We start from the raw sequence: 115343 nt of genomic DNA, 5'->3' as shown, positions 1-115343 counted from the left end.
GCTGAAATCGATGAATATTTTACATCAGATAAAAAGCATTTCAATCAAACTGACTTTTATAAAAAACAACGCAAACAACGTCATTTATTGATGGATGGCGAGCAACCCGAAGGTGGAAATTGGACATACGATGAGGAGAACAGGAAAAAATATCCTAAGGGAAAATATCCTCCAGCCATCCAATTTCCAGATAGCAATGCATACTTTAAGGAAGCTAAAACATATACTGAAAAGTATTTTTCGACGAATTATGGCGAAATTGCAGATCAGCCGATATATCCTGTAACTTTTGAAGAAGCCGATGCTTGGTTTGAACAGTTCTTGACAGAACGTTTCTTAGAATTTGGCAGTTACGAAGATAGCATTGTTAAGGAAGAGCATTTCTTACACCATAGCGTATTATCGCCGCTCTTAAATATCGGCTATCTCGATACAAAACTAGTGATTTCTAGATCCGTAGATTTTGCCAAAGCACATCAAATACCGATAAACTCAACTGAAGGCTTTGTTAGACAATTATTGGGCTGGCGTGAATTTGTGGCGGGTTTATATCAAAAAATTGGCGTAAAGCAGCGCAATTCTAATTTTTTCAACCATCGAAGAAAACTTCCTAAATGCTTTTATACTGGTACAACTGGAATTGCACCGATAGATGCTACCATTAAAAAACTGTTAAAAACTGGCTATGTTCATCACATTGAAAGGTTAATGTTGCTTGCTAATTTCATGAACTTGTGCCAAATACATCCAGATGCCATCTACAAATGGTTTATGGAGCTTTTCATTGATGCCTATGATTGGGTAATGGTACCTAATGTATACGGAATGAGCTTATTCGCAGATGGAGGAATGATGAGCACTAAACCTTATATCAGCGGCAGCAAGTATATTCTAAAAATGAGCAATTATCCGAAAGGCAAATGGCAAGAAACTTGGGATGGTTTGTTCTGGAATTTTATGGATGAAAACCGCATTTTTTTTGCCAAGCAACCACGCTTATCAATGCTGTTGCGAAGCCTAGATCAAATGGATACAAAGAAAAAAGAAGCACACTTGCTCAACGCTGATCGTTTTTTGAAAAACCTTGAAGAATTAGGATGAATTTTAATTCTAGGTCAACCACCCAAACTTCCTGTCTTGAAATTTACAATTCCATTTCTTCAACACAGAAAAATAGTTTGGATTAAAAATCTATGATAGGGCTTCGGAGTTACAAACTCCAAATAGCACGAACCAAACGCTGATTTCTGATTAAGGAACAAATGTTAATGAAATATCTCCACTCCTACTTGTCTTGTAGGCAATTCTTCCTTGATCGTTCAGGGAGATTACATTAGATACCGCCAAACTCATTTCGTTTTCTATCTTTCCAGATACTACCTTCAAATTCAACGTTTGTGGCTCCCCTTTATTAAATTGCACTTCCATAATGTGAGTAGTTGTGATATTGCTTTGCGTTTCGATATTGGTTCCCGAAAGCTGTAATACCAAAGGAAATGCTGTTAAATACAAACCTGGTTCGGCAATTATATATAGTTTCACTTTTTCTTTAACAACTTCTTTTTCTTCTTTTTTACACGATAGCGTTACAGAAATAAAAACAAAAACCAAAAGCAATAATTTAGACAATTTCATAAGTTCTCTTTTTTGTTTTAAAAATATAAATTTTATCGCGTTTAGGGCAAGCCGTAGTGTTCTACATTTATAATATCTTACTGAATTAAGCATTGGGAGTTACAAAATCCTAAGAGCAATTAAACCTAATGCTTATAGTTTTCATTCCCGTTTGGCTTTAGCCAACGAACTAAAAAAATTATGCTATTGGGCTTTAGCCACAACTGCGAAAGATGCGGCTAAAGCCTCTATTAAAAACATCTGTGATCCGTCTGCTAAAGCAGACGGCAATAAAATGTTCTCAACAACAATTGCTTAATGTTAAAAGCTGTTCGACATTTGTAATGTCAAACTTCATATCGTGGAATTTACAATTCCATTTTTTACACCATCAAATATCACAAAAAATCTTTTCCAAAAAAATCCCGATAACTATTCGCTATCGGGATGATATATTATTGAAATAAGTAAAACCTATTCTTACAATTGGCTATCTAGCTTACCTGCTAATACCGATTTTGGCACAGCACCAATTTGTTTATCTACTACTTCGCCACCTTTAAAGTACAATAAAGCTGGGATATTACGGATACCGAATTGCATAGAAATTTGCGGGTTGTTATCTACGTTTACTTTTCCTACCAAAGCTTTACCTTCATATTCTTTAGCAATTTCTTCTACTACTGGGCCAACCATACGGCAAGGACCGCACCACTCTGCCCAAAAATCTACCAAAACAGGTTTATCTGATTTTAATACTAACTCTTCGAAGTTAGCATCTGTTATTTCTAAAGCCATATCTAAATTTTTTATGTTACAAATATATAATCAATTGTAATGCCATCAAAAAGCTAATGCCAATTTGACATTTTTTTGTTCATTGTGTAGGTTGATTCGTTCATCAGCCAATGGTTCATTAGTTGAATTGGTTAGCTAATTCCTTAGTCCTTAACCCTAACCACCGATTCCTAATTCAACCGGTAATCCACAAAATCCATTTCCTTTAACTTATTTAAAAATTGGTTATTGGGATTAATTCTTTGATTTTTAGAAGGCATTTCCAACTTTAAGCCTTTCTCCATATCATAAACCTCAAAATTAAGCTTACAGTTTTGTGCTTCTGCATTTTCTTTGTTCTCATCCAAAATATCTTGTATCTGCTGCATAAAACTGTCATTTACGGCTTCTATAGGAAACAGCAACGTAAGCGACTTCGTTAATTTATCGCGTAGGCCAGAAAGCAAATCGATGCTGGTAATTTTAAACTCCCAATCTCCTTCTTTACCAAAGCGCAGCCCTAATTTACCTCGTATTTGCAAGAAATATCCTTCGGTTAAAAATTGTTTAAATTTCAGGAAATCATCTCCAAACAGAGCAATTTCACAACTATCGTCATAATCTTCGAAAGTAAATATGCCAAATGGCTTGCCTGTTTTAGTAATGCGTTGCGAGGCCATTGCCACCAAACCACCAATTACCAGTTCTCTGTTTTTTAATGCTTCAAACTCTGACAAAACTTCTTCATTGGTATCGCCAGTTCTAATTTTATTAATAACAGAAAGATGCTTCACTTTGTACGGACAATACCGATCTAGCTCAAAGCGATAATCATCTAGTGGGTGTCCAGAAAGGAAAATTCCAATAGCATCCTTTTCATATTTCAACCTGTCAATAAGTCCCCATTCTGGCGCTACCGGAAAACTCGGCTCTAAAATCAAATCGGCCTTAGAACCTCCAAAAAGTGACGATTGAGAAGAATTTTGGTTATTTTGAAAATCGTTGGCATATTTAATCAACTTTTCGATTCCATTTAATTTATCGTTAGCACCTATGAAAAAATACTGTGCTCTATGGTATCCAAAAGCATCAAAAGCACCGCCATATACAAAACTCTCATAAGCTTTTTTGTTAACGATACGGGTGTTAGAGCGTTTAGCAAATTCAAATACTGTTGGATAAGGCCCGTTTGCTACCCGTTCTTCTATGATACTTTCTACCGCCTTTTCTCCCACACCCTTTACAGCCGATAGCCCAAATCGAACTTCGCCTTTGGCATTTACGGAGAACTTCATATCAGATTCATTCACATCTGGACCCAATACGGTTACGCCCATTTGCCTACATTCTTCCATAAAGAAAGCCACTTGTTTAATGTCGCTCATGTTGTTAGAAAATACTGCCGCCATGTACTCAGCTGGATAATGAGCTTTTAAATAGGCAGTTTGGTAGGCAATCCAAGCGTAGCAAGTAGAGTGAGATTTGTTAAAGGCATAAGATGCAAATGCTTCCCAATCTTTCCAGATTTTCTCTAATATTTCTGCCTTATGCCCTTTTTCTGAAGCCTGTTTAACAAACTTAGGCTTCATTTTATCCAATACGTCTTTTTGCTTTTTACCCATGGCCTTACGCAACACATCGGCCTCGCCTTTGGTAAAGCCAGCCAATTTTTGCGATAAAAGCATTACCTGCTCTTGGTAAACCGTGATACCATAGGTTTCTTTTAGATATTCCTCGCAAGCATCCAAATCGTAAGTAATGGGTTCTGTACCGTGTTTACGACGAACGAAACTTGGGATATACTCCATCGGCCCCGGACGGTAAAGTGCATTCATCGCAATTAAATCTCCAAATACCGTAGGTTTTAGCTCCTTCATGTATTTCTGCATACCCGGGCTTTCATATTGGAAAATACCTATGGTTTCGCCACGCTGGAAAAGCTCGTAGGTTTTCACATCATCAATTGGGAAGTTATCTGGATCTAGATCAATATCATGGCGCTTTTTAACCAGCTTTACGGTATCCTTAATTAAGGTTAAAGTTTTTAGCCCTAAAAAGTCCATTTTAAGTAGACCGGCACTTTCTACCACCGAGTTATCAAACTGGGTTACGTATAAATCACTGTCTTTAGCGGTAGCTACGGGAACGAAATTGGTAATATCATCTGGTGTGATAATTACCCCACAAGCGTGGATACCTGTATTACGCACCGAGCCTTCTAAAACTATGGCCTGTTGCAAAGTTTCTGCCGCTAAATCTTTTCCCGCAGCAAGTCCTTTTAACAAGTTTACATTTTCAAACTCATCCGGCCGTAATGCTTCCTTTAAGGCCTTCTCTTCCAAATTGAAGATTTTTGCCAGCTTCATGTTTGGCACTAACTTGGCCACTTTATCTGCTTCGAACAATGGCAAATCTAACACCCTAGCGGTATCTCTAATAGAAGATTTAGCCGCCATTGTACCATAGGTAATGATTTGTGCCACTTGGCTAGAGCCGTATTTGTTAATTACGTAATCCATTACTCGGCCACGCCCCTCATCATCAAAGTCGATATCAATATCGGGCATGGAAACACGGTCGGGGTTAAGGAAACGCTCAAAAAGGAGATCGTACTTAATTGGATCGATATTGGTAATGCCCAAACAATACGCCACCGCAGAACCCGCAGCCGAACCACGACCAGGCCCTACAGACACATCTCTACGACGAGCTTCGGCGATAAAATCTTGTACAATCAAAAAGTAACCAGGATATCCTGTTTTTTCGATGGTTTGCAGCTCAAAATCTAAACGCTCAGTAATGTCTGGCGTAAGCTCTCCATAACGTTTCTCTGCGCCAACATAAGTTAAGTGACGAAGAAATTTGTTCTCCCCCCGTTTACCGCCATCTACCTCATCTTCGGCAACTACAAACTCTTCTGGAATATCGAACTTAGGTAACAGAACTTCCCTAGCAAGTTTATAGGCTTCGATTTTATCAAGAATTTCTTGAATATTGATAATTGCCTCTGGCACATCAGCAAACAAAGTTTTCATTTCATCTGCCGACTTGAAATAGTATTCGTGGTTAGGCATACCATACCTAAACCCCCTACCTCTACCAATTGGCGTGGCTAGTTTTTCGGCGTCTTTAACACACAATAAAATATCGTGGGCATGGGCATCTTTTTTATTTACGTAATAAGTATTGTTGGTGGCCACCATTTTTATTTGGTGCTCGGCTGCCATTTTAATCAAAACCTCGTTTACACGGTCCTCATTTTCCTGCCCATGACGCATTAGTTCTATGTAAAAATCATCGCCAAATTGCGCTTTCCACCACAGCAGAGCTTCTTCGGCTTGCTTCTCGCCAATATTTAAAATTTTACTCGGTACTTCTCCATACATGTTACCCGTTAATACAATCAGGTTTTCTTTGTATTGCTCTACAACCGTCCTATCTATTCTGGGCACATAATAAAAACCTTTGGTATAAGCAATAGACGACATTTTGGCCAAATTATGGTAGCCCTGCTTGTTTTTCGCCAAAAATACTACTTGGTAACCGTCGTCTTTTCTGGTTTTATCGGTATGGTTATCGCATACAAAAAACTCTACTCCAATTATCGGTTTCAGAATTTGTGCGGTAGGCGTTTCGCCTTTTTCTAAAGCCTCTTTGTTTTTGGCCTCTGCAGCTTTGTTGTGGTTAAGCACATTATTAACAAAGTGAAAGGCACCCATCATATTGGCATGATCGGTTAATGCTACAGCTGGCATACCTTTTTCTACTGCAGCTTTTACCAATGCAGGCACACTGATGGTACTTTGTAAAACAGAAAACTGTGTATGGTTATGTAAGTGTACAAAAGTAGCATCGGCTAAAGCGGCTTTATTATTTGCCAAAGTTTGTTTAGAAACCCCTCCGGCATCTGCCCCTTTTCTTTTTCTAATTTCATCAGAAGCGGCTTTTAGATTGATATGCTGCAGCCCAACAGGTTCAATAGGAAAGGGGTTGGCTTCCTTAAAACGTAAAAAGTAGTCGGTATCAACCTGAAGCTCTTCTTTGGTAAAAACCTGTTTTTTAACCAGCTCTAAAAAGCAACGCGTAGTGGCCTCTACATCGGCGGTGGCGTTGTGCGCTTCGCCAAAAGGAGTACCAAATAAATACTGATGTAATTCGGTTAGCGTAGGTAATTTGAACTTACCGCCCCTACCTCCAGGAATTTTCAACAAATCGGCAGTAACTTCGGTACAGGTATCCAATACTGGCATATCTGCCAAAGGGCTATCTACGCCAAAACGGTGCAGCTCGCAGCCCATAATATTAATATCAAACTTGATGTTTTGCCCTACAACAAATTTGGCCTTACCCAACACCTCGTTAAATTTCTGCAACACATCGGCTAAAGGTATGCCTTGTTCTTCTGCCAAATCGGTAGAAATACCGTGAATACGCTCTGCATCATAAGGGATATTGAAACCTTCGGGCTTAACCAAATAATCCTGATGCTCTATTAAATTACCTAACTCATCGTGCAGTTGCCAAGCAATTTGGATACAACGCGGCCAATTATCAGTATCGGTAATTGGAGCATTAAAATTACGGGGTAAACCTGTGGTTTCTGTATCGAAAATTAAGTACATAGCTGTGGAAATGAGAATATCAAAATTAACTAATTTTTAAGCCGTTTTGGTCACTAAATTATCAACAAAAATTACGGCGTTGGCTTTAAAGAGCTTAGCTTAATTGTCTTAAGTTTTTGAATTTTCGTACCATAAGTTAAATTTGCTTATGTTTACTCCAAAATGCTCTAAATCTGACAAGCGAACATGGAATTTTCCTTTAATGGTTACGGCTTAGTATTACTATTTTTTGGAATACTGACCTCAATAATGGCAATTTACATTTACAAAAGAGGCACTACGGTTGTTCGCTGGTTTGGCTTAATGATGGCATCAAATGCAATTTGGTCTATCGCATACGGATTAGAACTATCTAGCCAGAGCCAAGAGCAAGCCTTATTTTTTATCAATATCGAATATTTGGGCATTGCTACCCTACCTTTAAATTGGTTTTTATTTTGTTTAAATTTTTGTAACAAACAATGTTGGTATAAAAAACCTCATAATTTAATTTCGATACTCATTGTACCCATTGCTACCTTAGCACTAGTATGGACCAACCCTTTGCACCACCTCCATTACCAGGAGGTAAAAATGTCTTATCAAGGGCCATTCCCAATGCTAGCACTTACACCAGGCATTTGGTACCGTATATTTACAATTTACTTTTATGCGCTACTAGCTAGTGGTTGTTATTTAATATTCAACAAATTTAAAAGCTCAGACCCTATCTATAAGAAACAAAATTACAGCATCATTATTGCAGCTGTTATTCCGTGGGCAGCAAACTTGAGCTATTTGGTGGGCATTAGACCTTTAGGTTTTATAGACATTACCCCATTTGCCTTTATACTAACCACATTTTTGGTGTTTTTGGGAATTTATCGTTTTAGATTATTTGACAGCGTTCCAATTGCGAGAGAAAAGGTATTAGATTTAATGACGGATGGTTTTTTGGTTGTTGATGAAAAGCATCGTGTTATTGATTATAACTCTGCATTAAATCGATTTATAGATAAACAAAAAAATCATAAAATTATTGGTTCTAGCATTGAAGATATTTTTGGCAGTCATCCCGAAATTATACAGCAAATACAAGCAGAAAACAGCTGTAAAATGGAACTACAAACAACCGTTAACAATCAGACCGTATATTTTGAAGTAGAGATACTTGTTCAGCAAGAAAACAAACTTAATGAGGCATTTACCATTATTAAATTGCAAGATTTAACTGGAGCAAAAAAAGATGCACTAATTGCGAAAGAACAAACTAACGAGTTAGAAAAAGTAAACCAATTAAAAGATCGTATTTTTTCAATTATTTCTCATGATTTAAGAGGGCCTTTGGTTAACTTATCTGAAGTGTTGAAAATGTTTTCTTACAATCTAATTAGTGATGAAGAATTTAAGGCACTCTCTCCAGCACTAAGTAAAGATATTGTTTACACTACAGATTTATTAGAAAACATACTGCATTGGTCTAGAAGCCAATTGCAAGGGTTTGGTGTTAAAAAAGAGTTTTTCAATGTGCGTAATACCATTTTAAACGAAATAAATTACCATATTACCTCTGCCTCTTTAAAGAAAATAAACATTCTTCATGATGTTTTCCCTAACCAAATTGCCTATGCAGATGTATTAATGTTTCAAATTGTGATTAGGAACCTACTTAACAACGCTATCAAATTTTGCAACGAAGGCTGTGAAATTATCATTACAGCGGTATATCAAAATGATGGCATGCTAAAAGTTTGCATTAAAGACAGTGGTGTGGGCATTTCAGAAAATTTTCTGCAAAAATTATTTAAAGAAGAAAACGTTTCATCTAGGGGCACCAACAATGAAAAGGGAACAGGCCTAGGTTTAATGATTTGCAAAGACTTTATGACAAGAAACGGTGGCGACATTAGCGTAAGTAGTAAAGTTGGAGTAGGCACAACCTTTTGTGTTACCTTGCCTACCGAACCTTAAAAAGCCATTTTGCTACTTTTTGAGTACGGTAAAAAGGTTTACCGTTTGCTATATTACGCTAACTTAATACGCTACTTAAATAACGTGAGTTCGGGTTAAGTGTATTTACAATTCTTGAGAAATTTGCATTGAACGTATTTTTTTAGCTCGCCGCCGCTGGGCTCTTACTTTTTTCATATTTATCATTTTGTTTTTATCGGTATTCAAGCTTTCGCTACGCTTAGGTTTGACCGCAAAATTAACAAAACCGGAGTTTACGGAGCTCATCAGCTTTGCTGATAAACTCTCGGTTGCTTATTTATTCCGTTTTAGTATTTGTTTTATTTATCTTCATGCTTGCTCCGCAGGTTTCTTTCAAAGAAAGTGCCCTGGCTTATTGCCGCGACCCGAAAACCGTGTTAGCGTTCTTAAACACCATTGAAACTATATAAACTAGGAATAAAATAAAAGACCGAAAATTAGCTGAACGAAGATTTGAAGCGCTATCGCTAGCAAATAGCATAATTTTCTTATTCCGAACTCACGTTAAATAGCAAAATGGCTTTAAAATCTTTTAGATTACTATTTGCCTATAACCTCGTTAATGGCTTGCTGCTCTTTCAAATCGTCTATATTATTTTTATTGCCGAATTTTTCTGTTTTATTCGCAAAATAATCCAAAATATTTACAATAGAATCTAAATTATCTGCAACCCTTTGATGCATATCAGGCAAATCTTGCTCAAGTTTTTTGTCGCCTAACTCGATATTATCTACTTCAATTTTTCCTATTTTTTGTATGATAGCTTGTTGAGAATGCTGTAAATCTTCGAGCTCCCTCACTATCTTCTCCATTAATTCGAATTTCTTTAAAGTTTCCATAAAATATGTTTTTATTAATTGATAAACTTAATCTTAGAACCATTACAATTAGGCTTTTGTTTGATTTTATTCATTTTCGTTATTAAAATATTTGGATTATTCAAAAACAACTAATAATTTAGTTATATGAAAAATATTTGCGCTATGCTACTTTTGGCACTTGTTAGTGAAGTGTGTTATGCCCAAAATGCTTTAGATAGAGAAAAGCTTTTAGATTTTTACCAAACTCAACGCTATGCTGATGCAGCTAGCTATTTAAGTAGTATTTATCCCGCCGAAACCACCGATATGAAAGCGCTATCGCAAATTGCTTATTGTAGCATGATGGCCGGAAATTTGGTGGAGGCCGAAAAAGCCTATCAAAAAATGAACGCCTTGCAGCCTCAGCAAATATCGGTGTTGTTTAGTTTGGCAAATATTAATTCGAGGCGGGGAAATAAGAAAAACGCTAACAATTACCTGCTACAAGTTGTAACTATAGATAGCAGTAACTTTAACGCCTATAAGCGCCTAGCAGATTATACCGACAGTACCGCACTTAAAATGCAATACCTACAAAAAGCCAACAAGCTAAATGCTACAGAAGCTGATGTTGCATTTGATTTAGCCCGCATTTATCGCAATTCAAAAGAATACGAGCCAGCTTATAATGTGCTTAAAGTTGCCATTGCTGCCGATACCAGCAATATGATTTTACAACAGGCTTTGCTACCGGTAGCTAACCAGCTAAAAAAATATAATGAAGTGATTGCTACTGGAGAAAAACTACTAAAAAACGGAGCAGATGGAAGCGTAGTAATAGACGTTGGTAAAGCATACTTCTTTCTAAAAAACTACAAAAAAGCCCTTTCTCTTTTTCTAATGCTAGAAAAAATGTCGATGCAAAACGAAAGCATTTTTTACTACATGTCGTTATGTTACCGCGAAATGAAAAGCTATGAAATGGCTGCAAAATATGCGAAGCTAACCATAGATGAAAGTATCTCGCCAAATATAACTGCTTACTACAATTTACTTGGCGGAATATATGAGGAAAAACAACAATTAAACTTGGCTGCAAATGCTTTTAAAAAGGGATTGAGCTACAGCCCCAACAAAAATAGCTACTATCGTTTAGGATTATTGTATGATTTGAAACTAAAACAGCCCAAATCTGCAAGAACTTACTATAGTTTATTCTTAAAAAGTAAAGATTTAGAGAAGGATGACCAGCCGCAGGTAGATTACGTTAAAGTAAGAATGGAAGAATTTGCTAAGGCTAAGCGATAATTTGTGTGCTGTGCCCGTAAATCGGATTATAAGATTATAAATAGTGTCTAGGAACTACAAATTAGGGGCATTTGCAACCTGTTATTTTTGAAAACTGAATAAAAATAATGTTACCACTTCGTGGTTTTTAACTATATCAATCTCCTGTTTCTAAAATAATATCAGTTCTTCGAACTTCTGAAAAGCATGTTTCGAACACTCGTAACTAAAAATTCGAAGAACGAGATCTATTTATCAGCGGTGCAGTATTAACATTTACCGTTGGCGATAGAATAAAATAGACTTTGTGTTCTTTGTGCCTTTGTGGTTAATCTTAAAGATTACTTTAAATCTTCGAAAACAGGTTTAACATCTGTCCAAAATTCATCTAAGGCGATAATACGAGGTTTTAAAAACGCAATGATTTCTGGCCATTGTTGCTGGTTATACACACTTACATTTGGCAACACCATTTCTATTCTGGCTACTTGTTTATCATAGCTATTGGTAACCGAGGGCAACCAATCCCATTTTTCGTTAAGTGCATTTACTAGCAACAACTTAAACTCTTGAAATTGCTCAAAAAATAGCTCTCTTATGCCTTCATCTGGGTGCGCAATTTCTATAGCAACGCTGGCTTGTTTTTTCTCGGCATCCATACGGAAGAAGATATTTTTAACACCTGTTTTGTAATTCACCCAATTCACTGGCAATCCTTCGGCGCCAGGTACGGGTTTCATGTATTGCCCGAAACTGATCCAAAACTGTTGGCGTAACCTTGTTGCTTCTTCTTTGCTGAACATCTACATTAATGGTAAATTGTTAATGATTAAAGGTTAATTTTTTAGAAAGCAATAACTGTAAAATTTTGATAGTTGCATTGCTTTGTATTAATTAAACCCGATTGGAGCGAACACGTAGGGGCAAACCTATGTGTTTGCCCCTACGTAAAGCGGAAAGCGGGGCTACATTTGCCAAGCATCACTCCCATTGTTTTCAAAAAATTAATTCCTAGCCATTAAACGAGCTACATATTTGCCAATAATATCGAACTCCAAATTAACCAAATCGCCAACTTTTACATCCTGCAAATTGGTGTGCTCGTGTGTGTAAGGGATGATAAAAACAGAAAACTCATCATCGGCAGAATTTACAACCGTTAAGCTAATGCCATTTACACAAGCCGAACCTTTTTCTACGGTTACATTGCCTTTTGAAGTATCGTATTTAAAGCGATATTCCCAACTTCCATCCAACTCATTTATCAAAATGCAAGTAGCGGTTTGATCTACGTGCCCCTGTACAATGTGCCCATCTAAACGGGCATTCATTTGCATGCAACGCTCTAAATTCACTTTTGACCCAACAGTTAAATGACCTAAATTGGTTTTTTGCAAAGTTTCATCTATGGCAGTTACGGTGTGGCTACTTTCATCTAGTTTAACCACAGTTAAGCAAACGCCATTGTGTGCAACACTTTGGTCTATTTTTAGCTCGTTGCTAATGTTAGAAGCGATGGTAAAATGGATGTTATCGCCTTCTTTTTGTATATTTTGGACAGTGCCTAGGGTTTCTATTATTCCTGTAAACATTGGATAAGTTAAAAGTAAAAAGGCAAAAGTAAAAAGTTGTTTGTAAAACGCCTAAAACTTAAAACGTATCACTTAAAACCTGTAATTTAAACCTTGCGTCTATTTTGCACCCAGTTGCTTTGTTGTTTTTCTGCTACCGATACTTGTGATACATTTTGCTTTTGCAACAACAAAACTGTTGCAATTGCCGCTATCATTGCTTCTTGCTCGTTTTCGCTCTTTAGGCTATCTTGGTTAAAGTATTTGCTCACAAAATGCGTATCGAAATGCCCAGAAACAAAAGCTGGATGCTGCATTACAAATTTACCAAAGCTAAGGGTAGTTTGTATGCCCGTAATGTCATATTCTGCAATTGCTCTAATCATTCGCTCGATAGCTTCTGCACGATCTTTACCATAAGTGATGAGCTTGGCAATCATGGGGTCGTAATAAATTGGAATTTCCATGTCTTGCTCAAAGCCATCATCTACACGTACGCCATAACCTTTTGGGGTTTGATAGGTTTGCAAAGTACCAATATCTGGCAAGAAATTATTCAGTGGGTCTTCGGCGTACACACGAAGTTCTATGGCATGGCCGCTAATCTTCAAATCATCTTGTTGGTAGCTTAATGCTTCGCCACGAGCAATTTTGATTTGCTCTTTTACTAAATCTAAGCCAGTAATCATTTCCGTTACAGGATGCTCTACCTGCAAACGGGTGTTCATTTCTAGAAAGAAAAAATCGAGATTTTCATCCAAAATAAACTCAACTGTGCCTGCACCAACGTAATTTACAGAACGAGCTACATCTACCGCACACTTGCCCATTTTCTCGCGAATTTCGGGTGTTAAAACGGATGAGGGTGCTTCTTCTACTACTTTCTGGTGGCGGCGCTGTACCGAGCATTCTCTTTCGAAAAGATGTACAATATTACCGTGAGTATCGCCCAACACCTGTATTTCGATATGACGAGGCGAGGTAACGTAACGTTCTATAAAAACTGAACCATCGCCAAAGGCAGAAGTGGCTTCGCTTACAGCCAATTGCATTTGCTCTTTAAAATCTTCCACCTTTTCTACTATACGCATTCCCTTACCGCCGCCGCCTGCTGCTGCTTTAATGAGGATAGGAAAACCTACTTCTACCGCACGAACTTTTGCTTCCTCTACATTGGTTATAGCTTCTTCGGTACCAGGAACCATGGGAATGTTGTATTTCAGCGCCGCTGCCTTTGCTGAAAGCTTGTTGCCCATAATTTCCATTGCTTCGGGCGTTGGGCCAATCAAAATTAAGCCCGCAGCTTTTACTTCTTTCGCAAAAGCGGGATTTTCTGACAAGAAACCATAGCCCGGATGAATGGCTTTGGCGCCAGTAAGTTTACAGGCTTCGATAATTTTACTGCCCACCAAATAAGATTGATTGGATGGCGCCGGACCAATACATATTGCTTCGTCGGCATAACGAACGTGGAGCGCATTCCTATCTGCCTCCGAAAACACTGCCACGGTTTTGATGCCCATTTCCTTCGCCGAACGCATAATACGCAAAGCAATTTCACCTCTATTTGCTATCAATATTTTATTCATAAGCTGATACTTGGTTATCGCTTACAAGATGTAGATTTTATTGCGAAAAGACAAATTTTGGGTTAGGGGTTAGGGGTTAGGGGTTAGGGGTTAGGGGTTAGGGGAAATTGTTAAATTGACCAATTGTTTTATTGTTGGCGATTTTTCTTAACTTAACAGCTAAATTTTAACGGACTTTCGGACTTTCGGACTTTCGGACTTTTGGACTGACCCCTGACCCCTGACCCCTAATATGCAACTTACCCTAAACGTACCTGCCCTTTTCTTCCCCGCCATTAGTTTAATTATGCTGGCCTACACCAATCGTTTTTTAGCTCTAGCTACTTTGGTGCGAAGTTTAAAATCAAAATATGAACAAAGTGACCCTAACCCTGGCTTACACCAACAAATTAAAAATTTACGTTATCGTTTAAGATTGATTAAAAACATGCAGGCTTTTGGTGTATTGAGTTTCGCCTGCTGTTTATTCTGCATGTTGTTTATTTATTTAGAACACCTCTTTACTGCCGAAATTTTCTTTGCATTAAGTTTGTTCTTTTTTTTGGTGTCGTTGTTAATATCCTTACTAGAAATACAATTAAGCACCAAAGCGCTAGAATTAGAACTAAGTTCTATAGAAGGAATAGAGGATGATTCTATTGTGAAGAAAATCAAGAAGAAGTTTGAACACTAGCTTACAAGTTAAAAGTAGAAAGGCAAAAGTAAAGAGTTACTAAGAAACTGTTTAAATTTCTGCTGATTAAAATAAAAGCATCATATTGAGCTTTCCGCCAAATCGGAAACCTTAGAGTGATAAGTAAAAAGTTTAACTAAAAGTTAAGCAGTCTCTAAGAACCCTAAAAATTAATCGTCCAATGCTGGCAAAAGTACAGTTCTCTCATAGCCTAAATTCGGCCTCCTATTGTTTCGGGTAGTAGGAATATGCCAAAGCCTATTCTTTCAAGAAAAAATAGGCAGTCTTGAACTTTGTACCTAGTAAGTGATTGTTTTCAGCGGAAGGTATGCTTTCGCTAAAGCTCAGGTTGTTACTTTTGGTTCAAGCCTAAAAGTAAGACTAAACCTCCAACTTACCAATTACTTCAATAGTTTGATCTATCATTGCAGGTGTAACATCTAAATGCGTTACCAAACGAATGGTTTTACTAGATGTGGTATTACATAAAATCCCTTTTTTACCCAAAGCCTTTACCACCTCTTCTGCTTTGTACCTGCCCTCCACATCAAACAATACAATATTAGTTTCTGGCGACATTACCGCTGCCACATAATTTGTTTGCGCTAAAGCAGCCGCCAAAGCCTTTGCGTGTAAATGATCTTCCGCCAGCCTATTTACATGATGGTCTAACGCATAAATACCCGCAGCAGCTAAGAAACCGGCTTGTCGCATTCCGCCACCCAAGGCTTTTCTAATTCTTCTGGCCTGCTTAATCATTTCATTAGAACCAAGTAGCACCGAACCTACCGGAGCGCCCAAGCCCTTAGATAGACAGATAGAAATGCCATCAAAAAAGTGACCATAAGCCGCCGCCTTATCGCCAGTAGCTACCAATGCATTAAGAAGTCTGGCACCATCTAAATGCAACTTTAAACCTTTAATGTTACACAAGTTATGCACCGCTTCTATTTGCTCTAAATTATAGCACTTGCCTCCGCCTTTGTTTACCGTATTTTCTAACACCACCAAACTTGTTTTTGGGTAGTGGATATTCTCTTCGTTAATTTCGGGCTCTATCAATTCTGGAGTTAAAATACCTCTTTCGCCATACAACAACCTTACCGAAGCCATTGAATTATAGGCTATGCCACCACCTTCGTAACGATAAACATGTGCTGTTTGATCACAAATTACCTCATCAAGCGGTTGCGTAAAACATTTAATGGCAATTTGATTGGTCATGGTACCCGATGGACAGAACAGCCCTGCCTCCATACCGAACATACCTGCAAGCTTCCTTTCGAGCGCATTCACAGTTTCATCTTCGCCATATACATCATCGCCCACTTTGGCGGTCATCATTGCGTCAAGCATTCCTGCCGTTGGCTTGGTTACGGTATCACTTCTAAAATCTATTTTTGGTTGCATGCTATAAAGTTAAAGGATAAAGATTAAAGAACAAGGATTAAGGAACAAGGATTAAAGACCAAAGATTAAAGAGTATAGGCTAAAAATCGCAGGTTAGGGATTAAGCTTTTAGATTAAAGCGCATAAATCGAGGCAAAAAATGAAACCATCGATAAAAAAATTACAATTGCGTAAAAATATTTTTCCACCGTTTATAACCGAATCATTTACCTATTTTAACACCATAAAAACTGCATTAAATAGTGTAAAAAATAATCTTTATTAAAAAACCACTTCAGTTATTCACAATCAAACATTTGAATGCAGTTAACATTAAGTAATAAAAAACTTAATATTAATTTTTTATTTCCAATAAAGGCTGATATATTGCCAAACTTTTATACAAATTATACAACTTAACAAACCAAAAAAATGATACTTATTGCAGACGGTGGATCTACTAAAACCAACTGGTGCTTAATTAATGAAGCCGGTAGGAAAATCCATTTTAACACCGAGGGTTACAATCCTTATTTTGCAAAGCAAGACTACATTGAAAATTCTTTGAGAACCACTTTGCCCGATAGCTTAGATGCCTCTAAACTAGAAGAAATTTACTACTACGGCGCAGGTTGCTCTACAGATGCAAACAAAAAAATTGTATCAGATGCAATGCAGAGAGTTTTTGTAAATGCTAAAATCTATGTAGATCATGATTTGTTAGCTTCTTGTCGTGCACTTTTAGGCGACGAGCCAGGCTTTGCAGCTATTTTAGGTACGGGCACCAACACTTGTTTATACGATGGTAATGGCATTACGTTAAACATCGATTCGTTAGGTTATTTCTTGGGCGATGAAGGCAGTGGTAGTTACATTGGCAAACGTCTGTTGGCCGATTATATGAAAGGTTTTATGCCAAAGGGATTAAGCGAAAGTTTCTTCAATATTTATGGCTTAAGCAATGAAGATATTTTCGACAACATCTACAACAAACCTTTGCCAAACCGTTTCTGCGCAAGTTTCAGTAAATTTTTATACGATTTTAAAACTACCTACCAAGAGTACACAGAAGATGTAGTTGATACTGCTTTTACCGCATTCTTCGAAAAATTGGTAATACATTACCCTAGCTACGATAAACATCTGTTAAATGTGGTAGGCTCGGTTGGTTACAGCTTTAGAGATAGGTTAAGTGTAGTTGCCGATAAATACGAAATGGGCGTTGGCAAAATCATCCGTTCGCCAATAGATGATTTAGTAGACTACCATTTAAGTAAAAAATAAGCTTAAAAGGATTTGATATATGCTAAAGTCCCGACTTCACAGTTGGGACTTTTTTTTAAAGACTTTTTAATATTTTATCATTTAAAGCAAAGCTATAAATCTCAAATCCCTAACTTAGTTAAATGAAATACATAACTACGCTCATACTCCTATTATTTCTTTACAATACAAAAGCTCAACTCCCAATTATTGAGGCCAACATTACTTTTAATGAAAAAAACTCTTCTGTACCCTTTCAAGTACTTAAAAAAAACAGCTACGAATTTGCTATTTCATATTACATCTATAGCGGTGGTTGGAAAATGAATAATGATACATATTACACTATACTTGCTTATAAAAAAAATGCCTGGAAAAAACTGCTATTAATTTATAATGAAGATTCAAAGAGTATCAAGAAAACGAAAAAAAAGCAAATAAATAACAGAAACGCAAAACGTCTAATTAGCGATCTAAACAAGAATAATTTTTGGTCTCTAAGCTTAGATTCTTTAAATATAAAACAACTACCTCCTAAGATACTGGCTAAAAATGAAGTAATAAATGACACCGTATTCATTAAGACAAATGTCATTAGAAGTTTTAACGTGGCAGATGGCACTACTTATTACTTCGAAATTTTTCAAAATGGGAAAGTAAAAATTTTAAGTTGCGAAAGTCCTGAATCATATAAGAACGTGTTTCCAGAAATTCAAACTACTCAGAATTTTATTAACTCAAAAAAAGCGTTTGTAGATTTTATAGAGAGCAACTAACTTACCATCCTTATCTTCTTTACTAAATGAAAGCAGTTACTTTTATCACTTTGCTCTTAATTATGCTCGTTTGCTTGTCTTCGCAGAAGCCATATCAAGACAAAAAAATAAAGAAAACCATCAAAATTGCAGTCATCAGCGATCTCAATTCGAGCTACGGCGCTACCGCTTACCATCCAGATGTTTACGCAACTTTAAAAGAACTTGAAAATATTAAACCCGACATCATTTTATGTGCTGGCGATATGATAGCTGGGCAAAAGGCATCCTTAACTACAGCGCAAACCCAAGCCATGTGGAACAGTTTCGACAATAACATCCTGAAACCGATACAACGAACGAAAGTTCCTTTTGGCTTTACCGTGGGCAACCACGATGCCTCTCCTTCTTACCTGCAAGATCGAGAACTGGCCCAACAATTTTGGAAAAGTAAACAGAAACAACTAGGCCTCAATTTTATCGATCAGTCGCATTTTCCATTTTATTACAGTTACCAACAAAATGGCATTTTCTTCATCAGTTGGGATGCGGCAGGATCTAAAGTAAACCAGGAGGTGTTTAATTGGATGGAAAAGCAACTACAATCTAAAGCAGCAAAAAAAGCAAAATTGCGTATCCTTTTAGGCCATTTACCGCTTTATGCCATTGTAGCTAGCAAAAATAAACCCGGAGAAGTGTTAGCCAACAACGAAAAAACGGCCAATTTCTTTGAACAGAACGGCATCGATTTATATATCAGCGGTCACCAACATGCTTATTATCCTTCATTCGCAAAAAAATTAAGGCTACTAAATACAGGCTGTGTTGGCGAAGGCCCACGACCCTTGCTAGGTGATCATCGGCCTGCAACAAGAGCTTACACTATGATAGAAGTACCTGTTAATGAAGCCAAAAAGTTCAGTTATCAAACGTTTATACCAAACACTAACGGCAGCACTATCGAATTTTCTAAATTACCCGATTCTGTTGTTGGTTTTAATGGCATTTCTAAAAAAGATGTAGCGTTAGGCCGTCAATAAATATTAAATTAGCCGAAAAAAGAATTACAATGAATTTTCACACTCGTAAATGGATTAAACCCGAAGACTTAAACCCAAATGGCAGCCTTTTTGGAGGCAGTTTATTAAAATGGATTGATGAAGAAGCAGCAATTTATGCCATGTGCCAGTTAGAAGCCCCGAGAGTGGTAACCAAATTAATTTCGGAAATCAACTTTGTTTCTTCTGGCAAATTAGGAGATATTGTAGAAATGGGCATGACCGCAGCCGAGTTTGGAAGAACCTCTATTACCCTAAAATGCGAGGTAAGAAATAAAGTCACTAAAAAAGCAATTTTAACGATAGATAGAATGGTCTTTGTAAATGTAAATGATGAAGGCGAACCTATTCCTCATGGCAAATCTCGTATCAGAAAGATGGATGAAAAGCTGGAAAATATGGGATAGGTATAAACGCTCATTTCCGTCATTCCTAATTTAACGTGAGTTATGGGGCTTAATCTTGGCTAACCGACCCTGAAATAAATTTGCTTAGCAGCTACTGCGTGGTCAGGGTAACGGTATGGGCAGTTCGTCTCCCGAAATTAATTCGGGACTAGCTTTTAGATCTATTTTTTAAAATCACATTTTCAGAATAAATATTTAACTTGTTGACAAACAGTTAAAAACACCTATAATTCACGTTAATTTATTTCGGAACCAAGAAATGCTCAGCGCAGCTAATCGTAGTGCGTAGTTAGGTAAATTTTATTTGCTTTAAAATTCTCAAATACGCGGGAAAGACGAATTAACAACAGGAACTAACCTTGCAATAGTTAGATTTCTCTCTCGCTGCGCTGCGTCCGAAACGAAAACTACCCCATCAACTTATTTACTTCGTCTAATAACACCTTAGGCTCTAAATCAAACGAATTAATTACCAATTTAGATTGGCGGTAAAACACATTTCTTTCTTCCAATTTACCGATAATGAAAGCTAATAGTTGTTCATCATCCATCCCTTTTAACAACGGACGTTTTTCTCTGTTGTGCAAACGCGAAACCAATTGAGGCGGTGTCATCTCTAAATAAACTGTAATTCCGCTTTCATTCATCCATTGCATATTATCGAAATAACAAGGTAAACCACCGCCTGTAGCCACTACGCAAGTTTCGGGGTAATCGAAAGACTTAAGCACTTTATTTTCTAGCTGGCGAAAAGCAGCCTCGCCATTGGCAGCAAAATAATCGGCTATACTCATGCCCTGTTGTGCTACAATCACGGCATCAATATCAATTACGGGGCATTCTAACAAATTAGCGAGTTGTTTTGCTTTGGTGCTTTTACCGCAGCCCATAAATCCTACTAGGAAAATTTTCATTTTTAGGTTAACTGTAAAGTTTGGTTAACTGGTTAATCGATTATCTTATTTATTACTTAAACGTTCTGAAGTATTGAATTTTTTAGTGAGTTTAATTTGTTAGCTATTTAATCCAATTTTAATCGAAAATACTCATCATCTTACTTTGAGGTGTACATTTTAGGTTAATCGTTTAAAATGTAACTTTGGTTAACGGTTTATATCTGCAATTTAACAAGTTCTACAGTTAACCGATTAACCAAATACACAATTAACCAGCTTAAATAATTAACCATTCTATTAAGCCAATTTCACTCTAGGATCAATCCAAGCGTAAAGCAAATCTACCAAGATATTTACCACCACAAAAACAAAGGCGATAAATAAAATCGACCCCATTACTACTGGAAAATCGGACATTTCTAAGGCATAAACAGTAGTACGCCCTAAACCGTTATAACCAAAAATATATTCTACAAAAAACGAACCCGCCAACAACGATGCAAACCATCCAGAAATGGCAGTAATTACTGGATTTAAAGCGTTCTTTAAGGCGTGCTTATATATAATCGTTTTACGGGATAAGCCTTTTGCTCTAGCTGTACGGATGTAATCTTGAGAAAGCACATCTAACATGGCACTGCGGGTTAACTGCACAATAATTGCCAACGGACGAAGCCCCAACGTAATCATAGGCAGCCACAAATTTCGTAGGGTCATGATTTCGCCTTCGAAAGGGTCGTAACTGAATAAACTACCACTCATATTTAAGCCGGTATAATCTGACAATACAAAACCAAACAACCAAGCTATGATAATTCCTGCGAAAAAGGCCGGAGCCGATATACCTAAAATAGCGAACATATTTGCAGCCTTATCTATCCAAGTGCCTTTGTAAACGGCAGAGAGCACACCTAGAAAAACCCCAATAATAGTTGCAAAAATCATAGCGGTTAGTGCTAAAACAAAGGTATTGGGTACCGTTTCTGATAAAATAGTGGTTACATCGCGTTTGGTTTGGTACGAGCGGCGCAAATAGGGCTTCTTAAGCACCCAAGCATCTTTTCCTACTTTAAACAACTTAACATAGCCGTATTTCTCTTGGTTTTCGGTTGTATTTTGGTGAACACTAATGGGCGACAAATCGTTTACGTACAAGAAGAATTGCACAGGCTTAGATTTATCTAAACCAAATTCTTTGCGCACTGCTTCTAAAGATTGTACATCTGAGCGTTGCCCCATGGTCATACGAGCTGGGTCGCCAGGCAAAATATTGAACAGCACAAACACCACTGCTACTACGCCTGCCATTACCGCTAAGCCATACAAGAATTTTCTAAGTGCGTAGATACCCATTATTTAGAGAAGTATTTTTCGGTTAATTCATCAAAAGATGGCAGTGTATGGTAGTGCCATTTGTTTACAATGGTACCATTTTTAAGCAACAAAATACCCGGATTTGCCCTTACCATACTTTTTAAAGGCACGGCATCTGCGTAAAACACTTCCATAAATAGCTTCATTCTTTTACTAAACTTCTGTGCATCTTGCGCCGAGTTTGAAGTAAGCAATACCGTACGGATATTGAACTGCTCTGCCGCATTTAGTGCTAGCGCATTAATCTCGGCAACAGCATTTTCGTTAGTTTCGTTTAGGTTGTAAGCTACTACCACCAAACTATAATAAGGGTTTTCCACAATTTCTTTAGTATAGTCGGTTCCAGAAGCATCGGTAATCATCAAATCTTTAATTTTTACCTCGTAACCTTTTTTAATGAGCTTACGCGACGGCGAACCTGTAACTTCCCAATTTTCGTCTTTCCACACCTCTTTTTCCATGTAGTCCTTGTCGCTCATGGCTTTGGTTTCGCCAGTTTTTTTATTCTTCAAGTCGTACATAATCAAATACTCATCCACTGGCGCACCTTCGGGTATTTTCATATTCTCGGGAATACTTGAACCAACTTTGTAGGGTAGAAAATCGATGATCGGAAATCTCGTGTAAGTAAAGGTACTAAACAGTAAAGACGCAGTAAAAACACCTCCAAATATGCCACTTTGCACACCTGGTTGCTCGGAAATAGGTTTAATTAAACTTCTGTTGATATAGATAAACACAATTAGAATTAGCAATACCACATCTTTAGAAAAAGATTGCCAAGGTGTAAGTGGAATAGCATCGCCAAAACAACCACAAGAAGTAACTACTTTAAATGCCGCCGAAACGAAAGTTAAAAAAGTAAAGAAAATGATAGTTGCCAATAAACCTTTTACTACGAAATTTCTAAAAATCCCTAGCAGTAAAAGTGCACCAAACAAAATTTCGAGTACACAAAGCAAAATGGCAATACCCGTTGCCCAACCGTTTAAAAAACCGATATGAAAAACTTCGAAATACTCTTGCAGTTTATAGCCAAAACCAATTGGATCATTTGCTTTAATTAATCCTGAGAAAATAAACAGGATACCTACAAACCATTTAGAAAACTGAAAAAGCGCTTTTTTTACCATAAGTTACGAGTTGTGTGTTATTGGTTACGAGACCTAGCTCTAGATAAAACTTCAAAAATTTGCATCTCTCGTCCCGCTTGCGAAGATATGCTTAAAGGCGGAAACGGCTTTACCCTACTCCCAATTTAATCAATGCAAAAACTGCATAGTTCAACATATCCTGATAATTAGCTTTGATGCCTTCAGAAGCTACAGTTTGGCCATCATTATCTTCAATTTGCTTAACCCTCAAGATTTTCATCAAAATCAAATCCGTTAAAGAACTGATGCGCATGTCACGCCAAGCTTCGCCATAATCATGGTTTTTAGCTAACATCAAGTTTTTAGTTTCTTGCACACGTTCGTCGTAATAAGCTTCGGTAACAAGTACATCCAACTCTTTTGGTTCGGCTTCGCCTAATTCCAGTTGCAAAATAGCCATTACACAATAGTTAATGATCCCTATGTATTCAGAAGTGATATCTTCCCCTACTTTCGAAATCTTTTTCTCTTCTAAAGTTCTAATGCGCTGTGCTTTGATAAAGATTTGATCGGTAATAGAAGCCGGACGTAAAATGCGCCAAGCGGTACCATAATCTTTTGTTTTTTTAATAAATAACGATTTACAAACCGCTATAACCTGATCGTATTCTAGAGAAGTATTTGCTGCCAAAACAATTAAAATATTTAATATTTAGCCAATAAAACGGCTATTTTTGTTTTTTATTAACTGATGGCTAAAGATACATTTTTAAACCGAAAACACACGCTAAACTGTAAAGGTAAACTAATTGACATCAGTAAACCTTCGGTTATGGCTATTCTAAATATCACTCCAGATTCATTTTATCAAAACAGTCGTGTGGGCACTGTAAACGATGCACTGGAGCAAACTGCAAAATTTTTAGAAGCAGGTGCGAAGTTTGTAGACATTGGCGCTTATTCTTCTCGCCCAGGCGCAAAAGATGTTAGTGAAAAAGAAGAAATTGAACGTTTATTACCGATTGTCCAAGCAATTAACAAAGCATTTCCAGAAACGTTGATTTCTGTAGATACTTTTAGAGCTAAAGTGGCCGAAGAAGCCATCAACGCTGGCGCACATATCATTAACGACATTGCTGCTGGCAATTTAGACGAGAAAATGTTTGAAACGGTAGCCAGACTGCAAGTGCCCTACATTATGATGCACATGAAAGGTACGCCGCAGACCATGCAAATAGACCCAACTTACGAAAATGTAAGCAAGGAAGTTTTCAGCTATTTCAGCGAGAAAATCAAAACTTTAAATCAATTGGGCGTAAAAGATGTCATTTTAGACCCCGGCTTCGGTTTTGCCAAAACACTCGATCACAATTATGAGCTTTTGAGAAACATGCAAATACTCAACTTTTTTGAGTTGCCATTGCTGGTAGGCTTCTCCAGAAAATCGATGATTACCAAAGCACTAAACATCAAAACTGAAGAAGCACTAAATGGAACCACAGTACTGAATACCACCTCCCTACTTAAAGGCGCCAGTATTTTACGGGTACACGATGTAAAAGAAGCAGTTGAGTGCGTGGAGTTGGCAAATAGGTTAATTGGTTAATTAGCTCACTTGTTCATTGGTATACTGCCCAATAATTCATTGATGATTTTCTACCTGATACCTGACACCTGAAACCTGAAACCTGAAACCTAATTGCTAACTCCTAATCCCTAAAAATTACTATCTTGTACAGCAATGAAAAGCCTTGATTTCGATTTTTTAAATATTACATGGATAGATGCCATTGATGTTGCCCTTGTAGCCATCCTAATTTATTATATCTACAGCCTAATACGCAATACTTTAGCCGTAAATTTAGTGTTAGGGATGGTAATTATTGTGTTGGTTTATTACATTGTGAAAGGTCTTCACATGGAATTGTTGGAAGCCATCATTAACAAATTCATGAGTGTGGGCATTTTAGCGTTGGTGATTATCTTCCAGCCCGAAATTAGGCGGTTTCTACTACATATCGGAAAAAGCACTTTCCTACAAAAAAATAAAGCTTGGTGGGGTTATTTATTTGGCAACAAAAGTGCAGAGCAGGATAACTTGCTAAGAATAAAACCCATTATAGATGCTTGCAAAAGCATGAAAAAATCGCGTACTGGCGCTTTAATGGTATTTGTAAAATATTACGATGACGAGTATTTTACCAACAGCTGCGAAATGATTGACAGTAAAATTTCTAAACGATTGTTAGAAAGTATCTTTCAAAAACACAGCCCACTGCACGATGGTGCGGTAGTAATTTCCGAAAACAAAATTAAAAGTGCCAGTTGTATACTTCCACTAACCGATAACGATAAATTACCTAAGACAATTTGGTTTAAGGCACAGGGCGGGTATCGGCGTTTCCGAATCTACCGATGCTGTAGCTGTAATTATCTCTGAAGAAACCGGAGAAATTGCCTACGCCAAGCAAGGCCGTGTACGTATGAATGTTTCTTTTGGAGAGCTGGAAAAACTACTGAATAAAGATTTTTGATTGATTTTTTAATTTTCCGTTGGTTAGCATATAGCCAATTATTCCTTAAACAGTAGCGTCCATATTACGTCATTCCCGTGAAGACGGGAATCGTAAGGCGATATACATGAACCTGCTACCATTTTATAGCATTACGATTGCCAGTAGAGCTGGCAATGACGGAAGATAAAAGAAATTGCGTAAACTCAAGCTTCACAAACTTTTTCTTCTTAATCTGCATCAAATTTCTATTTTTGGGCTGAGTTTAAAATTAATACAACCTTTAATGAATAATTGGTTCAATAAAAACGGCATCCATCTTGCCATTCTAGCAGCATTTGTTGTTATCTGTTTCGTTTATTTTAGTCCGGTTTTGCAAGGTAAAGCACCTGCGCAAAGCGATGTCATTCAGTCTAAAGCCATGCAAAAAGAAATCATGGAGTATAAAGACAAAGATGGCAAAGGCCCACTTTGGACAAACCAGATGTTTGGCGGTATGCCCGCTTACCAAATTTGGGTGCAATACGCCTACAATGGTGCTACTTATGGCATTGCGTTGATTACCAAAGCACTCCCTAATCCGGTGGGTACCGTATTATTGTTATTAGTTGGTGCTTATTTCTTATTTATTACACTCAAAGTAAACCCTTGGTTGGCTGCTGCTTATGCCATTGCTTTTGCCTTTACCACGTACAATTTTGTATTAATTGCTACCGGACACAGTAACAAAGCATTAGCTATTGGCTTTTTTGCACCAATTATTGCTGGTATTTTAATGACTTTGCGAGGCAGATACTTGCTAGGTGCAAGTTTAACCGCCCTATTTTTAGCTTTAGAAATTAGAGCTAACCACGTTCAAATGACCTATTACCTATTCCTTTCTTTATTAATTTTGGTAGGGATAGAATTATATCAAGCTTATAAAAACAAAACCTTACCTGCATTTGGAAAAGCCATCGGGTTTTTAACTGGCGCTGTAGTTATTGCAGTAATGATTAACGCCAGCTTACTTTGGACAACTTCCGAATACGCAGCAGAAACCAACCGTGGTAAATCTAATTTAACTACTGGAGAAGCGGCTGGCAAAGAAAAAGCAGGTATGACCAAAGATTATGCATACGCATGGAGCCAAGGTGTGGGCGAAAGCTTTACCTTTTTAATTCCTAATTTATACGGCGGTGCCACAGGTATTGATGAATTAGTGAAACCAGAGAGCAACTTGTATAAAGCAGTTTCTGCAGACTTTTCGGGTGGAGATCCTGGCCAAACCACTCAGATTATCCAACAGCTAGCACAAGGTTTTAACATGCAAGAATATTGGGGCGAAAAACCGGGAACTTCTGGCGGTTACTATTTTGGTGCTATTGTATGCTTCTTATACATCTTCGGTTTATTTATAGTTCGCAGCAGAATAAAATGGTGGATTTTAGCAACCACAGTATTGTTCATGTTGCTTTCGTTCGGTAAAAACTTCCCATTAGTATCAGATTTATTCTACGATTATTTCCCGCTTTACAACAAGTTTAGAGCGGTAGAATCAATCTTAGCTGTAGTTGGCTTAATGGTTCCTATATTAGCATTCCTAGCCTTAAAAGAAGCGCAAGAAAGCAACCTTGAGCAGAAAGAATTGGTTAAGAAACTAACTTGGTCGGCAGGCATAACTGGTGGTTTTGCATTAATTGTTGCCATTGCTCCTACCTTGTTTTTTACCTTTAAAACCAGCAACCATGCAGAAATTGTACAAGGCTTAACTCAAGCTTTGCAAAACAATGCTGCTGCAGCCCAAAAACTAGCGAATGCTTTGGTAGAAGATCGTGCGGCTATTGCCCGTGCCGATGCCTTTAGGGCATTCTTATTTATCGTAATTGGTTACGCTATTGTTTGGGCTTTCCTTAAAAAGAAATTAAATACCCAATTGGCGTTTGGATTGTTGGCTTTTTCTGTACTTATTGATATGTGGCAGGTAGACCGTAAATATTTAAACAACAAAAACTTCGAAAGCAAATCTACTTTGGCCAATTATTTCCAACCTAGAGATGTAGATACTTTTATTGCCAGCGATAAAGATCCCAACTTCCGTGTTTACGACCAAAGCATTAACACTTTTAACGATGCAAGCACCTCAAACTTTCATAAAACCGTAGGTGGCTACCATGCTGCAAAATTAAAAAGATACGACGAATTGATCCAAAATCAGTTCTCGAAAAGCGTGAACCAAGACGTATTAGATATGCTAAATACACGGTACTTCATTACGCAAGACCCGCAAAATGGTTCGTATAAAATGAGCAGAAATGCTACCGCTTTAGGTAATGCTTGGATTGTAAAAAGCGTGCAGTTCGTGAAAAACTCAGACGAGGAGATGAAGGCCATCAACAGTTTTGATCCTAAACAAGAAGCTATTGTTGACGAGCAGTACAAAAAATTATTAGACACTACGCGTTTAGGTGCAGACCCATCGGCTTTCATTAAAATGGAAAACTACCATCCAGATCATTTAGAGTATAGCTACAGCGCACCTAGAGATGTAATTGCGGTATTTTCTGAGATTTATTACGATAAAGGTTGGAATATGTACATCGATGGCGAGCAAAAGCCTTACTTCAGAGCCGATTATGTTTTACGTGCGGCACAGCTACCTGCGGGTAACCACAAAGTAGAATTTAAGTTCGAACCTAAATCTTATTACACTGGAGAGAAAATTTCGTTAGCTGGAACCATACTTTTGGTGCTTTGCTTAGGCTTTGCCGGGTACAGCGAAACTAAAAAGAAGAAAGCAGCCTAAAAAAATCATTACAGAGGCCGTCTCAAAAGTAAAATAATGCCGTCATTTCTGACGATCGAAGGAGGAGAATTGAAAATCAACGAAGTTAAATCAATTTCAGAAGCATTTCTGAAGCAGATCCCTCTCTAACGTTCGAGATGACCAGCGAATTTGAGACGGCCTCATCGGGATGTAGCGTAGCCAGGTATCGCGTCAGCATGGGGTGCTGGAGGTCGGAGGTTCGAATCCTCTCATCCCGACAAGAAAAAAGCCTTTAAACAGATGTTTTAGGGGCTTTTTTGGTTTTGGAGGGATTGGGGAGGATACTCTGAAATAAAGGGTTTAACTATAAATGTTTACACCATCTGTTTACACCTCTGGTTGCACAAAATGTGCCGTTACTGCCATAACAATCCAAGTTATGGTAACATTATCCATTGTTTTAAACACCACCAAAAAACCTATTCAAAATGAGTATCCTATATGTTTAAGGATTACCTACGAGAGAAAGAGCAAGTACGTTTCAATCAATTCTATATTAAATCATTCCCTTTATAAGTTTAAATGCAATAAAAACAATTGGAAATCAGCAGCCATAGAAGATAATGGTTTCGGCAGATACTCTAAAAACATTGAAGATTTTAGGACACTTAATAGTTTGTTAGCGGATGTGCTAACTAAAGCTAAAGAACTTGTAAAGAATTATAAACGCCAACAAGTTGAATTTAGCTTTGAGAATTTTATCAATGATATTACAGGAAAGAAAGTTAAAACGGAAACCAAGCATTATACTTTAAACTCATTTTATACTAAAATAATCAACGACTTAGAGCGATTAAATAAAATTGGATTGGCAACCGTCTTTAGTGATGCACAAAGTCAATTGTTGAAGTTTAAACCAACTGCTAAGATTACAGATGTCAATGTTAAATTCTTGGAGGAATTTGAGAACTATCTACGCTTTGACAGGAAGAACAAAGATACCACCATTAGCATAAAGATGAGGAACTTGCAACGGGCAATCAATTTGGCTATTGATGAGGGACTATTTAAACGTGAAAACTATCCATTTGGAGAGAAAAAGTATTCCGTAAACAGACGATTGAACCATAAAACGAAGAAACGTTCCGTACCCATTGATATTATAGGCAAAATAAGGGATTTAAAACTCGATAGAGGCACAGGTTTAGACTTGGCTAGAGATATATTTATGTTTAGCTTTTATACCAGAGGGATGAATTTTATAGATATTATCGGGCTTACAGGGGCTAATATCATTAATGATGAAATTTATTACATAAGACGCAAGACTAAGCAGACTTTTTACATCCCTATAAATGAACACGCAAAAACATTGATAGAGAAAAATCATGGTAAGAGCAATTATCTTTTCCCTATTTATAACGACCTCATCCATGTAACCCTTAAACAGAAGTACACGAGAAAGAAAACCGCACTCAAAAAGGTAAACCACGATTTAAAGGAAGTTGCCAAGTTAATAGGAGAACCTAATATAAATCTAACCACCTACGTTTCTAGACATAGCTACGCTACTAACTTGAAACATGCGGGAGTACCAACAAGCTATATAAGTGAAGCATTAGGGCATCAAACGGAAGAGCAAACACAGACCTACCTAGATGAATTTAACAAAGGAATAATTACAGATTTAGAAAAGAAAATATTTGATGTTTAATATCTTTAAAGCCGAGTAGCAAACCTATTCGGCTTTTATGTTACACGATACCATTCCCATTTATATCCATCGCCTTACGAAGTTTTATCCAAATTTGAATAAACTAGCAAGAAGTAGAAAACTTGAAGAAAACTCAAATCAGCTAATTGATATCGATGTTGTCATACCTGCCAAAGACGATGAAGATAAGGCTTTCGAAAACAGGTATCTTGCTCTAATGGAGAAATACAATATACCAACCAAAAATTATGGAGACATTCTTTATATCTGCCAAAAGCCTTTATATGATTTTGAACATATTAAAGACTTACAATCTATTGATGCACAAACCGAAAACGCCCTAGATTTTCTAATAGGTTATCAAGAACTCGTTATCGAAGTAGCGGCAAAAAGAGCAGCAGGCAAGGAATATTATGCAAAAGACAAAGAGGATGCAATTATCATACAAGTAAAGGATAAACATACAAATGAAGCAACTCCATTAATCTATGATGGTGCTGGACGTTTTATTGTTAAAATGATATATAATGCATTTAAAACATCGTTTCGTAACATCTCATTAAGTTATCTTTTGGCTGATTACGACGATATACCACCATTGGAGAAGCTAAAAGAATTAAAGTCAAGTGAATGGGAAAGTGATAAAAGAATACAAAAGGAAATGGTTCACGAAACCGCCCATATACTCACACAATATTTTGAAGAATATATTCCAAAAGCCGTTCTTTCAAGGAAGAAAAACCTGTTCATATATGAACTGTTCTATTTGTTCAATATACTACAGTATGCAGGTAAGGTCAGCGATATAGAAACTTTAAACATTAAAAGAGAACATTTAAGGTTGCGCTATAGATTACCTTTAGAGAAAAAATATCATACCTCTTTAATTAGCGAATTGCTTAAGAATTATAACAAGAGAAAAAAACACCTATCAAGTGCGTTTCTGAATATCACTTAATCTTTTTTCCCCCCTTATAACCTTAGCTCCTTTGTAGTGCGGGAACAAACAAGTCCGCATTACTGAATATGTCGATTTTTGATTTTATTACTGAGGAGCCACAAGGTGGCTACCGCAGAAAAGGAGTAACAGAGGTTACCATTAGTGAATTCTTCGAAAGCGAAGACAATGTTGGTTATGTAAAGCTAGACAATTTTAAAAGATTGTTGGCTAAGCTGGAAAAAGCCCCTAAGCTTACTAATCAATATAAAACTTTCTTCAACTGTGCAAATCAACAACATGGCATACTAGGCGCTATTGAGAAGAAAACAAACAGAACTAATCAAAAAGACTACATTCACCTTAATTTTAAAAAAGGTTTGATGCAAGCTAAAGCAACCGTTTATCTCTTCGATAACATGGAGAAATTTGTTTGTGATTACGCCAACAGGCGTATCTCAATTATCTTCAATTGGGATGATTTAGTAGAGTTCTGTAATAATCACTAATCCTTAACCTAGCCCTCCTACGTCTGGGAGGGCTTTCAACTTAATTTAAAAATGTACAATAATTTAATGCTGCCTAAGGGCAAGTATCTAGGAAAGATATTGTCTAAACTTCCTGCAAATAAAATAATCTATAAACACCTTACAGGTTGTGGTGCTACCCATCTTGAGATTTTCTGTAAACGTTGGAGCATCATTGTTGAACCCTATATACCTGTGATATTGGGTAAACGATGGATGGAAAAAGTGGATGCTGAGGATAACAAGATATTGGATGAAAATGGTATGCCTATAATGGTTAAAAACCCCGAGGTTCTAGCTATCTACGAAAAGACGAACGTTGACGATATAGTCGAATTTCTAAGTGTAAAGAGAGAAAAATACAAACTTATCACTACTCCCGAAGGCATAGTAAAGATAATGGATGCTTGCCAAGAATTGGAAATCAACCCATTTGAGAAGTTCTTCCTATTGGTAGATGAATGTGAGAAGTTAATACAAGATGCAAACTTCAGAGATGCTATAACTGTAGTTATGGACTATTTCTTTGATTTTAAAAAACGTTCCTTTATTTCCGCTACACCTATAGCTCCCAGCGACCCAAGATTTAATGAACACGACTTTGACAACTTTTATATCTATCCTGAAACTCCCGAAAAGATAAAGCTAGACCTTTATGCCACCAATAACATTGCTTCTACCATTAAGAAGTATTTTAATTTGCATAGAAATAAATATTACCTAATATTTATCAATTCCACCGAACGAATTTCATCAATAATCAAGTTCCTTAAGATAGAGGATGAAGCACATGTTTTTAGCTCGAGGGAAAGTAACGACATCTTAAAAATCAACGGTATTACTAACGTAAGTGAGCATTGGGATAAGAACAAGTTTAAAAAGTACAACTTCTTTACCAGCCGCTTCTTTACCGCATTTGACTTAAAGGTAGATTGTGAACCCAACGTTTTAATCGTATCAGACTTTAAAAAAGTGGAACATTCGGCACTTGACCCCAACACCGATATTATACAGATTGCAGGTAGAGCAAGAAATGGGATTAATCATTTAGCCCACATCACAAATTGGGATGCCAAGCCTACACAGGGCGAAGCAGAAATAAGAGCCTACATAAACGGACTTAGAGAAGGTCATCAGATGATAGAACAGTTGCGAGACCAATGCAACAACAACCATAATATCGGAACTTATGATGTGCTTAACGAAGCTCTGAAATTATGCAAGTACAATAACTACCTGAACAAACGCACGTTCGAGCAATGTACATATCTTATAGATAATGAGATACAGAGAAACAAGGTAATAGCATTTTATAAAACAAGTATGGATATACGCAGAGCATACGAAAGTACCAACAGGTTTGATGTTGAATTTATAAAGGATGACTATAACCTTAACGATGAAAATCTGGAGAAACTAAAACCAGGAATATCAAAGAAAGAAACACTAAAGGTTATCTGTGAAATGTTCGCCACTTATTTCGAACAGCCGCAAGAGGTTTATAGTTTATCTCCTAATTATGCAATTACTGAATTAATCAACACTCATACACAATTGTACCAATATTACAAAGTTCTTGGAATAGATAAGGTAAGAGAGTTGGCATATAATGCCAAGAAGATAGAAAAGGAATATAATCTTAAAGCAATAGAGAAATCTGATAGTTACTACAAACTAACCTTTACATTATTAATGATATTTAAAAAGGGAAGGTGTTTTACAGGATATAGAATTAGAGCTATACTAAGACATTACTTTAACAAGTACAATGTTAGATTGCCAGCAACAATAGAACAATTAAGAAAGTGGTTTGACATACCTGATACAAGAGTTACCTTAGGCTATACCGAAGATAATAGAGAAATCAAGGGTTACAAGATTAAGGATGTTAAAAATAACATCATACTTCCTAGTAAGTTCCGACAGTAAATATTAAAAGGGGGTTATATAACCGTTTTCGATAAATAAGTGTCGGATTTTATCGACAGTTAATTGATTAAGGGGGTTAAAAACCCCTTTTTTGATTATTGGTGTCGGAAAAATTAAATTTTTAATTTTTATATATCTTAAAAATTATAAGTGTGTCAAACGCCCCCACCCTCTACATCTGAATACCCGCCGTCATTGACTTTGGGGAAGTCGATTTTAACCTACTACTTTCTAATAAAATCCGTCACGATTTTACAAATCTTATAGCCATTTTGAGCAAACTAATATATCAACTCCGCAACAATCGAGAAAGCCGAGCGGATATTTAACACATTTAAACCATCACCCAAAAACAACGCATTATATTATTAGTAATAGTGACCAATAATATAACAATTATCTACGGCTATCCATTTACCAATCGGTAAAACATTAATCCAATTATCAATAACCCAACATATTTATCAATTAACAAGTGCGCTAACAAGCGCATTTTTCATTTAAACACCTTTTAAAAATCAAAAAACATGAAAAAGAACAACACCACTAAACCATCAACACAATTTGTTATGGTAACACCTGAATTGCAGGTAGTAAATCAGGAAGTACAGAAAGCTTATCAAAAGATTATTGAAGCAGCTCAAAGGTTGCTTACGAAGTTTGAAATGGTTAAATACAGAACTTACATCACTGTAGATAACTTAAGAGATCCGCAGAATACAAATTTTATTAATGAGTTCATCTGTCATTTCTGGAGTATCAACCTTATTAATGGTAGGGATGGTCGTTATTACATTTACATCAATTACGATGGAGATTTTATCGAAAAGTTCGGCAGTAATCTTACCAACTTATTATTAAGAGAAGCCTACAGAGCCACAAATTCAGAAGATGGAACTATTGGTTGCGAATATGCTCTTAAAGTGATGTTCGTAAATCATGATGTTCATAATTACTTCTTTAGACTGACATTCGAGGGAGAAACGGATACTGTAAGCATTGCCGTAGTTGAAAGACCAGAAGCAGCGTAAATTTTAGGCGTAGAAATTACGCCTAATCTCTTTTACTATATTATCTTTGTTGTCTAAACAAAAGAAGATATAGAGTAGAGATAAATTAGAATTACTTATAATTAAGATATAAGCGTAAGCTATTTGCTACTTGTCTAAGAAATCGGCAAAATTACAAAGACAACAAGTGCGAATAAGTTCACGCCTGCACAATAAGTGCAGGCTGACTTGTTTGTTGTTGTCAGGTTTTTGCCGAACCTCTTAGACGCAAATTAGTTCAGTCCTGCACTTATTGTATTTATTAAACAGCTAGTTCGGACTTACTAGCGTTCTCTTAAAAATGAAAAAGTTGTTTCTAACTGCAATCATTGCATGTTTTATTACAAAGGTTGCAAAGTCCCAAACTGGTGGGATAATGGAATACAAACCTGCAACTCCATTATCTAGCAATTCAACCAACAGAATTGACGATGCTTCAGCATCAATACTAGATGCTTATTATTTGGACGGTGTAAACAATAGACCTGTTAAAATTAAAGTAAAGGCTGTTGTTAATAAATACGGAGCTTTTATTGTTGCTAGTAAGAGGTTAACGGATGATAATTGGTTTTCATTTAATGAACCGAGACAGGCAAGAAAACTACTGCGTAGTTCATCATTAGCAGATTACTTTGAGTTTCAAGTGTATCTACCAGTTTATCAAAAGACCATATATTTTTAATAGCAATGAACTTTAGTTTCACATTTAAGGGCAGCCCCCTTATAATTAGCGTACCAAACACTGGTACTGCTATTTCCTCTAATGAATACCGTCCATATCCCTGTTTAGCTTTTCCCGATGAAGCTGATTTTAGGAATGATACCGAATATATGGTCAAAGCATTTGAACAGACCCAAATGAACAGAAACGAGGACTATATCTATCCAATAGTTGCGATGTGCCAAAAACATATACAACAATACGGTAGAATAGTGGATAACGATTTGTTTATTTATATAGACCAAATGACATTGATACTAAAAGCATTCCATGCTTTACAAGGCAGGTCGTATTCTTTAGCAGATGGGCAGAAATTATGGAATTTGAGCAAGACAACGTTGTTTAGTGTCTTTGAAGCCCATGTTTGGGTAGATAAAAGACATTACCTCGGTTTCGGCGCTAATGAGCTAGTTCCCTTAAACACGGTTGTTTCCAAACTATAATATGAAATCCTATCGCCATTCCATACCCTCATTTGCTGCCTACCAAGGGATATGGAATGGCATAGTCTTTAATTAAGTGGTTTAACGAATTATAGTGCTATCTATCTAGGCTAATGCGAACCAATCGCACAGAGTGTGGTGGTTGTGCCAACTTTAACGTCAGTATTAGGTTATTCGGTACTCCGCCAAGGTAATGAGCGCAAAACATCACGCCAGATACATCTGTCATTCGTTTTGCATTGCTCAACTAATTGGCTGCGTGAAAGCTCACTTAAGTTTAACTAGGATTCGCTACACTTCATCCTGGATAAACTTAACCGCTTTCCAATTTGCGGCTCACCTGCGTTCTCGCCTTCGCTGCGTAATGGTCACGATGTTTGGTCAAACATCCCGCCAATTACTTGTGTAAAACATAGTCAAAGTCGTTGTTGCACAACTTTACCTTTGACACAAATGCTCGTTGAGCAGGCGGTGAGCGTTATGTCTTGCAATTAAAAGATTTTTATATTAGTTTCGTTGAAATATGCTCTTAATCTCAAAATAAATACATAAAAATATTTTCTGTAAAGCTTTGTGTTAGGTGCTATTTTAAGCGTTTGGTAAACTTTTATTTATCAAATGCAATGAAATTTTTAATATAGAACCGTGTGAAAATTTGATAGTAATATACCATTAAAATGAGCGAAACCTTAGATAATGATGCAACAAAAAAGCTTTTAGGATTTGAATATCAAAAATTAGTAGCTTTAGAATACTGTCTAAACGCCCAAAACGGCGAGTATGTTTTTATCGAATGCTTCGGAGATGTTCAATATGGAAATGAATCTATTGAAGTTAAGCATCATGAAGGAGATAAAAACCTCACTAGTAATTCTGTAGATGTTTGGAAAACGCTGAAAAACCTTGTCGTTGAATATGATAAGTTAAAATCTAATGATAGATTTATTCTTCACACTACACAGAATGTACCGAAAGATAGTATTTTTAACAATTGGAATAGCTTAAAAAAAGATGCAAAGTACAAAATACTGAAAGATCATAATATTTCAACTACTTCTAAAGTATTTAAAGATGAAATTTTTGGCAAAAAAATCTCCAAAACCGATTTACTCGTAATCTTGGATAAGTTTGTCATTTTTAGTGGTGAGCCAAAAGTTGATGAAAAATTAGTTCAACTAAAAAAACATGCCACTTTTAAATTGATACACGATGATTTGAAAAGTGCTGCTTTAGGGGTACTTCATCAATGGATCGTAGAGAAAGCCATTGATAATTCAAATAAATGGGAAATTAATATCACTGATTTCAATTCAGATTTACAATTCAGCTTATCGAAGTTTACTAAAGATTATGTTCCTTTCCCTTCTGTACGTGAATCAGAAAGGAATGATGAAAATTTAGTTAAAGGTTATAGGTTTATAGAAAAATTGGGAGCTATTTCTTTAAGAAATAATGATTTACACCAAGCTTTTCAAGATTATGTTAGATCTGAGGAAGCCTATGAAGAGATACTAAAAATAAATCCTACTTTAAAAAATAATGTAATAAAATATGAGGAAGAAATCAGTTCTAGTCTAAAGAGCGAAAAAAGCGCAGCTCTGTACCAACTTTCAAACTTCTCATTTATAGATAATTCTCATATAAAAAAGTCACAAGAAGTTTATTTTAGATGCATTAATAATCCTCATAATGAAATTATAGGGTTTAATGGAACCCAGAGATTTTTTAGGAATGGTAGGATTCAAAATATTAACGAAACCACTGATTTTGAATGGTTATATAAAGAGACTGATCTATGAATATAGCTAGAACTGAAGAGATTCTCTTCAATCCATTATTTACATCTAAATTATTGCTGATGGCTTTAGCTGGAGCACAAAATAATCGTTTGAAAACGGAACTGATCTATTATGTTTTGCCGTTGATTTACAACAAAACAATACGAGATAAACTTTTGAAGAGTATTCTCAAAGAGTACCTTTAATACGTTTCTTAATTCTGAAGTTAAAATGGAATTAATTGTAATAGATACTCTGTTGACAAATTATAAAAAGAAGACAAAAGAAGCTTTAATTACCTTGTCAAACACCAATAATATCGAAATTTTGGACTACGTAATTCTTACTGATAAACAGGAGACTATTTATTCAAAAGAGAAAAATCTTATGCTAAGAGATTATTATAAGGCAGCATTTAATTTAGGATCAATTCTTTCAAAGGAGGATTACAGGAGAATATTTTTCAATTTATAACTTATGCAAGCATTAATATCACGTATATGTCTTTTTAAAGATACTAAGGAATCACGGACACTAAAGTTCGATGAGGGATTAAATATAATTTCTGGCGATTCTAAAACAGGTAAAAGCGCAGTAATTGAGATTATCGATTATTGTTTGTTTGCAAGTAGATCTACTATTCCAAAAGGAATTATAACCGACTGGACAGATCTTTATTGCATAATATATAGAGTAAAAGACAAGCATTTAATTATTGGAAGAAGAAAAAATAGTAATCAAATGTATTTCAATGTCGAAGTTAGTTCGACTTTTCTTGAACACTTTTCCATTGAATATTTTTATGACAAGAAACTACTTGATATAGATGAAGCTAAAAGAGAATTTGAAAAGCATATCGGAATTTCTGTCTTAGATACAAGAGCTGATGAAGAAGAAGATAAGAGGAAATCTGGAGGCAAAGTAACAATGCGAAGTTTTGTGCCTTTTTTATTTCAGCATCAGAATTTAATTGCTAATAAGCATAGTCTTTTCTACAGATTTGATGATTTTTACAAGAGAAAAAAACTATTGATGATTATCCTATACTAATGGGATTCGGAGATGCTGATTTTTTTGATTTACAGCGAAATCTGGAAAGTAAGCAGAAAGAATTAAGTCAAAAGAAAAAGCTAGACGAGAAGTTGAAAATCAGCAATGAACAATTAAGAGACGACCTATATACTGTTTTGTCATTTTACTACACATTTTTAGGGAAAGAACTATCTGCCGATATAAATTTACCTGAACTTAAAAAACTTATTACAGCTTTGCCAAGTGCCAATGCTAACTCAGTAGGTGATCAAAATCTTAACGAACAACTTAGAAAAGTAGATGATTTGATCTTTGAGAAAAAGAAAGAATTAGAAATAGTCCAGAATTTATTAGATACAATTAAATCTAATAATGACATATCGAAAAATTATTATAAGAATATTAATCGATTAAAGTCTTTAGCGTCAATCGAAACCAATGTTAGTGAAATTCACTGTCCACTTTGCGAGCAAGAAGTGGAGGCGATAGTAGATAAAATTGGCGTAATTCGAGAATCTAATGAGACATTAGAAGAAGAGTTTGAAAAAATTGGCACATACGTAAATGATACATCAACTCAAAATGCTTCACTTAGAAAAGAGAGAGATGTCTTGAAAAGACATTTAAAAGAACTCAATATCAAAGCTGAAAGCTTAAATAAACAGATATTAACAGAGTTCAGCACTAAGAATGAATATGAAAAAGGGTTACTGTTAAAAGGAAGAACAGAAGCGAATGCTCAAAACCTCATTGAAAGAAATAAGATTTTATCAAATAGTAAAAGTGATTATTCAGAGTTAGAAGCAGAAATTGAACAACTCAAAAACAAACTTGCTGGTTTCAATCTAAAAGAAGAGTTGCAAAGAGCTCAAATAATACTAAGTAATAAGATGAGTGATATTTGTGACCTGCTTGATTTTGAAGAAGAATTCAAACCAGGTAAGATATTATTTGATCTAGAAAAATTTAGCTTGAAATACAGTATTGAAGGTAAAGAAAATATCTTGCTATCTGAGATGGGAAGTGGCTCAAACTGGTTAGCAATACATTTATCGGCATTTTTAGGCTTTTTGTATTTACATAGCATAACTAAAACTTCAAAAATACCTTCGATATTAGTGTTGGATCAACCTAGTCAAGTATACTTTCCAAAAGTTTATAAACAATTGGATGAAAAAGTAGAAAATGAACAAAAAAAAGTTGATGATAATATTGTTCAAGTAAAAAATATTTTCAAAGTAATATCTGACGAAATTTTAAATATCGAGACTGAATGTGGTTATAAACCTCAAGTAATTGTTTTAGAGCATGCCGATGAAAGCGAACTTGAACAGTTTATTAAATATCGTTGGAGTAAAGTGGGAAGTAAGTTGATTTAGTATTTGAATTAACAAACTTATACGAATATGAAATATTGGGAAATACTACTCATTAAACAACAAGAAAGAGGCAAAGATGGACTAACGATTCCATTTCTTATAGGAAGTCAAAAATATTTTTCTTCAGAAGTGAGTTATAACATTAACTCTTTAATTCAAGAAATGGCCATTAGCAAGACATTTGAAACTTGCATAAGATATTGTATGGGAACACAGACGTTAATCGCAGAAGTGAGAAAAGAGAAAAATGCTGTTTATTACGTCAAGGATAATCAAGAGGTAACAAATATTTCGATCGGAGTAATGTCCAAAGGGGATTTAGGATTAGAACTCGACCAAGTAATTGAAAATCTCATTGATAAATTTCTAATTCCCATTAAAGATAATCAATTTTCTGCTGAACCAAATGTAAATGGACGTTGCGTGAAATGGAATAAATTTTCGACACAGGATATTCAGTTCATTCGAGACTCATTTAATACATTTTAATATCAATTATAACATAATTACCCCATTTAATAAGCAATGATTTCCCAACGAAGAATTAAGTAGAAATTATTACTTATATAATTAATCATTCTTCAAAATTAACCTTTCTCCTCAACACGCTTAAAGGAATTTCCGGCATAAACGCTCACGTGGCATTTGCGCACAGGCTATTTATATCCGTTCCTCCTTTGCTTAGTTGCGGATAAAGGTTGCTGCTGTTTCATAATTAATTAAAATAATATGAAACAGAAAGAATTCTTTAACGTTGCCGAAGTGCAACTAAGTTACAATCCACATTTTAAAGCACAAGAGCGACCTCAAATCAGCAGTTCTAAGCAAGCTTATGATTTACTGATTAGTAATTGGGATAAGAGTTTGATTAACTTCTTAGAACAAGCTAAAATGATATTATTAAACCGAAACAATAGAGTTTTAGGAATAGTTGATTTATCAAAAGGTGGGGGAAGTTCAACGGTAATGGATACTAGGGTAGTATTTGCAATTGCATTGAAGTCGACAGCAACTAGCATTATTTTAGCTCATAATCATCCGAGTGGAAATTTAAGACCATCTAGTGATGATATAAGGATAACTAACAAGTTGAAAGAAGCTGCTAAGCTTTTGGATCTTGAGTTACATGATCATTTGATTATAACAGAAAATAGCTACTTTAGTATGGCAGAAGAAAGAATGATAATATTTTGAATAAAAGAAGATAAATTTGGCTAATCACAGTTGTGTTTACACCATTTGTTTACACCTTACAAATAAGAATACATACATTTATCTGATTATAAATAAATTAAGTTAACAATAAAGGCAGTAACGGCATTCATGGGGTGCTGGAGGTCGGAGGTTCGAATCCTCTCATCCCGACAGGAAAAAAACAATGTTTAACCAACAAAAAACCTAACTATCAAGCAAAGCCGATAGGCATTAACATGCTGACAGATTATTCTCTTTCTAATCTGGTTTTAATGTACAAATCATGTTTTTGTAAAATCGATCGTATTTGATATCAATACTTTAAAAAAAGCCCTTTAGGTAACGCTTCTGCCCTATATTTGTAGCCTAATGATTGCTTTTTTTAGACATAGATTTACAATTTATATACTCAGCTCTTTCTTGCTTTTGGGCTTTTCCCTAAAGGCAAGCAGCTGTTTTGGGTGTAAATGGTACAATCTGGTATGTGAACTAGAAGAAAAGCAACCCCTCGAAGATGAAGAAAATGCAAAAGATGACAAATCTGGCAGGGCAATCAAAAAAACTTGGGATATTTCGTCTGCTCATCCCTATCAAACCTTTTCGAACATAAGCATTGTAAACGAAGCGCACAACCGTGTGTACTTATTGTCCATCGTAAACGCACCTCTCCTATCAGTGCTAAGCGAGCCGCCCGAGCTGGGTTAAAATTCTATTTGCATATCAAGCATTACTAGATTACTTTTACCCCATTAATCAAAATTTACTTTTATAAAACATGAGTAATAAACATGATGCGCCATTAAGGCCTTGGCAGCGCCTAATCGCAATTTTGCACTTTGAGCGTTCATCTATCAACTATATCTTATTTTATGCCATCTTAATTGGTTTAATAGGCCTAACGCTACCTTTGGGCACTACAGCCATTTTTAACCTGCTAAGTAATGGCTCTATGTACAGTTCTACCTATATTTTAATTGGTGTGGTTTTGGCGGGTATTATTTTTGGCGGACTATTACTAATTGGCCAACTTAGCCTAGTAGAACTGGTAGAGCAAAAAATATTTGCCCGTACTTCGCTAGAGTTTGCCTACCGTCTACCACGTATCAAAAAAGCTGAACTGGAAGGCGAGTATCCGCCAGAGCTGATCAATCGGTTTTTCGGAATTTTAACCATACAAAAAGGATTAACTAAATTGGTGGTAGAAATTATCGCAGCGGCCATACTGATTGTTTTTAGTGCTATTTTGCTATCATTCTACCATCCATTTTACTTGGCTTTTGGTATTTTCATCGTACTGGTGCTACCTATCATTATTGGCCTTTACTTTAAAGAGGCGGTAAAAACGAGTATCAAAGAATCTACTTACAAATTTGAAGTAGTAGCCTACTTGGAAGAAATTGCCGCCAACTTAGATCATTACAGAGGAAACAAGGGAAAGATGGATGAGGCCATAAAAATAACGGATGAGATTACCTCTAACTATCTAAAATCTAGAACAAACCACTTTAAAATGCTACGTAAATTGTTTGCCAGTTCTATTCTTATTAGAGCAGTATTGATGGGTGCATTATTATTAATGGGATCGTATTTTGTAATAGAGCGCCAAATGACTTTCGGACAATTTGTGGCCGCAGAGGTAATTGTGGTGCAAATTAGCTATGCCGTAGAAAAAATCATGACCAGTATGAACACCATATTTGACATGATTACCAGCGCAGAAAAAATAGCTGTGGTAACAGACCTAGAACTTTACGACGGAGAGGAGGTTAAAAATGGCTAATCGTCACGAAGTAAACCATCAGCAACATTGGGAAAATCTTGCAGAAAAATCTAATGCATCGTTAATACCAATTAGCAGAATGCTTCTGCTAAAGAGAATCATCCTGTTTATTTTCATCCTATTTTTCATCATTTTATTTTTACCCTGGCGCCAAACCATACCTGGCAGAGGCACCGTTACGGCACTAAATCCCGAAGACCGCCCACAAACGGTACAAAACCAAATTGGCGGCCGTATAGAGCGTTGGTATGTTAGAGAAGGTCAGGAAGTTAAAAAAGGCGACACCATTTTACTTATTTCCGAAGTTAATCAATCTTACTTCGACCCCAATTTGTCGGTTCGTTTACAAGAACAACTAGAAGCAAAAAAGGGAAGCGAAGAGGCTGCCAAACAAAAAATGCAGGCTACCAACACTCAAATACAAGCACTTAACAGAGGTTTAAGCCTTCAACTTATTGCTGCTGAGAACAAAGTAAAACAAAGCCGCGATTATGTAAAAAGCGATAGCGCCGACCTTGTTGCCGTGCAACAGTTTTTCAAGGTAAGTCAGGCTAGATTAGAACGTTACGAGCAAGGTTATAAAGATGGGCTGTTTTCGCTAACCGATATCGAAACCCGCAGAATGAACTTTCAGAACGACAATGCCAAACTAATTGCGCAGCAAAACAAGTTAAACATTGCCAAGCAAACGTTAATCAATGCACAAATAGAGCTTGATAACATCAGGGCTAAATATCAAGAGGCCTTGGCCAAGGCGCAGTCAGAAATGGGCTCGGCACTGTCGGGTCAGGCATCTGCACAGGGAGATATTGCCAAGCTGCGTAATGAAATTGCCAACATCGGTTTTAGGCAGGGTTTATACGCTGTTAGAGCGCCACAAGATGGTTATGTTATTAAAACCATGAAAGCAGGTATTGGCGAAAATATTAAAGAAGGCGAGTCTGTAGCAACCCTACAGCCCAAAAACCCTTTGGTTGCCGCAGAAATTTATGTAGACGCCATGGACGTACCTTTGATACTCGACCGAAGCGAAGTGCGTTTACAGTTTGAAGGATGGCCTTCGGTACAATTTTCTGGTTGGCCATCGGTAGCGGTAGGTACATTTGCCGGAAGGGTTTTTTCTATCGATAAGATGGCAAGCCCAAATGGCACATACAGGGTTTTGGTAAAACAAATGGTTCCCGTTCCAGAAAAAGATGACCCTTGGCCTATCCAACTTCGTCAAGGATCGGGAGCTTATGGCAGGGTAATCTTAAATTCGGTACCGGTATGGTATGAAATATGGCGACAGCTAAATGGATTTCCCCCAAGTTTAGAAAAAGAACCAAAAGGCGAAGTAGCAAAATAGGAAATCATGAAAAAACTATGCTTATTGTTTTTCTTCCTATTGATGATGAAAAACAGCCATGCCCAAACAGATACCGGCAAAGTATTCTTAATTGATGACTTACGGGAAATCGTATTTCAAAATCACCCTATAATTAAGCAGGCAGCCCTTTTAAGCGAAGCTGCAAAGGCTAATGTAATGCAATCGTTAGGCTATTTTGATCCTGCCCTAAAAGCAGGCTTCGACAGAAAGGTTTTTGGCAATTCCGAATACTACAATCGCTGGACGAGCGAATTAAAAGTGCCGCTTTGGCTTGCTGGAGCAGATTTAAAGTTGGGCTACGACAGAAATGTGGGAGATTACACCAATCCCGAAACAAGCACGTCTACCGCTGGTTTAACTGGCATAGGCATCAGCATTCCACTAGGCCAAGGATTACTCATAGACTCTAGGCGCAACACCCTAAAACAAGCTAAGGTAATGGTAAAATATGCCGAAGCAGAGCGAGTAAAACAAATTAACACCACCTGGTTTACTATTGTAAGCGACTATTGGGACTGGTATTTTGCCTACAAACAATTTCAATTAATTAGCGAAGGGCTCGAGTTGGCACAAACCCGCTTCAAAGCCATCAGCAAGCAAACTGTTTTAGGAGACAAAGCCAGTATCGATTCGGTAGAGGCGGCAATTACCGTACAAGATCGTTTAATTCAATTCGAAAAAATGAAAGTAGATTTAACCAACGCTCGCCTCACGCTTTCTAACCATCTTTGGAACGAGCAGGCCCAACCTCTAGAACTCCCAGAAAGTGCCCGTCCGCCATTAGAAACTCCATTAAAAAACAAACCACAACAGCAGTTATTAGACACTTTATTGGCCTATGCCGATAAGCTACACCCAGATTTGATAAAGTTGCAGACCAAAGACGAGCAACTGGCCTTAGAACGTTCGTACCGGGCCGAATTGTTAAAACCAAAGCTCAATGTAGGCGCCTCGCTCCTATCGATGAGGAGAGATTTTAACAGCAACATACCCGATTATTATGATTTTAACATGGGCAATTACAAATTAGGCTTAGATTTTGTATTTCCCCTATTTTTAAGGGCAGAACGCGGTAAACTTAAAGAAGTTAAAATTAAGCAGTTAGAATTGCAGTATAACATTCAGCAAACCAATAGAGAAATTAAAAACTCCGTAATTGCCAGTTATAATCAACTAGATGCATACAGCCAGCAGTTGAGCGTACAAACGAGAAACATTGTTAACCAAGAAACATTACTTAAAGGAGAAACTGCCAAATTTAGCCTCGGCGAAAGTACATTGTTCTTAATCAACGCCCGCGAAACCAAACTCATTGATATGAAAATTAAACGCGAAGAAATGGTTATTGGCTACGAAAAAAAACTTGCCGAATTGTACTACAAAGCTGGAACGAGGTTATAATTGATAGTCGAAAAGCAACACCAGTATTTCAACTGTACCTAAAGTCCTGCACTTTGCTCCAAGTCCTCGGCTTCGCTACGCTTGCCTGTGGGCTTTCCGCTTCGTTCAGGTTTATTTTACGCACTACATGTTTTCATAGCACGGTTTTTTCCGTACTGCTTTAGCCAAATTAACGTGAGTTATGGGTTTTTACATTTGATTATCAAATTGTTAGTTCAATAGTAATTAAGTATGATTGCCATTGCGAGGCACGAAGCACCTGCGTAGCAAGCTTAAATGCAGATGAAGAAAAAAATAAAGTAATGAAAAATCTTAAAGCGGTTGTTTTGTTGCCTGCAATAGTTGTAGGATTGCTTCGTGCCTCGCAATGACGGACTAAGACCCATAATTTACGTTAAATTAAACAGCATAGCAGCGGCAGCTCCCAGTCTCAGCGGGACTATAGCGTATGGCCTTACAAGCAATGATTAGAAAGCAGAAACCCAATTTTCAGAAAAATTATCCAATAAAAAAGGAGCAAAGATTTAGGCACATCGTGCTTCATCTTTGCTCCTTATTCTTTTTTCTATTCTTAGCAATACTGCTCAAATGCGCCAATTAAGTTTTCGGCAATCATTTGTGCTGGTCTACCTTCAATCTGATGACGCTCAACAATATGAACTAATTTACCATCTTTAAACAATGCCATCGAAGGCGAAGAAGGAGGAAAAGGCATCATATAAGATCTTGCTCTATCAACAGCATCTTTTTCCATCCCTGCAAAAACGGTTACCAATTTATCTGGGTGTTTAGCGTTGGCAGCTGCCAATTTAGCCGCTGGGCGAGCATTTGCCGCAGCACAACCACAAACAGAATTTACCACTACAAACACGGTTCCTTCGCCTTTAATGGCTGCATCAACCTCTTCAACGGTTTTTAACTCATCAAAACCAACATTGGTTAACTCGGCACGCATTGGCTCTACTAAATATTCTGGATACATATCTATTTTTTAAAATGTGGATGCAAAAATAATCATTTTGTATAGGTTTTCTACTTTTAAGCGTTATTAAACCTAGTTTTAACAATAAGATGATATTGGAAGCATCTTCTATATATAATTGAAAATCATATATTTGCTTACCAAGATAAACAAAATACGAATACCCATGTCGAAACGGAAAGATAAAACAACCGTCATTTTTCTTGATCAAAACCAGAATTACAACCAACCTTTTCAAATTAAAACCTACTACATTAGGCACTGGAAAAAATTTGCAATGCTGCTGCTGGCTTTTGTGTGTCTTCTTTTAGGTGTAATTATGCACTTGGTAAAAACCAAGGCCCAAATGCAACGGGCTAACAAAGATTTAGCAATGCTCCTAGAAAAGCAAAAATCTGAAGCGGTACTATTAGATACTGCCACTATTAAAAAACATTACCTTTCTATCGATGATAAATTAAAAACCATCAACAAGTATTTAAAAGCTCGGGGACTAAAACCAATGCCAAAAAGCCAAGGCGGCGAATTAGATGCCGAACTAGGATCTACTGAGGAGATTGGTAGTTTTTATGAAGAATACCTTAAAAGAATGATTCGTTTGGTAGGTTTTACACCAATGGGTTATCCGCACAAAGGCCGTATCAGTTCTAATTTTGGTCACAGGGCAAACCCTTTTACAGGCGAAAGTATAGAGCGGCACAAGGGCCTTGATATCAAAGGCAATCATGGCGAAGTTGTAAAAACCACGGCAAATGGCAAGGTTAAATTTGCCAATCGCAAAGGCGGATATGGGAATGTGGTTATCATTGAACATGGTAATGGTTTTGAAACTTACTACGGCCATCTATCAAAAATCTCAGTAAAACAAGGACAAAAAGTAGCCGCCGGAGATATCATAGGTCGTATTGGTTCAACAGGAAGATCTACAGGCCCACACCTACATTACGAAGTACACAGAAATGGCAAAATTGTTAACCCAAAATCTTACTTAACCATCGAATAACATGTTCAAAAGAAATAAAGAGGCGAAATCACTAGACTTAAACCAACAAGAAATCAGTACATTAATTGGCTACGGCTATGAAATTACTGGCGAAATCAACGGTAAATCCGTAATTAGAATAGATGGCAAAGTGACAGGAAACGTAACTACCGAAGGAGGCCTGATTTTAGGAGAGAAAGGCGAAATCACGGGTAACGTAAAAACCAAATCGGCAGTAATTTATGGAGCGGTAACTGGCAATGTACAAGCCCTGCAACTCGAAATCAAAAAAACGGGAATTGTTAATGGCGATATCAAAACAGAAACTCTGGAAATAGAATTGGGCGCCCAGTATAATGGAAAGTTAGAGATGAAACAAATCATCAAATCTGAAGAAAAAGTTTTAAAGGCAGTATAAATAACAAATGCCCCAGTTTTTGGGGCATTTGCGATATTTAGTTTTTATTGATTTTGCCAATTTAATATAGCTTCTTTCAATGCTTCTTGATCAGATAATACTTCAAAACCAAATATCGCGATGAATACAATATTTAATAGAAGATAGATAGCACTAAACACTATGCCAATTATAGCACAAATCCTACCAGCATTTAAATTTTTTAAAGAGCTCTCAGAATAGATACCTAGATTAGCCGCATACAAAGTTTTATCTTTTTTAGCTAATATTAGAGCGATAATACCCAAAATTAGACCGATAATACCATAGCAGCAGCAAGTTAGAATAGACAATATGCCTAATACTAACACCGCCGTAGCATTTGGTAAAGATTGCTGAAATCCTACAACACCTAAATACTCATTTTTTGGAGGAAATGAATTCCCCTGATTAAAAGAGGGTTGCGACGGCTGGCTCGGTTGTGGGTTTTGAGACGCTTGTCCTTCTTGTTCTTCTGACATAATTTTAGAATAATTGTTGATGATAAACTTTATAAATATAGTTAATTATGATAATTACGGTAATTAAAATATATAATGTTTTGATAATTAGTGCACCGTGCTTAAAATCGAATTTGAGATGAAACAAGGCAAAAATTAACAATATTAAGATAGAAAAAGTGGGCGGATAAAATTTAAAGGAAGCTACAACATCGCCTTTCAGCAACGAAACTATCGACCTTTGCAAACCGCATCCCGGGCAGTCTAACCCTGTTAATTGCTTAAAAGGACAAGCCAATAAATGATTTTCGAGCCAATGGATAAAACCATTTCCTTCGCCAACTAAAGCCAACATAAATATTGCTAATGCCTTTTTCATTTGGGGCTAAAATATAAATAAGCCTTTAATTATTGCCACGGTATTTGTTAAATTGCGATAAATAGTTATAAAATTATGAAACGACTAATCTTATTTGCAATACCATTACTAGCCCTACAGGCACAAGCACAAAAACCAGAAGATACAGAATTTTACCAACCCGTACCACCAAAGGTTACGCCTGGCAAAACATTTTCTGATGCACCCTCAGATGCGTTTATCCTTTTTGATGGTAAAAATTTAGACCAATGGGTATCGGTAAAAGACAAAGCCAAACCTGCCGCCTGGACAGTTGCCAACGGTGCTTTTACCGTAAAAAAGGGTACCGGAAATATCGAAACCAAAAAATCTTTCTTGAACTATCAACTACATTTAGAGTGGAAAATCCCTGCTAACATTACAGGCAAAGGACAAGCTAGAGGAAACAGTGGTCTGTTTTTGGCCTCAACTGGTAGTGGCGATGATGGCTACGAACTGCAAATTTTAGACAATTACAACAACAACACTTACGTAAACGGCCAAGCTGGTAGCATTTACAAACAGTTTATCCCTTTGGCAACCGTAAATAAAAAGCCTGGCGAGTGGCAAACCTACGATGTAATTTGGACTGCACCAGTTTTTAATGCAGATGGCTCCTTAAAATCTGCAGCTAGGGTTACCGCTTTCTTTAACGGCGTGTTGGTACAAAATAACATTGCGCTAGAAGGCCCAACGCAGTACATCGGCAAAGCATCGTACCAAAAAGCACATGGTGCCTGCCCTATCAAATTGCAAGACCACGGCGACCCAAGCGAGCCTATTAGCTTTAGAAATATCTGGATTAGGGAGTTGTAAACCTATCAAGTTAATTTTATCAATAATTAACGTGAGTTATGGGTCTTAATCTTGGGTAACCGACCCTGAAATAAATTTGCTTAGCAGCTACTGCGTGGTCAGGGTGACGGTATGGGCGGTTCGTCATGCTGAATTTATTTTACTGCGTAGCTTTCCGCTTTGCTACAGGTCAGCATCAGCTTTTAAATCTATTTTTTAAAATAAAATTTTTGAAATAAACACTTAACTTACTGATAAACAGATAAAACTATCCGTAATTCACGTTAATTAAAAAGGCGATAAAAAAATTAATCTTTAGACAATCAAGAAAAACTATCCATCAGTTTAAAAACTAAAATTTCATAATATGAAATAAATTTCAAATATTAAAACTACCTTTACACCACCTATGATTATCATTATTAAACGCACCTTGTTGGAGTTTTCCAAGAAGCATGCAACTGCAGCAGATCCATTAAATCAATGGTATCAAAAAGCGAAAAATGCAAATTGGAAGAATTTAGCTGAAATTAAAAAAGATTTTAATCATGTTGACTATGTGGGTAATGACAGGTATGTATTTAATATAAAAGGTAATTACTACCGCTTAATAACAATGATTTTCTTTGATACAAGAACAATCTATATACGATTTATAGGTACGCATAAAGAATATGATAAGATAGATTGCAAAAACATTTAAAAGATGATTACCAAAATTAGAACAGAAGCACAATACGGCGAGGTAATGAAACTCATTGAGAAATATCTAGCTAAAGCAACAAAAGCTGGAGGATTTAGTGAACTTAATAAAACAGAAAGAGAAGATTTACAAAAACTTAGCCTCCTAGCAGAAGATTACGAAGATAACATGGTAAGCATAATGCCATTACCATTGACATTAAAAGCTGTCGTAAAAAATAAAATAGACGAGATGAATATTAACCAAGCAAAACTTGCTGAAATTTTAGGTTTAGGTACAGCAAAACTATCTCAAATATTAAATGGCAAGCGCCAACCAGATGTACCTTTTTTAAAAGCACTTCACTCTAAATTAGGTATAAGTGGAGATTTTTTATTGGAAAGTGTGTAAGAAATATTTATTTCTTCTTAGCCCACCAATCCGATTATCTTTGCGCAAAATTTAATCAGTACAAACCGTGATCAACGTAAATAATGTTTCTGTGTCTTTTGGTGGCACTACCCTTTTTAGTGATGTTTCTTTCTCAATCAACGAAAACGATAAAATTGCCCTGATGGGTAAAAATGGCGCCGGAAAATCAACTTTGTTAAAAATTATTGCCGGTGTTGGCCAACCTACCAGTGGTAATGTTTCTGGACCAAAAGATGCAGTTATTGCTTATTTACCGCAGCACTTACTCACGCAAGACCACTTAACGGTGTTTGAAGAAACCTCTAAGGCTTTTGAGGAGGTTTACCAAATGCGTGATGAACTGGAAGACCTGAACAAGCAATTAGAAACCCGTACCGATTACGAAACCGACGATTACATGAAGGTAATTGAGCGTGTATCAGAGTTGAGCGAAAAATTTTATTCTATAGAAGAAACCAATTACGATGCCGAAGTAGAAAAGGTATTGAAAGGTTTAGGGTTTTTACGTAGCGATTTTACCCGCCCTACATCAGAGTTTTCTGGCGGATGGCGGATGCGTATAGAACTCGCTAAAATCCTTCTTAAAAAACCTGATTTAATTTTACTAGATGAGCCTACCAACCACATGGATATCGAAAGTATCCAATGGCTGGAAGAATTCTTAATCACTTCGGCTAAAGCGGTAATTGTAATTTCTCACGACCGTGCCTTTGTAGATAACATTACCAACCGTACCATAGAGGTAACCATGGGACGTATTTACGACTACAAGGCCAAATACACCCATTACTTGCAGTTGCGTCAAGAACGCCGCCAACACCAACTAAAAGCTTACGAAGAACAGCAGCGCTTTATTGCCGACAACCAAGAATTTATCGACCGATTTAGAGGTACCTATTCTAAAACCTTACAGGTACAATCTAGGGTTAAAATGTTAGAGAAGCTCGAAATTATAGAAATTGATGAGGTAGACACTTCTGCTTTGCGCCTGAAGTTCCCGCCTTCTCCACGTTCTGGCCAGTATCCGGTAATTGTAGAAGACTTAACCAAAGCTTATGGCAACCACGTGGTGTTCGAAAAAGCAGCTATGGTGATTGAAAGAGGCGAAAAAGTAGCTTTTGTAGGTAAAAATGGCGAAGGTAAATCTACCATGATCAAAGCCATTATGGGCGAGATTGATTTTGAAGGTTCGCTTAAAGTTGGCCATAATGCCAAAATAGGCTACTTTGCCCAAAACCAAGCGTCTTTATTAGACGAGAGCCTAACCGTTTTTGATACCATTGATCAAATTGCCGTGGGCGATGTTCGAGTGAAAATCAAGGATTTGTTGGGTGCCTTTATGTTTAGCGGCGATGATACCACTAAAAAAGTAAAGGTATTATCTGGCGGAGAAAAAACCCGCTTAGCAATGATTAAACTCCTGTTAGAACCGGTTAACGTATTAATTCTCGATGAGCCTACCAACCATTTGGATATGAAAACCAAAGACATCATTAAAGAGGCCTTGCAAGATTTTGACGGCACTTTAATTCTGGTTTCTCACGATAGGGATTTCTTGGACGGATTAGCGAACAAAGTATTCGAATTTGGCAACAAACGCGTTCGCGAACATTTTTCGGATGTGAAAGGCTTCTTGGAATATAAAAAAGATGAACAGTTTGAAGGAGATCGAGAAGTAGAAAAACTTGGCTTAATTTTTGAAACAAGTGCAGTAACGCTCTCGCTACAAGTTGCTTTTAACCAAACTTTTCTAACACAAATAAAGTTTTATCTTTGTAAGTGAGGGTTATACAAAATGGCGCAGTACAGCTTATATGGGGATCAGGAGTTGGTCGAATCAATGCGAAGTGGCGATGAACGTGTGCTCATCGAAATCTACAATCGCTATTGGGACAAAATGCTCGCCGTTGCGTACAATCGTTTGGGAAACCAAGAAGAGGCAGAAGAATGCGTGCAAGACGTACTGTATAAGCTTTGGAAACTTCGCGACGATTTTGGTCATTCTGAAACAAATCTCATCAATTACCTCTCCCGTGCCGTTAGAAACCAATCTTTCAATATCTTAGATAGCCGCCACCGCGAAAGATTAAAATCTGAAAACTACCAGCCAGCGGCTGATGTCAATCATCTTTCTCCAGAACGTACGCTTATTGTTCGCGAATTGCAACAGCAATTAGACAACTCTATTAAGGCCTTGCCACCACAATGCCAGCTAGTTTTTAAACTTAGCCGACAAGACGGCCTATCTAACAAAGAAATTGCGAAAAATCTTAATCTTTCTGAGAATACAGTGAAGTCGCATTTGAAAAAAGCAGACAAAGAAATCAAAGGCAACATGGAATTTTTGACCTCTTTGCTCTTTATTTACACTTTTTTCAAAAATAATCAACCTCCACTAACCCCAATTAGTTTTTTTTCTGTCTATCAAGATAGAAAAGCATTAGAATGGAGCAAAACTCAGCATATATAGAGCTATTAGTTTATAAATTTAATACAGGAACAATCTCCACGCAAGAATTAGACGTTCTTAAAGATTGGTATAATAGCCATGATGATGAGTTGGTTCATATCATCACTAAACAAAACGACACCCTCAATACGGTAAAATCTCGCATGCTTGATGGTTTACTAGCAAAAATCAACGAAACCGAAACTAAGCCATCTAAAAATTTCCGTATTTGGCGATGGGCTGCAGCAACAGCAGCGATTTTTGTTTTGATGCTGGGCAGCTGGTTGGCGCTCAATCAGGAAAAACCACAAGTACAACACTTAGCTAACCACACCAACATTGAACCAGGTGGTAACAAAGCTACGCTCACACTCGCCAACGGCAAAACCATTGCTTTAAGTAGTGCCCAAACCGGCATCTTAACCGGAAAAGATATTCGCTACAACAATGGCCAGCCCATTGGCAACACCGCAAATGGCAATGCAAACGAGGGCATGCTCTCGCTACAAACACCACGCGGCGGAACCTACAAAATTACCTTACCAGATGGTACTGAAGTATGGCTAAATGCAGCCTCCAAAATCACTTATCCTTCGCAATTTGAAGGAGATACCCGTGTGGTTAGATTAGAAGGCGAAGCTTATTTTAACGTACAAACCACTTACGATAAATCACATCAGAAAATTCCGTTTCGCGTAATTACCAACCAACAAGAGATAGAAGTTTTGGGCACTCAATTTAATGTGAATGCCTATTTAGAAGAAGCATCGGTAAAAACCACACTTGTAGAAGGCAAAGTTGCCATTAACAACAAACAAGGCCGCACGCTACTATTACCTAACCAGCAAGCCGAAACTACAGGCGCAAATACCAAAGTAAAGCCTGTTAACGTATATAATTATGTGGCTTGGCGTGAAGGCAAATTCAGTTTTGACGGCAAAACATTTAAAGAAACCATGGATGAAATTGCCCGATGGTACGATCTCAAAATCGTTTACGAAAATGGTGTACCCGATGAAGAATTGATTGGTGATGCCTACCGTAACCAAAATATCCACTTTGTTTTACAACTGTTAGAAAAAGTGGCTCAAGTTAACTACAAATTAGACGTCTCTCGCCGCCAACTAACCATTGGAGAAAAGAAACCCAAATTGTAAACACCTAAACCAAACTAAAAAATGAGATGACCTATTAACCAAACTAACCTTAAAAAAACACACTGGACCAATATAAAAAAAGGAAAGGACGGCCATCCTCCCCTTTTAAGTATTTGATTGGTTCCAGTATGCATTTAACCTTCAGCAAACTTTTGCACCAATCAAACAACCTAATTTAATGAATAAAAACTATTTATCACAATTGATGAAGATCATCATGTGCATAATACTCACTGGATTTATGACGGTGAGTGCTGCAAGCTATTCTCAACAAATCACACTTAAAGGTAAGAACATACCTTTTTCTACCGTGCTAGATGCCATTAGAAAACAAAGTAGATACACCGTTTTCGGCACAAAAAAGTTAATCGAGTCTGCAAATCCTGTAAGCATTGATGCCAAAAACATGCCCCTTGTTCAATTTTTAGAACAAATTACCAAAGGCCAGCGCATGGATTTTGCTATTGAAGACAAAACCATCTCCCTATCTCCATTACCCTCAGAAAAACCGACAGAGACGTTACTGGTTAGGGTACAAAAAACGGTAAGCGGCACAGTACTCGACGCTGAAACCCGAGCGCCTTTGGTTGGTGTAAATATTCAACTAAAAGGAAGTTCTGTAAAAACACAAACAGATGCCAAAGGACAATACAAGTTGGTATTGCCTGCCTCCGAGAGTAAACAAGTTTTGGTGTTTAGTTATGTGGGGATGAACCGATTGGAAATTACTTACAAAAACCAAGAAACATTAGATGTAGAACTTACACCAGAAAATAACCCGATGGGCGAAATTGTAGTTACCGGTATTTACCAACGTAACCGCGAAGTGCATACGGGTTCTTCGGCAGTTTACAAGGCTAAAGATCTGATGATTGTAGGTAACCAAAATTTACTGCAAAGCTTAAAAACTCTCGATCCGTCTTTTGCAATTGTAGAAAATAACACTTTTGGTTCTGACCCCAACAGACTGCCCGACATCGAAATTCGTGGCAAAAGTAGCGTAATTGGATTAACCGATCAGTTTGCCACCAACCCAAACCAACCACTATTTATTTTAGATGGTTTTGAAAGTACCTTGGCCATTATTGCCGATTTAAGTATGGACCGAGTTGAGAGCATTACTTTGTTAAAGGATGCTTCGGCTACGGCAATTTATGGTTCTAAAGCTGCAAATGGTGTAGTAGTTATAGAAACCAAACGCCCAACCCCAGGCCAATTGCGCATTAATTACACTTTAAATGGTAGCGTGGGCTTTGCCGATTTAAGTGATTACAACCTGATGAACGCCGAAGAAAAGTTACAGTTTGAACTACTTTCGGGATTTTACGGATTGCTCGATGAAAACGGAAATATTCTTTTAGGTGCCAATCCGGCTAGCGAAGCCAACTATTATGATCGCTTAAAAGAAGTAAAACGTGGCGTAAACACCTACTGGGCTAACGAGCCTTTGCGAACCGCACTTACGCAACGTCATACTTTATTTGCCGAAGGAGGCGACCAGAACCTACGCTACAGCGTATCACTTAACTACGGCTTAACCAATGGTGTAATGCAAGGCTCAGACAGAGAAACCACCAACGGAAATATCCGCTTGTTGTACCGAAAAGGAAACTTCTCCGTTAACAACTCACTCAGTATCGACTATGTAAAATCCAACGTAGAATCTATGCCCTTTTCAGCCTTTTCTCGTGCCAATCCTTACTACAGAAAATACGACGATTTTGGAAACGTACGCAAGGTTTTAGAAGATTTTAGGGCTTACGGCAATGCAATGCTTTTGCCTCAATACAGTCCGCTTTACGACCAAAGCAACCTCAATATCAACGAATCTAAGTCTCAAGGTTTTACCAATAACTTTGAGATGGAATGGCGCTTATCGTCCTCGTTACGTGCCCGTGGCCGTTTTGGGCTACGTAGCATTGCTAAAAACCAAGTAATTTTCCGTTCGCCCTTTAATAGTGAATTTGAAAGCACCAATGCACTATTGAAAGGGAATTATAATGAAACTAACGATAAAGACATCAACTACGATGGAGATTTAGCCTTAACTTTTGGGAAACTTTTCGATGAAAAACACATGGTTAATGCAGTTGCGGGAATGCGAATGGAACAAAACAATACGCGTTTAAGTTCGTTCGCTGTGCGTGGCTTTACCGATGATGAATTTTCAAATCCTAATTTTGCTTTGGGTTATGTTAACGAAACACGCCCACCATACGCTGAAGCCAAACGCCGAGGAGCTAGTTTTTTTACCAATGCTGGTTACGCGTATGATCAACGCTATATCGTTGATGCTACGCTTCGCTCAGATGGCTCATCGGTATTTGGTTCAGAAAGACAGTTCTCTGTCATCTGGTCGTTGGGTTTAGGCTGGAATATCCATAACGAAGCCTTTATAAAAAACGCAGGCTTATCTTGGATAGAACAGTTGCGCCTACGCGGTTCAATTGGTAATCCTGGAAATCAAAACTTTAGCAGCTACATTTCAACCAGAATTTATCGTTACAACAACGAAAATAGAAACCCATTTGGCGCCAGTACCATCATTAACAATATGGGAAACAAAAACCTAGAATGGCAAACTACGCTAGACCGCAACATTGGATTGGATATGACTGCCTTTTCTAGCCGTTTTCGTTTTACGATAGATTATTTTGTTAAAGATACCGATCCATTGTTAGCAATTGTTACGCTGCCTGCCTCTACAGGTGTTTATCAAATTGCCCAAAACGTAGGCGGACAAACCACCAAAGGTTTTACCATTACAACTGATTATAGCATCATCAAAAAAAATCAGTTCAATTGGAGAATAAACCTAAATATGAGGCAGTTGAAAGCTAGATACCACGACATGGGTAATGCTTTAAACAGCTTTAACGAAGGCAATAAAAGCCGTAATCTGTTACGTTATTACGATGGTGGCAGTCCATCTGATCTTTGGGCGGTACGCTCGGTTGGCATAGATCCAGCAACAGGAAGAGAAGTTTTCTTGAATAAAAACGGAGAGCAAACCTTTGTACATAGCTACCAAGATGAAGTAGTAGTGGGCAATAGCGACCCGGATTTGGAAGGAATAGTTGGTACCAACTTATACTACAAAGGTTTTACGGTATCGTTAAATTTACGCTACAGAATTGGCGGACAAGCATTTATGCAAACCTTGTTTGATAAGGTAGAAAACATTACTACAACCGGTGTGGCGCTAAACCAAGACAAACGAGCCTTGTATGATCGCTGGAAGCAGCCTGGAGACAATGCTAAATTTAAAGCCATTTCCAGAACCGAAGTAACACCAATTTCATCTCGTTTTGTGGCAAACAATGATATGATTATTGGCGAGGCCTTTTCTATTGGCTATGAAAATTCTACAGCTAAATGGTTAAAAGCAGTAAGAGCTTCTTCTTTCACTTTTAGAGCTTATACTAACGATATTTTTCATATTTCAAGCATCAAAAACGAAAGAGGTATCGATTATCCATTTGCAAGATCAGTTTCGTTCTCGGCAGCCGTAAGATTCTAAAATTTAACCGTAACAACATGAAGATATTATATAAATTAAAATGCTGCTTGATTTTAAGCCTTTTTACGTTATCGTGCAATAAATGGGTAGATGTAAAACCCACCGATAGATTGGGCGAAGATCAACTTTTTGTAAACAAAGAGGGCTACCTTAAAGCACTAAATGGCGTATATGTAGAAATGGCAAATGAGATGCTTTACGGCAGAACCATGACCGCTGGCGCCATAGACGTGCTGGCTAATTATTATTATTTGCCAAGCTCTGTACACACTTTTTACAATTACACCGTATTTAGTTACCAGGAGGCGGGTCCTAAAGCCGCATTTAACAACTCGTGGGTAAAAGCTTATGAGCTTATTGCCAATTGCAACGTAATCTTAGAAAAATGTGGCAATGCACCAAGCCAAATACTTCCAGAGCCTTATTATGGCATTATTAAAGGCGAAGCATTGGCATTACGTGCCATGTTGCATTTTGATATGTTACGCCTTTACGGGCCAATTTATAACGAGGCAAACAAGGCTAAACCTGCCATACCTTACGTAAACAAAACGGGATTTGAAGTGCAGCCAATCTCAAGTTCAGAGCAAGTAATGTCGCAAATTACCAGTGATCTTAATGCAGCACTAGAATTAATGGCCAACACCGATCCTATCCGTACAGAAGGAGTTAGAAACATAGCTAATCCTAGTGGTCCCAACGATTTGTATTACCGTCAATATCGCTTAAATTTTTATGCTGCAAAAGCATTGCTATCACGTGCTTATCTATGGCAAAACAAAAAAGCCGATGCACTAACACAGGCAGAGGCTCTTTTGACAGAAGTACAAACTCCCACTAAAACGGTATTTCCTTATGTTACATTTGCCGCTGTATCTAATGTAGACAAGCCTGATCGTATGTTTTCTACAGAAGTGATGTTCAGTTTATATAACATTAATAGGGTTAGGGTTTACAACCAATTGTTTGATGTAAACCTTGTGCCAAACAGCAAACTATCGTTTACCGCAGGCGATGTAAATGAAGATCGGGTAAATTCAATTTACGACGATGCTAACGATTATCGCCGTAGGGTTTGGCAAAATGCTTCTTCAGGAACGGTTACGGCAACCACCAATGTGAAGTTTGCCGATGTGCTAGACGGCCCAGGCAGATACATGATGCCCTTAATCCGTATTTCGGAAGTGTTATTGATTGCCGCAGAATGCCATCCAGACTTAACTACAGCCACGGCCTATTTTAACAAATTGAGAACCGCTAGAAATTGTGTGAGTTTGAACCCTGCAAACGAAGCATTGCTAAAAACAGAAATTGGCAAAGAATATAGAAGAGAAATGCTTGGAGAAGGACAAACTTTCTTTTTCTATAAGAGAAATGCGTACGCCACTATTCCAAACCATACCACCTTGCGTATTACCCCAGAAAAAATCAATGTCCGTATCTAACTACACCGTACCACTTCCAGATAGCGAAATTGCTTTGAGAAACTAAATAAAAGACAGAAAGATGAAAAAGTTATTAATCTACATTTTAGCATTACCTCTAGGCCTGTTTTTTACGGGCTGCAAAAAAGAAATTATGGGCTACGAAGGTAAAGAAGGTGTTTACTTCGCAGTGCAACATGGTAACAAGTCGTTAAGCATTAATTCTTGGCCTTTTCAGCCGTTTAGCGACGTAGAATTTGTAAGAATAGGGCAAAGTGAGGTAGATTTTCCAGTAAAAGTGATGATTACCGGCCCAGTAAAAGATTACGATCGCGTTTTCCGATTAGAAGTTAATCCAGACTCTACTACCGCTGTAGAAGGGCAACATTATGCACCTTTACAAACAGAGTGGAAAATTCTGGCCAGACAAACTACCGTGGATGTAAAAATACGTTTAAAACGTTCTCCAGATTTAGAAAACAAAGCGGTAACTTTAGGCCTACGCCTTGTTGAAACCAGCGATTTTAAGCTTTCATTTCCAGAATGGGATGCCATCCCCAGCTTAACGGGAGGAGTAGTAGTTAAAGAATTTGATGCCAGTTTGCATACGCTACGTATCAATGATGTAATGATACAACCTGCAGTTTGGCCAGGGTCAATACAAGCTGGAAACAGAGAATCTGGACTTTTTGGAGCCTTCACACGTAAAAAAATGCAGTTCCTGATCGATAATTTAGGGCTAAAATACGAAGACTTTGCTAGCTCAGAAACGATGCCTCAGGCCCGCTATTTATTGGTAGCATCAGATGCAGCAGAAATCTTAAAAGCACGCTTTAATGCCAATAATCCCGTTCTCGAAGACGATGGGCGGTTAATGTTTATTGGATCGGTGCCATGGACAAGTATCATTGGCGTTCCTTTCTAAACAAGCATGATGGTTTTGAAACGCAGTGATGATTAATGAAACGCATGGATTTTTAATTAGAATGCTAATTGACATCGGGGAGATAAACCATTAAATGAGAATAAATCGATGAAACTATCAGCCATAAAAGGGAAAAAACAACGCTGATAGCTTCTATTAAAGACAAACCGAGCTTTCGAGCTCATGAAAAAATTATATAGGGATGAAAAAAAATTATATAATACTACTGCTTGCCTTATTTTTTATGGCGGCCTGCAGTAAAGACGAGGGCAATTACGATTATCAAGCAATCAACGAACTCGATATTCAAGACATTAAAACCGAATATTTACTACGTACTGGTATTGATACCCTTAAAATTAAGCCTAAAATTGAAGGTACCTTAGACCCTACAGTTGCGCCAGATAGGTACAGATATCTTTGGATTGTGAGGTTAAGCACCTTTGTTTACGATACCGTTGGCAGAGAAAAAGACTTAACTTATCCTATTAAATTAAATCCTACACCTTACGATTTATTTTACAGGGTTTTAGATAAAGAAACGGGAGTAACTTGGGCTGCAAATGTTAAACTAAATATTAGCACTCCATTTTCTAAAGGCATACTCATTATGGGCGAAGACACAGAAGGTTATGCCGAAGCTGAAATGCTTTCTATGCTATCAGATACTGTACATGTGAAGCATATTTTATCGAGCAGCAATCTGCCCAAGTTACGAGATCCAATCAGTTTGGTGCATACCAGCGGAACTGCCAATTACTCTAAACTGTGGGCTTTCACTAAAAGCGGTTCGTACTTTTTAGATCGAGCAACCATGGGCGGAAATCCTGCAAACAATTTTAATAGAACGCTTTACATATCAGAAGCTCTTGACGAATCTACGCTGCACCCCGTTGCTTATGCACCTCAAATTCGTACTGCTGCAGGTGCAATTGGTAGTACCTTGTACAGGGCAATGATTACCAAAGGTGGCGATGTATTTGCCAGCGTTCCGCTGTTAATGGGTGGCGACTATTTTAACAATCCGGTAAACCGTGTGGCAACCGCACAAAGTGTACGTATCCCAGCTGCCCCTTATATCTTATACCCTATCAACAGCATGAGCTCTTTTATGTGGTACGATACCCAAAACAATCGATTTTTAAATTACACAAGTATTGGTTCTGCAGTAGCCTCTACCACCCTAGCTGATGTATCAGGAAGTGCGTTTCCTTGGAACCAACCTGCGGGCAGAACATTAGTTTATGCCGAAAATACACGTAATACAGACGGTGGCTCTACCAACGGTAACTCTTTTGCCATTATGAAAGATGCCGACAATACCCACCATATTTACAAATTTTATGCTAACGGAACCAACCCCGCAAAACGTGCACTCTATACCGTAAAATCTATTGCAACAAATTTTGATAGAGCAAAGTTTTATGCCTTTTCTTCTAACAGAACCGTTGTATTTTATGCTGTAGATAATAAGCTATATGCCTATGATTACAATCCGGGTTTCGAGAAGATTTATACTTTCCCAGAAATTAGCGACGAAATTAGCATGATCAAGTTCGACACACAGATAGACCACGTGGTAAACAGCTTATACATTGCCACTTACAACCCTTCAACCAAAGGTACGCTCCGCAGATATGTAGTAGGCTCAAATCCCAACGTAGTTGAAATCAATTTAGCCGAGAACAGTACTTGGCCTGGCTTAGTTAAAGTAAAAGATATCAATTGGCGAGCAATTAACTAACCCCTTAAACATTACACAAATGAATTTTAAAAAAGTTATTCTCTTGGTGTTATCAATTTTCCCATTGGTGGCATTTTCACAAAATATAGACTACATCGTAGAAGGAAAAGTAAATGCAACCTACAACGGTCGTTTCGTTAAATTAATCTATACCCCAAACAGCGGCACCAAAAAAATAGACAGCACTCAAATTAACGGAGGCGAAGTTTGTCTTTAAAGGCCAGCTCAATCGGCCAGTGGCAGCAAAAATAACCCTAGGCAACGAAGATCATGGAGATCGCATTGATCTCTTCTTATCTGAAGGAACAGTTCGAGTAAACGCTAAAGACTCCATTCGCTACGCCAACATTAATGGCACCGAACTAGCAGAAACTTATGAAAAACTGGCCAAAGTGTTAAGACCATTAGAAGATGACTTTATGAGCAAATTTTTGCTAATTAAAACTATGCCAGACGGCGAAGCAAAAAAAGCGTATACCACTAAAATGCTTGCGGGTTTAGATGCTTATGGGCTTCAAAGAAGAGAAATTGTGCATCGCTTTGTACTAGACAACCCAAGTTCATACGTGTCGTTATACTTATTGGATAAAGGCTCGCCTGGTAAATTGATGAATTACGAGGCCACCAATCCATATTATACGAAATTGAGCAAAGCTCTTAAAGAAACGCCCCTAGGAAAAGAATTTGGAGAACGTTTATTGGCTTCTAAAGGTGTGCTAACAGGCGAGAAATTTATCGACTTTGTATCTACTACACCCGAAGGCAAAAAATTGAGCCTTAAAGAGGTACTGAGCAAAAACAAGTACACATTGGTAGATTTTTGGGCCAGCTGGTGCGGACCATGCAGAAAAGAAAATCCTAACGTAGTTAAAGCCTTTGATGCTTTTAAAAACAAGGGCTTTACGGTGTTAAGTGTTTCCTTAGATGACAACGCTGCCAAGTGGAAAGAAGCCATTGAAAAAGATGGCATGCCTTGGTACCACGTATCCAGTTTAATGGGATGGAAAGAGCCTGCAGCCGCACTGTATGGCATCAGAGCCATTCCGCAAAATGTATTGGTTGATGCACAAGGAAAAATCGTTGCGACCAATCTTCGAGCAGAAACACTTTACAATAAAATCGAATCGCTATTAAATTAATCAAAGCAATGAAATTTATTAAATATTTATGTAGCGTAGCAATTTATATATGTACGCTAAACATCGCTACAGCACAGCAGCCCTTTGTAGTAAAAGCAAAAATTACAAAACCTGCTTTCGAAAACAACATGGCATTAATGAGCTATATTGATGGCAAATTCAGCTACGATACCACCAGGTTTCGCAATGGACAAATTGAACTAAAAGGCAGCCTAAAAAGGCCTGTAAAAACATCACTATTTATTAATTATAGTAAAGAAGAGCGGGCAAAAACTAAAAAAACTGGCGAAAGTAGAACATTTTACATAGATGGTGGAACCACAACTATTATTGGCGAAGATTTGCTAACAGCCCAAATTACAGGCGGCGCCGAACAGGAAAAATTTGCCGAACTACAAAAGAACTTGAATGAAATAGGTTGGACAGAGCAAAGCAAAGACGATGCGTTAATTGCCAAACGCGATCAGCTATATCTAGAATTTATGCGTAAAAACCCTAATTCACAGGTATCTTTCGATTTGATGAAAGGGATGTCTACACCAAATTTCTTTTCGTCACGTGTAAAAGAAATGGAAAAAATTTTTACCGCTTTCCCAGCAAACTGGCAAAGCACTGAGGATGGAAAAAAAGTAGCAAAATTAATTGAAGGTGCCAAAAAATTAGGGATTGGCAAGCAGGCCATAGATTTTACGATGAATGATGTTGCCGGTAAACCCGTAAAACTATCTGATTTTAGAGGGAAATATGTGCTCCTAGATTTTTGGGCATCTTGGTGTTTACCATGCAGGGCAGAAAATCCAATGGTGGTAAAAGCCTACGAAAAATTTAAGGATCGCAACTTTACGGTACTCGGGGTATCCCTAGATAAAGAAAGCGCAAAAAAAGAGTGGATTGCCGCCATTGAAAAAGACGGATTACCTTGGACACACGTATCTGATTTAAAAGGTTGGGAAAATACGGCGGCACGTGCCTACGATGTGCAGTCTATTCCGGTTAATTACTTAATTGATCCGCAAGGCAAAATTGTTGGCGTAGGCTTACGTGGCGAGAATTTGATGAAAGAACTAGAGAAATTATTTGAAAATTAAAGAGCATTGGTATTTTACCACACTAAGTATAGTAGATTTAGTGTGGTAAAATTTAAATAATTAATCCTTACATCCAGCCGTATATCAAAGCTTAACTTTCTTCAAGCTACACTGCGTACCTGAGTACATCATCATCCATTTGTAAAGCAACATTTATTAAATTGATATTCACAAAGCTATGCAGTAACTTTGTAGCTCAAATTAAAACAAGAAAAAATATGTCATCAGTAGAGACAACTTACGTACCTTACAAAGTTAAGGACATTTCACTGGCGGAATGGGGCCGCAAAGAGATCGAACTAGCCGAAGCAGAAATGCCGGGCTTAATGTCATTAAGAAAAGAATTTGGTCCAACAAAACCCCTAAAAGGAGCTAGAATTGCTGGATGTTTGCACATGACTATCCAAACTGCAGTTTTAATTGAAACTTTGGTAGAACTAGGTGCAGAAGTAACTTGGTCTTCATGCAACATCTTTTCTACACAAGATCACGCTGCTGCTGCAATTGCTGCTGCTGGTATTCAAGTTTATGCTTGGAAAGGTTTAAATGAGCAAGAATTTGATTGGTGTATCGAGCAAACTTTACACTTCGGTCCAGATCGTCAACCTTTAAACATGATTTTGGATGATGGTGGCGATTTAACCAACATGGTGTTTGATCAGTATCCGGAGTTAATTGCTGGCATCAAAGGCTTATCGGAAGAAACTACTACTGGTGTACACCGTTTGTACGAGCGTATGAAAAACGGCACCTTACACTTACCTGCAATCAACGTTAACGATTCGGTAACTAAATCTAAATTCGACAACAAATACGGCTGCCGCGAGTCATTGGTAGATGCAATTCGTCGTGCTACAGATGTAATGATGGCTGGTAAAGTAGCCGTTGTTGCTGGTTACGGCGATGTTGGTAAAGGTTCTGCAGCTTCATTAAGCTCACAAGGTGTACGTGTAATCGTAACTGAAATTGACCCAATTTGTGCTTTACAAGCTGCAATGGAAGGCTACGAAGTGAAGAAATTTGCTACTGCCGTTAAAGAAGCTGATATCGTAGTTACAACTACAGGTAACCGTGACATTGTTCGTGGCGAGCACTTCAAAACCATGAAAGATAAAGCTATCGTTTGTAACATCGGTCACTTCGATAACGAAATTGACATGGCTTGGTTAAACCAAAACTATGGCAATACTAAAGTAGAAATCAAACCGCAGGTAGATAAATATACTATCGATGGTAAGGATGTCATCATTTTAGCTGAAGGTCGTTTGGTAAACTTAGGTTGCGCCACTGGCCACCCGTCTTTCGTAATGAGTAACTCTTTTACCAACCAAACTTTGGCTCAATTAGAACTTTGGACCAACGGCGATGCTTACGAAAATAAAGTTTACGTTTTACCTAAGCACTTAGACGAAAAAGTGGCTCGTTTACACTTAGAAAAAATTGGTGTAGAGTTAGACGTACTTGACCCTCACCAAGCAGAATATATTGGAGTAGCGGTTGAAGGCCCTTTTAAACCAGAAGCCTATAGATACTAGCCCACTTCTCGTCATTGCGAGGAACGAAGCAATTTCATTTGCTTGATAAAAAAGGATGTGCAAACCGCACATCCTTTTTTTGTATAAAATGATTTCGTTGCTTTTTGACAATAAAATTATATTTCAGAAAAATTGCATATCTTACAACCAAATTCTCTAAGAATTTAAAACCAACAACAAACTAAAACCAACAAATTATACAATGCATTTCTTTGAAAGAGTTCTCCAACCGCCCGCATACGGTTGGAAAAATGATAGTGGCGACCTCATTAAACCATCTAGCGCTCAAATTCTTAAAGAATTCTTCAGTAGACTCAACATTTTTAAAGACAAAAAAAACTGGCTTTCACTGTTAAGCTGGGTTAAAATTTTATGTTTAATCCCTTTCTTCTTCATTTTTCTAATTTATTTTTTAGAATGGTGGACCGTTTTAGCCGCATTTGTTTACAGCATGATCATCATGGGTACCCATGGTACCATTTGGCATCATAGATATTGCACCCATGGCGCCTATACATTTAGAAACAAATACTGGCGATTTTTTACGCAGAACCTTACCATCAATGTAATTCCCGAAGAAATTTATGTGATTTCACATCATGTTCATCATTCTTTATCAGATAAACCTGGAGACCCATATAATGCACAAGCTGGCTTTTTATACTGTTTCTTGGCTGATGTAAATCATCAACCCATAGCAAAAAATTTAACAGAAGCCGAGTTTAGTCGTGTACAGCAATTGATGGAGCATACAGGCGTTAAATCAAATACGTACGCCCAATATCAATATTGGGGATCTTATGTTAATCCTAAAAATGCAATTTTATCTTGGTTGCTAAATTGGGCATTTTGGTATGCTGCTTTTTACTTAATTGGTGGCCACGCCTTAGCTTGTACTTTATTTGGCGCTGCCGGATTTTGGGGCGTAGGTGTACGTACCTTTAATTACGAAGGGCACGGCAAAGGCGATGACAAGAAGAAAGCGGGAACAGATTACAACCAAAAAGACAATTCTATCAATCAACTTTGGCCCGGTTTTGTAGCTGGCGAATGGCATAACAACCATCATTTATACCCTAAAAGTGCCAGAAGTGGCTTTAAGCCCCACCAAATTGATTTAGCTTGGTACTACATTAAAATGATGCATACTTTTGGTGCGATAAAGCACTATAAATGCTTTAAGAAGCAATTTTATGCCTATCATTACCTGCCCAACAAATCAAAAGGATAGTTGAAATAAGAAGCAGGCTCCAAATGAAACAAGCTTAATTTCGAGTTTTATACCAAATATTTGTAAAATAGGAGAAGAAAAAACAAAGCACAACGATAGTATATTTTATCAGCTGTGCTTTAAATTAAATTTCTTTCCAATTCTAGAAATAAATGAAAGATGTTTTTTAGATACAGCCTTTTTTATTCATCTTCCAAAAGGCTTACGCAATTTTGAGCTAAAACTTTCAACCGTTCTGGTAAATTGCTCAACAACTTTTGCTCCTTAATACTTTTATGTAAATTATTAATCATCAATAAAGTATCATCATCTGGCTCACAAGCCTGATATTTTTCTAAATGAGGCAATGCTTTCTGAACCATAGCCTTATAATCTTCAAAAGCTTTCGCATTGGCTATCACATTCTTTGCAGCCGATGCCTCGTTCATCTGTTTTACGAATGGTTTAGTCTTATTCAAATAAAGAAAGCCCATTGCCCTATGTAGTACGGAGTAATTTGGTTCGCCTTTGATAGATTCTGTGTAGTGTAACAAAGCCTCATCTGGCTTGCCAATTTCTTCGTACATTCTGCCCAAATGATATTCAGCGTTAGCCACCTGTTTAACCGTAAGTTGATCTTTTTGATCTAGCAATGTTTTAATTTTCTTTATATCAGCTTCATTGCCTTTGGTGGTTCTGTAAACTGTAAAATCATGGTAGTTGTCTTTAGCAGACTTTTGTGCGCTTGCATAAAGAAAACTTCCCATAAAACAACAGAGCGCTAAAAAATTTTTCGTCATAAAATTAATCGTTAATAAGGCTTAAAGATATAAATTTTAGCAATGCTTTATTTTACATTTTCTACCTTTGTTGCCGAACAAGATGACCAAAGAGCAAATCTCCTATTTCAAACAAAAAGCCTTACAATATGCATCAAATTTTGACGTGTGTTGCTACCTAGATTCACATACTTACCAAGACAACTATGGCAAACACAATTGTATAATTGCTTTTGGAGTAGAGAACGAATTAACTGCGCCAATTGGAACAGCTTTTACATCGTTAAAAACCTTTGCCCAGCAAAACAAAGACTGGATGTTTGGTTTGTTAACCTACGATTTAAAGGACGAAATTGAGGAAATCGGAAATCAAAAAGAAGATCAATTAAAGTTTCCAGACCTATACTTTTTTATTCCTAAGTACCTAATTTCAGTTAAAGAAAACAGCATTCATATTCTTAAAGGCGAAAAAAACCTTATTGACCAAATATTAGCCACTCCTATCCCAGAAAAAAAAACAGATAAAGCGCTAAATATTCAAAACAGGTTTACAAAAAACGAATATTTAGGTTACGTAGAAACACTACAGCAACACATTAAACGTGGCGATATTTACGAAATTAATTTCTGTCAGGAGTTTTTTGCAGAGAATGCAGAGATAGATCCACTAAGTATTTACAATCGCTTAACAGAAGTATCTCCTACCCCATTTGCTGGTTTCTTTAAAATAGGCAGCAAGTATATTTTATCGGCTACGCCAGAAAGATTTTTATCCAAAAGAGGCACTACACTCACTTCTCAACCTATTAAAGGAACAGCTAAAAGAAGTACAGATTTAGCGGAAGATTTAGCAATCAAAACTGCATTAAAAAACAGTAAAAAAGAGCAGGCAGAAAATGTGATGATTGTTGATTTGGTTAGGAATGATCTTACCAAAAGTGCGGTAAAGGGAACTGTTAAAGTAGATGAACTGTTTGGCATTTACACTTTCCCACAAGTGCACCAAATGATATCGAGCATTAGTTGCGAGCTTTCTCCAGAGGTACATTATATTGATGCAATTAAAAATACCTTCCCTATGGGATCTATGACGGGAGCACCTAAGTTACGGGCAATGCAATTGATTAACCAATACGAACGAAGCAAAAGAGGCGTTTATTCGGGCTCGTTTGGTTATATCAGTCCAGATGGAGATTTTGATTTCAATGTGATCATTAGAAGTATTTTGTACAATGCAGAAAATCGTTACCTATCTTTTCAAGTTGGCGGTGCTATAACCTACGCTTCTGATGCAGAGAAAGAATACGAAGAGTGTTTACTGAAAGCTTCGGCGATAATGAGTGTACTTTCGAGGGTTTAGGGTTTAGGGTTTAGGGTTTAGGGTGGGATTTTCTCTAACAAAAAAGGCTTAAAGCCTGAAAATATAAACTATCCAGACCTTAAACCTTTCGCCTAATTTCTTGTACCTACTCTTATTTCCCTTTATAATATTTCATCGCCTCTGGCAAATCTTTTTGTATTTGCGCAATACGAGCTTGATCTGTTGGGTGGGTGCTTAAAAACGCTGGTGGTTTTTGTGAACCTGCGCTAGCTTGTGCCATACGTTGCCAAAAACCGATAGCATTATTAGGGTTGTATCCGGCCATGGCCATAAAAGAAAGCCCCATTTTATCAGCTTCTAACTCTTGGTTTCTTCCGTAACTCAAAATAGTTAATTGGCCACCAATACCGTAGGCTGCGTTAATGTAATTTGCATACTTAGAATTGGCACTGGCAACACCTACTGCCGCTCCCAAACCTTGTGCTACAGTCATCTGCGAAGCTCTTTCTGCCGAGTGTTGCGCAATGGCATGAGCCACCTCATGTCCCATTACTGTAGCTAATCCCGCTTCATCTTTAGTTACTGGTAAAATGCCGGTATATACAGCAATTTTGCCTCCTGGCATACACCAAGCATTAATTTCTTTGCTTTCAATTAGGTTATATTCCCATTTATAACCTTTAATTTGATCTCCATAACCATTTTGGTTCATGTATTGCGTTACAGCGGCAGCAATTTTTTGACCCACACGTTTAACCATTGCCGCATTAGCATTATTAGTAGAAACCACTTTGGTAGAAGGATCACTCAATAACTGAGCATAGCCAATAGCTGCTTGTTGCTGTAACTGGCTATCATCAACTAAACTTAGCCTACTACGTCCGGTCAATGGAACAGTAGAACAAGAGGATATGGCAAGCAATGCCGTAGCCATCCCAAAAATTATTGTTTTCTTCATGGTTGTAAATTTATACCCAACACATAACCCATTTTACAAACAATTTGTTTGGCAGTATTAGATGTTAAGCTTGTTTTTTCTTAAATAGATATACTTTAGATTCTTTTCCTTTTAGCAAACGCTCGATATTTTTCTGATGCGTGACTAAAATGAGTACGCAAACGCAAATACTATAGAGCACTTCTGCCTTTACAGAAGATTGAAAAACAAAAACTGTGCCCAACGGAAAAGTAAAGCCGGCACAAATTGAACTTAAAGAAACATATTTAGAAACCAAAAGCACTGTAACAAAAACACTTACACAAAGTAACGCCGACAACGGATTTACAGCCAACACCATTCCAAAAAGTGTAGCCACCCCTTTTCCGCCCCTAAAGCCGGCAAATATTGGGAATAAATGCCCCATAACCGCAATTACGCCCAGAGCTAACTCGTAATTAACAAATTGTGCCGAGTATTTGGGTCCTGTTACCGAAAGGCCAATTAGATAGGCCAATTTGGTTGCAGTAAAACCCTTCATGATATCAATGGTCATTACAATGATACCTGGCTTTTTACCTAACACCCTAAAAGTGTTTGTAGCTCCTGCATTACCGCTTCCGTATTCTCTTACGTCGATACCATAAAAGGCCTGCCCTAGCCAAACCGCTGTAGGTATAGACCCCAGAAGATAGGCCGCAATAAGCGCAGAGATGGAATAGATTGAAATCATTTACCTACAATGATAATAAAAAAAATGTTCTCGGAAAGTTTAGAAGATTAGTCTGCATACTAAAAAGCCTTTAAACTTAAATCTAAGCTTTTTACAGAATGCGTTAAAGCACCCATAGAAATATAATCTACACCACAAGCGGCATACTCAGCTACGTTTTCTTCTACAATTCCGCCCGAAGCTTCGGTTATAAACTTACCGTTAATAAGCGCTACAGCTTGTTTAAGTAAATGCAGCTCAAAATTATCCAACATAATCCTATCTACCTTACCAATGGCCAATACTTCTTCCAGTTCTTGGATATTTCTTACCTCTATTTCTATTTGTAATTGTTTACCTGTATCTTTTAAATAGGCATTGGCCTGATGAATAGCATTGGCAATACCTCCGGCATAATCCACATGGTTATCCTTAATCAAAATCATATCGTACAACCCAATTCGGTGGTTAACTCCGCCGCCAATTCTAACCGCCCATTTCTCTAAATATCTTAAACCAGGTGTGGTTTTTCTAGTATCTAATACTTTGGTGTTATATCCAGCTAATGATTTTACAATACGGTTGGTTTTAGTAGCGATACCGCTCATACGTTGCATACAATTAAGCACTAAACGCTCGGCCAACAAAATAGCATGTGTGCTACCTTGTACATTAAACGCAATATCCCCAACATTTACTTCCTGGCCATCGTGCAAAAACGTGGTTACTTCTAGGGTTGGATCTATTTGGTTAAAAATTTCCAAAGCAAGCTCAACACCCGCTAAAATTCCTTTTTCTTTAACAATTAACTTGGCTTTTCCTTGTGTGCCTTGCGGGATAGTAGATAAAGAAGTATGATCTCCATCTCCAACATCTTCGGCAATCGCATTTTTTATAAATAGATCAATAAGTTTTTTATCCAAAGCAATAAAATTTTGCTACAAAAATAACAAAATGCTCATCAATACAGCATTATCTCTCTGGCTCTATCCTTAACTCTGTGATTAAAAAAGCATTAGAAACTTTTTTCATGGTTACGGTAACTCTAAATTTCTCGGTTTTAGAGCTTAAAGAAAGAATAGTAAGTCGGTAATTAGGGTTATTACTAAGTTTATGAATGATACTTGTTTTACTTGGCGGATTTTTGAGAAAAAAGTCTTTAAGAATTTGTTCTGCTTGTGCTTTATTGTATACATCTTCATGATCAATAATGATCAATTCAACAGACGAAGCAAAAGTTTTAGCTATCTCTTTAGAGTTGCCCTGCTTAAAATTAGTTGCCAATTCATCGGCAATATCTGCCTGCATAGCCCCTTGGGGCAAAAAATGCAAAAACATTACCATGAGAGCAAGTATAGATTTGTACATCATCCTTAAAAGCTAAAGCAACTTAACCACTAAAACTATGCCACTTATCCTCAAATAAATTCAAATAATTGGGTTTAGGGCTTATTTTCGAGTATATTTGCAAAACAACGTAAAACATTGATAATAACAAATTATAATGGAAACTAAAAAACTGGTACTATTAATTCTTGATGGATGGGGCTACGGCAAAAAGGATAAATCTGATGCTGCTTTTGCCGCTAAAACTCCATTTTTCGACTCCTTATTACTTAACTACCCAAATTCAAAATTAGAGGCCTCGGAGTGAAGCAGTTGGCTTGCCAGCTGGGCAAATGGGAAATTCGGAAGTGGGCCACATGAATTTAGGTGCCGGACGAGTAGTTTATCAAGAACTAGGACGTATTAACAAAGCCATAGCGGATAGAACTTTACATAGCAACGAAACTTTAGTTAATGCTTTCGCCTATGCAAAAGCCAATAATAAACCTGTACATTTTATTGGTCTAGTTTCAGATGGTGGAGTTCATGCACATATCAACCATTTAATGGCTTTATGCGATGCTGCCGGAGAAGCCGGATTAAAAGATGTATTTGTGCATGCCTTTTTAGATGGAAGAGACACCGACCCAAATGGAGGTTTAAATTACATTAGTACGTTAGACAAGCATCTAAAAACTGGTGTAGGTAAAATAGCATCTATGGTGGGCAGGTACTATGCTATGGACAGAGATAACCGCTGGGAACGTGTAAAATTGGCCTACGATGTGATGGTAAATGGCCTAGGAGAGAGATTTAGCAGTCCAGAATTAGCTATCCAACAATCTTATGCAGACGGCATTACCGACGAATTTACCAAACCCATCGTAATTACTGACGGACAAGGCAAACCAACCGCAACCGTTAAAGAAGGCGATGTGGTCATCTGTTTCAACTACCGTACAGATAGAGGTAGAGAAATTACCCAAGCGCTTTGCCAGAAAGATTTTCCAGAGCAATGCATGACCAAACTGCCTTTGTATTATGTAACCATGACCAGCTACGATGAAAGTTTCGAAAACGTTAACGTAGTATTTACAAAAGATGATTTAACAAATACACTTGGCGAGGTTTTGGAAGCCAATGGTAAAAATCAGATCAGAATTGCCGAAACGGAAAAATATCCGCACGTTACTTTCTTCTTCTCTGGAGGCAGAGAAAAAGAGTTTATAAATGAAAAGCGCATTTTAGTACCTTCGCCAAAAGTAGCTACTTACGATTTGCAACCCGAAATGAGCGCTGCAGGAATTACCGAAGCCATTATTAAAGAACTGCAAAGCCAATGGCCAGATTTCGTTTGCCTAAACTTTGCCAATCCAGATATGGTTGGGCATACAGGCGTTTTTGAAGCAGTGGTTAAAGCCGTAGAAACTGTAGATGCCTGTGCACAAGCAGTAGTTGAAACAGGTATAGACAACGGATATTCTTTCATTATTTTGGCCGACCACGGCAATGCAGAATTTATGATGAACGAAGACGGCTCTGTAAATACAGCACATACCACCAATTTAGTTCCCTGCATTTTAATAGATAAAGATTACAAAACTATTGCCGATGGTAAACTGGGAGACATTGGCCCAACGGTATTAAAAATCATGGGAATTGAAGCACCTGCAATCATGACAGGAAATTGCTTGGTATAAACCCTTAAACTCGTCATTGCGAGGCACGAAGCAATCTTAAAGCTTATCAACACCTCGCAATGATGTAAAAGTTAGTGTAACTATAATGAAAAAATATCTGGTAAGTTTATTTCTTTTACAACTATTTTCTTGCACACCGCAAGAAAATAAAAAAGCAAATACAGTTGCTTACTTTGATCTTGCGGGATATTTTGAACAAGAAGCGGCTCGTCTACAAAAAGGCAACCCAACAATAATTAAAAACGTAACTGCCCTTGCAAAAGCCGAACAAAAGGCCACGAAAATAACCGATTGGAAAACTGAACTAGCTAGTTTTAGCAATGCTGACATCAACAAATCCTCATGGAAAGGCGAGTTTATAACCACCAATAACACAGGCAACATCAGCTACGCTACAACCAACCCTAAGATACCGATAAAGAAAATTGAAATTGTCAGTATCAACAACAAAGTAAAGAGCGTAAAGATTTTTAAGGCGACAAAAAACTACCTTTATACATCTAAAGACACACTTATTTACTATCCAGACAGCTTATATTTTATTCAAAACCTACAAAACATTAAGCTACTAGGCGATAAAAAATATCAGGTTACAGGAAAATTCAAATAACTTATTTTAAGCTTGCAATTTGAGCTTTCACGTAGTCAATTAAAGAAATTACATCTTTTTTAAGCGGCTGCATCGTTAATATTTTCTGAAAATCAGAAATTGAGTTATTAAACAATGCTATACAGGCATTTTTTTCGGCACTTTTCTTAGACTTGTAAGATTTGAATATACCATAATCTTTGTAAGCAACCCCCCTATTCTGCAAAATCTGAATATCTTCTTCCCCACTAATTTCCATGGCTTTAGAGAAATCTTTAATTGCTGCACTATAAAAACTATCTCGCATTTGATTAAGCGACTCTTTAGGTGCATTGGCAATATTTAGCCTCGCTTTTCCTCTGTAATAATACGCAGAATAATCTGTGGGTTTTTGTGCAATTAAGCGAGTATAAGCCCCAATTGCATTTTCAAAATCGCCATTTTGGAAATAAGAGTAGCCCAACATCTTTAAAACGTTTACATTACTTGGGTCTTTTGCTTCTGCTTTTTCCAACTGTATTACAGCCGTTCTAAAATCGCCTTTCATCCACGCTTGCGTACCTTGTTTTTCGAAGTTACTTTGCGCCTTAACGCTAATACTAAAGGCTATAACCAGTAATAAAATATAAGATTTTGTGATAAGTTTCATTAAAATATTTTTATTCAAATCTACACCTTTTCGAAATTAATATAATTTTCGCATATTAGTTTCATGTGCAATTATACAATTAAACGAACAATATTAGGAAATATGATTTTGTCTAAGTTTTTTTTCACGTATGACGTTTTTACCGACAAGCTGTATTACTTAAATGATAAAAAACTTACCAACTATTTATTTCGCGGTTAAAAATTAGCCCATTACAAGCTCCATCAACCTAAATTTAAGCATGTAATTTTTATTGGCCAGCTACCAAACTTTTTTTTGGCACAGGAGTTGAAATTGTAAGTGTACATAATTATTACATAAATTTAAAGCGGCAATACTGTCATATTGTCGCCTACCTTATAACACAAAACTGAATGAGCAAACAAGACCCGTTTGATTTTAACACCTTACCTATTATAAGCGAAGACACCGAGTTTTTTCCATTAATGTCTCAGCAAGATGAAGACGACATGAACAGCGAAGAAACTCCCGAAATACTTTCTATACTTCCGTTAAGAAATACCGTATTATTTCCTGGTGTAGTAATTCCTATTACAGTTGGCAGAGATAAGTCTATCAAATTGATAAAAGAAGCCTACAAAGGCGATAGGGTAATTGGCGTGGTAACGCAAAAAGATGTTTCTATAGAAGATCCTACTTTAGACCAACTACACAGTGTGGGTACCGTAGCTCATATCATTAAAATGCTACAGATGCCCGATGGAAATACTACGGTAATTATACAAGGCAAGCAACGTTTTCAATTGGTAGAGGAAGTGCAATCTGAACCTTTTATTAAGGCAATTGTTGCAAAATTTACCGAAACCAAACACAAGAACGATAAGGAGTTTAAAAGCTTGGTGGCGGCAATAAAAGAAATGTCGAGCCAAATTATCCAGCTTTCTCCAAATATCCCTAGCGAAGCCGGAATTGCCTTAAAGAACATCGAAAGCACTTCATTTTTAATCAATTTCATTTCTTCAAACATGAATGCAGAAATGGCCGATAAGCAGAAAATGCTTGAAATGGGCAATTTACGCAAACGTGCAGATATGGTAATGGAGCTGCTTACTCAAGAATTGCAAATGTTGGAACTTAAAAATCAAATTCAAACTAAAGTGCGAACTGATTTAGATAAGCAACAACGCGATTATTTCCTTAACCAACAGTTAAAAACCATACAAGAAGAACTAGGCAACTCTACCGATCTAGAATTTGAGGCATTAGAAACTCGTTCTAAAAAGAAAAAATGGAAAGTTGAAGTTAAAGAACATTTCAAAAAAGAACTAGAAAAACTAGGCAGAATGAACCCTGCCGCTCCAGATTATTCTATTCAAATGAATTACCTAGAGCTGTTGCTAGATTTACCTTGGAACGAGTTTACCAAAGATAATTTCGATTTAAAAAGAGCACAACGTGTTTTAGATAAAGACCACTTCGGTTTAGAAAAAGTGAAGCAACGTATCATCGAATACCTAGCTGTATTGAAGCTAAAGCGTGATATGAAAGCACCTATTTTATGTTTGGTTGGCCCTCCGGGAGTAGGTAAAACATCTTTAGGTAAATCTATTGCCAAAGCTTTAAACCGTAAATATGTGCGTATGGCTTTGGGTGGTGTAAGAGACGAAGCCGAAATTCGTGGACACCGAAAAACTTATATCGGTGCAATGCCAGGCCGCATTATTCAATCTATCAAAAAAGCAGGTGCTGATAACCCTGTTTTTGTATTGGATGAGATTGATAAAGTAGGCTCTGATTTTAGAGGCGATCCTTCATCAGCTTTGCTTGAAATGCTACTAGACCCAGAGCAAAATAATGCGTTTAACGACCATTATGTAGAAGCAGAATATGACCTTTCTAACGTGCTATTCATTGCTACCGCGAACTCGTTGAGCACTATACAACCTGCTTTGCTAGACCGTATGGAGATTATCGAAGTAAATGGTTATACCATAGAAGAGAAAATCGAAATTGCTAAAAAATACCTGCTACCTAAGCAAAAAGAGGTACATGGTTTAGATAATAAGCAAATCACTTTAAAAAACTCGCTGATTGAGAAAGTAATTGAAGATTATACCAGAGAAAGTGGTGTACGTGGTTTAGAAAAGAAAATTGGGTCTTTGGTACGTGGCGTTGCTACAAAAATTGCGATGGACGAGCCTTATGAGCCAACTTTAGACAACAATGATGTAGAGAAAATTTTAGGTGCGCCTATTTTTGACAAAGATGCTTACGAAGGCAATGAAGTTGCTGGCGTGGTTACTGGTTTAGCTTGGACACAAGTTGGGGGCGATATTTTATTCATCGAAGCTAGTTTAAGTCCGGGTAAAGGTAAATTAACCTTAACAGGTAACTTGGGCGATGTAATGAAAGAATCTGCAGTAATTGCTTTGGCTTACATTAGAGCGCATGCAACACAATTTGGTATTGACCACGAGCTGTTCGACAACTTCGATTTACATGTTCACGTTCCGGCAGGGGCTACACCAAAAGATGGTCCTTCGGCAGGTATAACGATGTTAACTGCTTTAGTTTCGGCATTTACGCAACGCAAAGTGAAACAAAACTTAGCCATGACCGGAGAAATCACGCTTCGTGGAAAAGTATTGCCAGTTGGTGGCATTAAAGAGAAAATCTTAGCGGCTAAACGTGCAAACATTAAAGAAATCATTCTATGTAAATCTAACCGAAAGGATATTTTAGAGATCAAAGAAGATTACATTAAAGATTTGCAATTTCACTATGTGACAGAAATGCAAGAAGTGATTAACTTAGCCTTAACTAAGGATAAAGTGAAAAACCCGATAGATTTAACGATAAAAACAAAACCAAGTACCGATAAATAGATGTACAAAAAACTCGTTCTGGCTACCCTTGCCATTTTAGCTATTGTTTATGGTTCTTATGCACAAGAGTATAAGAACGAGTTTGGTTTTAAAAGTGATAACGATGCCTACTTGTGGCATGGTCAAGATCGTTACTACACAAATGGCTTGTTTGTCTATTTTAGACGAGCAATGAGCCTTCCCAAAAACGAAGCTTTATCCATAGAAAAGGCCACTTATGAAATTTCCATCGGTCAAAAAATGTACAACCCTATTTCTGGCTATCGTCCCGATCCCGCTACCCACGACAGGCCATTTGCAGGTTATTTATATGGCGGTTTCAAAGTAGGTTTATTTCATAAAGATGAAAGCGTGGTTAAAATTGGCTTAGATGTGGGTACAGTTGGACCTAATGCTTTGGGAAAAGAGGCTCAGGATTTACTACATAGCATTGTCGGTTTTTATAAAGTTCAAGGTTGGGATTATCAAATTGCCAACGATTTTGCCGTAAATGCAAATGCCCAATATACAAAACTTTTACACCGCAGTAGCGATAATAAGGTAGATTTCACTTTAGATTCTTACGCAAATTTAGGTACTACGTACAATGGTGTGGGTATTGGTGTTGTTTTTAGAGCTGGAGACATCAATCAACTTTTTAATGCTGCTCACTACAATGGCACCATTAGCAATGGCAGTAAAACTGAAAAATTAACAAAGAGAGAATTTTACTTTTACGTAAAACCTCAGCTAAACTATGTGGCTTACGATGCTACAGTTCAAGGCAGTTTGTTGTACGACACCTATAGCCCAGTTACTTTCGGTATAAAACCACTGGTGTTCTCGCAAACGCTAGGCTTCAATTATAGCTCGCCACGCTTCACAATCGACTACAGTTTGATTTTCTTATCTAAAGAAATCAAAAGCACAGCCAAGGCACATCAATATGGCAGTATATCGATGTATTATCGTTTCAATTAATTGATGAAGAGTTTTTTTACCATTTTACTTTTTATCTTTTTTGCCACGGTTGCAGTTGCCTTAATTTACAATTTTTGGCCCGAAACCAGGTTAGCGAAACAGGTAAAAATAGATTACCTTTTGGTTGACAAATCAAAAAAGACGATGAAAGCCTACAGTGGCAAAAACCTAATCAAAACTTATCCAATTTCTATTGGTAAAAGCCCAATTGGACATAAAGTTTTTGAGGGCGATAACAAAACCCCAGAGGGCATTTATACTATTAATAGCAGAAACCCAAACAGTGCGTACCATAAAAACTTAGGGGTATCTTATCCAAATAAAACAGACAGAGAGAAAGCTAAACAATTAGGCAAATCGCCAGGCGGCGATATCAAAATACATGGTTTACCAGATGGTATACTTTCTAAATTTGACAAATTTCATCGCTTTTTTGGATGGACAAACGGTTGTATCATGGTAACTAATGCCGAAGTGGATGAGCTTTATGAGGCTGTGGTGCCTAATGCAAAAATTGAGATTAGGCCATGATCGAGTTTGATTATTAATACGTCATTGCGAGGCACGAAGCAATCTTAAAGCGTATTGATGGTTTGCAGGCGTTGTAAGATTGCTTCGTCGTACCTCCTCGCAATGACGAAAATACGTATTAATCAAAATTCGGCTTTCTTCTACCCTCTTTTTTTGAGCAGTTGCCGCCTTATTTGCCAAACGCTTTTCTTTAACCGCCTTTGGAATTTTACTTGCCTTGCGCACTTTTTGCACTTCCAAACCAGCTTTCAAAATAGCAATCAATTTCATAACTGTTCTTTGCTTGTTCAGCAATTGACTTCTATCTTCCTGTGAAACGATATGGAGCAAACCTTCGGTATCTAACCTCGAAGCTAACTTTTCTTTCAGCCTAACTTTTTCATCATCCGTAAAGAAATAAGCATCATCGATATTAAAAATCAGTTCTACTTTACTAGAAACTTTATTCACGTTTTGTCCACCCTTGCCTCCACTTCTAGAGGTTCTAAAGCTAACTACTTTTAATATATCCGATTGATCTGGCAACATAGTACAAATGTAGTTTTAATTTCATTAAGTAACCCGAACTGTATTATCTTTGCCGAGGTATGAGAAAAAATATAGTGGTAGCGATAGATGGTTACTCATCTTGCGGGAAAAGCACATTGGCGAAAGCTTTAGCAAAAAAATTGGGCTTTATTTACATCGATAGCGGCGCCATGTACAGAGCCATTACCTTATATTTTTTACGCAACAACGTTGATTTAGAAAATCATGATGCCATTGTAGATGCCCTACAACACATCGAACTGAATTTCCACTCTAAAGATTATGAATCTCATATTACCCTAAATGGCGAAGAAGTTTCTGATGAAATAAGATTGATGCCAGTTTCTGAAGCGGTAAGCCCAGTTTCGGCTATTAAAGAAGTGCGCAAGGAAATGGTAAAACAGCAGCAGCGCATGGGCAAATCTAAAAACATAGTGATGGATGGTAGAGATATTGGCACTGCCGTTTTCCCCGATGCACAGATAAAATTTTTCATGACTGCCGATCCAAAAATTAGGGCCGAACGGAGATTTAAAGAAATGCAAGCCAAGGGCGATAATAGCATCACTTTAGAAGAAGTATTCGAAAACTTGGCTCATCGCGACTATGCCGATACCACTAGAGAAGAAAGCCCGCTTACACGTGCTGAAGACGCTATTATTTTAGATAACACCGACATTACCGAAGCGGAACAATTAACGTTTGCCCTAGAAAAAGTACAACCCTTTTTAACTACCTAAAACCAATGGAGAAGCTTAACCTAAAAATCCTTTCGATCATTATATTAAGCTTCATCAACCTCACAACTATTTGTGCTAGACAGCACAGTCTTTCTTCTATTCCAGATCCTAAAAAACAGGGACAAGACCATTTTGTAAGTAACCCAGATGGGATATTATACAATGTCTCTGTTTTAGACGAAGCCCTCGTTGAACTAGAAAAACAAACAAAAGTTGAGTTTGCGGTGGTTGTGGTAAGCAATTTCGACGAAAACCAAGAAGATTTCGAATTTGCCAAAGCACTGTTCGATAAATGGAAAATTGGTAAGGCAGGCAGTAACAACGGGCTTTTACTACTCATCGCAAAAGATAGGCGAAAATACCGCTTCATAAGTGGCGATGGTGTGGAAGGATTGCTGCCAGACATTGTACTCAAACAAATTGGAGAGCGGCAGCTTGTTCCAGCATTTAGAGAAAACCAATACGACGAGGGTATTTTACAAGCCATTGACGCCGTTAAAGATATATTAACAAACCCAAACGCCAATGCGGAAATACAGAGTTTAATTAGTAAAGAGAAACAAAAGAGTTTCGATTGGATGTTTGCTTTAGGAGTTTCGGCAGTAATTATCTTTCTGTTTATTTTCATATTTAGGGCCGTTAATAAACAAGCCAAAAAAACACGGCATTGGTTGAGCAAACAAAAGAAGCAGCTAAACTGAACCTAAGCAAACGCAAAAGTGACAAAAAACAACCCATTAAAATAACTGCAGATAATAAAAACGGTTACGACAAAGTATTAGTTAACGGTTGCGTGGGAACTTTCTTTTTTGTATTTATTACAGTTTTCATCTTTGTATTTGCTGGCGGGTTTGGTTTTTTCGAGAACTTTAAAATATCCTACATCCCATATCTCTTGTATGCGATATTAGCCATTGCACTATTCTTTCGTTATTATGCCTACGTTGGCAATTTACGGAGAGCGCATTTTGATGATGAAAACTTCTTAGATGCGGTAAAAGGTTTTCATACCAAGTATTGGTGGCTTATCGTTTTTTCTCCAATAATTATCATCCCATTAATTATACATGCGGTAAAAAAGGCAAAAACGGTTGAGCGTTTTACGCCAGTTTTAGATAGCAGAAACCAGGAGATGATTCGCATGGACAGAGATATTAATATAGAGGGAGAGCCTTTTTTAAGCAAAGGACAACGAAAAGAAGAACTGATTAAAGCTTACGATTATGACATTTGGCAAAGTTCAGACCAAAAAGAACACACCATAAAAGTTTGGCCTGCCGAAGAGTACGACAGTTTTGTAGAATGTCCTAAATGCAAGTTCAGAACTTATCAACTTAATAAACAAGAAACCACCAAATCGCCAAGTTACAGCAGCACGGGCACTGCCAAACTTACCCATACCTGTCACTTTTGTAACCATGTAGAATTTATAAAGTGGGTTACTTTAGCTAAGTTGGTAGAATCCAGTTCTTCTTCCAGTGGCGGTTCATCAAGTAGTGGTGGTTCATCTAGCAGTGGTAGTTGGGGCGGTGGCAGCAGCAGTGGTGGCGGCGCAGGTGGAAGTTGGTAAATCTGCTTTAGCTATTTGAAGTGATGTCCTTATCTCTTATCTTCGAGGATTAACCAAATCATAGCAAATGAGCAGATACAAAATTTTATTAGCCAGCATCGCATTATTATTTAGCGGTTTAAATTCTCATGCCCAAAAAGGCTGGATCAATCTATTTAACGGCAAAGACCTAAAAGACTGGAATATTAAAATTGCTAAACATAATTACAACGAAAACTTTGGCAATACTTTTTATGTACAAGATGGCTTAATGAAAGTGAAGTATGATGGTTATGAGAGTTTCGACAAACAATATGGCCATATTTTCTACAAGAAACCTTACTCTTATTATTTACTAAAAATAGAATACCGTTTTGTAGGCGAACAGGCTAAAGGCGGCGAAGGCTGGGCCTGGAGAAATAGCGGAGCCATGTTACACTGCCAAGATCCTGCTACCATGCTAAAAGATCAAAATTTCCCTATATCTATTGAAGCGCAATTGCTTGGCGGCAACGGCAAAGACGAGCGTCCAACCGGAAATGTTTGTACACCCGGAACTACAATAGAAATTAAAGACAATCTTTTTACACCACATTGTTTAAACAGCACCTCTAAAACTTATCACGGCGATCAATGGGTAACTGCAGAGTTTCTAGTTTTGGGAGATTCGGTAATTAAGCACATTATCAACGGTGTTACCGTACTAACCTATACCAAACCCAAAATTGGCGGTGGCGATGTGGCCAACTTCGACCCGAAAGTAAAAGAAGATGGCAAGGCCTTAACTGGCGGATATATTTCCCTGCAAAGTGAAAGCCACCCTATTGAGTTTAGAACGGTAAAGTTATTTGATTTGCAATCTTATGCTAGTGACCAAAAGAAACTGGAAAAGATTTTAGAGAAGTTGAGGAAGGATTAAGGATCAGTTAAACAAGTCACAAAACGGAAAGCACTAGGTAAATCACAAAGGAGTTTCCGAAAAAAAATTCTACAATATTACAATGGCAGAATTAACCAAATTAGAGATTTCATTAATTATTGGCCTAATACTGTTAAAAATTACAGTAGCGTTAATTATAATAGTGATTAAAAAGAAAAAATCAAAAAATAAACAAACTAGTCTATAATATTTCCTTTTCAAATTCAATATTTATAATGTTGGACCACCTATCATAGGATTTTTGCTCTGCACCAGTTTTAAACTTTGTCAATCTTAACTAGACAGCTTTATATAAGATTGACAAAGTTCGTGTACGACCTTCGCGTTCTTTGCATAAACTTCAAACCCTTTGCGTTATAAAATTAACCGCGAAGAAAAACAAGAGTTACGCAAAGGTCTCGAAGTAGGTGTTTTGCACAGGTTTGGGTTAATTAAACCCGATAGCAGCGTATCCAGATCCCGATATCTTCTTATCGTGTGGGCACATCTTTTGCTCTTTCTTATGAATCATGCGTCATTCCCCTGAAAATGGGAATCCTAATGCAAGGGGCATAACTTTTAATCGCTTTAAGATTCCCGCCTACGCGGGAATGACGATAAACCCTCGGAATTGTGTCCACACGATAGGATAACTATCGGGAGCAGCGAGCGGGACTACATTTGCCATGTTGCACTAACATTCTTTTCCAAGAAAAATCTCAACTATAAAGAAATGCAATAGCTTTACGATTAGCTGCGCTGAGTAAGCTTCGTGGTTCACACCTGCCCCGAAAAATCGAGATAAGCTGCGGGAATGAGAGAAATGCTGACTATAAAAACCACCAAACCAAAATTCAACCCGTTAAATATCAGCAACATTTATTTTAAAATAGTTTTGTTTTTTTAATATTATACTTACCTTTGCCGTCCCTAAATAGGGGAAAAAGGAGATAATTAATTAATGGCAAAAAAACAAGTTGCAGAAAAAGAACTAGAGGCTAAAACAGCCGAACTACAAGGTGCAGACGCCCGTTTGAACCAAAAGGAAACTATTGAGTCAGAAGCTGATTCAGTATCGATCGAACAGATCAAATCACAATTGGCAACCCCTTCAACAGATTTTGACTGGGATGCAGACGACAAAGTTTTTGGTAACTACAATGACGAAGACCGTAAAAAGTTTGAAGCAATGTACACTGATACTTTCAACCAAATCACTCAAGGTGAGATCATCTCTGGTACAGTAGTATCAATCAACAACAAAGACGTAGTATTAAACGTAGGTTTCAAATCTGACGGTTTAGTATCTGCTTCTGAGTTCCGTGATCTTCCTGATTTGAAAATTGGCGATTCAGTTGACGTGTTTGTAGAAGCACCTGAAGATGCAAATGGCCAGTTAATTTTATCTCGTAAGAGAGCAAAAACTCAACGTTCTTGGGAAACTATCAACGCTGCGCTTGACAATGACACGATCATCAACGGTTTCGTTAAGAGCCGTACTAAAGGTGGTTTGATTGTTGACATTATGGGTGTTGAGGCGTTCTTGCCAGGATCTCAAATCGACATTAAACCAATCCGCGATTACGATGTTTATGTTGGTAAAACAATGGAATTTAAAGTGGTTAAAATTAACCATGAATTCAAAAACGTTGTGGTATCACACAAAGTATTGATCGAGGACGATTTAGAGTCGCAAAAAGTTGAAATCGTTTCTAAATTAGAAAAAGGACAAGTACTAGAAGGTACTGTTAAAAATATCACTGATTTCGGTGTATTCATCGATCTTGGTGGCGTAGACGGTTTATTACACATCACTGATATTTCTTGGGGCCGCATAGAGCATCCAAAAGAAGTATTGACATTGGATCAAAAAATCAACGTTGTTGTTTTAGATTTTGATGATGAGAAAAAACGTATCGCATTAGGCTTAAAACAATTAACTTCGCACCCTTGGGAGAATTTAGATGCTAACCTAGCTGTTGGCTCTAAAGTAAAAGGTAAAATCGTAACTGTTGCAGATTACGGTGCTTTCTTAGAAATCATCCCTGGTGTTGAAGGTTTAATCCACGTTTCTGAAATGAGCTGGTCACAAAACTTACGCTCTCCACAAGAGTTCTTAAAAGTTGGTGATGAAATCGAAGCTGAAGTGTTAACTTTAGACAGAGACGAGCGCAAAATGAGCTTGGGTATCAAACAATTAACTCAAGATCCTTGGGGAGCTGTTGCAGAAAGATATCCAGTAGGCAGCAAACACCAAGCTGTTGTTAAAAACATGACTAACTTTGGTGTATTTGTTGAAATTGAAGAAGGAATTGATGGATTAATCCACATTTCTGATCTTTCTTGGAGCAAAAAAGTTAACCACCCTAACGAGTTTACCAAAGTTGGCGATACTTTAGATGTAGTTGTTTTAGAACTTGATGTTGACAACCGCAAATTATCTTTAGGTCACAAACAATTGGAAGAAAACCCTTGGGATACTTTCGAAACTATCTTCACTTTAGATTCAATTCACCAAGGTACAGTAATTAAAGTAACCGATAAAGGTGCTGTAATTGCGTTACCATACGGAGTTGAAGGTTTTGTACCAACAAAACACATGGCTAAAGAAGACGGTTCTGTGTTAAAAGCAGAAGAAGTAGCTGATTTCAAAATTATCGAGTTTAACAAAGATGCTAAACGTATCGTAGTATCTCACGCTCGTATTTGGGAAGAAGCGAAAGCTGAAGTTGTTGCAGAAGAAAGAGCAACTAAGAAAAAAGACGCTAAAGCGGCTAGCTCAGCAGTTAAAAAAGTGAAAGATTCAGTAGAGAAATCAACATTAGGAGATCTTGATGTATTGGCCCAATTGAAATCACAAATGGAAAATGACGAGAAAAAAGGATAATCCTTAGTTCTTAATCCAAATATTAAATCCCGATAGCGCAAGTTATCGGGATTTTTTTGTTGGTATTGTCGTCATTGCGAGGAAGAGTGACGAAGCAATCTCTTTTTCTTTTCAACCATATAAGCCATATAAGTTCATTGAAGCCTTAACTTATATTTACTTCAATACCTTAATGGTTCAAATAATTTGAAAACGAAAGTAAGTACTTATCGCTTACTCCTGCCCTACTTTCGCTCATAGTCCTCGGTTTCGCTACGCTTACCTCCGGGCTATACGCTCAATCAGGTTTAGTTAACTTAAAACTATGCTACAAACAAGCTTTGACAAACCTCTATCCTATCTGCTAGAGGTTTGTCAAAGCTAATTTCCTTTTACCATCAATAAATTTTCAAACCACAACAACAAAACGCAAAAAACAGCACAAAAACTCAAAAACATTCAAACACCAATTGTGTAATGATAAATAAATGCTATTTTTGAATATGAAGAAATTTATCCTTACCCTATTAATGTCATTACAGATTGTATTATTGCAAGCGCAATTACACATTATTCCTAAGCCTGTAGACATTAGGCCTGGGCTTTATCCTCAAAACACTATTTCATTAAATTCCAATACGGTAATAGGCATTAGTGACGAAAAGTCCTTGAAAGCCGCTCAGTTTTTAGCCAAATATTTAGCCAAATATTATCATTTAAACCTAAAAATCAGCAGTAACGAAAACGATTTATCTGGCGACAGGATCATGTTGTCAGTAATCAATTTTGAAGACTTTAAACCTCATCAATACTTTATAAACACCGATATCAAAAATATGGTTAACGTAGTTGCCAGTACAGAAGAAGGTTTATTTTACGCGGTACAAACCATCATTCAGCTCCTCCCCCCCCTGAAAACCTCTCCACTTAAATTTCCTTCCGTTTCTGTTATAGATTACCCCCGTTTCGATTACCGTGGCATGCACTTAGATGTAAGCCGTCATTTCTTCGATGTTGCTTTCATCAAACAGTACATCGATTATTTGGCACTTCATAAAATGAACTACTTCCATTGGCATTTAACCGACGACCATGGCTGGAGAATTGAAATCAAAAAATACCCGAAACTAACCGAAGTTGGCGCTTGGCGAAATGGCAGTATCATTGGTTTATGGCCAGGAAAAGGAAATGAAAACATCAAATATCAGGTTTTACCAAATGACGTGAAAATTACGCCTGAAAATGCGGTAATTAAAACAGATGGTATCCGCCACGGTGGTTTTTACACCCAAGACGAAGTTAAAGAAGTAATTAGATACGCTGCCGATAGATACATTACCGTTATCCCAGAAATTGAAATGCCCGCACATAGCATGGCGGCTTTGGCGGCTTATCCAGAGTTTGGCACCGACCCGAAAAGCGGTTACAAAGTAGCAGAAACCTGGGGAATGATGAACAAATACAATAACGTTTTTCAACCTACAGAAAAAACATTTGGCTTTTTAGAAGATGTTTTAACTGAAGTGATGAACCTATTTCCTTCGCAGTACATTCACATTGGTGGCGATGAAGCTTCAAAGATTTGGTGGAAACAATCTGCAGAAACGCAGAAAATTATGAAAGAGAAAGGTATCAAAGATGAGGTTGCCCTGCAAAGTTATTTCATTCATCGTATTGAGAAATTTGTAAACAGTAAAGGTAAAACCATCATTGGTTGGGATGAAATTTTAGATGGAGGCTTAGCTCCCAATGCCATTGTAATGAGTTGGAGAGGCGAAAAAGGGGGAATTGCCGCAGCAAAAGTGAACCAGAAAGTAATTATGTCGCCAGAGGAAAAACTTTATCTTAACCATAAGCAATTTTTGAAGGACGACAGCTTAGCCGCTAATAAATTCTTACCGCTAGAAACGGTTTATAACTACGAACCTGTACCTGCCGAATTAAACGCAGAACAAGCGAAATACATTTGGGGTGCACAGGGTAATTTATGGTCAGAGTATATTGCCAACCCGGCCAAGGTGCAGTATATGCTTTTCCCCCGTATAGATGCACTGAGCGAAATACAATGGTCGCAAAAAGAACAAAAGAGTTACCCAGATTTTCTTAACAGACTAAAAACACAGTTTAAACGATACGATTTAATGGGGATTACTTATAGCAAAAGGTATTTAACTCCGTAATTTTTTCAGCCGCAGCAACTGTTTCGAATATTCGGAATAAACCAATATACTTCCGATAAATACATAATTTCAAAAACTATGGTTTATCTGTGCATTTGTGGCTAATATTAAAAATGCCCTCTTTAAAACTTTATTATAGAATACGATAGAAAAAGTCAATATTTGGACTACAAATCAGAATAAATATGCTTCGCAAAATTATAGCGGTTTTAGTTACCTTAATTACTTTATGGGCTATTAAAGAAACGGTAGTTATTTTTACCACAACAGATGCAGATATTGCACAAAAAAGAGCATTACTTAAATTAGTGAGTTTAAGCATTACTATTCCGTTAATAATTGCGAGTTTATTGTTATGGCGACCAAAACGCGAAGAAGAATTATAATGGCCAACGATAATGATTTTCTGAAGAACTTGGCTTCGCAACTGAGCTGTCCCAAAAATACCGAAGGCATTGAAGTAGCCAATATGATGCACGAGAGCAATATTGGCATGACTAGGGCCGCCATAACTGCGCTCCAAATAAGCGATGGAGATTTAATTCTAGAACTTGGCCATGGTAGCTGCAAACACTTACCCGAAATTTTAGAAAAAGCCCCCAATACCTCATATTATGGTCTAGAAATTTCTGAACTGATGCAAAAACAAGCTTCGGAAGCTAATGAAATAGCTACAAATGCCAACCGTGCCTCTTTTCATTTGTACAATGGGCAGCAAATCCCCTTTCCAAACCAAACGTTTAATAAAATATTAACTGTTAACACCATTTATTTTTGGAAACAGCCCCAAGATTTCATCAGAGAAATTTATCGTGTGCTAAAACCCGGCGGCTATTTTTCCATTGGCTTTGCAGATAAAGATTTTATGGAAAGCTTACCTTTTACAGTTTACGGTTTTGACTTGTACAGTAAAGAGATGGTTTACAACTTGGCAGAAACAGCGGGGCTTAAAATAAAAGACATTGCTTCAATCACAGAAAAAATCAAGAGCAAAACAGGCGACGAAGTGGAAAGACTTTATTACGTAGCACTATTGGCTAAGTAATTATTCCAAAAACTTACGTTTTAATTCTGGCGTAGGCACCCAACAGCTTTCTTGTTTGCCAAACCATTTGTAACGGTTACGGGCAATAATTTTATAAACCGCATTTCTTATAAAGGGCGGCAAAACATTAAACACGTATAATAAAGGCCACAAACCTTTCAGTTTTTTGGCAACCCGCAAAGCAGCGGTAGATTGCTCGTAAACTTTACCGTTTTCCAAAAGAACGAAGCTATCGCCATGGCTTACCTCCAAATCAAAATCAGCCAATGTTTTCGCAGCAAATTTGCTTTGTAGTGCGGCAAATTTAAAATAATCTTTTCGGTCACGCTCTATTACAAATTGTACAGCCCCATTACACAGGTTGCATACGCCATCAAAAAATATTATCGCATTTTCAGTCATTTAATGCAAGTTAGTGAATCTAAGTTAACTAGGTAACATTTCAAAAGAAGTGATTAAGTTTCGTTCTTCTATTTTTTATTTTCAACTTTGGGATAAACAGTTGTAACGCAAAAATAAAAGGAAAGCTAAAAACAACATGGATACAAGATATACTTACGTTAATGGAAACATAGTTTTAGAAAACGAGGCGAAGCTTTTGGTAACGGATTTAGCAATACAACGAGGTTATGGTATTTTTGATTTCCTAAAATTGGTAAATGGCAAACCCATTTTTATTGAAGATTATTTTAACCGATTCTACAATTCTGCCAAAGAAATGAATTTGGAAATAGCGCTAAACCGCGACCAATTGCATGATGCCGTTGCATTGTTGTTAGCTAAAAATAACATCGCCAATTCTAGCCTTAAAATTATTTTGACTGGTGGCTATTCTGAAGATGGATATCAAATTACAAAACCCAACCTAATAATTGTTCAAGCACCTTTCGAATACAACTATTCTAGCTTTAAAAAAGGTTTAACCCTTTTACCTCACAATTACCAGCGCCAATTGGCTTCGGTAAAAACAATCGACTATCTGCAAGCCATACGTTTACAGCCACAACTTAAATTAAAACAAATTGACGATCTACTGTACCACAACAATGGCCAGGTTAGGGAATGCCCAAGAGCGAACATCTTTATAGTGAAGGGCAATGAAATCTTAACACCAAAAACCGATATTTTACGTGGCATAACCAGAAGTAAAATTTTAATTACCAAAATTGATGGATATACCATTAAAGAACAAGATTTTGAATTAACAGATTTGGCCAATGCTGATGAAGCTTTTATCACAAGCTCTACCAAAAACATTTTACCTGTTCTTAGTTTAGATGGAAAAACAATTGGCAATGGCACTCCAGGCAAAGCAACAGCCGCACTTAGTCAAAGTTTTTTAAAGATGATACAAGACTATTAAGCTCATTACTTTAACTACTCGATCACTTCGTAGATTTTGTTGTTCGAAATAGCAATACAACTAAATTTTAAGTCCTAAATAAATCCAATGCAAAAAATATTTGTTTAGCTGATACAAATCTATACCTTAGTTTCGTTAAAATTCTTTAGGCGTTATACCCTTAAAACACTCAAAATGAAGCTATCAAGATTTAACTACTAAAAAAGATAGTTTTTACATGAATCAAAAACCAATATAGTCGATATGAAAATAACAGTAGTAGGTGCTGGTGCCGTAGGCGCCACTTGTGCAGATAACATTGCACGAAAAGAATTAGCAGAAGAACTCGTATTATTAGATATTAAGGAAGGTTTCGCCGAAGGTAAAGCCATAGACATGATGCAAACGGCAACATTGTTAGGTTTCGACACCAAAATTAAAGGCGTTACCAACGATTATAGCCAAACGGCCGGATCGGCTGTTGCCGTAATCACATCGGGCTTACCACGCAAACCCGGGATGACCCGCGAAGAACTGATTGGCATTAATGCGGGCATTGTAAAAGGTGTTGCAGAAAACATCCTTAAATATTCTCCAGATGCAATTATCATTGTAATTAGCAACCCAATGGATACCATGACCTACTTGGCATTGAAATCTTTGGGCTTACCTAAAAACCGTATCATTGGCATGGGCGGTACGTTAGATAGTGCTCGCTTTAAATATTATTTAAGCCAAGCTTTACATTGCAACCCTAACGATTTACAAGGCTTTGTAATTGGTGGCCATGGCGATACTACCATGATACCTTTAACAAGATTTGCTACCTACCAAAGCCTACCGGTTACCAATTTGTTAGATGAAGCTACATTAGAAAAAGTGGCTGCAGAGACCATGGTGGGTGGCGCTACATTAACTGGCTTATTAGGCACATCTGCATGGTACGCTCCGGGCGCTGCTGGTGCCGCATTGGTTGAAGCCATAGTACGTGACGAGAAAAAACTATTTACCTGCTGTGTTGCACTTGAGGGCGAGTACGGACAACAAGATATTTGCCTAGGCGTGCCAGTAATTATTGGAAAAAATGGTTGGGAAAAAATCATCGACTACAAACTAAACGAAAAAGAACAAGCCGCTTTTAATAAAAGTGCTGATGCAGTGCGCAACATGAACAGCGTATTGGCAGAAATGAAATTAGTTTAATTGGGTTAACCGAAGAATTGGTTAACTGTTTAAATCGTACTAAACTGTTAACCTTCCAAACAAATAAACGATTAACCTATTAAAATGAGAACAATTACAGTTCCCTTAACTTTAGTGAATTTACAAGACAACGGTTTCCACATTTTGGTGGAAATTGTTGTTTTTGGAGAAAAGCTTTTTGCCGTAGTTGATACGGGTGCCTCTCGCTCGGTTTTTGACAAATCATTATTAGAAAAGCACGTAGAAGGTTTGCAAGAAAACGAAGAACAACAAGCGGCAACCATTTTTAGCAGTGCCACAACCTTGGTAGGCACCATTCCCCTACTACAAATTGGCAAACTAAAACTACCTAATTACGAAACGGTAGCTATTGATTTGCAAAGCGTTTCTGATACTTACATACAAATGGGTCAACCATCAATTGCTGGTATTATTGGCGGCGATATTTTAACCCAGTTTAATTGTAAGATAGATTATAAAAAGCAGACATTGAAGTTTTATATCGACACGATAGATGCGACTAAACTAGAATTATCTTCTTTAAAAAATGAACAGCGGCTAGACAATTCAATTAAAAAATTATTGTAAAATGTTCACAAAAATTAAAATCACTTTATTTTCATTATTTATTAGCTTTTCTTTCTGCTTCTCTCAAGAAATAAAAATCATAGATAAGCCAATTACCTACGATTCTACACGTGTTCGATTATCATTAGAATACCTAAAGGAAAGACACGGTATCCAGCAAAATACTCCAACCATATACCCCAAAATCATTGTATTACACTGGACCGCAGCCAAAACCTTCTCCTCAACTTTCAACGCATTTAACCCAGCCAAACTACCTAATGGAGATAGAAAAGACATTGCAGCAGTAAGCAGCTTAAATACATCATCGCAATTTTTAATTGATAGAGATGGCGCTATTTATCGGCTAATGCCCGAAAATTACTTTGCCCGCCACGTAATTGGTTTAAACTATTGTGCCATTGGCGTAGAAAATGTGGGCAGCGCCGATTTTCCTTTAACCGATGCACAACTAAAAGCAAACGAACAATTGGTAAGGTATCTACATCAAAAATATAATATCGAGTATTTGATTGGCCATTACGAGTACAGCAAGTTTAAAGGCACTCCATTGTGGAAAGAAACCAACCCAAAATATCTAACCGGTAAAAGTGACCCTGGTGCTGATTTTATGAAAAAAATTAGAAAAAATCTAAAAGACCTAACCTTAAAAGGAGTACCAATTCATTAAACATTCTTATTAGTTCAATATAAATTTCGTTAACTTTATTTCAACCAAACAAAGCAATATGAAATTTTTAAAAATCTTTTGGGGATAATTGTTGTGATTATCGCCATTATTCTAATTGGAAGCTTATTTCTTCCAAAAACCTTTTCTGTAGGCAGGTCAACTAACATAGCAGCATCAGATACAGTGGTTTACAAGAACATTGCCAATTTCAATAGTTTCTTGCAATGGAACCCTTGGTCTAAAATGGATCCCAAAGCAAAAGTTGATATTAGCGGCCCACCTGAGCAAGCAACACACAAATACCATTGGGCAGGAGAAGAATCTGGAGAAGGCGAAATGACCATTACAGGTGCAACACCTTACCAGCAAATTAAAATGGATTTAAAATTTATTAAGCCTTTCGAGAGCTTAGCCAATGTAGCTTTTGATTTAACAAAAGAAGGTACTTCTACCAAAGTAACTTGGACAATGAGTGGCGAAAACAACATCATCAGTAAATGGATGTGTTTAGTGATGGGCGGCATGGATAAAATGATAGGTAAAGACTTTGAAGCCGGATTAAAATCTCTTAAAGAAAAATCGGAACAGAAATAGGAAAACCCTTAACCAAACCAGCCTTAAATTTTACTGGGGGCGATTATTTTTTGTGATACAAACAAAAACTTTGGTAGGCTGTTAGTTAACAAACAGTAAAAATTACAACAATAAGCAGATAATATTTTTTTATCTGCTTTTTTTTAAACTATTTGCCTCTTGATGAATTTACTACTAGTTGAAGATGAACCGAATGTAGTTTCGGTGGTGGTGCGTGGTCTTTCTGCCGAAGGATTTAACGTGAGTGTTGCGCCAGATGGCACTACGGGAGAAAAAATGGCCTTAGCCAACCATTTCGATCTAATTATCTTAGACATTATGCTTCCTGGCATTAATGGTTTAGAACTATGTAAAATCATCAAAAAAGAAAAACCCAATGTGCCCATCATCATGTTAACCGCTTTGGGTACTACCGAAAATGTAGTTAATGGCTTAGATAACGGTGCCGATGACTACCTCATTAAACCTTTTAAATTTGCAGAATTATCTGCCCGCATCCGTATGTTGTTGCGACGCTACAACGGCGCTACAACGCCAGATCAGCTCATCAACATTGGTAGTTTGCAAATTAACCTTACTGCAAAAAGTGTAAAAAGAGACGGCACTGAAGTAACCCTAACGGCTACAGAATATCGTTTACTAGAATTTATGGCTAGAAATAAGTCTAAAATTTTATCGAGAATTGATATCTTAGAAAATGTGTGGGATATAGATTTTAATCTAGGCACCAACGTGGTAGATGTTTATGTAAATTACCTACGTAAAAAAATAGACAAAAATAGCGATCAAAAACTAATACATACCGCCGTTGGTTTGGGATATGTATTGAAAGAAACTTAATGCAACTAGCCAAAAAAATAACCTTATTATTCGCCATCTTATCTGCCGTTATCATTTCTTTACTTAGCGGCTTTGTTTGGTATTTCTCTAACGAGTTCGCCTTCGAAGATTTTTACAAACGCTTAGAGGCAAGGGTAAATATTGCCGCACAAATTAAATTGGTAAAAGACGAAAACAATGATGCTTATGCCAAAATGCGAGCCCAATATTTAGAACGCCTACCTTCTGAGAAAGAGTATGTAATTAAAGCCGATACCAATACACACCCGAACATAAAAACAGATGATGCACTGCCCAAAAGTTTTTTCGATAAAATAAGCGAAGGCAAAACGGCACGTTACCGAAAAGAAAATCACTTTTACGCCGGAAAAGTAACTTTGACATCTATGGCCAAGGTTATATCGTTATCATTGCGGCCAATGATCCTTTTGGTTTTAGAGAACTAAAAGATTTACAAAAAATTCTGATTGCTGGTTTCTTTTTGTCGGTTTTTCTTTCTTTTATAGTAGGCTGGAAATTTTCTAACTATACGCTAGTGCCGCTTCGTAATATCATTAAAAGTATGAAGAAGATTAAGGCAGAAAACCTACACTTACGTTTGGATGTAAAAAGTTACGGAGGCGATGAGATGTCTGATCTTGCGCAAACTTTCAATAACATGCTGAACAGATTAGAAACTGCTTTTGAAACGCAAAACAATTTCATCAGCAATGCTTCGCACGAATTAAGAACACCGCTAACCATCATTAGTGGCGAAGTAGAATTGGCCACCAGGGCCGAAATGGGTTCCAAGGAGCATTTGGCTGCATTAGCAAAAATTAAAAGCGAGGCTGATAGATTAGAGCACATCTTAACCAGCTTATTAGGTTTGGCACAATCTGGCTTTAACGGAAAAGTGCAACCCCGAGAATTGGTTAGAATAGACGAATTGCTTTGGGAAATTACCGATGCCGTGATACAGGTTCATCCAGAAAGTAAGATACAACTAGACTTGAATGAGCTACCAGAAGACGAAGCCGCAGTTACATTAAGAGCAAACAAAAACCTCTTAAAGTTGGCGCTGACCAACATTGTAAGCAACGCCTGTAAATATTCTGATTTTAAACCCGTTTCTGTAAAGCTAGAAAGCAATGGTTCGCTGTTATCAATTGCTGTAATAGACCAGGGCATTGGCATCCCTCAAAACGATATTCAACATATTTTTGAACCTTTTTTTAGAGCATCTAACACGTCTAACTTTAAAGGCTACGGGGTTGGCTTGCCCTTGTCGTTAAATATTATTAGATTGCACCGTGGTAGCATAGGCATTAAAACTCAAGAAGGTTTTGGCACCGAAATTAAAGTAATGCTACCGGTTATTGTGGATATGCCCTAGTAGCATCTAACCCAAAACAGAACTTATTGAAATTCTAATACCGTTCTAATCTCATTCTTAAGCGGCTATAATTTCTTCGCCCTAAACTTGTATTAAATATTTATTTAAACATTTAAACATAAGGGTTATGAAAAGAATATTAGTTCCAACAGATTTTAATGTAGAAAGCACCAAGATTATTGACGCAATTGCACTACACTCGGGTTTAGAAGAAGTAACTGTTATCTTTTTACACGCTTTCAAACTGTCTGACTCTATTACCGATATGCTAATGTTAAGCAGACGAAGCAGAGACTACGAAAACATCAGTGAAGAGTTCAACAATAAAATAGACGCCTATACTATTAAATACCAAAACAAAGTTAAAGGTATTGGTGTAGAATATTTTTATGGAAGTACTGCTGCTGCTTTCAGAAACTTACTCGAAGGTTTGCAGATAGACTTGATTGTTTATCCGAAGAACTACAACTTCAAGCCTATCAATAAATACAGTATCGACCCAAAATATTTAACCGCTCGCAGTGGTTGTGAAGTTTTAGAACTAGATACTGAAGTAATTGCCAACGAGCAAGAACTTTTCGATACCAAAATACAATCTACAGGAGTAGAGAAAAAAGGTATCGGCTTAATCAATTTTATTTTAAAAATAAATACCCAAAGTCATGCTATTACGAAAAAACATACCTATTACCTATATTTTTGGGAAAATTAAACAAGAATTACTCTTTGTGATACTTTACTCTGTTGGAGTAGTTATACTTTATCAGAATTTCCATGTTACTCGTATCTCAATTCCTATTGCGGTACCAGCTTTATTAGGAACAATTATATCGTTATTGTTGGCTTTTAGATCTAACCAAGCTTATGATAGATGGTGGGAAGCAAGAATTTTGTGGGGCGCTATTGTAAACGATTCAAGATCTCTGGCCAGACAGATCATGTCTTTTGTGGATAGCCCTTACGCTTCGGAAGAAGTTGATGCATTTAAAAGCAAATTTATTAAAAGACAGATTGCTTGGTGTTATGCTTTAAGCCAGTCGCTTAGAGGTTACAGTTCATCTAAAGGGTTGGACAGATATTTAAGCGCCGATGAATTCGCCTATATTAAGAAGCAAAATAATGTAACTATGGCTTTACTAGAGTTGCATGCCATGGATTTAAAAAAAGCGCTTAAAGAAGGCTGGATTAACAAATACCAACAAATTGAGATAGATAAAACTTTAAATGCTTTGTGTAACCACATGGGTGGATGCGAACGTATCAAGAAAACCATTTTCCCGGTTACTTATAGCAAGTACATCCACATGTCTATCTTCTTGTTTATCATGATGTTGCCCTTTGGCCTCATCGAATATTTTGGTTTCATGGAAATTCCTGTAGTGGTTTCTATTTCAGTGTTTTTTCTATTGGTAGAAAAAATGGCCGTACACCTGCAAGACCCTTTTGAAAGCAAGCCTACAGACACGCCTACCACTACCATTTGTAGAACCATTGAAAAAGATTTGTGCCAAATGTTAGATGACGATAAACTTTTCGAAGACAAGGCTCACGTAGATATGGCTCCTGTAGGTTCGTACTATATTTTGTAAAGAATTTCTAAATGTTGTTTTTGATTACAATGAACCCTCTTCTGCTTAGCAGGGAGGGTTTAATTGTAAAAACAATTGTAACATAACGCAAGTTATGGATATTACTTATTTATTATCAAAGTATTGAATGCCTTTTCAAACTTACAACCCGAGTTCGACTGTTAACACATTGATAATTAACCTTTAAAGCTGATGCTGAAATAAATTTAGCATGACGAACTGTCAATTTTCCGTTACCCTGAATTTATTTCAGGGTCGGCGAACTCAATAAGTTTAAATAATGCCGTAAAATAAACAAATAATAATCGAACTCAGGTTTATAAGATTGCTTCGTGCCTCGCAATGACGAAATGTACAAAAAAACCTCCCAAGAATTAACTTGGAAGGTTTGTATAAAGCTTTCCGCTTTAGTCTTTTAGCTAAAACCTCAATTTAAGCATCAATTTTCGCATATTTTGCATTACGCTCAATAAAATCCCTACGTGGCGCAACTTCATCGCCCATTAACATAGAGAAAGTATGATCGCATTCTGCAGCATTTTCTATGGTTGCCTGCATCAAGATACGGCGAGCAGGATCTAAAGTAGTTTCCCACAGTTGCTCTGCGTTCATCTCTCCCAAACCTTTGTAACGTTGGATATGCACACTTTCTTCTTTACCGGCACCTTTTAAACGCTGTATCGCAGCATCACGTTGGGTATCGTTCCAGGCATATTCAAAATCTTTTCCTTTTTTAACCTGATAAAGTGGTGGCGCAGCAATGTAAACGTAACCCGCTTCAATTAACGGTTTCATGTAACGGAAAAAGAAAGTTAAAATTAAGGTAGTAATGTGCGAACCATCGATATCCGCATCAGTCATGATTACGATTTTGTGATAACGTAATTTAGCAAGGTTTAAAGCTTTATCGTCTTCTTCGGTACCAATGCTTACACCTAAAGCGGTAAACATATTTTTAATCTCATCGTTCTCGTAGATTTTATGCTCCATTGCTTTTTCTACGTTCAAGATTTTTCCCTTTAATGGCAAAATAGCTTGAAAGTTACGATCGCGACCTTGCTTGGCGGTACCACCCGCCGAGTCACCCTCTACTAGGAATAACTCACATTTTTCTGGATCACTGTCCGAGCAATCGGCCAGTTTACCTGGTAAACCAGAGCCGCCCATTACGCTCTTACGCTGCACCATTTCGCGAGCTTTACGAGCCGCAGCTCTAGCCGTTGCTGCTAAAATTACCTTGTTGATGATCATTTTAGCTTCTTTAGGGTTTTCTTCTAGGTAATTACCTAAAGCTTCGCCTACGGCAACGTCTACCGCACCCATTACCTCACTATTACCTAGTTTAGTTTTGGTTTGCCCTTCAAATTGAGGCTCTTGTACTTTTACAGAAACAACGGCAGTTAACCCCTCTCTAAAGTCATCGCCGGTAATTTCCATCTTAAGGTTTTTTAACAAACCAGACTTATCGGCATAAGCCTTTAGCGTACGTGTTAAACCTCTACGGAAACCTGCAATATGCGTACCGCCCTCATGCGTGTTAATATTGTTTACGTAAGAGTGTACATTCTCCGAATAGCTATCGTTATACTGGAAAGCCAACTCAACAGGAATACCATTTTTAATACCTTCGATATAGATTGGCTCTGGTAAAAACGATGCTCTTGTGCCATCTAAAAAGGCTACAAACTCTTTTAAACCACCATCAGAGTGGAAAACTTCTTGATAAAAACTTCCGTCTTCTAGTTCTTCACGCTCGTCGGTTAACGTTAAAGTAATGCCTTTATTTAAGAAAGCAAGTTCACGTAAACGACCAGCCAAAGTATCGTATTTATACTCGGTAGTTTGGGTAAAAATGGTTGGGTCTGGACTAAAAGTTACAATGGTACCCCTTTTATCCGTAGTGCCAACTTCTTTTACATCGTACTGTGGCACCCCAATTTCGTACTCCTGCATCCAGATTTTACCTTCGCGGTGCACCTCTGCTTTTAAGTGGGTAGATAAGGCGTTAACACAACTTACCCCCACCCCGTGCAAACCACCAGAAACCTTGTAGGTATCTTTATCGAATTTACCACCAGCGTGCAAAACGGTCATTACAATTTCTAATGCCGATTTATTTTCTTTTGTATTGATACCAGTTGGAATACCACGACCGTTATCTTCAACCCTAATAGAGTTGCCTTTTAAAATATTTACATAGATGGTATCTGCATGACCCGCCAAAGCCTCGTCAATAGAGTTATCTACAACTTCATAAACCAAATGGTGCAAACCTTTAACTCCGGTATCACCAATATACATCGAAGGACGCTTACGAACAGCCTCTAAACCTTCTAAAACCTGTATATTATCTGCCGAATAATTAGAGTTTGGATTTTTTTCTTCGCTCATATTTATGTGAAAAATTAGAATCAAAAATACGCAATTTTTATGGATTTCGCCCTATTGTGGATAACTATTCGGGTGTTAAAATCATCATTAAAACATCGGGTTTTAAAGCACATAGAAATGCTTTTTAACGCACTTTAAACACCTACTTTAACCATCATTAAATGATTATTGAAAACCGAATTTAGGATGTTCGGTTTTGATTTTTATATTTGTTGAAATTTACAAAAACAGAATGAGACTAAACACAGTAAAATTTAGCGGCTTAGCTACTGCAATTGCCATCGTTTCTATCATGAGCGCTTGCGGAAATAAAGAAACAAAAACGGAAGGAACAGCAGCAAAACCGGCTGTAACTGTAGATGCGAATAAAGACAAAATTGTTTTTGTTGATTCGGATTCGCTTTTGAACCAATACGAGTATTTTAAAGTACTAAAACCAAAATGGAAGCTAAAGGCAAAGCTGCTGATGCAGACCTTAAAGCTAAAGGACAAGCTTTCCAACGCGATATGCAACAATATCAGTCGCAAGCAAATGGCATGACTGCCGAACAAAGAGCTGCGACAGAAGAAAGATTGGGACGTAAACAACAAGAATTACAAGCCTACCAACAAAATGCCGGGGCGGCTTTCCAAAATGAGCAAGCTAAAGAGCAAGAAGCGCTTTACAATAAAGTTGCCGATTACCTAAAAGGATATGCTAAAGAAAAAGGCTATAAAATGGTATTAAAATATCAAAAAGGAATGGGCGATATTCTTTTCGCTGACGAAAGCTTAGACGTAACTAAAGAAGTGATTAAGGGCTTAAACGAAGCTTATAGCAAAGAGAAGAAGTAAGTTTTTTTTGCAAAAGAATTAAAGTCTCGCACAAAGCGGGACTTTTTTTTATGCCTTTTTTCGTCATTGCGAGGCACGAAGCAATCGTACTACTCCAATAATACGCTTTAAGATTGCTTCGTACCTCGCAATGACGATTTTACGAATAGCCTTTCTATTTCAACTGTAACATCCAACAACCTTTCATCATCTAAATTGTTGTTAAAGCAGAGAATGAACAAATATCAACAGCAAATAGAAATAGAACTACATTTTTGGAAATTGGAAGTGATGAAAAAACCATCGCTGATGGGAAATATTGCCACTAAAGTTCAAACCAAGATTAACAGCTACATCCCCCAGAAAGTTCACAAAGCCATTACCGTTACCATTAAACAAATGGTAAAAGCCGTACTTTTCGGATCCGAAATTACTAGTTCTGATATGCCGCCGGCAGAGATGAGCTTAATGCATCGAGAAGCTTTAGTAAAAGCCAAAATAGACAGCTACTGCAAAACTGGCGCTACCGAAGGTGGCATTACCGGCGCAGGTGGTTTTTTAATGAGCATGGCTGATCTCCCGATATTGATTGCTATTAAACTTAAACTGCTTTATGAAATTGCTGCCCTTTATGGCTTCAACACCAGCGATTTTAGGGAACGCCTGTATATCCTGCATATTTTTCAGCTAGCATTTTCTAGCCAAACAAGCAGTCAGAAAACATTTGCCCAAATGGAAAAATGGAATGAAAAGCTTTTCTTACTTCCCGAAAACGGGGATGGCTTTGACTGGCAAACTTTTCAGCAAGAATACCGTGACTATATTGATTTGGCTAAACTTGCTCAATTACTACCGAGTAGTTGGAGCCGCCGTGGGTGCAGTAGCCAATTATCAGCTCATTAAAAAGCTAGGCAAAACCGCAATGATGTGCTATAGAATGAGAAAATTAGAGGTGGAATACATTCATCAAACAAACAACCACAACCTATAAGAAATAGCGCTTTTTTAAAGTGCTGCTTTTACCAAATAGGGCAAAATCTCTTTCTGAAAAGTGACAAAGTTTTTGCGCACATCAGAATCGCTTACCGAAGTAAACGCGAAGGAGAACACAATGCTTTTACTGGCCTTTAAAAGAAATGCCAAGCCACCCCTGCGAGCAGGATTATTTTTAAAGTGATCTAGCTCCAGATAGGCAGATAGCAACAATGCCTCCAACTGATCGGAAAGGTGTTTTAAAAACTCTTGCGAATTGGCGTTCTCACGTACAAAATCCCAGCCGATAAACTCGTTACAAGCAGTAAAAGAAAGGCGGCAGGTTTTCATTACCAAGGCTTTCAGGTGCTCTTCTTCGTTAGCAAATTTTACCTTGTTAGACAAAATGCCATGCAGGTTCACATCAAGATAATCCATTAAAATAAAATCGAGTACTTGTTCTTTGCTTTCGAAATATTTATAGATAGTTGCTTTGGCAATACGTGCTTTTTTAGCGATTTCGTTTACACTGGTTTTATGATAACCGTATTTTCTAAACAGCTCTTTTGCGGCCCTAAGGATACTTTCTTTTATTTTTTCTGGTTCCATTAATTTCTTACTGATAAAGTAATACCCGAGATTACTACATCATATTTTTTTAGTGCCCGCTCTGCCGGATATTTTTGTGGACTACCATCTAACAACAGAAACTTACCACCAGAACATGGATCGGTAGCCGTAAAACCACTATCATCTGGTGTAACTGCGCAAGCCTTTTCTGGGTTTACGGTACTACAGCGATCAAAAGCTAAGTAAGCACCCGTGGGCGATTTCACGATCATCAGCCCTGCTACGCCTTGGTTGGGCACCAAGAGCACATTATTTTTGGCGTAAATACTAAATTCTTGCAGCGTAACATCATAACGTACTGGATAATCGGGCACAAAATTTTCTTCCTTACCGCAAGATGCGAAGAGTAGAAATAAAAATCCTATGACCAAAATCCTCTTCATGCTTATATGGTTGCTGATTGATATTGTTTTAAGAAACGGACATCGTTTTCAGAGAACAACCGCAAGTCTTTAATCTCAAATTTAAGGTTAGCAATACGCTCTATCCCCATCCCAAATGCAAAACCACTATATTTTTTACTATCGATACCGCAATTCTCCAACACATTTGGATCTACCATACCGCAGCCCAAAATCTCTACCCAGCCACTACCTTTACACATTTGGCAACCAGCGCCTTTGCAGATACTACAAGAAATATCCATCTCGGCAGATGGCTCTGTAAAAGGAAAATACGAAGGACGGAAGCGTACTTTGGTACCTTCGCCGTATAATTCTTGAACGAAGTAGAACAACGTTTGCTTCAAATCTGCAAAAGAAACCTTCTCATCTACATACAAACCCTCTACTTGGTGGAAAAAGCAGTGCGCCCTAGCTGAGATTGCTTCGTTACGATACACACGACCAGGCATTAAAGCCCTAAAAGGCGGTTGACCAGCTTCCATCATACGCACTTGTACAGAAGAAGTATGTGTACGCAAAGCGATATCCCCTTTTTCGCCACCTTTTTTAATGAAGAAAGTATCTTGCATATCTCTTGCAGGATGCTCTTCTGGGAAGTTTAAAGCAGAGAAATTATGCCAATCATCTTCAATTTCTGGCCCCTCGGCAACGCTAAAACCTAGTTTATTAAAAATCTCGATAATTTCTCTACGTACAATAGCCAAAGGATGACGCGTACCCAACTCGAAACCTTCGCCCGGAAGTGTTAAATCTAATTGGCTACCTTCCGAAGTATCTTGCGAAGCAGAAATAGTTTCATTTAATGTTTGATACTTTGCCTCTGCCAATTGTTTAAATTGGTTAAGCACTTTACCTAACGTTCTTTTCTCTTCTGGAGAAACCGCTTTAAATTCATCAAAAATATCTTTAATGATACCTTTGGTTCCTAAAAAGCGAATCCTAAATTGTTCCAGCTCTGCTGCATTGCTTGTAGAAAACAAATTGATTTCTTCGGTATACTGCGTTATTTGGTCTTGTAACATGCGCCAAATATACAGTAATTTATCCTATAATTTTGTCAGAGCGAGTTCAAAAACTTGCGTGATGGTAGAATAAATACGTAAAATGAACCCAAGTGAGGTTTTGGTTACGAAGATTTAGGTTTTGTATTTACTATTAACCAAAAGTATGGACCAGCAATTGTTTCGATTTTAATGTACAAAAACTGGAGCAAAAAAGTTCGTATATTTGTTTGAAGTAAAATTTAATGCCATGACTACACTTACCATCCATATACCCGACAGCAAAGCTGATTTTATTAAACAGCTTTTAAAGGAGCTTGATGTTAAAGTTGAAACTAAAAAAGAAAGCAAAAAAGCTGAACGTAAACCCAATGCCGAAACTATAAAGGCGATGGAGGAATTAAAAACTGGAAAAGGAAAGGTTTTTAACTCGGCAAAAGAACTTTTTTCTTCTCTATAAATACGAAAATGTACAAAATTTTACCTTCTAACAAATTTTTAAAGGATGCTAAACTTTTACAAAAAAGATCTCCAAAAGATTTAGAAATATTGGAAGAGATAGTTGACATTTTAGCTAATTATGGACATAAAGGCCTACAACCAAAACATAAAGCTCATAAGCTTTCTGGAAACTACAGCAACTATTGGGAATGTCATGTTAGGCCCAATTTACTCTTAATTTGGGACGAAAATGAAGTTCTTATGCTAATTGAACTAGTTAGAACAGGCACCCACTCCGATTTATTTTAAACCATTTTCGCGAGCCTAATTTACACAGTTGGTTGAGCTTTTAAACACCCAACCAACTTGAAAAAAATTACTTAATTACACCCAACTCTTTACCTACTTTGGTAAAAGCAGCAATGGCTTTATCTAAATGGTGTTGCTCGTGAGCAGCCGATAATTGCACCCTAATACGAGCTTTACCCTGTGGCACTACCGGATAGAAAAATCCAATTACGTAAATACCTTCTTCGAGCATTTTAGCAGCAAACTCTTGGGCTACTTTGGCATCATATAACATTACCGGAACAATTGGATGGAAACCAGGTTTGATATCGAAACCAGCTTCAGTCATTTTCTCGCGGAAGTTTACTTGGTGTTATTTTCCAATTTATCACGCAAAGCAGTAGTTTCGCTCAACATATCTAACACAGCAACAGAAGCACCAGCAATAGATGGAGCCAAAGTATTAGAGAACAAGTACGGACGAGAACGTTGACGCAGCATATCTACAATTTCTTTACGTCCAGAAGTAAATCCGCCAGATGCGCCGCCTAAGGCCTTGCCTAAAGTACCCGTAATGATATCTACACGATCCATCACATTAAAATGCTCATGTGTTCCTCTACCTGTTTTTCCGATAAAACCAGAGCAGTGAGATTCATCAATCATTACCAAAGCTTCGTACTTATCTGCCAAATCGCAAATTTTATCTAAAGGAGCCACCGAACCATCCATAGAAAAAGCGCCATCAGTTACAATCATTCTATGGCGGCAATCTTTAGCAGCAATCAGTTGCTTCTCTAAATCTTCCATATCACAATTTTTATAGCGGAAACGTTGTGCCTTACACAAACGAACGCCATCAATAATCGAAGCATGGTTCAACTCATCAGAGATAATTGCATCTTCTGGACCTAATAACGGTTCGAAAACACCACCGTTAGCATCAAAAGCCGCAGCATATAAAATGGTATCTTCTGTACCTAAAAACTCAGAAATTTTAGCTTCCAATTCCTTGTGAATATCTTGTGTACCGCAAATGAAACGCACAGAAGACATCCCATACCCATAATGATCTATTGCTTTTTTGGCAGCTTCGATCACTTTAGGATGTGAAGATAAACCTAGGTAATTATTAGCACAAAAATTGATTACTTCATCGCCAGTACTTACTTTGATATCTGCACCTTGTGGCGTAGTGATAATTCTTTCACGTTTGTATAGCCCAGCTTGCTCAATATCAGCAAGTTCTTTTTGTAAAACGGGTTGTAAGGTTTTATACATAATCTTATTTTATAGATTTTGGAACAAATATACTACTTTGGTTGTTTGCAACCTTAACAACATGAGCATCGTCTTTGTGTTATTATAGATAAATCCCATGAAAGCCACTAAATTACTCCTAACGCTAACTGCTTTAATTGCAATCTCATTTAACGGCTTTTGCCAACAATTTCAAATCAAAGGAAAAATTACCGATACCGACGGCCAGCCCATTCCCTTTGTTTCTGTTTTCATCAAAGGCACTACAAAGGGCGTATCTGCTAACGTAGATGGTGTTTACAATATTAACGTAGATAGAGGCATCGTTTCGTTAACTTTTACCGTGGTTGGCTTTAAATCGGCTACACAAACGGTTGATGTTTTCGACAACCTTACCGTTAATAAAATACTAGAAACCGAACAATACACCTTAAACAGCGTTGTAATTAAGGCAAATGCCGAAGATCCTGCCTATAAAATTGTGAGAAACGCCATTAAAAACCGTAAGGCATATTTAGAAGAAATTTTTGCCTACAGCAGTGATGTGTATATCAAAGGAGTACAAAAACTGGTAGGTGCCCCAAAAAAATTCTTTGGTAGAGATATTCAAAAAACTTTAAATCTAGATACCAATAGAAATGGGATCTTATACCTTTCCGAATCGCAATCAAAGTTCTCTTACATGAAGCCTGATCGGATTAAAGAAGAAATGATTTCATCGAAGATTTCCGGCAGAAACAATGCATTCAGTTTCAACAAAGCCTCCGATATGCGCATCAATTTCTACGAAAACTTACTACTAGAAAATACAGGACTTAGCGCTAGAAGCTTTGTTTCGCCAATTGCCGACAATGCCCTTTTTTACTATAAATACAAACTGCTAGGCAAAACCGAAGAAAACGGACTGACCATCAACAAAATTGAAGTTACGCCAAAAAGGAAAAATGACCCTGCCTTTAGGGGCGTAATTTACATTGCCGATAACATTTGGAGATTGATGGGAACCGACCTTATTCTTACCAAAGATGCAGGCGTTAACCTGATAGATACGTTAAACATTGCCCAGCACTTTATCAAAATTGATAAATATTACATGCCCGGAAATTTGAAATTCGAATTTAACGGTAACGTTTTTGGTTTTAAATTCGAAGGTTATTTCATTAGTTTTTACAGCAATTACAATATCAACCCAAAATTTGAAAAAGGCTATTTTACACCAGAAATTTTAAAGATTACCAAAGCCGTAAACAAAAAAGACTCGGCCTACTGGGCAAACAACAGGCCCATTCCGTTAACAGAAGAAGAACGTAAAGACTATATCAAAAAAGACAGCATCGCTTTGCGGATGCAGAGTAAACAATATTTAGATTCTTTAGAGAAAGCAAACAATAACTTTACCTTAAACAAAATACTAATTACCAGTTACTCTCGTAACGATAGGTATCATAAACGCAGTTATACTTTTGACCCATTAATGCAATCTGTTTTTTACAATACGGTAGAAGGTTTCGCTGTTAAATATGGCGTAACCTATCGTAAAAGACTTGAAGACAACAAGTACCTAACCATTAGACCAGAAGCTAGGTATGGCTTTAAAAACGATACTTTTACCGCAAAGCTGAGCACTTATTATTATTACGACGCCACCAAACGAGCTGGCGTTGGACTAAATTTTGGCAACGAAATAGCCGATCTAAACAATTATGGTACAATGAGCCCATTGTCTAACACCATCAATAGCTTGCTGTTTGAGAGAAATTACCCAAAATTTTATAAACGAGATTTTATAAACATTAACACACAACGAGAACTAGCAAATGGTTTGCAAGCTTATTTAGCCTTAGATTACAATAAGAATTATGCACTTACTAACAGCACCTTATTTAAATTTAGAGATTATGATGACAGGGCATTTACATCAAACAATCCGCTTAACCCTGCAGATGATACACCGTTTTTTTCCACCTACCAATCTGCTGCTATTACTGCTAGTTTAACTTATACTTTTGGCCAAAAGTACATTACCCGACCTGATGCCAAAATATATACCGAAGCAAAATATCCCCGATTAAATTTAACTTATAAAAAAGGTATCAATGGTGTGTTAGGTGGCGATACAGACTACGACCTGATTACTTTTGAAGCTTACCAAGAAAGAGTGGGCTTAGGTTTATTTGGCTACACTTCATTTGTGGTTGGTGCAGGCAAATTCCTCAATAGCCAACAAGTTTTCTTCCCAGACTTTAAACATTTCAGAGCTAACCGAGCCATGTTCTTCCCTCCTAACCTAAGAAAATTTAGATTTCTAGACTTTTACCAATACAGTACAAACGATTATTATTTTGAAGCACATTTAGAGCATAATTTCTCGGGTTTTATCCTCAATAAAATCCCTATTTTGAGAAAATTAAAGTTAGAAGAAGTGATGGGCATTAACTACCTTAACCAACCGCAAAAAAGAAATTATACCGAGTACTACTTTGGCGTTCAGCGTTTAGTGTTTGGCATTAGTTATGGTTTTGCTTTTGATAATGGTAAAAAAGTTGACCAAGGCATTAGATTTGCTTATAATTTTTAGGTGTTAAATGTTAGAATAATGTTGGCTCAACAAAAGCTTTTCGCTATTTTAACGTTATCAATCTAATTTAAAAGTCTAAAAATTTAATGATCTGCTATTTTCGATGTTGTTTATTGATACTCCTTTGTTATGTAGCAGCGGAGACATCGGCACAGCAGTTTATACTTACTGGCAAAATAGCGGAAGTAAAAGGTTATCCAGTACCATTTGCTTCGGTATACGTAAATACCACTACGCAAGGCACTTCTTCTAATATAGACGGGCAATATAAATTAAGCTTACCTGCCGGAAAAACCGAACTCTTATTTACCGCCGTTGGTTACGACGACAGAAAGGTTACCGTGGTAATGAAAGAAAACACCACTTTAGATATTATACTGGCACCTAAAATTTTTACATTAAATGATGTGATCATCAAAGCCCCAACCGAGAACCGTGCAAATGAAATCATTAAAAAAGTAATCGAAAAAAGAAAAACCTATCTTAACGAAATCGAAGCCTTTTCTTGCGAAGTTTATACCAAAGCCATGCAAAAGCTACTAAATGCACCAAAAAAATTTTTTGGTAGAGATGTAGCTACCATTTTAGACCTAGATAGCAACAGGCAGGGCATTATTTATCTGTCTGAAGCAGAATCTAAACTTGACTTTAAACAACGCGACAAAATTAGGGAAGTAATGATTTCGTCTAAAATTGCTGGAGACGACAATGGTTTTAGTTTTAACAAAGCTTCAGATTTAAGCGTGAATTTTTACAACAACACGCTATTTCAAGACAAGCTAAGCATTAGAGGCTTCGTATCGCCCGTAGCCGATAACGCATTTGCCTATTATAAATATAAATTTTTGGGCAGCAGCGAAGAAGACGGCAAAACAGTAAGCAAAATACAAGTAATTCCTAAACGAAAAAACCTGCCTGTATTTTCTGGTATCATCTACGTAGTTAACGATAGCTGGAGAATTAGCGCCCTAAACCTTTATGTAACCAAAGACAACGGCATTGAACTGATAGATACTTTAACCGTACAACAAAAACTAATTGAGGTAGAAGATGTGTACGTGCCCCAATCCATCCAGTTCAGTATTTCCGGAAAATTATTTGGCTTTAAGTTTTCTGGATATGTAATGGGAGTTTACAAAAACTATGATATTAAACCTGCTTTTAACAAGAACTTTTTTACCAATGAAATTCTGAAAATAGAAAGATCATCAAATAAAAAAGATCCGTTTTATTGGCAGAAAAATCGTTCTGTACCTCTTACGCCCGAAGAGCGAGAAAACTATCAACGAAAAGATAGCATCAGTGCTTTAAAATCTTCGCAATCGTACCTAGATTCGGTAGATCAAGTTAAAAATAAGTTTAATGCAGGGCAAATATTGGTAACCCCCTATGTTTATTACAGAAGCTACAATAAAAAAAGCATTACCTACGACCCCATTGCTACCAGCGTGTTTTATAATACAGTAGAAGGTTTAGCTTTAAAATATGCCGTAAATTGGCGACAAGGATTTGAAGATGGAAGATATTACACCATTAAACCAGAAGTGAGGTATGGATTTGCCAACCAACATTTTAATGCAAATATCAAATCTAAATACTTATTTGATGCTTCTAGAAACGGTGCCATTGCCCTTGGTTTTGGCTCTGAGGTAGCCAACCTAAGCTCGCAGAGCCAAACAAACTTGCTTCGTAACACTATTAATGCTTTAGTTTTTGGTAAAAACCCAGCAAAATTTTACGAACGCAGATTTTTTAACATAGAAGCTTCCAGAGAATTTGCCCCAAGTTTCGAACTAAAAGTTAGTGCAGATTATGCCCGTAGAAAAGCCTTGGTTAATGCCAACCTTAAAAGTTTTAGAAACGAACCCGATTTCACTTCTAACAATCCGCTTGCCCCCGAAGATGAGAACAGTTTATTGTTTCCTACACATAGAGCACTTGTAATAAGTGGCACTTTGGTCTATACCGTTGCTCAAAAATATATCAGCAGGCCAGATGGCAGGTTTTATATGGAAAGCAATTACCCGCGAATAGAAGTAAACTACAAGCGAGGTTTAAGAGGTGTATTTGGCTCTTCGGTAGATTATGATTTTATAGGTGTAGAGCTTTATCAAAAGAAAATTCACTTTGGAATGTTCGGAAAATCGTCCATATTGTTGGGCGCAGGTAAGTTTCTTACCTCAAAAAGTTTAAATTACCCCGATTGGAAACACTTTAGGGCCAACCAATCTATGGTTTTTGATCCCGATGAGCGAAACTTTCAGTTTTTAGATTTTTACATTTTCAACACTACGAGCCAATATTTCGAAGCTCATATTCAACATAATTTCGGTTCGTTCTTTCTTAACAAAATACCGCTAATCAAAAAACTTAAACTCGAAGAAATTATTGGTGCCGCTTATTTATCATCTCCAGAAAAAAGAAATTACAACGAATTCTTTTTTGGAATTAAGCGTATGAATTTTAGAATTCACTATGGCTATGCTTATGATAGAGACGAGCTGATTAAAAAAGGATTTAAGTTTTCTTACGGTTTTAATTTGTAGTTGTTTGTTGGCCACAGATACACAGATTTTTATTTTTAAAGCAATAAATACATCAATTATTAAAACAAATTAGATCAGTATTTTTTATTTGTGCATTTGTGGCTAAAATAATCTGACGTAAATCAGCTTTGCCAAAACACAAATTACCCTTATCTTTGCAACGTTAAACGCCGTTTGCAGCGGTATCAATAAATTATGAAATACAACACCTTACTTTATTACTGCTATTCTCCAATAGCTGATGCAGAACAATTTGCTGCCGATCATTTAAAATTTTGCAAATCTTTAGGTTTAGTGGGCCGTATTATAGTGGCCGACGAAGGTTTAAATGGTACTGTTTCTGGCACGGTAGAAGCCTGCCAAGCTTATATGGAACACATCCATGCTGATGAGCGCTTCGCAAAAACAGAGTTCAAAATTGATGAGGTTGAAGAACCTTCTTTCATTAAAATGCACTGCCGTTACAAAGCAGAAATTGTACATTCTGGCTTACGCGATAAAACCATCATCGACCCCAATAAGCAAACAGGAAAACATTTGGAGCCGAAAGAGTTTAGCGAAATGTTAGATAGAGATGATGTAGTGGTTTTAGACGTGCGCTCTAACTACGAGCATAACTTAGGCAAATTTAAAAATGCCATTACTTTAGACATAGAAAATTTCAGGGATTTTCCAGAACAAATTGAAGCTTTAGCACAATATAAATACAAAAAGGTACTCACTTATTGTACGGGTGGCATTAAATGCGAAAAGGCCTCTGCCTTATTGCTACACCATGGTTTTAACGATGTTTATCAATTGCATGGCGGCATTATTAAATATGGCAAAGAAGCTGGTGGTAAAGATTTTGAAGGCAAATGTTATGTGTTTGATAATCGTATTGCGGTTGATGTCAATTCGGTAAACCCAACCATAGTAAGCAAGTGTTTAAACTGTGGTACGGTTACACCAAAAATGATTAACTGTGCTAACCCAGAGTGCAATGAGCATTTTACGCAATGCGATGCTTGTGGAGAAGAACTACAAGGCTGCTGCTCGGTAGAATGCACCACAAACCCACGCAAACGCCCGTACGATGGAACAGGTTACTACGTTAAAGTTCCGCAAGCCGTTGCTGTGAAAAGCTAACCATATCACGCCTTTTATAATAATTAGCTTTGTCGTCTCATTTCGAACGTAGAGAGTCTAAAAATAGATTTCTCTCTACGTTCGAAATAATGCTTATACAGAAGCTCCGAGCTTTTAGTAAGCCATCTGTTACCATCCTTTTCCATTTATTTTTCTATTTTGCATAAGTTGCGAACACTTACGCCTTTCCCATGAGAATCAATATTCTAAAATTCACGATAGTATTAGCGCTTCTGTCATTTGCCATTAGTGCACAAGCCAACGATATTCCTCGTATTGGCGTGCCTTATGTACAAAACTTTCACAAATCATTATATGCTGCCGGAAACCAAAATTGGTCAATAGCGAAAGATAATAAGGGCGTAATGTACTTCGGTAACTCTGCCGGCTTATTAAGTTACAACGGCAAATACTGGGAAAAACACGAGTTGCCTAACAAACAAATTGTACGTTCTGTTGCTATTGCCAATGATGGATTAATTTACACTGGCGGATTTGGCGAATTTGGGTTTTGGTCTTATCAGGATAAAAAATTAGCCTATACTTCTTTGACTAATCTTCTGCCAAAGTCATTAAAATTGACTAGCGAGGTTTGGAAAATTTACTCATTAGGCAAAAAGATTTATTTCCAAACCTTTTCTCATATTTTTATTTACCAAAACAAGAAGATCACTGTTATAAAACCAGCCGGCAATCTGCTTTTTTTGCACCAAGTTAAAGAGCGGCTTTTTGTAGAAGTAATTGGCAACGGACTTTTTGAACTTAAAGGTACACAGCTCACAAAAATATTAGGCAGTGAAGTTCTGGGTATTTCTGGTATTCTTAGTATTCTACCTTTTAAAAACAACCAACTGTTAATAGGCACCAGTAAAAATGGTCTTTTTACTTTCGACGGAAACAATTTTATGCCGTTTGCGAATGATGCCAATTGGTATTTAAAATCTTACCAGCTTAACAACGGCGCAAAAGTTTTGAAAAACTATTATGCATTTGGAACCATATTAAACGGCATTGTAATTATAGATGAGAATGGCAACCTAATACAAACCATTAATAAAACAAGTGGACTACAAAACAATACCATACTTAGCGTTTTTAACGATAACGAAGATAATTTATGGACCGGATTAGATAATGGTATTGATCGTATCGAGCTAAACTCTCCCCTGTCTTTCTATTTCGATAAAACTGGGAAATTTGGAACGGTATATTCTAGCTTAATAGCTGGAAACAAAATATATCTCGGTACAAATCAAGGTCTATTTGCTGGTAATTGGGGAAGCAACACGGCTAGCAATTTCGACTTTAAACTTATTCCAAATTCGCAAGGACAAGTTTGGGACTTAACCAAAATCGACAACCAAATCTTTTGCGGGCATAACAATGGCACCTTTACAGTTATTGGCGATCAAATCAAAAATATATCAAGTATTAACGGCGGTTGGACCTTAAAAAAACTACCATCTAACCCTAACTACTTAATACAAGGTACTTACAATGGACTTACCATTTACACAAAAAACACGGCTGGAAATTGGACATTCAGCCATCGTATTGAGGGTTTTGGCGAACCATCTCGATACGTAGAGCAAGATCATAAAGGAAATATCTGGGTAAGCCATGCCTACAAAGGCTTATATCGCTTAACATTGAGTGCCGATTTAAAAAAAGCAACTAACATACAATACTACGACGAAAAAAATGGACTGCCGGGAAGTTTCAACATCAATGCTTTTAACTTAGAAAACCGTGTAGTATTCTCTACCGATTCTGGTTTTTATATTTATGATGACATCAGTAACCGTTTTGGAAAGTACAATGCCCTAAACAGCAAATTAGGAACTTTCAGCGCATCCAACAAAATTATCAAGGCAGCTAACAGCAGGTACTGGTTCATTAACCAAGGCAGAATGAGTTTGGCTAATTTTAGCGAACCAGGCAAAATTATTATAGACTCTAGCCGGTTCAATATTTTGGATGGAAGAATGGTACAATACTATGAGAATATCAGTCAGATTAGTGAAAATATTTATTTAATCAGTGTAGATGACGGATTTGCTATCTATAATAATGCCTTAGCAAACTCACTTAAAAAAGCTACGAAGCTACCCAAGGTTTTAATTGGTAAAATAGAAGACATTACCGATAAATACAGTTCAATTACCGAAAGCGGCGAAAGTGAAAGCGAAATAAAAATTCCATTTTCACGAAATAGCATTAGAATTTCTTTTGCACTACCCTACTACCGCCTGTCGAAAATCAAGTTCCAGTATTTTTGGAAGGATACTCAAAGCAGTGGTCTGAATGGAACACTGCAACTCAAAAAGATTTTACCAACCTTACCAATGGCAACTATATTTTTAAAGTACGAGCTAAAATAAACGAACATACCGCTAGCGAAATCAGCAGCATTAAAATTATCATATTGGCACCTTGGTACGCAAGCAATTGGGCGTGGGCATTCTATTTTATATGTCTTATTATTGCATTAATTATAGGCAAGCGAATTTACGAGGCTAAATTAAAAAGAGATCAACAAAAAATTGCTGACGCACTACAAAAAGAACAGGAAGAGTATTTGAAGAAAAAAACTGAAGCTTCTGAAAAACAAATCATTAGACTAGAAAAAGAAAAGTTACAAAATGAACTTGCCGGCAAAAGCCGTGAATTGGCAAACTCTGCGATGAGTTTGGTTTACAAAAACGAGTTGCTACAAAAAATAAGTCAGGAGTTAAATAAGTTAAAAGATAAGAAAGACCAAAAGCCACAAGAAGATCAACTACGCAAAATCCAAAAGATTATTGACGATGGCATGAATGATGAGCGTGATTGGAACTTATTTGAAAATAGTTTCAACGAAGCACACGAAAGTTTCTTCAAAAAGCTAAAAGCTAACCACCCAGACTTAGTACCAAACGACCTCAAATTGTGTGCTTATCTACGAATGAATATGAGCAGCAAAGAAATGGCCTCGCTGTTAAATATCTCTGTTAGGGGTGTAGAAATTCGCCGGTATCGTTTGCGTAAAAAACTAGCCGTGCCACACGACAAGAACTTAACGGAGTTCCTCATCGAGATTTAATACTACATCATTACCTCTCACATCACATTTCAGTTACAATACAACCAAAACGAATAGACCGTTTTTGTAGTAGTATCACTTTCTTATTTGAAAGCACAAAAACAGGCGTTTTAACAGCATAAAGCACCATTAAGCCAAGCATTGAGATATACCTAAAATTACACTTGATGTAGTAATGTGCAGGTAAATATACTTGCTGTTATCATCCAAAAGTTCAACATTCGTGTATTCAAATAATCAAATATTAAAAAACGGTATGAAAAAAATCTTTACAGAACTTTCTGTTTTAGCCTGTTTTTGTTTGCTTTTACTATCAGACGTTGCCTTTGCCCAAAACGTTACAGTTAAGGGTACGGTAAAAGATGATCAGAACTTACCCATCCCTGGCGTAAGTGTATTAATTAAAGGCACATCAAATGG

General features: G+C 37.2%; 104 protein-coding genes, 1 tRNA gene and 5 pseudogenes (2 of these 110 only partly in view). 82 read left to right on the top strand and 28 right to left on the bottom strand.

The window, feature by feature from the left end; translation table 11 throughout:
* Window positions 1–1101: the 3' portion of a cryptochrome/photolyase family protein gene (locus OVA16_RS11700; RefSeq protein ID WP_267759546.1), read on the top strand. The gene continues 378 nt to the left of window position 1, outside the view; only the last 1101 of its 1479 coding nucleotides appear in the window; the start codon falls outside the window, past its left edge; its stop codon occupies window positions 1099–1101.
* A gap of 150 nt (window positions 1102–1251) precedes the next feature.
* Here the strand turns inward: OVA16_RS11700 and OVA16_RS11695 are convergent, their stop codons facing one another.
* The 3 genes from OVA16_RS11695 to dnaE all read right to left on the bottom strand — a co-directional run bounded on the left by OVA16_RS11695 (window position 1252) and on the right by dnaE (window position 7013).
* Window positions 1252–1635 (bottom strand): hypothetical protein, encoded by a 384-nt coding sequence (locus tag OVA16_RS11695; protein WP_267759544.1) that lies wholly within the window; start codon window positions 1633–1635, stop codon window positions 1252–1254.
* 459 nt (window positions 1636–2094) lie between these two features.
* On the bottom strand, window positions 2095–2412 hold the full coding sequence (gene trxA, locus OVA16_RS11690) for a thioredoxin (protein WP_267759542.1): 318 nt from the start codon (window positions 2410–2412) through the stop codon (window positions 2095–2097).
* Window positions 2413–2582: 170 nt separating this feature from the next.
* Entirely contained in the window at window positions 2583–7013 is a 4431-nt protein-coding gene (gene dnaE, locus OVA16_RS11685) for a DNA polymerase III subunit alpha (protein ID WP_267759540.1), read from the bottom strand.
* 186 nt (window positions 7014–7199) lie between these two features.
* Between dnaE and OVA16_RS11680 the strand changes: the two genes are divergently transcribed.
* Window positions 7200–8963 (top strand): histidine kinase N-terminal 7TM domain-containing protein, encoded by a 1764-nt coding sequence (locus OVA16_RS11680; RefSeq protein WP_267759538.1) that lies wholly within the window; start codon window positions 7200–7202, stop codon window positions 8961–8963.
* A 561-nt stretch (window positions 8964–9524) separates the two neighbouring features.
* On the opposite strand, the gene OVA16_RS11675 is transcribed toward OVA16_RS11680, so the two are convergent.
* Complete coding sequence (locus OVA16_RS11675) at window positions 9525–9824, bottom strand: hypothetical protein (RefSeq protein ID WP_267759536.1); 300 nt, start codon at window positions 9822–9824, stop codon at window positions 9525–9527.
* Between the two features lie 126 nt (window positions 9825–9950).
* Here OVA16_RS11675 and OVA16_RS11670 point away from each other — a divergent pair, with 126 nt between their 5' ends.
* Window positions 9951–11093 carry a tetratricopeptide repeat protein gene (locus OVA16_RS11670; RefSeq protein ID WP_267759534.1) on the top strand — a complete coding sequence of 381 codons (1143 nt, stop codon included), beginning with the start codon at window positions 9951–9953 and terminating at the stop codon, window positions 11091–11093.
* 320 nt (window positions 11094–11413) lie between these two features.
* On the opposite strand, the gene OVA16_RS11665 is transcribed toward OVA16_RS11670, so the two are convergent.
* The 3 genes from OVA16_RS11665 to accC form a co-directional block, all read right to left on the bottom strand.
* A complete protein-coding gene (locus OVA16_RS11665) occupies window positions 11414–11875 on the bottom strand; it encodes a DUF4268 domain-containing protein (protein ID WP_267759532.1) in 462 nt (153 codons plus the stop codon).
* A gap of 201 nt (window positions 11876–12076) precedes the next feature.
* Complete coding sequence (locus OVA16_RS11660; protein WP_267759530.1) at window positions 12077–12664, bottom strand: riboflavin synthase; 588 nt, start codon at window positions 12662–12664, stop codon at window positions 12077–12079.
* A gap of 86 nt (window positions 12665–12750) precedes the next feature.
* Window positions 12751–14232, bottom strand: coding sequence for an acetyl-CoA carboxylase biotin carboxylase subunit (accC, locus tag OVA16_RS11655; protein WP_267759528.1), 1482 nt, complete (start codon window positions 14230–14232; stop codon window positions 12751–12753).
* Window positions 14233–14464: 232 nt separating this feature from the next.
* Here accC and OVA16_RS11650 point away from each other — a divergent pair, with 232 nt between their 5' ends.
* Complete coding sequence (locus OVA16_RS11650; RefSeq protein WP_267759526.1) at window positions 14465–14905, top strand: DUF2721 domain-containing protein; 441 nt, start codon at window positions 14465–14467, stop codon at window positions 14903–14905.
* Window positions 14906–15286: 381 nt separating this feature from the next.
* Here the strand turns inward: OVA16_RS11650 and OVA16_RS11645 are convergent, their stop codons facing one another.
* The gene (locus OVA16_RS11645) at window positions 15287–16315 is read right to left on the bottom strand and encodes a threonine aldolase family protein (RefSeq protein WP_267759525.1); all 1029 of its coding nucleotides are present in this window, start codon (window positions 16313–16315) and stop codon (window positions 15287–15289) included.
* A gap of 411 nt (window positions 16316–16726) precedes the next feature.
* Between OVA16_RS11645 and OVA16_RS11640 the strand changes: the two genes are divergently transcribed.
* From OVA16_RS11640 to OVA16_RS11625, 4 genes are all read left to right on the top strand, one after another.
* A complete protein-coding gene (locus tag OVA16_RS11640; protein ID WP_267759524.1) occupies window positions 16727–17578 on the top strand; it encodes a BadF/BadG/BcrA/BcrD ATPase family protein in 852 nt (283 codons plus the stop codon).
* Window positions 17579–17700: 122 nt separating this feature from the next.
* Window positions 17701–18333: a hypothetical protein gene (locus OVA16_RS11635; RefSeq protein ID WP_267759523.1), complete on the top strand. Its 633-nt coding sequence runs from the start codon at window positions 17701–17703 to the stop codon at window positions 18331–18333.
* Window positions 18334–18359: 26 nt separating this feature from the next.
* Complete coding sequence (locus OVA16_RS11630) at window positions 18360–19352, top strand: metallophosphoesterase family protein (RefSeq protein ID WP_267759522.1); 993 nt, start codon at window positions 18360–18362, stop codon at window positions 19350–19352.
* 29 nt (window positions 19353–19381) lie between these two features.
* On the top strand, window positions 19382–19777 hold the full coding sequence (locus OVA16_RS11625; protein ID WP_267759521.1) for an acyl-CoA thioesterase: 396 nt from the start codon (window positions 19382–19384) through the stop codon (window positions 19775–19777).
* Between the two features lie 407 nt (window positions 19778–20184).
* On the opposite strand, the gene OVA16_RS11620 is transcribed toward OVA16_RS11625, so the two are convergent.
* The 4 genes from OVA16_RS11620 to OVA16_RS11605 all read right to left on the bottom strand — a co-directional run bounded on the left by OVA16_RS11620 (window position 20185) and on the right by OVA16_RS11605 (window position 23832).
* The gene (locus OVA16_RS11620) at window positions 20185–20691 is read right to left on the bottom strand and encodes a shikimate kinase (protein ID WP_267759520.1); all 507 of its coding nucleotides are present in this window, start codon (window positions 20689–20691) and stop codon (window positions 20185–20187) included.
* 279 nt (window positions 20692–20970) lie between these two features.
* Entirely contained in the window at window positions 20971–22026 is a 1056-nt protein-coding gene (locus OVA16_RS11615) for an ABC transporter permease (protein WP_267759519.1), read from the bottom strand.
* Window positions 22026–23180, bottom strand: a complete 1155-nt coding sequence (locus OVA16_RS11610; protein ID WP_267759518.1) for a BT_3928 family protein — start codon at window positions 23178–23180, stop codon at window positions 22026–22028. Before OVA16_RS11610 ends, OVA16_RS11615 begins: the two co-directional genes overlap by 1 nt.
* Before the next feature lie 109 nt (window positions 23181–23289).
* The gene (locus OVA16_RS11605; protein WP_267759513.1) at window positions 23290–23832 is read right to left on the bottom strand and encodes a DUF1599 domain-containing protein; all 543 of its coding nucleotides are present in this window, start codon (window positions 23830–23832) and stop codon (window positions 23290–23292) included.
* Between the two features lie 60 nt (window positions 23833–23892).
* Here OVA16_RS11605 and folP point away from each other — a divergent pair, with 60 nt between their 5' ends.
* From folP to OVA16_RS11500, 22 genes and pseudogenes are all read left to right on the top strand, one after another.
* Window positions 23893–24747: a dihydropteroate synthase gene (gene folP / locus OVA16_RS11600; RefSeq protein WP_267759511.1), complete on the top strand. Its 855-nt coding sequence runs from the start codon at window positions 23893–23895 to the stop codon at window positions 24745–24747.
* Between the two features lie 135 nt (window positions 24748–24882).
* A pseudogene (gene cdaA, locus OVA16_RS11595) lies at window positions 24883–25675 on the top strand (diadenylate cyclase CdaA).
* A 265-nt stretch (window positions 25676–25940) separates the two neighbouring features.
* Window positions 25941–28439, top strand: a complete 2499-nt coding sequence (locus OVA16_RS11590) for a YfhO family protein (protein WP_267759506.1) — start codon at window positions 25941–25943, stop codon at window positions 28437–28439.
* 165 nt (window positions 28440–28604) lie between these two features.
* Window positions 28605–28678 (top strand) — tRNA-Pro (locus OVA16_RS11585).
* Window positions 28679–28839: 161 nt separating this feature from the next.
* The gene (locus OVA16_RS11580) at window positions 28840–30114 is read left to right on the top strand and encodes a site-specific integrase (RefSeq protein WP_267759504.1); all 1275 of its coding nucleotides are present in this window, start codon (window positions 28840–28842) and stop codon (window positions 30112–30114) included.
* 37 nt (window positions 30115–30151) lie between these two features.
* The gene (locus OVA16_RS11575) at window positions 30152–31072 is read left to right on the top strand and encodes a hypothetical protein (RefSeq protein ID WP_267759502.1); all 921 of its coding nucleotides are present in this window, start codon (window positions 30152–30154) and stop codon (window positions 31070–31072) included.
* Between the two features lie 68 nt (window positions 31073–31140).
* Window positions 31141–31560, top strand: a complete 420-nt coding sequence (locus OVA16_RS11570) for a hypothetical protein (protein ID WP_267759500.1) — start codon at window positions 31141–31143, stop codon at window positions 31558–31560.
* A gap of 51 nt (window positions 31561–31611) precedes the next feature.
* A complete protein-coding gene (locus tag OVA16_RS11565; RefSeq protein ID WP_267759498.1) occupies window positions 31612–33507 on the top strand; it encodes a hypothetical protein in 1896 nt (631 codons plus the stop codon).
* A gap of 527 nt (window positions 33508–34034) precedes the next feature.
* On the top strand, window positions 34035–34538 hold the full coding sequence (locus tag OVA16_RS11560) for a hypothetical protein (protein WP_267759496.1): 504 nt from the start codon (window positions 34035–34037) through the stop codon (window positions 34536–34538).
* 319 nt (window positions 34539–34857) lie between these two features.
* Complete coding sequence (locus OVA16_RS11555; RefSeq protein WP_267759493.1) at window positions 34858–35238, top strand: hypothetical protein; 381 nt, start codon at window positions 34858–34860, stop codon at window positions 35236–35238.
* A gap of 5 nt (window positions 35239–35243) precedes the next feature.
* Window positions 35244–35720, top strand: coding sequence for a hypothetical protein (locus OVA16_RS11550; protein WP_267759491.1), 477 nt, complete (start codon window positions 35244–35246; stop codon window positions 35718–35720).
* 677 nt (window positions 35721–36397) lie between these two features.
* Window positions 36398–37519: a hypothetical protein gene (locus OVA16_RS11545; protein ID WP_267759490.1), complete on the top strand. Its 1122-nt coding sequence runs from the start codon at window positions 36398–36400 to the stop codon at window positions 37517–37519.
* A complete protein-coding gene (locus OVA16_RS20260; RefSeq protein WP_420712319.1) occupies window positions 37516–37704 on the top strand; it encodes a three component ABC system middle component in 189 nt (62 codons plus the stop codon). Before OVA16_RS11545 ends, OVA16_RS20260 begins: the two co-directional genes overlap by 4 nt.
* Window positions 37705–37729: 25 nt before the next feature.
* Window positions 37730–37972 (top strand): hypothetical protein, encoded by a 243-nt coding sequence (locus OVA16_RS11540; RefSeq protein WP_324288369.1) that lies wholly within the window; start codon window positions 37730–37732, stop codon window positions 37970–37972.
* 3 nt (window positions 37973–37975) lie between these two features.
* Window positions 37976–38548: an ATP-binding protein gene (locus OVA16_RS11535; RefSeq protein WP_267759488.1), complete on the top strand. Its 573-nt coding sequence runs from the start codon at window positions 37976–37978 to the stop codon at window positions 38546–38548.
* Window positions 38548–39909 carry a DUF3732 domain-containing protein gene (locus tag OVA16_RS11530; RefSeq protein WP_267759486.1) on the top strand — a complete coding sequence of 454 codons (1362 nt, stop codon included), beginning with the start codon at window positions 38548–38550 and terminating at the stop codon, window positions 39907–39909. The genes OVA16_RS11535 and OVA16_RS11530 overlap by 1 nt, the downstream gene beginning before the upstream one ends.
* Window positions 39910–39936: 27 nt before the next feature.
* Window positions 39937–40398, top strand: coding sequence for a hypothetical protein (locus OVA16_RS11525; protein ID WP_267759485.1), 462 nt, complete (start codon window positions 39937–39939; stop codon window positions 40396–40398).
* Window positions 40399–40638: 240 nt separating this feature from the next.
* Window positions 40639–41103 carry a JAB domain-containing protein gene (locus tag OVA16_RS11520; RefSeq protein ID WP_267759483.1) on the top strand — a complete coding sequence of 155 codons (465 nt, stop codon included), beginning with the start codon at window positions 40639–40641 and terminating at the stop codon, window positions 41101–41103.
* Window positions 41104–41472: 369 nt separating this feature from the next.
* Window positions 41473–41808: a hypothetical protein gene (locus OVA16_RS11515; RefSeq protein ID WP_267759481.1), complete on the top strand. Its 336-nt coding sequence runs from the start codon at window positions 41473–41475 to the stop codon at window positions 41806–41808.
* 70 nt (window positions 41809–41878) lie between these two features.
* The gene (locus OVA16_RS11510) at window positions 41879–42883 is read left to right on the top strand and encodes an ABC transporter transmembrane domain-containing protein (protein WP_267759479.1); all 1005 of its coding nucleotides are present in this window, start codon (window positions 41879–41881) and stop codon (window positions 42881–42883) included.
* Complete coding sequence (locus OVA16_RS11505; RefSeq protein ID WP_267759477.1) at window positions 42876–44231, top strand: HlyD family secretion protein; 1356 nt, start codon at window positions 42876–42878, stop codon at window positions 44229–44231. Before OVA16_RS11510 ends, OVA16_RS11505 begins: the two co-directional genes overlap by 8 nt.
* 6 nt (window positions 44232–44237) lie before the next feature.
* The gene (locus OVA16_RS11500; protein ID WP_267759475.1) at window positions 44238–45653 is read left to right on the top strand and encodes a TolC family protein; all 1416 of its coding nucleotides are present in this window, start codon (window positions 44238–44240) and stop codon (window positions 45651–45653) included.
* A 571-nt stretch (window positions 45654–46224) separates the two neighbouring features.
* Here the strand turns inward: OVA16_RS11500 and OVA16_RS11495 are convergent.
* Window positions 46225–46635, bottom strand: coding sequence for a BrxA/BrxB family bacilliredoxin (locus OVA16_RS11495; protein WP_267759473.1), 411 nt, complete (start codon window positions 46633–46635; stop codon window positions 46225–46227).
* Window positions 46636–46801: 166 nt separating this feature from the next.
* On the opposite strand from OVA16_RS11495, the gene OVA16_RS20085 reads away from it, so the two are divergent.
* Window positions 46802–47638 (top strand): M23 family metallopeptidase, encoded by an 837-nt coding sequence (locus OVA16_RS20085; protein WP_324288368.1) that lies wholly within the window; start codon window positions 46802–46804, stop codon window positions 47636–47638.
* A gap of 1 nt (window position 47639) precedes the next feature.
* Entirely contained in the window at window positions 47640–48035 is a 396-nt protein-coding gene (locus OVA16_RS11485) for a bactofilin family protein (RefSeq protein WP_138730435.1), read from the top strand.
* A 44-nt stretch (window positions 48036–48079) separates the two neighbouring features.
* Here the strand turns inward: OVA16_RS11485 and OVA16_RS11480 are convergent, their stop codons facing one another.
* Together OVA16_RS11480 and OVA16_RS11475 are read right to left on the bottom strand one after the other, a co-directional pair.
* Window positions 48080–48535 carry a CCC motif membrane protein gene (locus OVA16_RS11480; protein WP_212751597.1) on the bottom strand — a complete coding sequence of 152 codons (456 nt, stop codon included), beginning with the start codon at window positions 48533–48535 and terminating at the stop codon, window positions 48080–48082.
* Between the two features lie 4 nt (window positions 48536–48539).
* Complete coding sequence (locus OVA16_RS11475; RefSeq protein ID WP_267759467.1) at window positions 48540–48893, bottom strand: DUF2752 domain-containing protein; 354 nt, start codon at window positions 48891–48893, stop codon at window positions 48540–48542.
* Window positions 48894–48968: 75 nt separating this feature from the next.
* On the opposite strand from OVA16_RS11475, the gene OVA16_RS11470 reads away from it, so the two are divergent.
* From OVA16_RS11470 to OVA16_RS11400, 15 genes and pseudogenes are all read left to right on the top strand, one after another.
* Complete coding sequence (locus tag OVA16_RS11470; protein ID WP_267759465.1) at window positions 48969–49727, top strand: 3-keto-disaccharide hydrolase; 759 nt, start codon at window positions 48969–48971, stop codon at window positions 49725–49727.
* Between the two features lie 388 nt (window positions 49728–50115).
* On the top strand, window positions 50116–50409 hold the full coding sequence (locus OVA16_RS11465; protein WP_267759463.1) for a type II toxin-antitoxin system HigB family toxin: 294 nt from the start codon (window positions 50116–50118) through the stop codon (window positions 50407–50409).
* A 3-nt stretch (window positions 50410–50412) separates the two neighbouring features.
* Window positions 50413–50799 carry a helix-turn-helix domain-containing protein gene (locus tag OVA16_RS11460; RefSeq protein WP_267759461.1) on the top strand — a complete coding sequence of 129 codons (387 nt, stop codon included), beginning with the start codon at window positions 50413–50415 and terminating at the stop codon, window positions 50797–50799.
* 67 nt (window positions 50800–50866) lie between these two features.
* Window positions 50867–52499, top strand: a pseudogene (locus OVA16_RS11455) (ABC-F family ATP-binding cassette domain-containing protein).
* 116 nt (window positions 52500–52615) lie between these two features.
* On the top strand, window positions 52616–53290 hold the full coding sequence (locus OVA16_RS11450) for an RNA polymerase sigma factor (protein ID WP_267759457.1): 675 nt from the start codon (window positions 52616–52618) through the stop codon (window positions 53288–53290).
* The gene (locus OVA16_RS11445; protein ID WP_267759455.1) at window positions 53266–54426 is read left to right on the top strand and encodes a FecR family protein; all 1161 of its coding nucleotides are present in this window, start codon (window positions 53266–53268) and stop codon (window positions 54424–54426) included. Before OVA16_RS11450 ends, OVA16_RS11445 begins: the two co-directional genes overlap by 25 nt.
* Before the next feature lie 178 nt (window positions 54427–54604).
* Complete coding sequence (locus tag OVA16_RS11440; RefSeq protein WP_267759453.1) at window positions 54605–57946, top strand: SusC/RagA family TonB-linked outer membrane protein; 3342 nt, start codon at window positions 54605–54607, stop codon at window positions 57944–57946.
* Window positions 57947–57963: 17 nt separating this feature from the next.
* Window positions 57964–59391, top strand: coding sequence for a RagB/SusD family nutrient uptake outer membrane protein (locus OVA16_RS11435; protein ID WP_267759451.1), 1428 nt, complete (start codon window positions 57964–57966; stop codon window positions 59389–59391).
* A gap of 61 nt (window positions 59392–59452) precedes the next feature.
* Window positions 59453–60295, top strand: coding sequence for a DUF4843 domain-containing protein (locus OVA16_RS11430; protein WP_267759449.1), 843 nt, complete (start codon window positions 59453–59455; stop codon window positions 60293–60295).
* Between the two features lie 202 nt (window positions 60296–60497).
* On the top strand, window positions 60498–62039 hold the full coding sequence (locus OVA16_RS11425; RefSeq protein WP_267759447.1) for a PKD-like family lipoprotein: 1542 nt from the start codon (window positions 60498–60500) through the stop codon (window positions 62037–62039).
* A 19-nt stretch (window positions 62040–62058) separates the two neighbouring features.
* Entirely contained in the window at window positions 62059–62256 is a 198-nt protein-coding gene (locus OVA16_RS11420) for a hypothetical protein (RefSeq protein ID WP_267759443.1), read from the top strand.
* A 19-nt stretch (window positions 62257–62275) separates the two neighbouring features.
* Window positions 62276–63178 (top strand): TlpA family protein disulfide reductase, encoded by a 903-nt coding sequence (locus OVA16_RS11415; protein WP_267759441.1) that lies wholly within the window; start codon window positions 62276–62278, stop codon window positions 63176–63178.
* Between the two features lie 8 nt (window positions 63179–63186).
* Window positions 63187–64266 carry a TlpA disulfide reductase family protein gene (locus OVA16_RS11410; protein WP_267759439.1) on the top strand — a complete coding sequence of 360 codons (1080 nt, stop codon included), beginning with the start codon at window positions 63187–63189 and terminating at the stop codon, window positions 64264–64266.
* A 218-nt stretch (window positions 64267–64484) separates the two neighbouring features.
* Complete coding sequence (gene ahcY / locus OVA16_RS11405) at window positions 64485–65801, top strand: adenosylhomocysteinase (protein WP_267759437.1); 1317 nt, start codon at window positions 64485–64487, stop codon at window positions 65799–65801.
* Window positions 65802–66003: 202 nt separating this feature from the next.
* The gene (locus OVA16_RS11400; RefSeq protein ID WP_267759435.1) at window positions 66004–67032 is read left to right on the top strand and encodes a fatty acid desaturase; all 1029 of its coding nucleotides are present in this window, start codon (window positions 66004–66006) and stop codon (window positions 67030–67032) included.
* A gap of 182 nt (window positions 67033–67214) precedes the next feature.
* Here the strand turns inward: OVA16_RS11400 and OVA16_RS11395 are convergent, their stop codons facing one another.
* On the bottom strand, window positions 67215–67811 hold the full coding sequence (locus OVA16_RS11395; RefSeq protein ID WP_267759433.1) for a hypothetical protein: 597 nt from the start codon (window positions 67809–67811) through the stop codon (window positions 67215–67217).
* An 82-nt stretch (window positions 67812–67893) separates the two neighbouring features.
* On the opposite strand from OVA16_RS11395, the gene OVA16_RS11390 reads away from it, so the two are divergent.
* Window positions 67894–69150 (top strand): anthranilate synthase component I family protein, encoded by a 1257-nt coding sequence (locus tag OVA16_RS11390; protein ID WP_267759431.1) that lies wholly within the window; start codon window positions 67894–67896, stop codon window positions 69148–69150.
* 112 nt (window positions 69151–69262) lie between these two features.
* Here OVA16_RS11390 and OVA16_RS11385 read toward each other — a convergent pair whose 3' ends face one another.
* From OVA16_RS11385 to OVA16_RS11370, 4 genes are all read right to left on the bottom strand, one after another.
* Entirely contained in the window at window positions 69263–70069 is an 807-nt protein-coding gene (locus OVA16_RS11385; protein ID WP_267759429.1) for a M48 family metallopeptidase, read from the bottom strand.
* A gap of 64 nt (window positions 70070–70133) precedes the next feature.
* Window positions 70134–70781, bottom strand: a complete 648-nt coding sequence (plsY, locus tag OVA16_RS11380; RefSeq protein WP_267759427.1) for a glycerol-3-phosphate 1-O-acyltransferase PlsY — start codon at window positions 70779–70781, stop codon at window positions 70134–70136.
* Between the two features lie 59 nt (window positions 70782–70840).
* On the bottom strand, window positions 70841–71683 hold the full coding sequence (nadC, locus tag OVA16_RS11375) for a carboxylating nicotinate-nucleotide diphosphorylase (RefSeq protein ID WP_267759425.1): 843 nt from the start codon (window positions 71681–71683) through the stop codon (window positions 70841–70843).
* Window positions 71684–71732: 49 nt separating this feature from the next.
* The gene (locus tag OVA16_RS11370) at window positions 71733–72068 is read right to left on the bottom strand and encodes a DUF4783 domain-containing protein (protein ID WP_267759423.1); all 336 of its coding nucleotides are present in this window, start codon (window positions 72066–72068) and stop codon (window positions 71733–71735) included.
* Window positions 72069–72264: 196 nt separating this feature from the next.
* Between OVA16_RS11370 and gpmI the strand changes: the two are divergent.
* Together gpmI and OVA16_RS11360 are read left to right on the top strand one after the other, a co-directional pair.
* Window positions 72265–73786 (top strand): annotated as a pseudogene (gpmI, locus tag OVA16_RS11365) (2,3-bisphosphoglycerate-independent phosphoglycerate mutase).
* Window positions 73787–73871: 85 nt separating this feature from the next.
* Window positions 73872–74396 (top strand): hypothetical protein, encoded by a 525-nt coding sequence (locus OVA16_RS11360; protein ID WP_267759421.1) that lies wholly within the window; start codon window positions 73872–73874, stop codon window positions 74394–74396.
* A gap of 1 nt (window position 74397) precedes the next feature.
* On the opposite strand, the gene OVA16_RS11355 is transcribed toward OVA16_RS11360, so the two are convergent.
* Window positions 74398–75024 carry a tetratricopeptide repeat protein gene (locus tag OVA16_RS11355; protein WP_267759419.1) on the bottom strand — a complete coding sequence of 209 codons (627 nt, stop codon included), beginning with the start codon at window positions 75022–75024 and terminating at the stop codon, window positions 74398–74400.
* Between the two features lie 374 nt (window positions 75025–75398).
* Between OVA16_RS11355 and lon the strand changes: the two genes are divergently transcribed.
* From lon to OVA16_RS11340, 3 genes are read left to right on the top strand one after another with little or no spacing between them, the layout of a single operon-like run.
* Window positions 75399–77870 (top strand): endopeptidase La, encoded by a 2472-nt coding sequence (lon, locus tag OVA16_RS11350; protein WP_267759418.1) that lies wholly within the window; start codon window positions 75399–75401, stop codon window positions 77868–77870.
* On the top strand, window positions 77871–78830 hold the full coding sequence (locus OVA16_RS11345; RefSeq protein ID WP_267759416.1) for a lipid A deacylase LpxR family protein: 960 nt from the start codon (window positions 77871–77873) through the stop codon (window positions 78828–78830).
* A 3-nt stretch (window positions 78831–78833) separates the two neighbouring features.
* On the top strand, window positions 78834–79361 hold the full coding sequence (locus OVA16_RS11340) for a L,D-transpeptidase family protein (RefSeq protein ID WP_267759414.1): 528 nt from the start codon (window positions 78834–78836) through the stop codon (window positions 79359–79361).
* Between the two features lie 21 nt (window positions 79362–79382).
* On the opposite strand, the gene arfB is transcribed toward OVA16_RS11340, so the two are convergent.
* Window positions 79383–79889, bottom strand: coding sequence for an alternative ribosome rescue aminoacyl-tRNA hydrolase ArfB (arfB, locus tag OVA16_RS11335; protein ID WP_267759412.1), 507 nt, complete (start codon window positions 79887–79889; stop codon window positions 79383–79385).
* A 59-nt stretch (window positions 79890–79948) separates the two neighbouring features.
* On the opposite strand from arfB, the gene cmk reads away from it, so the two are divergent.
* The 8 genes from cmk to OVA16_RS11295 all read left to right on the top strand — a co-directional run bounded on the left by cmk (window position 79949) and on the right by OVA16_RS11295 (window position 89188).
* Window positions 79949–80629: a (d)CMP kinase gene (gene cmk, locus OVA16_RS11330; RefSeq protein ID WP_267759410.1), complete on the top strand. Its 681-nt coding sequence runs from the start codon at window positions 79949–79951 to the stop codon at window positions 80627–80629.
* A 5-nt stretch (window positions 80630–80634) separates the two neighbouring features.
* Window positions 80635–81330: a TPM domain-containing protein gene (locus OVA16_RS11325; protein WP_267759408.1), complete on the top strand. Its 696-nt coding sequence runs from the start codon at window positions 80635–80637 to the stop codon at window positions 81328–81330.
* Window positions 81297–82199: a hypothetical protein gene (locus OVA16_RS11320; RefSeq protein ID WP_267759406.1), complete on the top strand. Its 903-nt coding sequence runs from the start codon at window positions 81297–81299 to the stop codon at window positions 82197–82199. The genes OVA16_RS11325 and OVA16_RS11320 overlap by 34 nt, the downstream gene beginning before the upstream one ends.
* Before the next feature lie 67 nt (window positions 82200–82266).
* Window positions 82267–83097: a 3-keto-disaccharide hydrolase gene (locus OVA16_RS11315; RefSeq protein WP_267759404.1), complete on the top strand. Its 831-nt coding sequence runs from the start codon at window positions 82267–82269 to the stop codon at window positions 83095–83097.
* A gap of 961 nt (window positions 83098–84058) precedes the next feature.
* Window positions 84059–85984, top strand: a complete 1926-nt coding sequence (gene rpsA / locus OVA16_RS11310) for a 30S ribosomal protein S1 (RefSeq protein WP_267759402.1) — start codon at window positions 84059–84061, stop codon at window positions 85982–85984.
* Window positions 85985–86466: 482 nt separating this feature from the next.
* Entirely contained in the window at window positions 86467–88143 is a 1677-nt protein-coding gene (locus OVA16_RS11305) for a beta-N-acetylhexosaminidase (RefSeq protein WP_267759400.1), read from the top strand.
* Between the two features lie 185 nt (window positions 88144–88328).
* Window positions 88329–88529 (top strand): hypothetical protein, encoded by a 201-nt coding sequence (locus tag OVA16_RS11300; protein ID WP_267759398.1) that lies wholly within the window; start codon window positions 88329–88331, stop codon window positions 88527–88529.
* Window positions 88529–89188 (top strand): class I SAM-dependent methyltransferase, encoded by a 660-nt coding sequence (locus tag OVA16_RS11295; RefSeq protein WP_267759397.1) that lies wholly within the window; start codon window positions 88529–88531, stop codon window positions 89186–89188. Before OVA16_RS11300 ends, OVA16_RS11295 begins: the two co-directional genes overlap by 1 nt.
* Here the strand turns inward: OVA16_RS11295 and OVA16_RS11290 are convergent, their stop codons facing one another.
* The gene (locus OVA16_RS11290) at window positions 89189–89590 is read right to left on the bottom strand and encodes a thiol-disulfide oxidoreductase DCC family protein (protein WP_267759395.1); all 402 of its coding nucleotides are present in this window, start codon (window positions 89588–89590) and stop codon (window positions 89189–89191) included.
* Between the two features lie 136 nt (window positions 89591–89726).
* On the opposite strand from OVA16_RS11290, the gene OVA16_RS11285 reads away from it, so the two are divergent.
* From OVA16_RS11285 to OVA16_RS11240, 10 genes are all read left to right on the top strand, one after another.
* Complete coding sequence (locus OVA16_RS11285; RefSeq protein WP_267759393.1) at window positions 89727–90551, top strand: aminotransferase class IV; 825 nt, start codon at window positions 89727–89729, stop codon at window positions 90549–90551.
* A 243-nt stretch (window positions 90552–90794) separates the two neighbouring features.
* On the top strand, window positions 90795–91733 hold the full coding sequence (gene mdh, locus OVA16_RS11280) for a malate dehydrogenase (RefSeq protein ID WP_267759391.1): 939 nt from the start codon (window positions 90795–90797) through the stop codon (window positions 91731–91733).
* 84 nt (window positions 91734–91817) lie between these two features.
* The gene (locus OVA16_RS11275) at window positions 91818–92321 is read left to right on the top strand and encodes an aspartyl protease family protein (protein WP_267759389.1); all 504 of its coding nucleotides are present in this window, start codon (window positions 91818–91820) and stop codon (window positions 92319–92321) included.
* A gap of 1 nt (window position 92322) precedes the next feature.
* A complete protein-coding gene (locus OVA16_RS11270) occupies window positions 92323–92991 on the top strand; it encodes an N-acetylmuramoyl-L-alanine amidase (protein WP_267759387.1) in 669 nt (222 codons plus the stop codon).
* Window positions 92992–93084: 93 nt separating this feature from the next.
* Window positions 93085–93585 carry an SRPBCC family protein gene (locus tag OVA16_RS11265; protein WP_267759385.1) on the top strand — a complete coding sequence of 167 codons (501 nt, stop codon included), beginning with the start codon at window positions 93085–93087 and terminating at the stop codon, window positions 93583–93585.
* Window positions 93586–93747: 162 nt separating this feature from the next.
* A complete protein-coding gene (locus OVA16_RS11260; protein ID WP_267759383.1) occupies window positions 93748–94425 on the top strand; it encodes a response regulator transcription factor in 678 nt (225 codons plus the stop codon).
* Window positions 94425–94871, top strand: a complete 447-nt coding sequence (locus OVA16_RS11255) for a hypothetical protein (protein ID WP_267759381.1) — start codon at window positions 94425–94427, stop codon at window positions 94869–94871. The genes OVA16_RS11260 and OVA16_RS11255 overlap by 1 nt, the downstream gene beginning before the upstream one ends.
* A gap of 116 nt (window positions 94872–94987) precedes the next feature.
* Entirely contained in the window at window positions 94988–95800 is an 813-nt protein-coding gene (locus tag OVA16_RS11250) for a sensor histidine kinase (protein WP_267759379.1), read from the top strand.
* A gap of 127 nt (window positions 95801–95927) precedes the next feature.
* Window positions 95928–96512 (top strand): hypothetical protein, encoded by a 585-nt coding sequence (locus tag OVA16_RS11245; protein WP_267759377.1) that lies wholly within the window; start codon window positions 95928–95930, stop codon window positions 96510–96512.
* Window positions 96463–97389, top strand: coding sequence for a bestrophin family protein (locus OVA16_RS11240; RefSeq protein ID WP_267759375.1), 927 nt, complete (start codon window positions 96463–96465; stop codon window positions 97387–97389). Before OVA16_RS11245 ends, OVA16_RS11240 begins: the two co-directional genes overlap by 50 nt.
* Window positions 97390–97821: 432 nt before the next feature.
* Here OVA16_RS11240 and gyrB read toward each other — a convergent pair whose 3' ends face one another.
* Window positions 97822–99780 (bottom strand): DNA topoisomerase (ATP-hydrolyzing) subunit B, encoded by a 1959-nt coding sequence (gene gyrB / locus OVA16_RS11235; RefSeq protein ID WP_267759373.1) that lies wholly within the window; start codon window positions 99778–99780, stop codon window positions 97822–97824.
* A gap of 232 nt (window positions 99781–100012) precedes the next feature.
* Between gyrB and OVA16_RS20080 the strand changes: the two genes are divergently transcribed.
* The 3 genes and pseudogenes from OVA16_RS20080 to OVA16_RS11225 all read left to right on the top strand — a co-directional run bounded on the left by OVA16_RS20080 (window position 100013) and on the right by OVA16_RS11225 (window position 101584).
* The gene (locus OVA16_RS20080; protein ID WP_324288366.1) at window positions 100013–100321 is read left to right on the top strand and encodes a hypothetical protein; all 309 of its coding nucleotides are present in this window, start codon (window positions 100013–100015) and stop codon (window positions 100319–100321) included.
* Window positions 100222–100614, top strand: a complete 393-nt coding sequence (locus OVA16_RS11230; protein WP_324288365.1) for an OmpH family outer membrane protein — start codon at window positions 100222–100224, stop codon at window positions 100612–100614. The genes OVA16_RS20080 and OVA16_RS11230 overlap by 100 nt, the downstream gene beginning before the upstream one ends.
* 213 nt (window positions 100615–100827) lie before the next feature.
* Window positions 100828–101584, top strand: a pseudogene (locus OVA16_RS11225) (EcsC family protein).
* A 14-nt stretch (window positions 101585–101598) separates the two neighbouring features.
* Here the strand turns inward: OVA16_RS11225 and OVA16_RS11220 are convergent.
* Genes OVA16_RS11220 through pheS form a run of 3 tightly spaced genes read right to left on the bottom strand, consistent with a single transcriptional unit; the run spans window position 101599 to window position 103621 of the window.
* Complete coding sequence (locus tag OVA16_RS11220; RefSeq protein ID WP_267759369.1) at window positions 101599–102174, bottom strand: TetR/AcrR family transcriptional regulator; 576 nt, start codon at window positions 102172–102174, stop codon at window positions 101599–101601.
* On the bottom strand, window positions 102174–102578 hold the full coding sequence (locus OVA16_RS11215; RefSeq protein WP_267759368.1) for a hypothetical protein: 405 nt from the start codon (window positions 102576–102578) through the stop codon (window positions 102174–102176). Before OVA16_RS11215 ends, OVA16_RS11220 begins: the two co-directional genes overlap by 1 nt.
* A 2-nt stretch (window positions 102579–102580) precedes the next feature.
* Complete coding sequence (gene pheS / locus OVA16_RS11210) at window positions 102581–103621, bottom strand: phenylalanine--tRNA ligase subunit alpha (RefSeq protein WP_267759367.1); 1041 nt, start codon at window positions 103619–103621, stop codon at window positions 102581–102583.
* 229 nt (window positions 103622–103850) lie between these two features.
* Between pheS and OVA16_RS11205 the strand changes: the two genes are divergently transcribed.
* Both OVA16_RS11205 and OVA16_RS11200 read left to right on the top strand, forming a co-directional pair.
* Window positions 103851–104060: a hypothetical protein gene (locus OVA16_RS11205; RefSeq protein WP_267759366.1), complete on the top strand. Its 210-nt coding sequence runs from the start codon at window positions 103851–103853 to the stop codon at window positions 104058–104060.
* An 8-nt stretch (window positions 104061–104068) separates the two neighbouring features.
* On the top strand, window positions 104069–104350 hold the full coding sequence (locus OVA16_RS11200; protein ID WP_267759365.1) for a type II toxin-antitoxin system YafQ family toxin: 282 nt from the start codon (window positions 104069–104071) through the stop codon (window positions 104348–104350).
* A 67-nt stretch (window positions 104351–104417) separates the two neighbouring features.
* On the opposite strand, the pseudogene kbl reads toward OVA16_RS11200, so the two are convergent.
* Window positions 104418–105610: pseudogene (gene kbl, locus OVA16_RS11195) on the bottom strand (glycine C-acetyltransferase).
* 97 nt (window positions 105611–105707) lie between these two features.
* Between kbl and OVA16_RS11190 the strand changes: the two are divergent.
* The 6 genes from OVA16_RS11190 to OVA16_RS11165 form a co-directional block, all read left to right on the top strand.
* The gene (locus tag OVA16_RS11190) at window positions 105708–108167 is read left to right on the top strand and encodes a DUF5686 and carboxypeptidase regulatory-like domain-containing protein (RefSeq protein WP_267759364.1); all 2460 of its coding nucleotides are present in this window, start codon (window positions 105708–105710) and stop codon (window positions 108165–108167) included.
* A 113-nt stretch (window positions 108168–108280) separates the two neighbouring features.
* Window positions 108281–110713 carry a DUF5686 and carboxypeptidase regulatory-like domain-containing protein gene (locus OVA16_RS11185; RefSeq protein ID WP_267759363.1) on the top strand — a complete coding sequence of 811 codons (2433 nt, stop codon included), beginning with the start codon at window positions 108281–108283 and terminating at the stop codon, window positions 110711–110713.
* Window positions 110714–110905: 192 nt separating this feature from the next.
* Entirely contained in the window at window positions 110906–111841 is a 936-nt protein-coding gene (locus OVA16_RS11180; protein ID WP_267765380.1) for a rhodanese-related sulfurtransferase, read from the top strand.
* A 191-nt stretch (window positions 111842–112032) separates the two neighbouring features.
* Window positions 112033–114222 carry a transcriptional regulator gene (locus tag OVA16_RS11175; protein WP_267759362.1) on the top strand — a complete coding sequence of 730 codons (2190 nt, stop codon included), beginning with the start codon at window positions 112033–112035 and terminating at the stop codon, window positions 114220–114222.
* On the top strand, window positions 114117–114923 hold the full coding sequence (locus tag OVA16_RS11170) for a triple tyrosine motif-containing protein (RefSeq protein WP_267759361.1): 807 nt from the start codon (window positions 114117–114119) through the stop codon (window positions 114921–114923). Before OVA16_RS11175 ends, OVA16_RS11170 begins: the two co-directional genes overlap by 106 nt.
* Window positions 114924–115179: 256 nt before the next feature.
* On the top strand, window positions 115180–115343 hold the 5' end (the start) of the coding sequence (locus OVA16_RS11165) for a SusC/RagA family TonB-linked outer membrane protein (protein WP_267759360.1). Its footprint extends 2863 nt past the window's final position; 164 of the gene's 3027 nt are visible here — the first part of the coding sequence; its start codon is at window positions 115180–115182; its stop codon lies beyond the right edge, outside the window.

The organism is Pedobacter sp. SL55, assembly GCF_026625705.1.
In the GTDB taxonomy this organism is placed as follows: Bacteria; Bacteroidota; Bacteroidia; order Sphingobacteriales; family Sphingobacteriaceae; genus Pedobacter.
Note: the sequence above shows the minus strand (reverse complement) of the source record. Positions and strands in the feature narration are given on the sequence as shown.

Excerpts from the sequence above, each read along its gene's own strand:
- OVA16_RS11695 (WP_267759544.1), bottom strand. The coding sequence starts at position 1,635 with ATGAAATTGTCTAAATTATTGCTTTTGGTTTTTGTTTTTATTTCTGTA.
- trxA (WP_267759542.1), bottom strand. The coding sequence starts at position 2,412 with ATGGCTTTAGAAATAACAGATGCTAACTTCGAAGAGTTAGTATTAAAA.
- dnaE (WP_267759540.1), bottom strand. The coding sequence starts at position 7,013 with ATGTACTTAATTTTCGATACAGAAACCACAGGTTTACCCCGTAATTTT.
- OVA16_RS11680 (WP_267759538.1), top strand. The coding sequence starts at position 7,200 with ATGGAATTTTCCTTTAATGGTTACGGCTTAGTATTACTATTTTTTGGA.
- OVA16_RS11675 (WP_267759536.1), bottom strand. The coding sequence starts at position 9,824 with ATGGAAACTTTAAAGAAATTCGAATTAATGGAGAAGATAGTGAGGGAG.
- OVA16_RS11670 (WP_267759534.1), top strand. The coding sequence starts at position 9,951 with ATGAAAAATATTTGCGCTATGCTACTTTTGGCACTTGTTAGTGAAGTG.
- OVA16_RS11665 (WP_267759532.1), bottom strand. The coding sequence starts at position 11,875 with ATGTTCAGCAAAGAAGAAGCAACAAGGTTACGCCAACAGTTTTGGATC.
- OVA16_RS11660 (WP_267759530.1), bottom strand. The coding sequence starts at position 12,664 with ATGTTTACAGGAATAATAGAAACCCTAGGCACTGTCCAAAATATACAA.
- accC (WP_267759528.1), bottom strand. The coding sequence starts at position 14,232 with ATGAATAAAATATTGATAGCAAATAGAGGTGAAATTGCTTTGCGTATT.
- OVA16_RS11650 (WP_267759526.1), top strand. The coding sequence starts at position 14,465 with ATGCAACTTACCCTAAACGTACCTGCCCTTTTCTTCCCCGCCATTAGT.
- OVA16_RS11645 (WP_267759525.1), bottom strand. The coding sequence starts at position 16,315 with ATGCAACCAAAAATAGATTTTAGAAGTGATACCGTAACCAAGCCAACG.
- OVA16_RS11640 (WP_267759524.1), top strand. The coding sequence starts at position 16,727 with ATGATACTTATTGCAGACGGTGGATCTACTAAAACCAACTGGTGCTTA.
- OVA16_RS11635 (WP_267759523.1), top strand. The coding sequence starts at position 17,701 with ATGAAATACATAACTACGCTCATACTCCTATTATTTCTTTACAATACA.
- OVA16_RS11630 (WP_267759522.1), top strand. The coding sequence starts at position 18,360 with ATGAAAGCAGTTACTTTTATCACTTTGCTCTTAATTATGCTCGTTTGC.
- OVA16_RS11625 (WP_267759521.1), top strand. The coding sequence starts at position 19,382 with ATGAATTTTCACACTCGTAAATGGATTAAACCCGAAGACTTAAACCCA.
- OVA16_RS11620 (WP_267759520.1), bottom strand. The coding sequence starts at position 20,691 with ATGAAAATTTTCCTAGTAGGATTTATGGGCTGCGGTAAAAGCACCAAA.
- OVA16_RS11615 (WP_267759519.1), bottom strand. The coding sequence starts at position 22,026 with ATGGGTATCTACGCACTTAGAAAATTCTTGTATGGCTTAGCGGTAATG.
- OVA16_RS11610 (WP_267759518.1), bottom strand. The coding sequence starts at position 23,180 with ATGGTAAAAAAAGCGCTTTTTCAGTTTTCTAAATGGTTTGTAGGTATC.
- folP (WP_267759511.1), top strand. The coding sequence starts at position 23,893 with ATGGCTAAAGATACATTTTTAAACCGAAAACACACGCTAAACTGTAAA.
- OVA16_RS11590 (WP_267759506.1), top strand. The coding sequence starts at position 25,941 with ATGAATAATTGGTTCAATAAAAACGGCATCCATCTTGCCATTCTAGCA.
- OVA16_RS11580 (WP_267759504.1), top strand. The coding sequence starts at position 28,840 with ATGGTAACATTATCCATTGTTTTAAACACCACCAAAAAACCTATTCAA.
- OVA16_RS11575 (WP_267759502.1), top strand. The coding sequence starts at position 30,152 with ATGTTACACGATACCATTCCCATTTATATCCATCGCCTTACGAAGTTT.
- OVA16_RS11570 (WP_267759500.1), top strand. The coding sequence starts at position 31,141 with ATGTCGATTTTTGATTTTATTACTGAGGAGCCACAAGGTGGCTACCGC.
- OVA16_RS11565 (WP_267759498.1), top strand. The coding sequence starts at position 31,612 with ATGTACAATAATTTAATGCTGCCTAAGGGCAAGTATCTAGGAAAGATA.
- OVA16_RS11560 (WP_267759496.1), top strand. The coding sequence starts at position 34,035 with ATGAAAAAGAACAACACCACTAAACCATCAACACAATTTGTTATGGTA.
- OVA16_RS11555 (WP_267759493.1), top strand. The coding sequence starts at position 34,858 with ATGAAAAAGTTGTTTCTAACTGCAATCATTGCATGTTTTATTACAAAG.
- OVA16_RS11550 (WP_267759491.1), top strand. The coding sequence starts at position 35,244 with ATGAACTTTAGTTTCACATTTAAGGGCAGCCCCCTTATAATTAGCGTA.
- OVA16_RS11545 (WP_267759490.1), top strand. The coding sequence starts at position 36,398 with ATGAGCGAAACCTTAGATAATGATGCAACAAAAAAGCTTTTAGGATTT.
- OVA16_RS20260 (WP_420712319.1), top strand. The coding sequence starts at position 37,516 with ATGAATATAGCTAGAACTGAAGAGATTCTCTTCAATCCATTATTTACA.
- OVA16_RS11540 (WP_324288369.1), top strand. The coding sequence starts at position 37,730 with ATGGAATTAATTGTAATAGATACTCTGTTGACAAATTATAAAAAGAAG.
- OVA16_RS11535 (WP_267759488.1), top strand. The coding sequence starts at position 37,976 with ATGCAAGCATTAATATCACGTATATGTCTTTTTAAAGATACTAAGGAA.
- OVA16_RS11530 (WP_267759486.1), top strand. The coding sequence starts at position 38,548 with ATGGGATTCGGAGATGCTGATTTTTTTGATTTACAGCGAAATCTGGAA.
- OVA16_RS11525 (WP_267759485.1), top strand. The coding sequence starts at position 39,937 with ATGAAATATTGGGAAATACTACTCATTAAACAACAAGAAAGAGGCAAA.
- OVA16_RS11520 (WP_267759483.1), top strand. The coding sequence starts at position 40,639 with ATGAAACAGAAAGAATTCTTTAACGTTGCCGAAGTGCAACTAAGTTAC.
- OVA16_RS11515 (WP_267759481.1), top strand. The coding sequence starts at position 41,473 with ATGATTGCTTTTTTTAGACATAGATTTACAATTTATATACTCAGCTCT.
- OVA16_RS11510 (WP_267759479.1), top strand. The coding sequence starts at position 41,879 with ATGAGTAATAAACATGATGCGCCATTAAGGCCTTGGCAGCGCCTAATC.
- OVA16_RS11505 (WP_267759477.1), top strand. The coding sequence starts at position 42,876 with ATGGCTAATCGTCACGAAGTAAACCATCAGCAACATTGGGAAAATCTT.
- OVA16_RS11500 (WP_267759475.1), top strand. The coding sequence starts at position 44,238 with ATGAAAAAACTATGCTTATTGTTTTTCTTCCTATTGATGATGAAAAAC.
- OVA16_RS11495 (WP_267759473.1), bottom strand. The coding sequence starts at position 46,635 with ATGTATCCAGAATATTTAGTAGAGCCAATGCGTGCCGAGTTAACCAAT.
- OVA16_RS20085 (WP_324288368.1), top strand. The coding sequence starts at position 46,802 with ATGTCGAAACGGAAAGATAAAACAACCGTCATTTTTCTTGATCAAAAC.
- OVA16_RS11485 (WP_138730435.1), top strand. The coding sequence starts at position 47,640 with ATGTTCAAAAGAAATAAAGAGGCGAAATCACTAGACTTAAACCAACAA.
- OVA16_RS11480 (WP_212751597.1), bottom strand. The coding sequence starts at position 48,535 with ATGTCAGAAGAACAAGAAGGACAAGCGTCTCAAAACCCACAACCGAGC.
- OVA16_RS11475 (WP_267759467.1), bottom strand. The coding sequence starts at position 48,893 with ATGAAAAAGGCATTAGCAATATTTATGTTGGCTTTAGTTGGCGAAGGA.
- OVA16_RS11470 (WP_267759465.1), top strand. The coding sequence starts at position 48,969 with ATGAAACGACTAATCTTATTTGCAATACCATTACTAGCCCTACAGGCA.
- OVA16_RS11465 (WP_267759463.1), top strand. The coding sequence starts at position 50,116 with ATGATTATCATTATTAAACGCACCTTGTTGGAGTTTTCCAAGAAGCAT.
- OVA16_RS11460 (WP_267759461.1), top strand. The coding sequence starts at position 50,413 with ATGATTACCAAAATTAGAACAGAAGCACAATACGGCGAGGTAATGAAA.
- OVA16_RS11450 (WP_267759457.1), top strand. The coding sequence starts at position 52,616 with ATGGCGCAGTACAGCTTATATGGGGATCAGGAGTTGGTCGAATCAATG.
- OVA16_RS11445 (WP_267759455.1), top strand. The coding sequence starts at position 53,266 with ATGGAGCAAAACTCAGCATATATAGAGCTATTAGTTTATAAATTTAAT.
- OVA16_RS11440 (WP_267759453.1), top strand. The coding sequence starts at position 54,605 with ATGAATAAAAACTATTTATCACAATTGATGAAGATCATCATGTGCATA.
- OVA16_RS11435 (WP_267759451.1), top strand. The coding sequence starts at position 57,964 with ATGAAGATATTATATAAATTAAAATGCTGCTTGATTTTAAGCCTTTTT.
- OVA16_RS11430 (WP_267759449.1), top strand. The coding sequence starts at position 59,453 with ATGAAAAAGTTATTAATCTACATTTTAGCATTACCTCTAGGCCTGTTT.
- OVA16_RS11425 (WP_267759447.1), top strand. The coding sequence starts at position 60,498 with ATGAAAAAAAATTATATAATACTACTGCTTGCCTTATTTTTTATGGCG.
- OVA16_RS11420 (WP_267759443.1), top strand. The coding sequence starts at position 62,059 with ATGAATTTTAAAAAAGTTATTCTCTTGGTGTTATCAATTTTCCCATTG.
- OVA16_RS11410 (WP_267759439.1), top strand. The coding sequence starts at position 63,187 with ATGAAATTTATTAAATATTTATGTAGCGTAGCAATTTATATATGTACG.
- ahcY (WP_267759437.1), top strand. The coding sequence starts at position 64,485 with ATGTCATCAGTAGAGACAACTTACGTACCTTACAAAGTTAAGGACATT.
- OVA16_RS11400 (WP_267759435.1), top strand. The coding sequence starts at position 66,004 with ATGCATTTCTTTGAAAGAGTTCTCCAACCGCCCGCATACGGTTGGAAA.
- OVA16_RS11395 (WP_267759433.1), bottom strand. The coding sequence starts at position 67,811 with ATGACGAAAAATTTTTTAGCGCTCTGTTGTTTTATGGGAAGTTTTCTT.
- OVA16_RS11390 (WP_267759431.1), top strand. The coding sequence starts at position 67,894 with ATGACCAAAGAGCAAATCTCCTATTTCAAACAAAAAGCCTTACAATAT.
- OVA16_RS11385 (WP_267759429.1), bottom strand. The coding sequence starts at position 70,069 with ATGAAGAAAACAATAATTTTTGGGATGGCTACGGCATTGCTTGCCATA.
- plsY (WP_267759427.1), bottom strand. The coding sequence starts at position 70,781 with ATGATTTCAATCTATTCCATCTCTGCGCTTATTGCGGCCTATCTTCTG.
- OVA16_RS11370 (WP_267759423.1), bottom strand. The coding sequence starts at position 72,068 with ATGCAGGCAGATATTGCCGATGAATTGGCAACTAATTTTAAGCAGGGC.
- OVA16_RS11360 (WP_267759421.1), top strand. The coding sequence starts at position 73,872 with ATGAAAAAATATCTGGTAAGTTTATTTCTTTTACAACTATTTTCTTGC.
- OVA16_RS11355 (WP_267759419.1), bottom strand. The coding sequence starts at position 75,024 with ATGAAACTTATCACAAAATCTTATATTTTATTACTGGTTATAGCCTTT.
- lon (WP_267759418.1), top strand. The coding sequence starts at position 75,399 with ATGAGCAAACAAGACCCGTTTGATTTTAACACCTTACCTATTATAAGC.
- OVA16_RS11345 (WP_267759416.1), top strand. The coding sequence starts at position 77,871 with ATGTACAAAAAACTCGTTCTGGCTACCCTTGCCATTTTAGCTATTGTT.
- OVA16_RS11340 (WP_267759414.1), top strand. The coding sequence starts at position 78,834 with ATGAAGAGTTTTTTTACCATTTTACTTTTTATCTTTTTTGCCACGGTT.
- arfB (WP_267759412.1), bottom strand. The coding sequence starts at position 79,889 with ATGTTGCCAGATCAATCGGATATATTAAAAGTAGTTAGCTTTAGAACC.
- cmk (WP_267759410.1), top strand. The coding sequence starts at position 79,949 with ATGAGAAAAAATATAGTGGTAGCGATAGATGGTTACTCATCTTGCGGG.
- OVA16_RS11325 (WP_267759408.1), top strand. The coding sequence starts at position 80,635 with ATGGAGAAGCTTAACCTAAAAATCCTTTCGATCATTATATTAAGCTTC.
- OVA16_RS11315 (WP_267759404.1), top strand. The coding sequence starts at position 82,267 with ATGAGCAGATACAAAATTTTATTAGCCAGCATCGCATTATTATTTAGC.
- rpsA (WP_267759402.1), top strand. The coding sequence starts at position 84,059 with ATGGCAAAAAAACAAGTTGCAGAAAAAGAACTAGAGGCTAAAACAGCC.
- OVA16_RS11305 (WP_267759400.1), top strand. The coding sequence starts at position 86,467 with ATGAAGAAATTTATCCTTACCCTATTAATGTCATTACAGATTGTATTA.
- OVA16_RS11300 (WP_267759398.1), top strand. The coding sequence starts at position 88,329 with ATGCTTCGCAAAATTATAGCGGTTTTAGTTACCTTAATTACTTTATGG.
- OVA16_RS11295 (WP_267759397.1), top strand. The coding sequence starts at position 88,529 with ATGGCCAACGATAATGATTTTCTGAAGAACTTGGCTTCGCAACTGAGC.
- OVA16_RS11290 (WP_267759395.1), bottom strand. The coding sequence starts at position 89,590 with ATGACTGAAAATGCGATAATATTTTTTGATGGCGTATGCAACCTGTGT.
- OVA16_RS11285 (WP_267759393.1), top strand. The coding sequence starts at position 89,727 with ATGGATACAAGATATACTTACGTTAATGGAAACATAGTTTTAGAAAAC.
- mdh (WP_267759391.1), top strand. The coding sequence starts at position 90,795 with ATGAAAATAACAGTAGTAGGTGCTGGTGCCGTAGGCGCCACTTGTGCA.
- OVA16_RS11275 (WP_267759389.1), top strand. The coding sequence starts at position 91,818 with ATGAGAACAATTACAGTTCCCTTAACTTTAGTGAATTTACAAGACAAC.
- OVA16_RS11270 (WP_267759387.1), top strand. The coding sequence starts at position 92,323 with ATGTTCACAAAAATTAAAATCACTTTATTTTCATTATTTATTAGCTTT.
- OVA16_RS11260 (WP_267759383.1), top strand. The coding sequence starts at position 93,748 with ATGAATTTACTACTAGTTGAAGATGAACCGAATGTAGTTTCGGTGGTG.
- OVA16_RS11255 (WP_267759381.1), top strand. The coding sequence starts at position 94,425 with ATGCAACTAGCCAAAAAAATAACCTTATTATTCGCCATCTTATCTGCC.
- OVA16_RS11250 (WP_267759379.1), top strand. The coding sequence starts at position 94,988 with ATGAAGAAGATTAAGGCAGAAAACCTACACTTACGTTTGGATGTAAAA.
- OVA16_RS11245 (WP_267759377.1), top strand. The coding sequence starts at position 95,928 with ATGAAAAGAATATTAGTTCCAACAGATTTTAATGTAGAAAGCACCAAG.
- OVA16_RS11240 (WP_267759375.1), top strand. The coding sequence starts at position 96,463 with ATGCTATTACGAAAAAACATACCTATTACCTATATTTTTGGGAAAATT.
- gyrB (WP_267759373.1), bottom strand. The coding sequence starts at position 99,780 with ATGAGCGAAGAAAAAAATCCAAACTCTAATTATTCGGCAGATAATATA.
- OVA16_RS20080 (WP_324288366.1), top strand. The coding sequence starts at position 100,013 with ATGAGACTAAACACAGTAAAATTTAGCGGCTTAGCTACTGCAATTGCC.
- OVA16_RS11230 (WP_324288365.1), top strand. The coding sequence starts at position 100,222 with ATGGAAGCTAAAGGCAAAGCTGCTGATGCAGACCTTAAAGCTAAAGGA.
- OVA16_RS11220 (WP_267759369.1), bottom strand. The coding sequence starts at position 102,174 with ATGGAACCAGAAAAAATAAAAGAAAGTATCCTTAGGGCCGCAAAAGAG.
- OVA16_RS11215 (WP_267759368.1), bottom strand. The coding sequence starts at position 102,578 with ATGAAGAGGATTTTGGTCATAGGATTTTTATTTCTACTCTTCGCATCT.
- pheS (WP_267759367.1), bottom strand. The coding sequence starts at position 103,621 with ATGTTACAAGACCAAATAACGCAGTATACCGAAGAAATCAATTTGTTT.
- OVA16_RS11205 (WP_267759366.1), top strand. The coding sequence starts at position 103,851 with ATGACTACACTTACCATCCATATACCCGACAGCAAAGCTGATTTTATT.
- OVA16_RS11200 (WP_267759365.1), top strand. The coding sequence starts at position 104,069 with ATGTACAAAATTTTACCTTCTAACAAATTTTTAAAGGATGCTAAACTT.
- OVA16_RS11190 (WP_267759364.1), top strand. The coding sequence starts at position 105,708 with ATGAAAGCCACTAAATTACTCCTAACGCTAACTGCTTTAATTGCAATC.
- OVA16_RS11175 (WP_267759362.1), top strand. The coding sequence starts at position 112,033 with ATGAGAATCAATATTCTAAAATTCACGATAGTATTAGCGCTTCTGTCA.